At 69.2% G+C, this 107,155-nt stretch carries 92 protein-coding genes, 3 tRNA genes and 3 pseudogenes; 63 read left to right on the top strand and 35 right to left on the bottom strand.

Features of this window, described 5'->3' with window-relative positions:
* Positions 1-217 precede the first annotated feature (217 nt).
* Positions 218-2,128, top strand: coding sequence for a DNA primase (dnaG, locus tag ACFVW8_RS04525; RefSeq protein ID WP_389686089.1), 1,911 nt, complete (start codon positions 218-220; stop codon positions 2,126-2,128).
* A 216-nt stretch (positions 2,129-2,344) separates the two neighbouring features.
* Positions 2,345-3,490, top strand: coding sequence for an RNA polymerase sigma factor (locus tag ACFVW8_RS04520; RefSeq protein WP_389686088.1), 1,146 nt, complete (start codon positions 2,345-2,347; stop codon positions 3,488-3,490).
* A 58-nt stretch (positions 3,491-3,548) separates the two neighbouring features.
* On the opposite strand, the gene ACFVW8_RS04515 is transcribed toward ACFVW8_RS04520, so the two are convergent.
* The 4 genes from ACFVW8_RS04515 to ACFVW8_RS04500 all read right to left on the bottom strand — a co-directional run bounded on the left by ACFVW8_RS04515 (position 3,549) and on the right by ACFVW8_RS04500 (position 9,196).
* Entirely contained in the window at positions 3,549-5,480 is a 1,932-nt protein-coding gene (locus ACFVW8_RS04515; protein ID WP_389686087.1) for an ABC transporter ATP-binding protein, read from the bottom strand.
* Entirely contained in the window at positions 5,480-7,213 is a 1,734-nt protein-coding gene (locus tag ACFVW8_RS04510; protein ID WP_389686086.1) for an ABC transporter ATP-binding protein, read from the bottom strand. The genes ACFVW8_RS04515 and ACFVW8_RS04510 overlap by 1 nt, the downstream gene beginning before the upstream one ends.
* A gap of 168 nt (positions 7,214-7,381) precedes the next feature.
* On the bottom strand, positions 7,382-8,827 hold the full coding sequence (locus ACFVW8_RS04505) for an FGGY family carbohydrate kinase (RefSeq protein ID WP_389686085.1): 1,446 nt from the start codon (positions 8,825-8,827) through the stop codon (positions 7,382-7,384).
* Between the two features lie 69 nt (positions 8,828-8,896).
* Positions 8,897-9,196 (bottom strand): YtxH domain-containing protein, encoded by a 300-nt coding sequence (locus tag ACFVW8_RS04500; protein ID WP_389686093.1) that lies wholly within the window; start codon positions 9,194-9,196, stop codon positions 8,897-8,899.
* 181 nt (positions 9,197-9,377) lie between these two features.
* On the opposite strand from ACFVW8_RS04500, the gene ACFVW8_RS04495 reads away from it, so the two are divergent.
* The 4 genes from ACFVW8_RS04495 to ACFVW8_RS04480 all read left to right on the top strand — a co-directional run bounded on the left by ACFVW8_RS04495 (position 9,378) and on the right by ACFVW8_RS04480 (position 10,282).
* Positions 9,378-9,450: transfer RNA gene (locus tag ACFVW8_RS04495), tRNA-Asn, on the top strand.
* A gap of 5 nt (positions 9,451-9,455) precedes the next feature.
* Positions 9,456-9,528 (top strand) — tRNA-Asn (locus ACFVW8_RS04490).
* 245 nt (positions 9,529-9,773) lie between these two features.
* Positions 9,774-9,850, top strand: a tRNA-Ile gene (locus ACFVW8_RS04485).
* A gap of 117 nt (positions 9,851-9,967) precedes the next feature.
* Positions 9,968-10,282 carry an SDR family NAD(P)-dependent oxidoreductase gene (locus ACFVW8_RS04480; protein WP_389686084.1) on the top strand — a complete coding sequence of 105 codons (315 nt, stop codon included), beginning with the start codon at positions 9,968-9,970 and terminating at the stop codon, positions 10,280-10,282.
* Positions 10,283-10,696: 414 nt separating this feature from the next.
* Here ACFVW8_RS04480 and ACFVW8_RS04475 read toward each other — a convergent pair.
* Positions 10,697-10,771 (bottom strand): annotated as a pseudogene (locus ACFVW8_RS04475) (cytoplasmic protein); the annotation flags it as partial.
* 271 nt (positions 10,772-11,042) lie between these two features.
* Here ACFVW8_RS04475 and ACFVW8_RS04470 point away from each other — a divergent pair.
* The 3 genes from ACFVW8_RS04470 to ACFVW8_RS04460 all read left to right on the top strand — a co-directional run bounded on the left by ACFVW8_RS04470 (position 11,043) and on the right by ACFVW8_RS04460 (position 14,350).
* Positions 11,043-12,227 carry a zinc-dependent alcohol dehydrogenase gene (locus ACFVW8_RS04470; RefSeq protein WP_389686083.1) on the top strand — a complete coding sequence of 395 codons (1,185 nt, stop codon included), beginning with the start codon at positions 11,043-11,045 and terminating at the stop codon, positions 12,225-12,227.
* A gap of 304 nt (positions 12,228-12,531) precedes the next feature.
* On the top strand, positions 12,532-13,131 hold the full coding sequence (locus ACFVW8_RS04465) for a flavodoxin family protein (protein WP_389686082.1): 600 nt from the start codon (positions 12,532-12,534) through the stop codon (positions 13,129-13,131).
* A 127-nt stretch (positions 13,132-13,258) separates the two neighbouring features.
* A complete protein-coding gene (locus ACFVW8_RS04460; RefSeq protein WP_389686081.1) occupies positions 13,259-14,350 on the top strand; it encodes an aromatic acid exporter family protein in 1,092 nt (363 codons plus the stop codon).
* Positions 14,351-14,489: 139 nt separating this feature from the next.
* Here the strand turns inward: ACFVW8_RS04460 and ACFVW8_RS04455 are convergent, their stop codons facing one another.
* Together ACFVW8_RS04455 and ACFVW8_RS04450 are read right to left on the bottom strand one after the other, a co-directional pair.
* Positions 14,490-14,717 (bottom strand): DUF2945 domain-containing protein, encoded by a 228-nt coding sequence (locus tag ACFVW8_RS04455; protein WP_389686080.1) that lies wholly within the window; start codon positions 14,715-14,717, stop codon positions 14,490-14,492.
* A 559-nt stretch (positions 14,718-15,276) separates the two neighbouring features.
* Positions 15,277-16,146, bottom strand: a complete 870-nt coding sequence (locus tag ACFVW8_RS04450; RefSeq protein ID WP_389686092.1) for an SDR family oxidoreductase — start codon at positions 16,144-16,146, stop codon at positions 15,277-15,279.
* Positions 16,147-16,461: 315 nt separating this feature from the next.
* Here ACFVW8_RS04450 and ACFVW8_RS04445 point away from each other — a divergent pair, with 315 nt between their 5' ends.
* Positions 16,462-16,785, top strand: coding sequence for a hypothetical protein (locus tag ACFVW8_RS04445; protein WP_389686079.1), 324 nt, complete (start codon positions 16,462-16,464; stop codon positions 16,783-16,785).
* A gap of 25 nt (positions 16,786-16,810) precedes the next feature.
* Positions 16,811-16,948 (top strand): annotated as a pseudogene (locus ACFVW8_RS04440) (integrase core domain-containing protein); the annotation flags it as partial.
* A gap of 107 nt (positions 16,949-17,055) precedes the next feature.
* Here the strand turns inward: ACFVW8_RS04440 and ACFVW8_RS04435 are convergent.
* The 6 genes from ACFVW8_RS04435 to ACFVW8_RS04410 form a co-directional block, all read right to left on the bottom strand.
* The gene (locus ACFVW8_RS04435) at positions 17,056-18,234 is read right to left on the bottom strand and encodes a flavin reductase (RefSeq protein ID WP_389686078.1); all 1,179 of its coding nucleotides are present in this window, start codon (positions 18,232-18,234) and stop codon (positions 17,056-17,058) included.
* Positions 18,235-18,239: 5 nt separating this feature from the next.
* Entirely contained in the window at positions 18,240-19,061 is an 822-nt protein-coding gene (locus ACFVW8_RS04430; protein WP_389686077.1) for an ABC transporter ATP-binding protein, read from the bottom strand.
* A gap of 8 nt (positions 19,062-19,069) precedes the next feature.
* On the bottom strand, positions 19,070-19,837 hold the full coding sequence (locus ACFVW8_RS04425; RefSeq protein ID WP_389686076.1) for an ABC transporter permease: 768 nt from the start codon (positions 19,835-19,837) through the stop codon (positions 19,070-19,072).
* Position 19,838: 1 nt separating this feature from the next.
* Positions 19,839-20,513, bottom strand: a complete 675-nt coding sequence (locus tag ACFVW8_RS04420; RefSeq protein ID WP_389686075.1) for an ABC transporter permease — start codon at positions 20,511-20,513, stop codon at positions 19,839-19,841.
* A 327-nt stretch (positions 20,514-20,840) separates the two neighbouring features.
* Entirely contained in the window at positions 20,841-21,242 is a 402-nt protein-coding gene (locus tag ACFVW8_RS04415) for an ABC transporter substrate-binding protein (RefSeq protein ID WP_389686091.1), read from the bottom strand.
* Positions 21,243-21,716: 474 nt separating this feature from the next.
* Entirely contained in the window at positions 21,717-22,601 is an 885-nt protein-coding gene (locus ACFVW8_RS04410; RefSeq protein ID WP_389686074.1) for an aldo/keto reductase, read from the bottom strand.
* Between the two features lie 891 nt (positions 22,602-23,492).
* Here ACFVW8_RS04410 and ACFVW8_RS04405 point away from each other — a divergent pair.
* The 7 genes from ACFVW8_RS04405 (at position 23,493) to ACFVW8_RS04375 (ending at position 29,690) form a co-directional block, all read left to right on the top strand.
* Positions 23,493-24,389, top strand: coding sequence for a helix-turn-helix transcriptional regulator (locus ACFVW8_RS04405; RefSeq protein ID WP_389686073.1), 897 nt, complete (start codon positions 23,493-23,495; stop codon positions 24,387-24,389).
* A 96-nt stretch (positions 24,390-24,485) separates the two neighbouring features.
* Positions 24,486-25,523, top strand: coding sequence for an alcohol dehydrogenase catalytic domain-containing protein (locus tag ACFVW8_RS04400; protein ID WP_389686072.1), 1,038 nt, complete (start codon positions 24,486-24,488; stop codon positions 25,521-25,523).
* Positions 25,520-26,320 (top strand): carboxymuconolactone decarboxylase family protein, encoded by an 801-nt coding sequence (locus tag ACFVW8_RS04395; protein WP_389686071.1) that lies wholly within the window; start codon positions 25,520-25,522, stop codon positions 26,318-26,320. The genes ACFVW8_RS04400 and ACFVW8_RS04395 overlap by 4 nt, the downstream gene beginning before the upstream one ends.
* Positions 26,317-27,156, top strand: coding sequence for an SDR family oxidoreductase (locus tag ACFVW8_RS04390; protein ID WP_389686070.1), 840 nt, complete (start codon positions 26,317-26,319; stop codon positions 27,154-27,156). Before ACFVW8_RS04395 ends, ACFVW8_RS04390 begins: the two co-directional genes overlap by 4 nt.
* A gap of 71 nt (positions 27,157-27,227) precedes the next feature.
* Positions 27,228-28,205 carry an aldo/keto reductase gene (locus ACFVW8_RS04385; RefSeq protein WP_389686069.1) on the top strand — a complete coding sequence of 326 codons (978 nt, stop codon included), beginning with the start codon at positions 27,228-27,230 and terminating at the stop codon, positions 28,203-28,205.
* Between the two features lie 51 nt (positions 28,206-28,256).
* A complete protein-coding gene (locus ACFVW8_RS04380; RefSeq protein ID WP_389686068.1) occupies positions 28,257-28,676 on the top strand; it encodes a cupin domain-containing protein in 420 nt (139 codons plus the stop codon).
* A gap of 27 nt (positions 28,677-28,703) precedes the next feature.
* Positions 28,704-29,690 carry a zinc-binding alcohol dehydrogenase family protein gene (locus ACFVW8_RS04375; RefSeq protein WP_389686067.1) on the top strand — a complete coding sequence of 329 codons (987 nt, stop codon included), beginning with the start codon at positions 28,704-28,706 and terminating at the stop codon, positions 29,688-29,690.
* A gap of 47 nt (positions 29,691-29,737) precedes the next feature.
* On the opposite strand, the gene ACFVW8_RS04370 is transcribed toward ACFVW8_RS04375, so the two are convergent.
* From ACFVW8_RS04370 to ACFVW8_RS04360, 3 genes are all read right to left on the bottom strand, one after another.
* Positions 29,738-30,811, bottom strand: a complete 1,074-nt coding sequence (locus ACFVW8_RS04370) for an IS630 family transposase (protein WP_389686066.1) — start codon at positions 30,809-30,811, stop codon at positions 29,738-29,740.
* 235 nt (positions 30,812-31,046) lie between these two features.
* The gene (locus ACFVW8_RS04365; protein ID WP_389686065.1) at positions 31,047-31,865 is read right to left on the bottom strand and encodes an isocitrate lyase/phosphoenolpyruvate mutase family protein; all 819 of its coding nucleotides are present in this window, start codon (positions 31,863-31,865) and stop codon (positions 31,047-31,049) included.
* A 588-nt stretch (positions 31,866-32,453) separates the two neighbouring features.
* Positions 32,454-33,005, bottom strand: coding sequence for a TetR family transcriptional regulator (locus ACFVW8_RS04360; RefSeq protein WP_389686064.1), 552 nt, complete (start codon positions 33,003-33,005; stop codon positions 32,454-32,456).
* A gap of 125 nt (positions 33,006-33,130) precedes the next feature.
* Here ACFVW8_RS04360 and ACFVW8_RS04355 point away from each other — a divergent pair, with 125 nt between their 5' ends.
* Positions 33,131-33,967, top strand: coding sequence for an SDR family NAD(P)-dependent oxidoreductase (locus ACFVW8_RS04355; protein ID WP_389686063.1), 837 nt, complete (start codon positions 33,131-33,133; stop codon positions 33,965-33,967).
* A gap of 204 nt (positions 33,968-34,171) precedes the next feature.
* On the opposite strand, the gene ACFVW8_RS04350 is transcribed toward ACFVW8_RS04355, so the two are convergent.
* A complete protein-coding gene (locus ACFVW8_RS04350) occupies positions 34,172-34,720 on the bottom strand; it encodes a nuclear transport factor 2 family protein (protein WP_389686062.1) in 549 nt (182 codons plus the stop codon).
* Positions 34,721-34,844: 124 nt separating this feature from the next.
* Between ACFVW8_RS04350 and ACFVW8_RS04345 the strand changes: the two genes are divergently transcribed.
* Positions 34,845-36,065, top strand: coding sequence for a CoA transferase (locus ACFVW8_RS04345; protein ID WP_389686061.1), 1,221 nt, complete (start codon positions 34,845-34,847; stop codon positions 36,063-36,065).
* A 42-nt stretch (positions 36,066-36,107) separates the two neighbouring features.
* Here the strand turns inward: ACFVW8_RS04345 and ACFVW8_RS04340 are convergent, their stop codons facing one another.
* The 6 genes from ACFVW8_RS04340 to ACFVW8_RS04315 are packed head-to-tail and all read right to left on the bottom strand — an operon-like array spanning position 36,108 to position 41,931.
* On the bottom strand, positions 36,108-36,905 hold the full coding sequence (locus ACFVW8_RS04340) for an HpcH/HpaI aldolase/citrate lyase family protein (RefSeq protein WP_389686060.1): 798 nt from the start codon (positions 36,903-36,905) through the stop codon (positions 36,108-36,110).
* Positions 36,902-37,765, bottom strand: coding sequence for a hypothetical protein (locus tag ACFVW8_RS04335; protein WP_389686059.1), 864 nt, complete (start codon positions 37,763-37,765; stop codon positions 36,902-36,904). Before ACFVW8_RS04335 ends, ACFVW8_RS04340 begins: the two co-directional genes overlap by 4 nt.
* A 41-nt stretch (positions 37,766-37,806) precedes the next feature.
* The gene (locus ACFVW8_RS04330) at positions 37,807-39,243 is read right to left on the bottom strand and encodes an MmgE/PrpD family protein (RefSeq protein ID WP_389686058.1); all 1,437 of its coding nucleotides are present in this window, start codon (positions 39,241-39,243) and stop codon (positions 37,807-37,809) included.
* A gap of 41 nt (positions 39,244-39,284) precedes the next feature.
* Entirely contained in the window at positions 39,285-40,247 is a 963-nt protein-coding gene (locus tag ACFVW8_RS04325; RefSeq protein WP_389686057.1) for an electron transfer flavoprotein subunit alpha/FixB family protein, read from the bottom strand.
* 48 nt (positions 40,248-40,295) lie between these two features.
* Positions 40,296-41,090: an electron transfer flavoprotein subunit beta/FixA family protein gene (locus tag ACFVW8_RS04320; RefSeq protein ID WP_389686056.1), complete on the bottom strand. Its 795-nt coding sequence runs from the start codon at positions 41,088-41,090 to the stop codon at positions 40,296-40,298.
* Between the two features lie 46 nt (positions 41,091-41,136).
* A complete protein-coding gene (locus tag ACFVW8_RS04315) occupies positions 41,137-41,931 on the bottom strand; it encodes an SDR family oxidoreductase (RefSeq protein WP_389686055.1) in 795 nt (264 codons plus the stop codon).
* Between the two features lie 122 nt (positions 41,932-42,053).
* Here ACFVW8_RS04315 and ACFVW8_RS04310 point away from each other — a divergent pair, with 122 nt between their 5' ends.
* The 3 genes from ACFVW8_RS04310 to ACFVW8_RS04300 all read left to right on the top strand — a co-directional run bounded on the left by ACFVW8_RS04310 (position 42,054) and on the right by ACFVW8_RS04300 (position 45,210).
* On the top strand, positions 42,054-42,986 hold the full coding sequence (locus ACFVW8_RS04310) for an acyl-CoA thioesterase (protein ID WP_389686054.1): 933 nt from the start codon (positions 42,054-42,056) through the stop codon (positions 42,984-42,986).
* A 119-nt stretch (positions 42,987-43,105) separates the two neighbouring features.
* A complete protein-coding gene (locus ACFVW8_RS04305) occupies positions 43,106-44,428 on the top strand; it encodes an MFS transporter (protein WP_389686053.1) in 1,323 nt (440 codons plus the stop codon).
* Positions 44,425-45,210, top strand: a complete 786-nt coding sequence (locus tag ACFVW8_RS04300) for an SDR family NAD(P)-dependent oxidoreductase (RefSeq protein ID WP_389686052.1) — start codon at positions 44,425-44,427, stop codon at positions 45,208-45,210. The genes ACFVW8_RS04305 and ACFVW8_RS04300 overlap by 4 nt, the downstream gene beginning before the upstream one ends.
* A 34-nt stretch (positions 45,211-45,244) precedes the next feature.
* Here ACFVW8_RS04300 and ACFVW8_RS04295 read toward each other — a convergent pair whose 3' ends face one another.
* The gene (locus ACFVW8_RS04295; protein ID WP_389686051.1) at positions 45,245-45,952 is read right to left on the bottom strand and encodes a GntR family transcriptional regulator; all 708 of its coding nucleotides are present in this window, start codon (positions 45,950-45,952) and stop codon (positions 45,245-45,247) included.
* Positions 45,953-46,176: 224 nt separating this feature from the next.
* Positions 46,177-47,376, bottom strand: coding sequence for an acyl-CoA dehydrogenase family protein (locus ACFVW8_RS04290; RefSeq protein ID WP_389686050.1), 1,200 nt, complete (start codon positions 47,374-47,376; stop codon positions 46,177-46,179).
* Between the two features lie 197 nt (positions 47,377-47,573).
* On the opposite strand from ACFVW8_RS04290, the gene ACFVW8_RS04285 reads away from it, so the two are divergent.
* The 23 genes from ACFVW8_RS04285 to ACFVW8_RS04175 all read left to right on the top strand — a co-directional run bounded on the left by ACFVW8_RS04285 (position 47,574) and on the right by ACFVW8_RS04175 (position 77,386).
* Positions 47,574-48,383 (top strand): SDR family NAD(P)-dependent oxidoreductase, encoded by an 810-nt coding sequence (locus ACFVW8_RS04285; protein WP_389686049.1) that lies wholly within the window; start codon positions 47,574-47,576, stop codon positions 48,381-48,383.
* 113 nt (positions 48,384-48,496) lie between these two features.
* Complete coding sequence (locus tag ACFVW8_RS04280) at positions 48,497-49,672, top strand: CaiB/BaiF CoA transferase family protein (protein WP_389686048.1); 1,176 nt, start codon at positions 48,497-48,499, stop codon at positions 49,670-49,672.
* A 224-nt stretch (positions 49,673-49,896) separates the two neighbouring features.
* Positions 49,897-50,925: an ABC transporter substrate-binding protein gene (locus ACFVW8_RS04275; protein WP_389686047.1), complete on the top strand. Its 1,029-nt coding sequence runs from the start codon at positions 49,897-49,899 to the stop codon at positions 50,923-50,925.
* A gap of 459 nt (positions 50,926-51,384) precedes the next feature.
* Positions 51,385-52,569: an ABC transporter ATP-binding protein gene (locus ACFVW8_RS04270; RefSeq protein ID WP_389686046.1), complete on the top strand. Its 1,185-nt coding sequence runs from the start codon at positions 51,385-51,387 to the stop codon at positions 52,567-52,569.
* Positions 52,559-54,304, top strand: coding sequence for an ABC transporter permease (locus ACFVW8_RS04265; protein ID WP_389686045.1), 1,746 nt, complete (start codon positions 52,559-52,561; stop codon positions 54,302-54,304). Before ACFVW8_RS04270 ends, ACFVW8_RS04265 begins: the two co-directional genes overlap by 11 nt.
* Before the next feature lie 32 nt (positions 54,305-54,336).
* Positions 54,337-55,494, top strand: coding sequence for an MFS transporter (locus ACFVW8_RS04260; RefSeq protein ID WP_389686044.1), 1,158 nt, complete (start codon positions 54,337-54,339; stop codon positions 55,492-55,494).
* A gap of 58 nt (positions 55,495-55,552) precedes the next feature.
* Positions 55,553-56,479 carry an HpcH/HpaI aldolase/citrate lyase family protein gene (locus ACFVW8_RS04255; protein ID WP_389686043.1) on the top strand — a complete coding sequence of 309 codons (927 nt, stop codon included), beginning with the start codon at positions 55,553-55,555 and terminating at the stop codon, positions 56,477-56,479.
* Between the two features lie 28 nt (positions 56,480-56,507).
* Entirely contained in the window at positions 56,508-56,975 is a 468-nt protein-coding gene (locus ACFVW8_RS04250; RefSeq protein ID WP_389686042.1) for a MaoC family dehydratase, read from the top strand.
* A gap of 28 nt (positions 56,976-57,003) precedes the next feature.
* Positions 57,004-58,953 (top strand): AMP-binding protein, encoded by a 1,950-nt coding sequence (locus tag ACFVW8_RS04245; RefSeq protein ID WP_389686041.1) that lies wholly within the window; start codon positions 57,004-57,006, stop codon positions 58,951-58,953.
* Complete coding sequence (locus ACFVW8_RS04240; protein WP_389686040.1) at positions 58,950-60,113, top strand: acyl-CoA dehydrogenase family protein; 1,164 nt, start codon at positions 58,950-58,952, stop codon at positions 60,111-60,113. The genes ACFVW8_RS04245 and ACFVW8_RS04240 overlap by 4 nt, the downstream gene beginning before the upstream one ends.
* Positions 60,114-60,124: 11 nt before the next feature.
* Complete coding sequence (gene fabG / locus ACFVW8_RS04235) at positions 60,125-60,880, top strand: 3-oxoacyl-ACP reductase FabG (protein WP_389686039.1); 756 nt, start codon at positions 60,125-60,127, stop codon at positions 60,878-60,880.
* A gap of 46 nt (positions 60,881-60,926) precedes the next feature.
* Positions 60,927-62,135: an acetyl-CoA C-acetyltransferase gene (locus ACFVW8_RS04230; protein WP_389686038.1), complete on the top strand. Its 1,209-nt coding sequence runs from the start codon at positions 60,927-60,929 to the stop codon at positions 62,133-62,135.
* Between the two features lie 5 nt (positions 62,136-62,140).
* Positions 62,141-63,298: a CaiB/BaiF CoA transferase family protein gene (locus ACFVW8_RS04225; RefSeq protein ID WP_389686037.1), complete on the top strand. Its 1,158-nt coding sequence runs from the start codon at positions 62,141-62,143 to the stop codon at positions 63,296-63,298.
* The gene (locus tag ACFVW8_RS04220) at positions 63,295-64,101 is read left to right on the top strand and encodes an enoyl-CoA hydratase/isomerase family protein (protein WP_389686036.1); all 807 of its coding nucleotides are present in this window, start codon (positions 63,295-63,297) and stop codon (positions 64,099-64,101) included. Before ACFVW8_RS04225 ends, ACFVW8_RS04220 begins: the two co-directional genes overlap by 4 nt.
* Positions 64,098-65,480: an acetate--CoA ligase family protein gene (locus ACFVW8_RS04215; protein ID WP_389686035.1), complete on the top strand. Its 1,383-nt coding sequence runs from the start codon at positions 64,098-64,100 to the stop codon at positions 65,478-65,480. The genes ACFVW8_RS04220 and ACFVW8_RS04215 overlap by 4 nt, the downstream gene beginning before the upstream one ends.
* 137 nt (positions 65,481-65,617) lie before the next feature.
* Entirely contained in the window at positions 65,618-66,319 is a 702-nt protein-coding gene (locus tag ACFVW8_RS04210) for a GntR family transcriptional regulator (protein ID WP_389686034.1), read from the top strand.
* Positions 66,320-67,066: 747 nt separating this feature from the next.
* Positions 67,067-68,605: a family 20 glycosylhydrolase gene (locus ACFVW8_RS04205; protein ID WP_389686033.1), complete on the top strand. Its 1,539-nt coding sequence runs from the start codon at positions 67,067-67,069 to the stop codon at positions 68,603-68,605.
* A gap of 90 nt (positions 68,606-68,695) precedes the next feature.
* Complete coding sequence (locus tag ACFVW8_RS04200; protein ID WP_389686032.1) at positions 68,696-69,664, top strand: alpha/beta hydrolase; 969 nt, start codon at positions 68,696-68,698, stop codon at positions 69,662-69,664.
* Positions 69,661-70,497 (top strand): alpha/beta fold hydrolase, encoded by an 837-nt coding sequence (locus tag ACFVW8_RS04195; protein WP_389686031.1) that lies wholly within the window; start codon positions 69,661-69,663, stop codon positions 70,495-70,497. Before ACFVW8_RS04200 ends, ACFVW8_RS04195 begins: the two co-directional genes overlap by 4 nt.
* Before the next feature lie 55 nt (positions 70,498-70,552).
* Entirely contained in the window at positions 70,553-71,836 is a 1,284-nt protein-coding gene (locus tag ACFVW8_RS04190) for an ABC transporter substrate-binding protein (protein WP_389686030.1), read from the top strand.
* A gap of 20 nt (positions 71,837-71,856) precedes the next feature.
* Positions 71,857-74,670 (top strand): ATP-binding cassette domain-containing protein, encoded by a 2,814-nt coding sequence (locus ACFVW8_RS04185; protein WP_389686029.1) that lies wholly within the window; start codon positions 71,857-71,859, stop codon positions 74,668-74,670.
* Complete coding sequence (locus ACFVW8_RS04180) at positions 74,667-75,380, top strand: ABC transporter ATP-binding protein (protein WP_389686028.1); 714 nt, start codon at positions 74,667-74,669, stop codon at positions 75,378-75,380. The genes ACFVW8_RS04185 and ACFVW8_RS04180 overlap by 4 nt, the downstream gene beginning before the upstream one ends.
* Entirely contained in the window at positions 75,377-77,386 is a 2,010-nt protein-coding gene (locus ACFVW8_RS04175; RefSeq protein ID WP_389686027.1) for a CocE/NonD family hydrolase, read from the top strand. The genes ACFVW8_RS04180 and ACFVW8_RS04175 overlap by 4 nt, the downstream gene beginning before the upstream one ends.
* Before the next feature lie 68 nt (positions 77,387-77,454).
* Here ACFVW8_RS04175 and ACFVW8_RS04170 read toward each other — a convergent pair whose 3' ends face one another.
* Positions 77,455-77,850: a lipocalin-like domain-containing protein gene (locus ACFVW8_RS04170; RefSeq protein ID WP_389686026.1), complete on the bottom strand. Its 396-nt coding sequence runs from the start codon at positions 77,848-77,850 to the stop codon at positions 77,455-77,457.
* Positions 77,851-77,905: 55 nt separating this feature from the next.
* Here ACFVW8_RS04170 and ACFVW8_RS04165 point away from each other — a divergent pair, with 55 nt between their 5' ends.
* The 11 genes from ACFVW8_RS04165 (at position 77,906) to ACFVW8_RS04115 (ending at position 89,029) form a co-directional block, all read left to right on the top strand.
* Positions 77,906-78,718, top strand: coding sequence for an SDR family NAD(P)-dependent oxidoreductase (locus ACFVW8_RS04165; protein ID WP_389686025.1), 813 nt, complete (start codon positions 77,906-77,908; stop codon positions 78,716-78,718).
* A complete protein-coding gene (locus tag ACFVW8_RS04160) occupies positions 78,715-79,767 on the top strand; it encodes an NADP-dependent oxidoreductase (RefSeq protein ID WP_389686024.1) in 1,053 nt (350 codons plus the stop codon). The genes ACFVW8_RS04165 and ACFVW8_RS04160 overlap by 4 nt, the downstream gene beginning before the upstream one ends.
* Positions 79,764-80,549 carry an SDR family NAD(P)-dependent oxidoreductase gene (locus ACFVW8_RS04155; RefSeq protein WP_389686023.1) on the top strand — a complete coding sequence of 262 codons (786 nt, stop codon included), beginning with the start codon at positions 79,764-79,766 and terminating at the stop codon, positions 80,547-80,549. Before ACFVW8_RS04160 ends, ACFVW8_RS04155 begins: the two co-directional genes overlap by 4 nt.
* A 55-nt stretch (positions 80,550-80,604) precedes the next feature.
* Positions 80,605-81,519, top strand: coding sequence for a fumarylacetoacetate hydrolase family protein (locus ACFVW8_RS04150; RefSeq protein ID WP_389686022.1), 915 nt, complete (start codon positions 80,605-80,607; stop codon positions 81,517-81,519).
* The gene (locus ACFVW8_RS04145) at positions 81,516-82,532 is read left to right on the top strand and encodes a zinc-binding dehydrogenase (RefSeq protein WP_389686021.1); all 1,017 of its coding nucleotides are present in this window, start codon (positions 81,516-81,518) and stop codon (positions 82,530-82,532) included. The genes ACFVW8_RS04150 and ACFVW8_RS04145 overlap by 4 nt, the downstream gene beginning before the upstream one ends.
* Before the next feature lie 29 nt (positions 82,533-82,561).
* The gene (locus ACFVW8_RS04140) at positions 82,562-83,044 is read left to right on the top strand and encodes a VOC family protein (protein WP_389686020.1); all 483 of its coding nucleotides are present in this window, start codon (positions 82,562-82,564) and stop codon (positions 83,042-83,044) included.
* A gap of 14 nt (positions 83,045-83,058) precedes the next feature.
* A complete protein-coding gene (locus ACFVW8_RS04135; RefSeq protein WP_389686019.1) occupies positions 83,059-83,442 on the top strand; it encodes a nuclear transport factor 2 family protein in 384 nt (127 codons plus the stop codon).
* Between the two features lie 82 nt (positions 83,443-83,524).
* Positions 83,525-84,214: a GntR family transcriptional regulator gene (locus ACFVW8_RS04130; protein WP_389686018.1), complete on the top strand. Its 690-nt coding sequence runs from the start codon at positions 83,525-83,527 to the stop codon at positions 84,212-84,214.
* A 19-nt stretch (positions 84,215-84,233) separates the two neighbouring features.
* Positions 84,234-85,832 carry an acyl-CoA synthetase gene (locus ACFVW8_RS04125; protein ID WP_389686017.1) on the top strand — a complete coding sequence of 533 codons (1,599 nt, stop codon included), beginning with the start codon at positions 84,234-84,236 and terminating at the stop codon, positions 85,830-85,832.
* 84 nt (positions 85,833-85,916) lie between these two features.
* Positions 85,917-86,426, top strand: coding sequence for a MarR family winged helix-turn-helix transcriptional regulator (locus ACFVW8_RS04120; RefSeq protein WP_389686016.1), 510 nt, complete (start codon positions 85,917-85,919; stop codon positions 86,424-86,426).
* A 200-nt stretch (positions 86,427-86,626) separates the two neighbouring features.
* Positions 86,627-89,029, top strand: coding sequence for an MFS transporter (locus ACFVW8_RS04115; RefSeq protein ID WP_389686015.1), 2,403 nt, complete (start codon positions 86,627-86,629; stop codon positions 89,027-89,029).
* Positions 89,030-89,143: 114 nt separating this feature from the next.
* Here the strand turns inward: ACFVW8_RS04115 and ACFVW8_RS04110 are convergent, their stop codons facing one another.
* Positions 89,144-89,986, bottom strand: a complete 843-nt coding sequence (locus ACFVW8_RS04110) for a helix-turn-helix transcriptional regulator (protein ID WP_389686014.1) — start codon at positions 89,984-89,986, stop codon at positions 89,144-89,146.
* 128 nt (positions 89,987-90,114) lie between these two features.
* Here ACFVW8_RS04110 and ACFVW8_RS04105 point away from each other — a divergent pair, with 128 nt between their 5' ends.
* Complete coding sequence (locus ACFVW8_RS04105; RefSeq protein WP_389686013.1) at positions 90,115-90,387, top strand: Atu4866 domain-containing protein; 273 nt, start codon at positions 90,115-90,117, stop codon at positions 90,385-90,387.
* A complete protein-coding gene (locus ACFVW8_RS04100; protein WP_389686012.1) occupies positions 90,384-91,241 on the top strand; it encodes an oxidoreductase in 858 nt (285 codons plus the stop codon). The genes ACFVW8_RS04105 and ACFVW8_RS04100 overlap by 4 nt, the downstream gene beginning before the upstream one ends.
* 239 nt (positions 91,242-91,480) lie before the next feature.
* Here the strand turns inward: ACFVW8_RS04100 and ACFVW8_RS04095 are convergent, their stop codons facing one another.
* From ACFVW8_RS04095 to ACFVW8_RS04085, 3 genes are all read right to left on the bottom strand, one after another.
* The gene (locus ACFVW8_RS04095) at positions 91,481-92,134 is read right to left on the bottom strand and encodes an HAD-IA family hydrolase (RefSeq protein ID WP_389686011.1); all 654 of its coding nucleotides are present in this window, start codon (positions 92,132-92,134) and stop codon (positions 91,481-91,483) included.
* Positions 92,135-92,591: 457 nt separating this feature from the next.
* Complete coding sequence (locus ACFVW8_RS04090; protein WP_389686010.1) at positions 92,592-93,611, bottom strand: glycoside hydrolase family 16 protein; 1,020 nt, start codon at positions 93,609-93,611, stop codon at positions 92,592-92,594.
* 220 nt (positions 93,612-93,831) lie between these two features.
* Positions 93,832-95,388: a hypothetical protein gene (locus tag ACFVW8_RS04085; RefSeq protein ID WP_389686009.1), complete on the bottom strand. Its 1,557-nt coding sequence runs from the start codon at positions 95,386-95,388 to the stop codon at positions 93,832-93,834.
* A gap of 173 nt (positions 95,389-95,561) precedes the next feature.
* Between ACFVW8_RS04085 and ACFVW8_RS04080 the strand changes: the two genes are divergently transcribed.
* Complete coding sequence (locus ACFVW8_RS04080) at positions 95,562-96,833, top strand: MFS transporter (protein ID WP_389686008.1); 1,272 nt, start codon at positions 95,562-95,564, stop codon at positions 96,831-96,833.
* 19 nt (positions 96,834-96,852) lie between these two features.
* On the opposite strand, the gene ACFVW8_RS04075 is transcribed toward ACFVW8_RS04080, so the two are convergent.
* The 3 genes from ACFVW8_RS04075 to ACFVW8_RS04065 are packed head-to-tail and all read right to left on the bottom strand — an operon-like array spanning position 96,853 to position 100,532.
* A complete protein-coding gene (locus ACFVW8_RS04075; RefSeq protein WP_389686007.1) occupies positions 96,853-97,650 on the bottom strand; it encodes a VOC family protein in 798 nt (265 codons plus the stop codon).
* Positions 97,651-97,690: 40 nt separating this feature from the next.
* Positions 97,691-99,082: a carboxyl transferase domain-containing protein gene (locus ACFVW8_RS04070; RefSeq protein WP_389686006.1), complete on the bottom strand. Its 1,392-nt coding sequence runs from the start codon at positions 99,080-99,082 to the stop codon at positions 97,691-97,693.
* A complete protein-coding gene (locus tag ACFVW8_RS04065; protein ID WP_389686090.1) occupies positions 99,075-100,532 on the bottom strand; it encodes an acyl-CoA synthetase in 1,458 nt (485 codons plus the stop codon). The genes ACFVW8_RS04070 and ACFVW8_RS04065 overlap by 8 nt, the downstream gene beginning before the upstream one ends.
* A 312-nt stretch (positions 100,533-100,844) precedes the next feature.
* On the opposite strand from ACFVW8_RS04065, the gene ACFVW8_RS04060 reads away from it, so the two are divergent.
* Both ACFVW8_RS04060 and ACFVW8_RS04055 read left to right on the top strand, forming a co-directional pair.
* Entirely contained in the window at positions 100,845-103,307 is a 2,463-nt protein-coding gene (locus tag ACFVW8_RS04060) for a PQQ-dependent sugar dehydrogenase (RefSeq protein WP_389686005.1), read from the top strand.
* A gap of 7 nt (positions 103,308-103,314) precedes the next feature.
* Positions 103,315-105,114, top strand: a complete 1,800-nt coding sequence (locus ACFVW8_RS04055) for a ThuA domain-containing protein (RefSeq protein WP_389686004.1) — start codon at positions 103,315-103,317, stop codon at positions 105,112-105,114.
* Positions 105,115-105,179: 65 nt separating this feature from the next.
* Here ACFVW8_RS04055 and ACFVW8_RS04050 read toward each other — a convergent pair whose 3' ends face one another.
* Entirely contained in the window at positions 105,180-106,385 is a 1,206-nt protein-coding gene (locus tag ACFVW8_RS04050; protein WP_389686003.1) for an MFS transporter, read from the bottom strand.
* A gap of 112 nt (positions 106,386-106,497) precedes the next feature.
* Here ACFVW8_RS04050 and ACFVW8_RS04045 point away from each other — a divergent pair, with 112 nt between their 5' ends.
* On the top strand, positions 106,498-106,929 hold the full coding sequence (locus ACFVW8_RS04045; protein ID WP_389686002.1) for an Lrp/AsnC family transcriptional regulator: 432 nt from the start codon (positions 106,498-106,500) through the stop codon (positions 106,927-106,929).
* On the opposite strand, the pseudogene ACFVW8_RS04040 reads toward ACFVW8_RS04045, so the two are convergent.
* Positions 106,907-107,155: pseudogene (locus ACFVW8_RS04040) on the bottom strand (histidine kinase); the annotation flags it as partial. The gene ACFVW8_RS04045 and the pseudogene ACFVW8_RS04040 sit on opposite strands and share 23 nt — an antisense overlap.

The raw sequence follows: 107,155 nt of genomic DNA, 5'->3' as shown, positions 1-107,155 counted from the left end.
GGCGTACGACCCGGCCCCCCTCTCGGACCCGGGTGAACACGCCATTTTTGAGGAGACGCCCCGGAGGGGCACCGCCCCCCACCCACCGGGCAAGGGGCGCACCCCGCGGGGAACCAAATCAAGCCCGTCCGGCGATTGAGGACAAAAGGACCCGCACCCCGGAACCCGGCGACGCCCGCGGACCCGGGCTGTCGTAGTCCACCCGTAGACTTCACCCGTGGCAGGCAGGATCAATGACGACGACGTGAAGGCGGTCCGGGACGCGGTCCCGATCGACGCCGTCGTTTCCGAGTACCTCCAGCTGCGCAACGCGGGCGGTGGGAACCTCAAGGGCCTGTGCCCCTTCCACGACGAGAAGTCCCCCTCCTTCCAGGTCAGTCCGAGCAAGGGTCTCTTCCACTGCTTCGGCTGCCAGGAGGGCGGCGACACGATCGCCTTCGTGATGAAGATCGATCACCTCCAGTTCTCCGAGGTGGTCGAGCGGCTCGCCGCCAAGGCCGGCATCACCCTGCGGTACGAGGAGGGCGGGTACAACCCCTCCCACCAGCGCGGTGAGCGGATCCGGCTGGTCGAGGCGCACAAGGTGGCCGCCCAGTTCTACGTCGAGCAGCTCGACGGCCCCGAGGCCGAGATCGGCCGCAAGTTCCTCGCCGAGCGCGGCTTCGACCAGGCCGCGGCCGCCCACTTCGGCGTCGGCTACAGCCCGGCCGGCTGGGACCACCTCACCCGCTATCTGCGCGGCAAGGGCTTCAGCGACAAGGAGCTGATCGCCTCCGGCATCTCCCAGGACGGCAGGCGCGGCCCCATCGACCGTTTCCGCGGCCGGCTGATGTGGCCCATCAGCGACACCGCGGGCGACATCGTCGGCTTCGGCGCCCGCAAGCTGCGCGACGACGACAACGGCCCGAAGTACCTCAACACCCCCGAGACCGCGATCTACAAGAAGTCCCAGGTGCTGTACGGCATCGACCTGGCCAAGAAGGACATCGCGAAGGCCAGCCGGGCCGTTGTCGTCGAGGGCTACACCGACGTGATGGCCTGCCACCTCGCCGGGGTCACCACCGCCATCGCCACCTGCGGCACGGCGTTCGGCGGCGACCACATCAAGATCCTTCGCCGGCTCCTGATGGACAACGGCAGCGCCCGGGTGATCTTCACCTTCGACGGTGACGCGGCCGGCCAGAAGGCCGCCCTGCGCGCCTTCGAGGACGACCAGAAGTTCGCCGCCGAGACCTACATCGCCATCGCCCCCGAGAACATGGACCCGTGCGATCTGCGGCTGGCCAAGGGCGACGAGGCCGTCCGCGACCTGGTCGAACCCCGCACGCCGCTCTTCGAGTTCGCGCTCCGCCAGATCGTCGCCCGCTACGACCTGGAGACCCCGGCGGGCCGCGCCGCCGCGCTCGACGAGGCCGCCCCCGTCGTCGCCAAGATCAAGACCGGCAGCGTCCAGCGTGAGGTCGCCGTCCAGCTCGCCGGCTTCGTCGGCATCCTGGACCAGGAGTACGTCGTGCACCGGGTCAACCAGCTCGCCCAGTGGGCCCGGGGCCGGGGCGGCGACCAGCGAGGTCCCGCACGGTCCTCCTCCCGCGCCGGCGCACAGCACCAGCAGGTCCAGGCCCCCGTCGTCCCCTCCGGCCCCGCGCTCAACCTCCGCAGCCCCGCCCACCGCACCGAGCGTGAGCTGCTCAAGCTCGCCCTGCAGAAGCCCGCCCTGGTCTCCCCGGCCTTCGACGCCTACGGGGCGGACGAGTTCACCGCCCCGCCGTACGCCGCGGTCCGCCAGTGCATCGCGGAGGCGGGCGGCGCGGAGCTGGGCGTCCCCGAGACCCGCGAATACCTCGTCCAGGTGCTCGACGCGACCCCCAACGAGACGGTGCGCAAGCTGGTCACCGAGCTGGCGGTCGAGGTCTTCCACGGCAAGTCCATCGACGAGGCGTACGCGGGCGAGCATCTGGTCAAGGTCCGGCTGCGCGCCGTCGACCGCCGGATCAACGACGTCCAGGGCAGCCTCACCCGGCTCGGCAGCAATGTCGCCCCCGAGCACCTGGCCGCCGCGCAGAACGAGGTCTGGGTCCTCCAGCAGTACGCGCAGTCCCTGCGCAACAGCGGAGCTGACGCGCTCTGACCGGCCTCGGGCCCCCGCGTAACCGCCCGGTCACGCGGCGAACTCAGAAAGTCCCCGCACGCCCCTCGTGGCAGCTGTGTGTCGTACCCCACACTGGGTGGCGGTGTTAGACCGACCGGATTGCCATTCGGTCTGAGTCATCGGAGCGCGGCCGGCCCACCGAACGGTGGTCCTCCATCCCCGCGGTCCGGCAGCGATCACCTGGAGGTCGCCCCCGTGCAGACCCGGACCGTCACCAAGACCGAGCCCGTCCCGGCAATCCCCGCGCAGACCCGGGCCGTACATCATCCGGAGGCCGCGGCGGACCGGCCGCCGCCCGTGCCCGAACGGCAGCACCCGCCCGGGGCGGCGGCGGACCCGCAGGACATCCCCGACCCACCCGAGGCAGTCATGGAGGAGTCAGCGGAGCTGCCGGAACCTCCCGCGCAGCGCGGCCGCCCCGACACCGCCGGACCGTCGTCCGACCTGTTCCGGCAGTACCTGCGGGAGATCGGCCGCATCCCGCTGCTGACCGCCGCCGACGAGGTGGAGCTCGCCCGCTGCGTGGAGGCCGGGCTCTTCGCCGAGGAACGCCTCGCCCGCACCCCCGACCCCGACACCCGGCTCGCCGTCGACCTGGACCGGCTGGTGGTGATGGGCCGGATGGCCAAACGCCGCCTCATCGAGGCAAATCTGCGCCTGGTCGTCTCGGTGGCCAAACGCTACGTCGGCCGCGGACTGACGATGCTCGACCTCGTCCAGGAGGGAAACCTCGGACTGATCCGGGCGGTCGAGAAGTTCGACTACGCCCGCGGCTACAAGTTCTCGACGTACGCGACCTGGTGGATCCGGCAGGCCATGTCCCGCGCCCTCGCCGACCAGGCGCGGACCATAAGGGTCCCGGTCCATGTCGTCGAACTGATCAACCGCGTCGTCCGGGTCCAGCGCCGGATGCTCCAGGAGCGCGGCTACGAGCCGACGCCCGAGGAGGTCGCCGACCAGCTCGACCTCACCCCGGAGCGGGTCGGCGAGGTGCTGCGGCTGGCCCAGGAGCCCGTGTCGCTGCACGCCCCGGTCGGCGAGGAGGACGACGTCTCGCTCGGCGATCTGATCGAGGACGGGGATGCCGCCTCCCCGGTCGAGTCCGCCGCCTTCCTGCTGCTGCGCGAACACCTGGAGGCGGTGCTCTCCACGCTCAACGAGCGCGAGCGGAAGGTGGTGCAGCTGCGGTACGGGCTGGCCGACGGCCGGCCCCGCACGCTGGAGGAGATAGGACGGATATTCGGCGTGACCCGTGAACGCATCCGCCAGATCGAGTCCAAGACCCTCAACAAGCTGCGGGACCACGCCTTCGCCGACCAGCTCCGCGGCTACCTCGACTGAGCACGCGTACACGCGCTCGTGTGCCGGGGCAGCCGCGGAACACCGCCGTGGCCGATGACTAGTCGACCTCGGCGACCGCCTGCGCGAACTGGGCCGCGTACAGCCTGGCGTACGCGCCGTGCGCCTCCAGCAGCTCGTCGTGCGTGCCCTGTTCGACGATCGAGCCGTCCTCCATCACCAGGATGACGTCGGCGTCCCGGATGGTGGAGAGCCGGTGCGCGATCACGAAGCTCGTACGACCGTGCGCGAGGTGCGCCATCGCCTTCTGGATCAGCACCTCGGTACGGGTGTCCACCGAGCTGGTCGCCTCGTCGAGGACCAGTATCACCGGGTCGGACAGGAACGCCCGCGCGATGGTGATCAGCTGCTTCTCGCCCGCGCTGACGCCGGTGCCCTCGTCGTCGATCACCGTGTCGTAGCCGTCCGGCAGGGTGCGGATGAAGCGGTCGGCGTGGGCCGCCCGCGCCGCCTCCTCGATCTGCTCCCGGCTGACCTCGCCCGAGGCGCCGTACGCGATGTTCTCCGCGATGGTCCCGCCGAACAGCCAGGTGTCCTGGAGGACCATGCCGATCCCCGACCGCAGGTCGTCGCGCGACATCGTCGCGACATCGACCCCGTCGAGGGTGATCCGGCCGCCCGTCACCTCGTAGAACCGCATCAGCAGATTGACCAGCGTCGTCTTGCCGGCGCCGGTCGGGCCGACGATCGCGACCGTGTGGCCCGGTTCGACACTCAGCGACAGTTCCTCGATGAGCGGCTTCTCCGGGTCGTAGCGGAACGACACGTTCTCCAGCGAGACGTTGCCGCGCAGAATCCCGGGGTGCCCGCCCTCGCCCTTCGCGGGGTCGGGGTCCTGCTCCTCGGCGTCGAGCAGTTCGAAGATCCGCTCGGCCGAGGCCACCCCGGACTGCACCAGGTTCGCCATCGAGGCGACCTGGGTCAGCGGCAGGGAGAACTGCCGCGAGTACTGGATGAAGGCCTGCACATCACCGATCGAGAGCGCGCCCGAGGCGACCCGCAGGCCACCGATCACGGCGATCAGCACATAGTTCAGGTTCGACACGAACATCATCAGCGGCTGCATGATCCCGCTGTTGAACTGCGCCTTGAACCCAGCCTCGTACAGTGCGTCGTTCTGCTCGGCGAAGTCCCGCGCGGACTCGTCCTGCCGGCCGAAGACCTTCACCAGGGTGTGCCCGGTGTACATCTCCTCGATGTGGGCGTTGAGCTTGCCCGTCACCTTCCACTGCTGCACGAACTGCGGCTGCGAGCGCTTGCCCACCTTCGTCGCCACGACCACCGACAGCGGCACCGTCACCAGTGCGACGAGAGCGAGCAGCGGAGAGATCCAGAACATCATGATCAGCACGCCGACGATGGTCAGCACCGAGTTGACGAGCTGGCCCATGGTCTGCTGCATCGTCTGGGAGATGTTGTCGATGTCGTTCGTCGCCCGGCTGAGCACCTCGCCGCGCTTCTGCTGGTCGAAGTACGACAGCGGGAGCCTGGACAGCTTCGTCTGGATGTCCTCGCGCATCTGGAACACGACCCGGTTGATCACCCGGATCGACAGCCGCGTCGACACCAGCATCAGCAGTCCGGCACCGACGTACACGGCCAGTGCCGCGAGCAGCACCTGGCCGATCGCGTCGAAGTCCATGCCCTGCCCGGGGGTGAAGTCCACCTTGGAGAGCATGTCGGCCAGGCCGCTGTTGGTCCTGTGCAGGCCCTCGATGGCCTGCTCCTTGGTCGTCCCCTCCGGCATCTGCCGCCCGATGACCCCGGCGAACACCAGGTCGGTGGCCTTGCCGAGGATCTTCGGGCCGACCACCGAGAACGCCACGCTCAGCGCACCGGCCACCAGCATCACGTACAGCGTGGTCTTCTCCGCGGTGAAGCGCTTCAGCAGCCGCTTCGAGGAGCCCTTGAAGTCCATGGACCGCTCGGTCGGCGCCCCGCCCGCCATCATGCGTCCGCCAGGCCCGGCCATTACGCGGCCTCCGCTTCCGTCAGCTGGGAGAGAACGATCTCCCGGTATGTTTCATTGCCGTCCATCAGCTCGTGATGACTGCCGGAGCCGACGACCCGGCCCTCGTCCAGGACCAGGATCCGGTCGGCGTCGCGGATGGTGGACACCCGCTGCGCGACGATCACCACGGTCGCGGCCGCGGTCTCGCGCAGCAGGGCCGCACGCAGTGCGGCGTCCGTGGCGTAGTCCAGCGCGGAGAACGAGTCGTCGAAGAGGTAGATCTCCGGCTTCTGGACCAGCGTCCGGGCGATCGACAGCCGCTGTCTCTGTCCGCCGGAGACATTGGTGCCGCCCTGCGCGATCGGTGCGTCGAGCCCGTGTTCCAGTCCCTCGACGAACTCCTTGGCCTGGGCGACCTCCAGCGCGTGCCACAGCTCCTCGTCGCTCGCGTCCGGGTTGCCGTACCGCAGATTGGTCGCGACCGTTCCGGAGAACAGGTACGGCTTCTGCGGGACGAGGCTCACGGTCTTCGCCAGCAGCACTGGGTCCAGCGTCCGTACGTCCGTTCCGTCGACCAGCACCTGGCCGTCCGTCACGTCGAACAGCCGAGGTACGAGACCGAGCAGCGTCGACTTTCCGCTGCCCGTCGACCCGATGATCGCGGTCGTCTCGCCGGGCCTGGCCACCAGATCAACCGACCTGAGCACCGATGCCTCGGCGCCCGGGTAGCGGAAGTCCGCACCCCGGACCTCCAGGTGGCCGTGGGCGCGCAGCTCGCGCACCGGATCGACCGGTGGCACCACGCTGGAATCGGTCTCCAGGACCTCCTGGATGCGCTCGGCACAGACCTCGGCGCGCGGCACCATGATGAACATGAAGGTGGCCATCATCACCGACATGACGATCTGCATCAGATAGGAGAGGAACGCGGTGAGCGCCCCGATCTGCATCCCGCCGCTGTCGATCCGGTGCGCGCCGAACCAGACGACGGCGACCGACGAGACGTTCACGACCGTCATCACGGTCGGGAACATCAGTGCCATCAGCCGGCCGGTGGACAGTGCCACGTCCGTCAGCTCGGTGTTGGCGCCGCGGAACCGCTCCTCCTCGTAGTCGTCGCGGACGAAGGCACGGATGACCCGGTTGCCGGTGATCTGCTCGCGCAGCACCCGGTTCACCGTGTCGAGCCGCTCCTGCATCGTGCGGAACAGCGGACGCATCTGCCTCACGATCAGGCTGACCGCGATCCCGAGGACCGGCACCACCGCGAGGAGCACCGCGGACAGCGGGACGTCCTGGCCGAGCGCCATGATGATGCCGCCGACACACATGATCGGGGCCGAGACCATCAGCGTGAACGTCATCAGGACCAGCATCTGGACCTGCTGGACGTCGTTGGTCGTACGGGTGATCAGGGTGGGTGCGCCGAACCGGCCGAGCTCACGCGCGGAGAACGACTGGACCCGGTCGAAGATCGACGCCCGGACATCGCGGCCGAGCGCGGACGCGGTACGGGAGCCGATGTAGACGGCCCCGATGTTGCAGACCACCTGGGCGATGCTGACGACGATCATGGCGCCGCCGTACTGAAGGATGTAGCCCGTGTCTCCCTTGACGACACCGTTGTCAATGATGTCGGCGTTCAGGGTGGGCAGATAGAGGGCGGCGCAGGTCTGCAGCAGCTGGAAGACCACCAGCAGCGCGATCGGCTTCTTGTACGGACCGAGATAGGCCCGCAGGAGTTTTATGAGCACGCGTGTCTCTCGGAGTCGGCGTAGATCGGGAGTCGACTCATTTTCCGGCACCGCCTGCCGGGACCGCGAACGTTTTTATTCAAGTCCAGGTCAAAAAACGGACCCGGTCCATAATTTTGCATCGGAACACTGTCCCGGAGCCCGGCCATGTGACGGAAGGTATGCGGGTCAGCGCGCGGAGTCGAAGGCCCCCGGGTGGATCTGGTCCCGCGTCGCCGTGTACTGCTGGCGCACCGCCTGGCCCACCGCCAGCTCCTCACCGGGATCCAGCACCTGCGCCTCGGCGTCCTGCCACGACGGGGGAGTGCGTGGATCGAGCGTCCCCTGTGAGACCCCCAGCGCCCAGGCCGCCTGCCGGGCCGCACCCAGCGCCGCGTACTGCGCCGGCTCCGGCACGACCACCTGCGTCCCCAGCAGCGTGGGCGCGATCGTCTGCACCGCGGACAGCTCGGCGGCGGCGCCCAGCAGGAACACCCGCCGCACCTCGACCCCGCGACCGCGCAGCACGTCCAGCGCGTCGGCCAGCGAGCAGAGCATCCCCTCGAACGCGGCCCGCGCGAGGTGCTCCGGCTTCATCGACTCGCGCCGCAACCCGCTCAGCGTCCCGGCGGTGTGCGGCAGATGCGGGGTCCGCTCGCCCTCCAGATACGGCAGGAGTACCAGTCCGGAGGCACCGGGCGTCGACTTCAGCGCCAGCGCCGACAGCTCCTCCAGTCCCTCCACGTCCAGCATCTCGGCGGTGCCGCGCAGCGCGCGCACCGCGTTCGACGTGTAGACCACCGGCAGATGCATCCCGGTGGCGTCCGCGAACGAGTTGATCATCCCGGTGGGATCGGCCAGCGCCTCGTGGTGCACCGCCATCACCGAGCCCGAGGCCCCCAGCGACACCACCGCGTCGCCGACCCCGACCCCGAGCCCGAACGCCGCCGCCATCGTCTCGCCGGTCCCCGCGGAGATCAGCAGCCCCTCGGGCGTCGTCCCGGCCGCCTCGCAGGGGCCGAGCACCTCGGGCAGTGCCGCTTGCCGGCCGAGCGCGAGCTCCACCAGATCCGGCCGGTAGGACTCGCCGGCCGCCGACCAGTAACCGCTGCCGGACGCGGCGCCCCGGTCCGTGGTCCGCCGCGACGGGCGGCCCAGCAGCTGCCACACCAGCCAGTCGTGCGGCTGGAGCACAGCGGCGACCCGCTGCGCCGTCTCCGGCTCGGTCCGCGACAGCCAGCGCAGCTTCGACACCGGCTGGGCTGCCTGCGGTACCGCTCCGACCGCCTCGGCCCAGGCCTGCCGCCCGCCGAGCCCGTCGATCAGATCGGCCGCGGCCACCTGCGCCCGCTTGTCGTTTCCGAGCAGCGCGGGACGTACGAGATTGCCCTGGCGGTCCAGCGGTACGAGCCCGTGCTGCTGCGCGGACACACCGATGGCCTGCACGCCTTCGAGCAGCCCGCCGGTGGCCGCCTCACCGAGTGAGAGCAGCCATACCTGCGGATCGACCTCGGTGGCCTTCGCCTCCACGGGATGTGCGGCGTACCCCTGGCGCAGTACGGCACCCGTGTCCGTATCGCAGACCACGATGTGCGTGAAGGCGGAAGAACTGTCCAAGCCGGCGACTATGCCCATACACAGATTCTGCCGCACCGCCGGAGCATTCCTGCACCGGCGGTGCGGCAGATGTGGAGAGGACGGGTCTCAGGTGTTGGTCGTACCCCAGTCGTCCTCGCCGTTCGGACCGCGCCCGCGCAGCGAACGCACCCGGTCGGCGACCGAGGCCGGCATCTTGTCGCCGACCTTCTCGCCCACCACGTGGGCCGCCTTGCCGGCGAACTCGCGACCGCTCTGGGCCGCGGACTCGCAGGTGTTGCGCACGGCCGGGTTCTGGGAGAACTGGCGTGCGGACTTCTTCAGCTGCTCGTAACGCTCGCGCCCGGCACGCGTGCCGAGCACGTAACCGAGGGCCACTCCGGCGATGAACGTGAGCCGGTACCGCATGGCTGCCACCCTTCCTTCTCTCCGTGCGACGTGTGCTGCTCGCCTACCCGCAGGCACCGGAGATCACCCCGGCCGATACCGATTGGCAAAGCACCCCCCTGCTTGCGCTAATGTATGTGTCGCAGCGAACGTGCGCCGCCCGGCAGCCGCCAGGCAGGTGTTGTTCGAGGCGACGCAGCAATCCCCTGTAGCTCAATTGGCAGAGCAGCCGGCTGTTAACCGGCAGGTTACTGGTTCGAGTCCAGTCGGGGGAGCGCGATCCCCTGTAGCTCAATTGGCAGAGCATTCGGCTGTTAACCGGAGGGTTACTGGTTCGAGTCCAGTCGGGGGAGCGGAACGGAAGAGGGCCCTGCGGGGTCCTTTTTCGCGTGTCCGGAACCGGTCCTGCGGAGGTCCGCCACCGTGGTGCTTGTGGGGCTGGCGTGACTCTTTCGCGTCAACTTCACGTCGACCGGAACCGGGCAGCGACCAGCGCAGTCTTCATGGTCACGAGTACCCGGGCATCCGAAGCGAGAGATCGTATGACCGGCTATGCTGCGGCAGACGGCGCGTACACATGTACGCGCCACGCCGAAAAGGGGCGGTAGCTCAGCCGGTTAGAGCAGCGGACTCATAATCCGTCGGCCGTGGGTTCGAGTCCCACCCGCCCCACCAGTTTTGCCCTGCGGAAACGTTCGACCTGCGGAAACGTGGATCTCGCGGCGCTTTTCCGTGCGGTATTGGTCGCGCGCCGTGCGGTACTGAACCCGTCTCGCAGTGTGCCGGCGCACCTTGGATACGTCTGCCCTGACTGAGCAGTACCCCGACACCTTCCGTCCGGAAGTCCTCGACGTCACCGGCACCATTGCCCTGCGCAAGGCGGTGGACGCCGCGTTCGCCGCCGGTCGCGTCGACGTGATCGTCTCCACCGCCGGCTACGGTCTGTTCGGCGCCGCCGAGGAGATTACCGACGCCCGGGTCGACCACATCCTCGCCACCAGCCTCACCGGCTCGATCACCCTGATCCGCGCCGCCCTGCCGCACCTGCGTGCTCAAGGCGGGGGACGCATCGCGGTGACTCGCCAGCGATCGGGGACCGGCCGATGAGCACAACCCCGGGCAGCTTCGACCAGTACGTTCTCGCCGAGCACCGCCACGTCCTGGCTGTCCCCGGCCAACTCGGCTACGACATCGCGTGCCCACTGCCGACGGGCCTGCTCACAGAGCATGGCGCCTGTTCTCCCACATCACAACGAATTGGTGTGTAAGGCCCCTGACCAGCCATGACTACCGCCGCTGGCGACCCCTTCCGCCCGAGCGTGTTCCGCCCGGTCGTGGCTGAGGCTGCCGTGCACAGTGCACCCCATCCGGCCGTGGAACCTGCCACCTTCACACGGCGTTGCCCGGTAACTGCCGTTCTTACCCACGCCGACGGCAGTCCCCGGCCGTGTCCCGCGTGATCAACATGCGGTCACCCCGGGTGAGCGTGACGATCGAAGTAAAGGCAATAGCCAGGGCCGGCATCGGCCCGAGGCTCTCCAGCAGGAAGAGGGCACTGACCGACTCCTCGGTGAGCCGGGTGCGTACGCCCTCACGCGCCTCGCCGCCTCGGCTGTAGGAGGTCGGTACCGAAGGCAAGGGGAAGGACGACGATATGAGGCAGCCGCTCCCGCGCGTACGGAGCGGGGCGCTGCCGCCTCGTCGTCCTGTCGGGCGACGACTCAGCGTAGCGCGCAGGGTGGTTCCGTGGACGCGCCGATGATCCGACCTGATGTCGCCCACCTCTGGCACTCCAGGCTCTGATGCTTCGCGGAAGCCCGCGTCGCCGTAGGGGCGCAATCGGCATGATGATGTGAGGGAGTGGACCATGAGAGCTTTGACCTGGCACGGAAAGCGCGACGTGCGCATCGACAACGTCCCGGACCCGAAGATTCAGGACCCGACCGACGTCATCGTGAAGATCACGTCAAGCGGAATCTGCGGATCCGATCTGCATTTGTACGAGGTGCTCGGCCCCTTCCTCGACCCCGGAGACATCTTGGGGCACGAGCCGATGGGCATCGTCGAGGAGACAGGTCCGGAAGTCAGCGCTCTGGCGGTGGGGGACCGGGTGGTGGTCCCCTTCAACATTTCGTGCGGAACGTGCTGGATGTGTGACCAGGGCCTGCACTCGCAGTGTGAGACGACCCAGGTGAGGGAGCGCGGCATGGGCGCTTCCCTCTTCGGCTTCTCCAAGCTCTACGGCCAGGTGCCCGGGGGACAGGCGGAGTTTCTACGAGTGCCTTTCGGCAACACCCTGCCGGTGAAGGTGCCGCACGGCCCGCCGGACGACCGGTTCGTCTACCTGAGCGATGTTCTGCCCACCGCATGGCAGTCCGTGCAGTATGCCGATATCCCCGAGGGCGGCAGCGTCACGGTGCTGGGCCTGGGCCCGATCGGTGACATGGCCACGCGCATCGCCCTGCACCAGGGCGCCGAACTCGTCATCGGAGTGGACCTGGTGCCCGAGCGCCTCGCCCGCGCCCGCGCGAACGGGGTACACACCCTGGACAGCAACGAGCACGGCAAGGACGTCGCCGAGGAGATCCGCCGCCTCACCCACGGGCGCGGGACGGACGCCGTCATCGAGGCCGTCGGCATGGAAGCGCACGGCGCACCGGTCACCAACGCCGTCCAGCAGTTCGCCGGACTGCTTCCGAACACGGTCGGGGAGAAGCTGATGGTCCGCGCCGGGTTGGACAGCATGGCGGCGTTCAATCTGGCCGTCGAGGCCGTCCGCCGCGGCGGCACCATCTCCGTCATCGGCGTCTACGGCGGCGCCATCGACCCCGTGCCGATGTTGACTCTCTTCGACAAGCAGATTCAGCTGCGCATGGGCCAGGCCAACGTCAGGCGATGGGTGGACACCATCCTCCCCCTCCTGAACGACGCCGATCCGCTGGGCGTGGACCGCTTCGCCACCCACCGGCTGCCACTGGAAGAGGGACCCCAGGCATACAGGACCTTCCAGGCGAAGCAGGACGGCATGATCAAGACACTGCTCACCCCCTGACGCCGCGCTCGGACACAAGGCCGGAAGGCGCCGTATCGGACAGGCGACCGGGAGGTGCAGAGGCACCTCCATGCCGCCGGCGCGGCGTTGGCGTCGACGGTAGCCACGTTGCTGGGTCCGAGGGCGTCGGATGAGGTGCGGGCCCCGTCCGGCGCAATTTCGCGCCAGGCCCGGCATGGCTGCCTGAACACGGGGCACGCGTGGGCGGCATGACCCTTACTTCGTCGGAGGCCGGGAGACAGCCGCTCGGCGCGTCCTTGGCTCCGCGCGGAGCCCCGTCCCCTGCGCCAAGGAGCCAACGCCCGTGCGTGCACTGTCACTTGTCTGCAGCCTCAATCCTTCACCCACTCCTTCCAGCAGCCAGCATCTCGCCGAACAGGTGATGGGAGAGCTTCGCGACCTCGGAGTGGAGGGCGAGATCGTGCGCGTGGCGGACCACGACATCAAGCCAGGAGTGGAAATCGACATGGGCGAGGGCGATGCCTGGCCCCGGCTGCGGGAGAAGATGCTGGCTGCCGACATCCTGCTCGTCGCCACACCCATCTGGCTCGGACACCCCTCCAGCATCTGCCAGCGCGTACTGGAACGACTCGACGCGGAACTGTCGGAAACCGATGGACAAGGCCGCCTGCTCACCTACGGAAAAGTGGCGGCCGCAGCCGTGGTGGGCAACGAGGACGGCGCCCACAAAGTGAGCGCGGACCTCTTCCAGGGCCTCAACGACCTCGGCTTCTCCCTCGCCCCCGGCGCCGTCACCTACTGGGTCGGCGAGGCGCAGCAAGGCACGGACTACCAGGATCTCGACCGGACGCCGGAGGCCGTCGCCTCCACCACGCGCACCCTGGCCGTCAACGCCGTACACCTGGCGAAGCAGCTCTCCTCCCATCCGTACCCCGCCGGCTGAACGCACAGTTCGCCGGCACGGGAGCATCCATCCCCGATGTGCGCATCACGGAGCAAGGAGGGGGCAAGTGGCTTGTCGAGAGCGGATATCCGCCGGGAGGTACCGGCTTTCCGTCGAGGCCGCGAACGTGAGCCGATCGGTTCAGCACACCTTCACCGAGCCGGGGTACGAACGGCAGAAACTGGTGCAGTCGCTCAAGGCAGCCGGCGCGGCCGTCATCGCCTGGGCCGTAACCGGGTGGTGGCTGCAGGCACCGATGGCCCTCCTGGCCCCATGGACGGCGATAGCCCTGGTGACCAGCACCGTCTACCAGTCGCTGCGCACGGGAACACAGCAGTTGATGGTCATCGTGGTGGGAACCTTGTGGGCATCCGCCGCCATGGCCCTCACCGACGACAACACCGTCATCGCGATGATCCTGACATTGCCCGCCATGATGCTGATCGGCAATTACCGCCACTTGGGCATCCAAGGCATCTACGGGGCCACCACGGCACTCTTCGTCATCACCGACGACTCCGGCGCCGCACCCGAGGTGGGACACCGCCTGCTGGAGACCTTGATCGGCGCAGCCGTGGGGATCACAGCCAACGCACTTGTGCTCGCCCCCACCCACCTGCAGAACGTCCGGGCACGGCTGCGCCGCCTCGCTGAGGACAGCAGCGCGCTCCTGAACACGATGGCCGACGGGCTGCGTAACGACAGCGGACTGTCGCACGCCAGGACATGGCACGAACGCGCCTCTTGCCTCAACCTCAGCCTCGATGACCTCAGCAACGCCCGCCGCTGGGCCTCGGAGGGCTCGCGCTTCAACCCTGGACGGCGACTGCGTCGCTCCGGGGCTCAGCCGCCGCATCCGGATGCCGACATCATGTGGGACCGGGTGTGCACCCGCATCCTCGCTCTCACCCGGACCCTGAGCGACGAACAGGAACTACCACCGGCCTCCGCACCCTTCCTGGCCCAGCTCTCCCTGGTGCTGGAGCGGGCATCCCACGTCTGCGGCGCGGAGGGTGAGCTCCTCCGACCGAGTGCAGAGGCAGAAGCGGTCCGGGCCGACCGGGCCTCAGAACTCGACGAGGCGTTCGCCCTCCTCGATGCACTCGCCGATCCCTTCCGCCACGAGCGCCAGCCGGCAACGGCCCTGGCCGGTGTGCTGCTGCTGGAGACCAGACAACTCATGCTGGTCTTGGCTGCCGACGCAGCAGAGCCGAGGTGAAGTGGTCCACCAAGCACCGTTAACGGCTGAGCACGGCGCCGGGCGTACGGCCGCCTGTACGTTCTTTGCGGCAGCCGGCAGCCGGCAGCCGGCACCCGACGGCCCGGGCAGAGGCGGAGGAGCGGATCACGATTCCGAGTTATGAGCCGCTGCCCTTCCTGCGCAAGGCTGTTGGCTTGTGGACGGCTCTGCGGCCGGATTTGTCGCTCTCGACCTCGTACTGTGGTTCGTCCTCCGAGGCGTCGACCGTACGCCCGGCCACCTCGGCGCGTTTCGTGATCTTCTTCTCTACTTTCCCGGAAGCGCTGTGCCCGTGGCTGCTCCACGAGACCTGCTCACCCTTTTCGAGCTCGTTGTCGTCAGCCACGACTCACGCTCCTTCACCTTCGGCCCCTGCGACGGACTGGGTTCTTCACTGTCCCGCCCTTCCTGGCCCGGCGCATTACGGCGGGGCCGCTTCGGCGGCGAACGCCGACTCGACGGGCAGGTCGCCACCTACCAGCCGAGCAGTTGGTAGGACCGACGGCTCGGCTGGCGTGCTGGTGCCCCCCCCCGCATGGTGGACACGCGCCCAGGCGGCGGACCCGGATACGCGTACGGCCGATACTCGTCTCCGGAAGGAGGAGCGAACTTGAGGACAGCCCAGGCGAGCACTGCTCATCGGAGGAGGACTGCACCCGATCATCGCTTGCTGAAGCACCGCGACGTTGTCGACACCGATGGTGAGCAGGATCCGCGACTCCGCTCCAGTCCCCGCGTTCTCCTTGGCCACCAGCCCGAGGGCGGTGTCGCCGATGCGCCGGCCGAGGTAGAACGCTGGGGCCTCCCTCCGGTACGCAAAAGATCTCTTCAGCGCCGAACCACTTCGTGGAGAAGCCGAGCAGAACCGCTCGGCCGGCAGATACCGGCGCAAGCCGCTCGAGCCGTCAGACGCGTCGGCCGGATACAGCTGCTCGCCCGCCGTCGCCGAGCAGGCCAGTCGACGAAAAATCCGATCGCATCAGTTCCTGACGGGACAGCCGGGTAACCAGTCCCGGCAGGAGCGCACGGACTGCCTGCACGTTCCGCAGCCACCCTGGAATGTAGACCGTCGGCGCTCGCCGTTCGACAGCTCTCACCAACGCCTCGGCCACCTCCTCGACCGGGTAGACCTTGCGGGCCGGGCGGGGCATGTGCGCGCGTAGCTCCCGCAGCACGGCATGCTGATCGGCATCGCGAATCATGTCCGTGTCCGTCCAGTTCAGGTACGCCGTTCCCACACCGACACCTCGGGGAGAGACCTCGGCGCGAAGGGACTGGGCGAAGGACTCGACCCCGGCTTTGGAGGCGCAGTATGCGCTCATCATCGGTGCCGCGCCGATCGATGCCAGTGAGGCGATCTGCAGGTAGTAGCCGCGTGTACCGAGCAGATCGGGCAGGAACGCCCGCGCGGTGATGGAACTGCCCACGAGGTTCACCTCGATCACGCGGCGCCAGGTATCGGGGTCGGAGTCGGCGAACGGTCCGCCCTCGGCGACCCCCGCATTGGCCACCACAATAGCCACGCGGCCCAGCCGGCTACGGATTCCCTCGGCGGCTGCTGACATCGCCGCGTCGTCCGTCACATCCACGTGCCAGTGCTGCGACGGGGTCGGGAGACCAGCGGCCACCTCGGCCAGAGCCTCCTCCTCAAGCCCGAGCAGGGCCACATGGGCACCACGCTCGGCCAGCTGCCGGGCGACGGCCTTTCCTACTCCTCGGGCGGCACCCGTCACCACAGCGGTGCGGCCGCGCAGAACGTGCTTGTCGGCACTCACCGAAACTCCTCGATGTCGGTCGTTCGAAACCAGGCAGTTGGATTTCGCGCTCTTCCACATATGCTCCCTTCCTTTGCGGACCGGCGCCTGCGAGGGGCGGCGGCCCGGATGTGCGGGTGGTGCGTGAACGCCATCCAGCACGCCACCGCGATCAGCGTGGGCGGCATCGCTCTGCAGGGTCATGTCAATCGCGCTTTCCTCTACCGCCACCGCGAAGAACACCCGTACCAGCGGGGGTGTCCCTATGCAGTTGGTCAAAGTCGGAGGCCAGTAGGTTCGGGTGGTCGAGGGTGGGGCCGGGCCGTAGGGATGGGTATGGGCGATAGCCAGGTCACGATCGAGCTCACGGCTGATGAGGCGCTGGTGCTGTCTCATTGGCTGGAGAAGCTCCAGATGACGGACAAGTCTGAAGCCGCCCTCGCCAAACTCGCGGGCATCGCGCCCGTGCCCACCGGCTCCGGCATGACCAGCGGCCGGCATCGCATCAACCACGGCAGCTCAACGCCGCGATGTACCGCACCGTCATCGTCCGCAGGCAAGACGAAACGCGAGATCATCCGCTGCCTCAAGCGGTACGTCATCCGCGAGGCCCACCACCTGATCCGACCCGCACCACGGACGCTTCCCGGAACGAGTTGACGACTATAGGAGCATCAACGCCCTCATGGAGTCCGCGATCGGACTGTTCAGGACCGAGCTGATCAAACCGGGGCAGCCCTGGAGGACTCTCTCCCAGGCCGAGCTGGCCACCGCGGAGTGGGTGGACCGGTACGGCCACCACCGGCTCCACGGTGGAACAGGGCACATCCCGCCCGTCGAATACGAGACCAACTACTACCTCGCGACCACGAAACACCAGGTCACCACCACAATCCGAGCTCTCTACCGAACCCGGAACGGTTCAGTTGGTCAGTTCATGACCGTGGCCGCCTTGTCCGCTGTCGTCCGGAGGGTGCGGATCCAGTGCCGCACCGTGTCCGTGCCGGCTTCCGGTGGCAGGTTGAGGAGCCGGAGGGCGATCCGCGGATGTGTGTCGGGCCCGTCCACGAGCACCGACACCGAGTAGAGATCGTAGGTCCGGCCCGGCAGAAGGTCGGGCTCGTAGAGGCTTACCGATGTCGCGGTCAGCTCGTGGATCTGGCGTACATGGGACGGCATGCTGTTGAGCGAGGAGTAGGCCGCCATCAGGGCACGGCGTTCGCCGGCCAGTTCCGAGGTGAGGCACAGGGAGTAGCCGCGTTCCCGCACCGCCGCGAGGTTGCGGCGCACCTGGTCGAGCGTGGCGTCCGGGTCGGAGTCGTCGCGGGCTCGGGACAGGTGGCGGGTCCATGCCTCTTCCCCCTCGGCTCCGGCGTCGCTGAGGAAGACGGAACCGAGCGGCGCCATGTGGGGTACGCGTTGGCCGACCACGGATCGGCCGGCTGTCCGGGTGCTCTGGGCGCTGAGCACGGTGACGATCTCGTCGGCCACCTTGGCCTGGACCGTGCAGTCCACGCCGAGCTCCTCCTGGCAGGCTTCCACCTCGGCGCGGATGCGCTCCGCGAGCCGCACCGCCTCGATGAGGTCGGGGTCCGAGGCAGTCAGCGAGGGGAGGGAGAACCGTCCGTACCCGCCCTGGAAGAAGAGCAGCGGGAGGGACGGCCGGGTGACGGCGAGATCCTGCACGCGGCCCAGGACGATGTAGTGGTCGCCGCCCTCGGTGATGTTCTCCCAGGAGCATTCGATCCACGAAACCACGCCGTCCAGGATCGGGGCCCCGCCCGGGGCCGGCGACCAGTCGACGCCGTCGAACTTGTCCTGGCCGGGGGAGGCGAACCGGCGGCAGATCGCCTCCTGGTCGGCGGCGAGAACGTTGACGCAGAACGTGCCGCTTTCCTGGAGTGCGCCGAAGGTATGGGAGCCCTTGCGCGGCGAGAAGGCCACCAGCGGCGGGTCGAGCGAGATGGATGTGAAGGAACCGACGACCATGCCGGCCGGCTTCCCGGCGCTGTCGACGCCGGTGACGACGGCGACACCGGTCGGGTAGTGGCCGAGGGTGTCCCGGAACACCCGGGGGTCGATCTGGCCGCTGTGGGCGGGAGCAGTCATGGCCGTCACACCTTCGCCGTCGTCGTGGCGGGGGTCTTGTTCCCCTGTCTGATGAGCGTGTAGGCCTCGGCGCGCAGGGCGGAGAACTTGGGCAGCAGCTTCGTGGCGATCTGGTCGCGGGGCGAGGGGAGCTCGACATCGATGAGGGCTGCGACCTTGCCCGGCTTGCCGGACAGGACCAGGATCCGGTCGGCTAGGTAGACGGCCTCGTCGATGTCGTGGGTGACCAGCAGGACGGTGATGTTCAGCCGTTCCTTGAGACCGATCACGAGGTCTTCGAGGTCGGCGCGGGTCTGGGCGTCCACGGAGGCGAACGGTTCGTCCATGACGATGGCGCGGGGCTTGAACGCGAGGGCGCGGGCGATGGCGACGCGCTGCTGCATGCCGCCGGAGAGCTGCCAGGGGTAGCGGTCTCCCATGCCGGACAGGCCGACCTCGGCGAGCGCGCTCTCGCCGGCCTTGCGGCGTTCGGCCTTGGAGACTTTCGCGGAGCGGAGCGGCAGGGTGACGTTGTCGATGACGCTCAGCCAGGGCATGAGGGAGTTGCGGTAGTCCTGGAATACGACGGCGAGGCCGCGGGGGGCGGACTCGACCTTCTTGCCTTCGAAGGAGACTTCGCCGGAGGTGGGCCGGCACAGGCCGGTGAGGCACTGCAGCAGGGTGGTCTTGCCGACGCCGGAGGGGCCGACGATGGAGAGGAACTCGCCTGCCCGCACGGTGAAGTCGAGTCCCTCGAGGACGACGTGGTCCCCGTAGGAGTGGCCGAGCCCGCTGACCGCGAGGACGTCCTGCTCGTCCTGCTCGTCGTGCTTGGTGTTCGTGTGCATGGCTTTATTCACCTCTGGTGGTCCGTCATGCCGCGGTGCCAGGCGAGCGCCCGGTTCTCGACGAGCAGGAAGAGCTTGTTGAGCACATAGCCGGTGATGCCGAGCGCGATGATTCCCGACCACATGGAGGGGATACGGAAGCTGCGCTGGGCGTCGAGAACGAAGAATCCGACGCCGCCGGGGGTGCCGACCATTTCGCAGACCGCCATCGCCATGATGCACAGGGAGAGTGCGATCCGGGCGCCCGCGAAGACCTGCGGAGCGGCGGCGGGCAGGTACAGGAACCGCATGCGGTCGAGGAAGCTGATCCGGTAGCTGACCGCCACGTCCTTCAGTTGTTCGTTGAGGGCGCGGACGCCGTCGACCGTGTTGAGCATGATGGGGAAGAAGCCGACGAAGGCGATCGTCGCGATCTTCATCTCCTGGCCGGGGCCGAACAGAAGGATCATGATCGGGATCATGGCAACGCTGGGCATCGCCCGGAAGAACTCCATGACCGGGGCGAACGCCACCTCCAGTAGGCGGAACACCCCGAACAGCAGGCCTACGAGAACGCCGGTCACGACGGCCAGGGCGTACCCGGCAGCGAGCCGCTGCAGACTGGAGACCAGTGTGGTCGGGACGTTCTCGAAGAGCCAGTCGGCGCCGAAGGTCTCCAGGATCTTCGCCAGCGGCGGGAAGTAGAAGGACGTGCTCCCGGCGCTGACGATCCCCCACACGGCGAGCAGGAGGAGGGGGAGCCAGATCTCCCATCCGATCTTGCGCAGAATCTTCATGTCAGTGAGACCCCCTGACGGAGGGGTGCCACCACAGCACCCGCTTCTGTATCAAGCCGATGGCGATGTTCAGGACCATGCCGAGCAGGGCGGCTGTGGACGCGTAGACGAACATGGTGACGGAGTCACTGTTCGAGAGGGCCCCGTACAGGTCCCGGCCCACGCCGTCGACGTTGCCGAAGAACTCGCCGGCCACGGACATCAGCAGACTGATCACCGAGGCGATGCGGATGCCGGTCATGAGGAACGGCAGCGCGCTGGGGACGTAGATGCTGCGGATGCGTTCCCACAGCGTCAGATGGAAGGCAGCGCCGACCATCTTGAGCTGAGAACTCACCTGCTGCATCGCATAGGTGGACTGAATGACCAGCGGCCACACGGCGCCGAGCATGATCAGTACCAGTGACATCGAGGAGGTGCCGCCGAGCACCAGCAGGAGCAGGGGAAGGATGGCGATCGGCGGCACGGTGCGCATGAAGTCGACCACGAACTGGGAGCTCATGGTGACCCTGCGGTCGGAGCCGTTGAGGAGTCCGAGCGGGACGGCGATCGCGATGGAGAGTGCAAGGCCGACCACCGTGGTGGTCATGGTATTGCCGATGGACTGCCAGTACTGGGCGGTTTCCCCGAGGACGACGAGCTGGTCCCAGACCGCCACCGGAGTGGGGAGGCCCACGTTCTGCCCGGGGCCGATGGCGAAAGGTGCCAGAACACCAGTGTGATGATGATGCCGACGATGCGGGTCAGCAGGTTCTTGGTGCGGTCGGAGGAGTCCGCGCCTTTGCGCCCCGCGCTGGGGACGGCCTTTCCGGCGGGGCCGGTTGCAGGGGTTTCCTGGACAGATGTCATGGCGGGTGACCTCCTCAGCCCTGGCTCAGGAGGTCGTCGGCTTCGGGTGCCTTGTCCTTGGTTATGAGCCCGTACTTCACCATCTGGGACACGGCCCGGCCCACGTCGTCCGTCTCCAGGGGCTTCTCGTCGAAGGTCGGGTACGCGGCGGCCTTCAGCAGTGCCGGGGCACCTGGGCGAAGGGGCGGAGCTTCTTGGCGACCCCTGCCCGGTAGGCGGCGTCGGAGTTCGTCTTGTCGTTCGCCTTGAGAATGGCCCGCTGGAAGGCCGCTACGGTGGCCGGGTTCTCGTCAGCCATCTGCTGGGTGGCGGTGAGCATATAGGCCAGACCTCCTTCAGCGGTGGTGTAGTTGTCCAGATGCTTGAGTGCGGGGTCCTTCACCGCGGCCGTGCCCTTGGGCTCGGACGAGGTGGACGCGTCGACATTGCCGGACTTCAGGGCGCCGAGCTGGTCCGGCGCCTCGACGAACTTGATCTTTGAGGAGTCGCCACCGGCGGCGTCGACGGCGGAACGGACGTCGAGCCACACCTGGCTGTTGATCTGCGGTACCGCGATCGAGGCTGACGAGGGCCTGGGTGAGGGCGGTGCCTGACAGTCCGCGGACCGCTGCCTGCGCCTCCAGCCCGACCGAAAACTGCCTGCGGTGCTTCAGGAAACCTTCTGCTCAGGTGGTGGTGACCGCCGTCTGAACACCGATAGTGAAGGCTTCGCAGTTTCCGGACTCGTCCCGTTCCCCTCGCTCGCCACTCCCCGGAACAGCACGGTCTGCCGCCGCGCACGGAAAGACTGTGCGATGAGCCGGCCGGTGGCGTCCGCCTCTGCCGGGGTGCGTGATGCCTTCAGATCCGCGAAGGTCGAGCCGTCGAGCACGAACCGGTACTGGACGTCGGAGGCGTGGATCCGCCCGTAGGCGGAGTTGCTGTCATTTCTCGACGGTGACGGGGTGAGTGGCCAGCCTCGTGGGCGCCGAACGCGCTGACGGTGCTTGGCATATGAGGTTTTTTCGAGGAGGTCCTACGGGAGTGGGTGTCAGGCTTCGGGGATGGCGCGGCCGAAGTCCGCGAGGGTGACGGCCTCCGGCTCGGGCCCGCCGCGGCGGCCGGTCTCCAGGGCGTCGAGGGCGGCCACCTCGTCCGCGCCGAGCTCGAAGTCGAAGACGTCGATGTTCTCGGCGATGCGGTGCCGTTTGGTGGACTTGGGGATGACCGAGCGGCCGTGCTGGAGCCCCCAGCGCAGCAAGACCTGGGCCGGGCTCTTGCCGTGCGCTTCGGCGATACCGGTGACGGCCGGGTCCTGAAGGACGCTCTTGCGGTGCTCGCCGTACCCCGGGTAGAAGGTGATGCCGCCGATGGGGGACCACGCCTGGTTGAGGATGCCGTGGGCGTCATCGAAGTCGAGGACTGCGCGCTGCTGGAAGTAGGGGTGGATCTCCAGCTGATTGACGGCCGGCACGACGGTGGTGGCGTCGAGCAGGGCGGTCAGGTGGCCGACCATGAAGTTGCTGACGCCGATCGCGCGGACCTTGCCGTCGGCCAGGAGCTTCTCCAGCGCGCGGTAGGCGCCGAGGGTCTTGTCGAAGTCGGACGGCAGCGCCTGGTGCAGGATGAGCATGTCGATGCGGTCGAGGCCGAGCTTGGCGGCACTCTTGCCGAAGCTGTGCAGGGTCTCGTCGTAGCCGTAGTCGCTGATCCAGATCTTCGTCTCGACGAAGATGTCGTCGCGGGGCACGCCGGAGTCGCGGAGGGCATGGCCGACCTCGCGTTCGTTGCCATAGGCGGCCGCGGTGTCGATGTGGCGGTAGCCGAGGTCGAGGGCGGCCGTGACGGCGGCCCTGGTCTCGTCCGGCGGGGTCTGGAAGACGCCGAGTCCGAGAGCGGGCATCTCGACGCCGTTGTTGAGGGTGAGGGTCTGCATCAGAGGGACCTTTCCTTCCGGGGTGCCCGTGAGGGCAGATGAAAATCACGACGGTCGGGACGGCGAGCAGGACGGCGGAGCCCGCCAGGGCCGCGCCCGAGCGGGCCGCGATGTCGGATGCCGCGTGGCCGGTGGAGACGGTGGCGGCCACGGCGGTCAGGATGCTCAGGCTCAGCGCGCTGCCGATCCGGTGCACGGTGTCGACCGGGCCCGAGTCGGCCCCCGCGTCCTCGGGAGCGACGCCGCAGACGCCGCTGGAGGTCAGCGGGGCCGGCGCCGATGAGCACCATCGGCAGCGCCCCACCCGTCAGGTACGGCGTGCGCGGGCCGAACCGGCTCAGCCGCACCATGCCGGTCGCGGTCGGAACGACACCGACAACGATTCCGCACAGGAGCACCAGCGGCCGAGCGAGCTGAAGGGGCCTGGACGGGTCCGGGCCGGTGACGTGCCCGGTGTCGCCGCTCCCACGGGTGGGTACTGCGTGCACGGTCTTCCTTCGAGTCGGCTGCGGGTCCGGGCCCGGTCCCGGGCCGCCAGTCTCGGGCCGCCAGTCTCGGGCCCTTCTCAGGTAACTGCACGTCGGGGCAGGTGTGGGAGTCACTGCTCTTCCGGGTATTGGCAGTACCTCGCAGGTCCGCTCGGACGGACCTACGGTGGAGAGGCCGGCATGACACGCGGGCTGATCGGAGGGAGGCCGTCGTGCCTCAGTACCCGATGGCGAAGCCGGCTCGGGGGTCGAGGCACTCGGCTCACCCGGAATCGACGCGCGGCCCGTGGCACGCCGTGCTCACCGGCGCGCGCGTACGGCCCACGACGAGCCCGCTCCGCACCGGTCCCCGCCCAGCGCTGTCCGCCGCGGGTGCAGCCGACGACGAAACCAGGATCTGAGCATGGCCGACAACACCAGGAAGAACGCGGCCGCCGAGGTGCGCGAGTTCCTCAGCACCCGCCGCGCACGGCTCACCCCACAGCAGGCCGGACTGCCGGTCTACGGCGGGCAGCGTCGCGTCGCGGGCCTGCGCCGGGAGGAAGTCGCCATGCTCGCGGGCATGAGTGTGGACTACTACGTCCGGCTGGAGCGCGGAAACCTCAGCGGAGCCTCGGACTCGGTACTCGAAGCCCTCGCCCACGCTCTGCAACTCGACGAGGCCGAGCGCACCCACCTCTACGACCTCGCCCGCGCGGCCACACCACCCGGACGGCGGCACACGGCGACCTCGTCGCGGGTCCGCCCGACGATCATGCGCCTGCTCGACTCCATGACCGGTGTGCCGGCCTACGTCCGCAACGCCCGCTTCGACATCCTGGCCGCCAACACACTGGGCCGGGCACTGTACGCGCCGGTCTACGACTCGCCGCTGTTCGCGCAGCGCGGGCCGGTCAACAGCGCCCGCTTCATGTTCCTCGACCCCGCGAGCAGGGACTTCTGGGCCGACTGGGACAAGGGGGCCAACGACGCCGTCGCCTTCCTGCGCACCGAGACCGGCCGCTCGCCGCACGACAAGGCGCTGACCGACCTGATCGGCGAGCTGACCACGCGGAGTGATGACTTCGCGCATCGCTGGGCCCGGCACGACGTGAAGTTCCACCGCTCCGGGGTGAAGCTCCTCCACCACCCCCTCGTCGGCGACCTCGCGCTCCCCTACGAGGCGATGGAACTGCCGTCCGACCCCGGCCTGCGCCTGAACTGCTACACCCCGGAACCGGACTCCCGGGAGCGGGAAGCCCTCGGCCTCCTGGCCAGCTGGGCCGGCACGGGCACCGCCGTCCCCGCGGCGAACGGCTGAACCATCACACGAGCGGACCGCCGACGTCTCCGTGGAGATCATCGGCAAGGCCTGGCCCACACAGCCACCTCAGCAGTAACGAAAGGCAAGACCCTTATGCGTGCCACCTTCATGTACGGCCCCGGCGACGTCCGAGTCGAGAATGTCCCCGACCCGCGGATCGTCGATCCCACGGACGCGATCGTCCGCATCACCCTCGCCTGTGTCTGCGGATCCGACCTGCACCCCTACCACTCGATGGAGAAGACCGACGAGGGTGTGCCGATGGGGCACGAGTTCCTCGGCGTCGTCGAGGAGACCGGCTCCGAGATCCGCGGCCTCAAGCGCGGTGACTTCGTCGTCTCGCCGTTCGCGTTCGCCGACAACACCTGCCCGATCTGCCGCGAAGGCTTCCACACGGCCTGCCCGCACGGAGGCTGGTACGGGGTCGGCGGCGTCGGCGGCGCGCAGGCCGAGGCCGTCCGGGTGCCACAGGCCGACGGCACCCTGGTCAAGATCCCCTCGGACGCCGACACCGCGCTGCTGCCCTCACTGCTGGCGCTGAGCGACGTGTACCTCACCGGCTACCACGCCGCCCACATGGGACAGGTCGAGCCCGGCAAGACCGTCACGGTGATCGGCGACGGCGCGGTGGGCCTGTCCGCTGTGTTGGCATCGCGCCGCATGGGCGCCGAGAAGATCATCCTCATGGGACGGCATACCTCCCGCACCGACCTCGGCAAGGAGTGGGGCGCCACCGACGTCGTGGCCGAGCGCGGCGAGGAGGGCATCGTCAAGGTGATGGACCTGACCGGCGGGCAGGGCTCACACGTCGTGCTGGAGGCCGTCGGCCTGATGCCCGCCTACGAGCAGGCGTACAGCGTCGTGCGCCCCGGCGGGATCATCTCCCGCGTCGGCGTCCCGCAGTACGAGGAAGCGCCGGTCGGCTTCGGTTCGCTGTTCGGAAAGAACGCCCGGCTGGCCGGCGGGCCCGCCCCCGTGCGCGCCTACCTGGAGCCCGCGATCGCCGACGTGCTCGCCGGACGCATCGACCCCGGTCGGGTGTTCGACGCCGAGGTCTCCCTGGACCAGGTCGCCGATGCCTACAAGGCCATGGACGACCGCAGCAACCTCAAGGTCGTGGTGCGCCCGTGACCGCCCGCAAGCCCAACGCTGCCGCCACCGCCGCGCACGAGCGGCTCTTCCCCGGCCACGTCTCCACGCTCGCGGTCACCGATCCAGAGCTGATCGAGTACTTCGACAACTTCGCCTTCGAAGAGGTCCTGCAGCACGCGCAGGAGCTGCAGGAGCGAACCCGGCTGATGACGCAGCTCGCCGCCATGATCGCCGTCGGCGCGCTCGCCGAGTACCGGGTGATGCTCGGTGCCGCGCTCACCATCGGGGTGACACCGGTCGCGGCCAAGGAGATCGTCTACCAGGCGGTTCCGTACGCCGGGATGGCCCGGGTCTTCGACTTCCTGCACGCCACCAACGAGGTACTCACCGGCCGCGGTGTCGTATTGCCCTTGGAGGGCCAGTCCACCACCGGCCCAGACACCCGGATGGAGCAGGGCCTGGCGGTGCAGAAGCGGATCGTCGGCGAGAGGGCCGTGGACGCCATGTACGCCGACGCCCCGGCCGACGAGCAGCACATCCAGCGGTTCCTCAGCGGCAACTGCTTCGGCGACCACTACACCCGCAGCGGCATCGACATCCCCACCCGCGAACTGCTCACCTTCGCGATGCTCGCCGCGCTCGGCGGCGCGGACGCCCAGGTGAAGGGACACGTCGCCGCGAACCTGAACGTCGGCAACACCCGCGCCACCCTGCTCGCCGTCCTGACCGGCCTGCTGCCGTTCATCGGCTACCCCCGCACCCTCAACGCCTTGGCCGCCGTCGACGCCGCCGCCCCGGCCGACACGGCCCCGACCACGAAGAAGGACAACGCATGACCTCCCGTACCTGGCTCATCACCGGTGTCAGCAGCGGTTTCGGCCACGCCCTGACCACCCAGCTCCTGGAGGGCGGCGACACGGTCATCGGCACCGTCCGCGACCTGGGCAAGGTCGCCGACCTGGCCGAGAAGCACCCCGACACCTTCCACCCGGAGGTCCTCGACGTCACCGACACCCCGACCGTCCGTAAGACGGTCGACGAGGCGTTCGCCGCCGGGCGCGTCGACGTGGTCGTCTCCAACGCCGGCTACGGACTGTTCGGCGCCGCCGAGGAGATCACCGACGACCAGGTCGACGACATCATCGCCACCAACCTCACCGGCTCCATCACCCTGATCCGCGCGGCCCTGCCGCACCTGCGCGCCCAGGGCGGCGGACGCATCGTGCAGATGTCCACCTACGGCGGACAGGTCGCCTTCCCCGGCAACTCGATGTACCACGCGGCGAAGTGGGGTATCGAGGGGTTCGCCGAGTCGGTCGCCCAGGAGGTCGCCCCGTTCGGCATCGGCGTGACGATCGTCGAGCCCGGCGGAGCGCGCACCGAGTTCCGCTACGGAAGCGCCCGGGTCGCCGACCCGATCGATGCGTACGAGGGCAACCCCGCCCACGCCTTCAAGGCCATGCTCGACCCGGCCAACGGTCTCGCTCCCGGCGACCCGCAGCGTATGGCGGCCCGCATCATCGAGTCCGTCGACACCGAGCCCGCCCCACTGCGGATGGTCCTCGGCTCCCAGGCACTGGACTCCACCCTGGGTGTGCTGCGCAAGCGGATCGAGGACTTCGAGGCCCAGCGCGACCTGGCCGCGTCCACGGACTTCCCTGCCGGGGAATAGCCCTCCCCGCCCCACTCAGGCGCTCGGTCGCGCCGATCACCCGCGCTCAACCTGTCAGGAAAGGAACGGCTATGAAGCACGTCAAACTGGGTGACCTGGAGGTTTCCCGAATCGGTCTGGGTGCGATGGGCATGTCCCACGGCCTGACCGGCGCCGGAAGCGACGACGCCGAATCCATCCGCACCATGCACCGAGCCATCGACCTCGGCGTCACCCTCATCGACACCGCCGAGATCTACGGCCCCTACATCAACGAGGACCTCGTCGGACAAGCCCTCAAGGGCCGCCGCGACCAGGTCGTGCTGGCCACCAAGTTCGGCATGATCGACCACGGCGGCGCCGGCGCCTGGAACCTGAACTCCAGCCCCGCCAACATCCGTACCTCCGTGGAGGGGTCGTTGAAGCGGCTGGGCACCGACCACATAGACCTGTACTACCAGCACCGCGTCGACCCGAAGACCCCCGTCGAGGAGACCGCGGGCGCCGTCGCCGAGCTGATAGCCGAGGGCAAGGTGCGCCACTTCGGGCTGTCCGAGGCCGGCCCGGACACCATCCGCCGCGCCCACGCCGTGCACCCCGTCACCGCCGTGCAGTCCGAGTACTCGCTGTGGACCCGCGGCATCGAGGACCGTGTCCTGCCGACCCTGCGCGAGCTGGGCATCGGCCTGGTCCCCTTCTCCCCGCTCGGCCATGGCTTCCTCACCGGCACCGTCCGCAACGAGAGCGACTTCGACGAGGGCGACTTCCGGCGTGGCAACCCACGGTTCACCGGCGAGAACTTCCAGCGCAACCTGGTCCTCGCCGACGAAGTCCAGGACATCGCCGCCCAGGTCGGCGCCACACCCGCGCAGGTCGCGATCGCCTGGCTCCTCGCCCAGGGTGACGACATCGCCCCCATTCCCGGCACCAAGCGCGTCGCCCGCGTCGAGGAGAACACCGCCGCCGACAGCCTCCAGCTCACCGACGAGGTGCTGGCCAAGCTCTCCAGCCTCCCCCCGGCCGCCGGCGACACCCACACCGAATCCGGCCGCGCCATGCTGGAACGCTGACCCACCGAACTTCCCCCTCACCCCCATCCGCACGAAAGCAAGGAGCATCCCGTGGAGTTCGTCAAGCCGCAGCCCACCGGCAAGGGCCCGGAGAGCTGGTTCAACGGAGATGTCTGGTTCGACGTCATCCACGCCGGCCAGGAACCGTCACGTCTGCGCGCCAACATGGTGCGCTTCGCTCCCGGCGCCCGCACCGCCTGGCACCACCACGCGGTGGGGCAGACCCTCCACGTCGTCGCGGGCATCGCCCTGATCGGCACCCGCGACGGCACCGTCTTCGAGGCCCACCCCGGTCAGACGGTGACCTGCCCGCCCGGCGAGGAACACTGGCACGGGGCCACCGAGGGGAACTTCATGCAACACCTCGCCCTGTGGGACGGCACCGCCCCCGATGACGACCGGCCCGAGACGACCTGGCTGGAGCACATCACCGACGAGCAGTACAACGCCCCCCGCACCCGCGCCCACTGACCCTCGCGAACGAAGGAAGACCAGCCCATGACCGGCATGATGACCGCCCTGTTCGGCGGTGTCGGACCCGACTGGACCGCCCGCCAGGTCCCTGTACCCGAACCTGGTACCGGGCAGATCGTGGTGCGCGCCCACGCGGTCGCCCTCAACAACGCCGACGCCTCCATGCTCGCCGCCGCCGACCCCACCTCCGGCGGCACCGGCACGCAGTATCAGGCCGGCTACGAGTTCGCCGGCGAGGTCACCGCCGTCGGCGACGGCGTGACCATCCCCGCGATCGGGGACCGGGTGATGGGCACAACCCCCGGCAGCTTCGCCCAGTACGTCCTCGCCGACCACCGCCACGTCCTGCCCGTCCCCGACGAACTCGGCTACGACATCGCGTGCGCACTGCCGACCGGTCTGCTCACCGAACACGGAGCCCTGATGACCGGCGGCTTCCGGTCCGGGCAGTCGGTACTGATCACCGGCGCCACCTCCAGCATCGGCCTGATCGGCGTGCAGATCGTCAAGGCCCTCGGCGCCGGACAGGTCATCGCCACCACCCGCTCGGCCGCCAAGCACGACCTGCTGGAGCGGGCCGGGGCCGACACCGTCGTGGTCACCGGCGAGCAGGACCTCGTCCAGGCGGTCCTCGACACCACCGGCGGCGACGGCGTGGACCTGGCCCTCGACCACGTCGGCGGCTCCACCTTCGCCGCCTGTCTCCCCGCCACCCGCGTCGACGGCGCCGTGGTCAACATCGGCCGCCTCGACACGGCCGAATCCACTGTCGACCTCGACGCCCTGTCCTACCGCCACCTGCGCGTCGCAGGGGTCTCCTTCGGCTTCACCCGGCCCGCTGAACTCGGCGCCGTCATCGCCGCGGCCGGTGAACAGCTACTGCCCGCCGTCACCGACGGCCGCGTACGGCCCCTGATCGACACCACCCTCACTTTCGACACCGCCGACAAGGCCGCCGAACGGCTCCGCTCCGACCAGGCCCACGGAAAGATCGTCCTCACCGTTCCATGAGGCGCCGCCACCTAAGTGGTCCTCTCCGGAAGTCCCTCGGGGGTTGATCATGCCGTCAGTGCGACGGAGGATTGTTGTGGGTGATCGGCGGTGTGCCGGTCGAGCCTGGCCAGCAGATCGTCCAGGTCGGTGGTGGTGAACTTCCACTGGAACGGCTGTGCCGTGGCGTTGTAGCGGTTCTCGAAGTCCCGGAGCCGGTCTCTGACTTGGGTCAGGTCGGTGAAGTCGTTGGGTTGGACGACTTTGCGCTGAACGACGGAGAAGTAGATCTCCACCTGGTTCAGCCAGGAGGCGTGGACCGGGGTGTGGACCATGACCGCGTTCGGGAACGCCGTGGTCAGCCGGTCGGCGGCCTTCTTCCCGCGGTGGGAGGAACCGTTGTCCACGATCCAGAACACGCGTTTCGCGGTGGCGTAGGGCTCCTGACTCATAACCTGGGCGACCAGAGCCATGAACGGCACGATGCCGGTGGTTTCCTCACAGCGGCCGAACGCCTTCGCCTGGTGGACGTCGTAGGCGGCGAGGTAGGCGAGGGCTCCGCCGCGCCGGTAGGTGTGGTTGACCCGCATCGCTCTGGCACGGCCGGGGGCGAGGGTGGGGTGGCAGCGGCAGCGGCAGCGGGCCTGGACGGAGGTCTTCTCGTCTGCGCTGATGACGTACTCGTCGTCGCCCATCGCGGTGCCCTCGAAGGTGCGGGCATACAGGTCAAGGACGCGCTGGGCCCGGGGGCGGAAGTCCGGGGCGGTGATGAAGATCCAGGAGTGGTGCTGCCACGGCTTGAGCGCGTCGGTCTTGAGCCAGCGGCGCACGGTGGAGGCCGACAGGAAGGTGACGATGCCCCGTGTGACGGCCTCGCGGGCCAGCTCCGGACTAGACCAGCGCGAAAGCGGCACTCCGCTCTCGGCAGGCAGCCGGCAGGCCAGCGCCTTCACCTCGACCGCCTGCCAGGGCGTGAACGAAGACGGGCGGCCGGATCGCTGACGGTCCTGGAGCCCGGCAAGTCCCTGCTCGGCGAAGCGGTGCCGCCATCGGCGCACCGTGTCGAGGTGCAGACCCGTCTCACGCGCGATGCGGGCATTGGAACGGCCGCGCGCGGCGTGCAGCACGATTTGCGCTCGCACCCGCTGCCGATACTCGCTCTTGTGGCCCCAGGCCACCTTCTTCAACCGCTTGCGATCGGTGGCGGTCAGAAATATCGCACAGGCGACGGCAACAGGCACGGCAGACGGGCCAATCGGGAGAAAAGGATCACGGTCCGCGGCGGCCTACCGCACCCGCGCGCCGGCACGCCACACGCCCTGCCACGCGGCTCGGGCAGGATGGCCGCCATGGCCGCGCCTCCCGACTCGACCAAGGTCAGTGGGGCTCGGAGAACAGTGCGTTGAGTTCCGGGAAGGCCATGCCTTCGGCGAGGGAGTCGTAGTCGCCGGTGCCGAAGAGCTCCTGCGCGGTGCGGCAGGCGGCAGCGTAGGCGACCTGTGCCACGCCCGAGCCGACACTGACGCGAGCCACGCCGAGCGCGCCGAGCTCGGTAACGGTCGGGGCGCCGGGGCCGGCCATGACGTTCAGCGGTACGGAGATGTCCCTGGCCAGCGCCGCGATGGTGGCGGTGTCGGTGATGCCGGGGACGAAGATGCCGTCCGCGCCCGCATCGACGTACATGTGTGCCCGGGCCAGGGTTTCCTCGAGTCGGGTGTCTGGGTCGCCGAGCCCGAACAGGAAGGTGTCGATACGGGCGTTGAGGAACAGGTCCGCGCCTGCCCGGTCGGCGGTCTGCCGGGCCGCGGCCAGCCGCATCGCGAGTTCTGTCGGGGGCCGGGTGCTGTCCTCGATGTTGACGCCGACGGCGCCAGCCGCGAGCACCCCGGTTACGGTCTCGGCAACGCCGGCGGCATCCGTCCCGTACCCGCCCTCGATGTCCGCAGTGACCGGAACCGCGACGGCAGCGACGATTCGGCCGACCAGTTCCAACACCCGGTCGCGGGTGAGGAAGTCGCCATCCGGGGAACCCAGCGACCAGGCGACACCGGCACTGGTCGTGGCGATCGCCGGGGCGCCCGCGGCCTCGATGACGCGGGCGCTCGCAACATCCCAGGCGTTGGCGAGCGCGAGAGGTTCGGTTGGGGTGTGCAGGGAGCGGAAGACGTGGGCGTTGTCCGCCTGTGTGATGGTCATGGACGCAGTCAACATCGACTGCCGCCCACCTTCTGGCAAGAATCCGACACAGACGTCGACCTCGAAACCAACCCACATGCCCCCACCTCCGGAGTCAACCCCCGAAGGACTTCCGGAGCCGACCACTAAGCCATTGAGAGAGGCACACTGCTACAGAACCCGCACACCACACCGCACTTGGCTACGGTGACGCGTGCGGGTTCGGCGTTCTTCGAGGTCAAGATTTTGGGGAATCACACCGCGGCTTCCTTGCCGACTCCGGCGCCTCCGACACGACCCTCCTCGACGTCGCCTTCAGCCGTGCCGTTCCGCATCCCAGGCTCACCACCTCCTGCCCGTGGGGGTCGGCTACACCGCTCAGCGCCAACCCCTTCGGCCTCCCCCTCCGACGGCGCCGAGGCCGGGCCAGGGTCTCCTCGCGATCCACCAGCAGTGCTGCGCTCGCCGTGGCCCTTCCGGTTCCCGCAGCCGCTCGCTACGGGCCCCACGACGCTCGGAACTGTTGGCCAAGGCATGTACGACCCCTGCGCGGTCCACAGCTGTGCCGGCCGAGGCGCACGTCGGCACACGGAGATTCTGCACCTGTGATCAGTACAGGCCGAACGCGTCGAGTTGTTCGTCGAACGCGCTTTCGTGGTCCTCTCCGAGCTGCACCATCCGGTCGAAGGCGATCCGGTTCGAGCTCGCGAACGCCGCTGCGGCGGCTCGCGCCCGCGGATGCCCCGCCGCCACTCCCAGGTGTGGCGCCAGATGCGGCACCAACGCCACCTCACCGTCGTGGAACGCGCGCAGGAACACCGCCCACATGTCCTTGTCCGTGACCACGAGTGGGAACAGTCGCTGCGTGAACTGCGACCGCTCGTAGCCGTACATCACCCGGTAGCCCTCCATCATCAGCTCGCGCAGCGCCGGGCCCACGGGAACGTCGAAGTGCTGGTTCAGCTCCTCGCTCAGCGCGCCGAACATCGGCAGGATCGTCTCCGCCTTCGTCGGGAAGTACCGGTGGAACGTGCGCTGCGAGATCCCGATCCCTTGCGCCACCTCGCCGACGGTCAGCGCGGTGCTTGCCCGCTCGATGTACATGTCGCAGCAGGCCAGCGAGGCACGCAGACGGTCGGCGGCCAGGGTCGAGGTGTGCACAGGGAAAGGGTATCCTCACCATGGTGGCAGAAACTGCCACCATGGTGACCGCCGGAGACGGATCCTGCCGAGGCGGCCCCTGCGAAGCAGCAACGACGCGCACCCGAGCAAAGGAGCTCACCTCTATGACCGCTCTACTGGACGGCAAGGTCGCCATCGTCACCGGCGGTGTCGGCGGCATCGGCCTGGCCGCAGCCGAGAAGTTCCTCGCGGAGGGCGCAAGGGTCGTCATCGCGGATATCCAGGACGAGGTGGGAACGCGCACCGCGGAACGCCTGGGCGACAACGCTGCCTACCGGCACACCGACGTCAGCGACGAGGAGTCCGTCCAGGCTCTGGTCTCCCACGCCGTGGAACGCTTCGGTCGCCTGGACGTCATGTACAACAACGCGGGCATCGTGGGCGACCCCTCGTCGATGACCGAGATCGGGCCGAAGGGCTTCGACACGGTGATGAACCTGGACGTGAACTCCGTCCTGTACGGGCACAAGCACGCCGCCCGCCAGTTCGTGGCACAGGGCGGCGGCGGTTCGATCATCACCACCGCGAGCGTCGCCGGTATCCAGGGTGGTTGGTCCACCGTCGCCTACACTGCGGCCAAGCACGCCGTGGCCGGCATCGTGCACCAGGCCGCCTACGAACTCGGCTCCCTCGGTATCCGCTCCAACGCCGTCGCCCCGGGCGTCGTCATGACCGGCATCCAGGCGCGGGCCTTCGGCGTCCCCCAGGAGCGGGCCGAGGAGTTCAACGATTTCATCGTCGACCGGATCGGCTCCCGGCAGCCGATGGGCCGCTTCGGCGTCCCGGACGATATCGCAGGCGTCGCCGCCTTCCTGGCGAGCGACCTGTCCGGCTACGTCAACGGTCTGCTGATCCCTGTCGACGGCGGGGCCAGCGCGATGACGCAGAGCAGCTTCGCACAGGACATCCTCGACGTCCGCGACGCGTTCCTGGCCCGCTGAGGCAGGCGCACGCAAGCCTCTCACGGGTGGGCCGGCCCTTCCTCCCGGCGGGCGGGGGCCGGGCCACCCATTACTGCTGTCGCCCGGGCCGGACCCTGCGGCGGAGTTCCGCGGACCAGGCGAGGAAGGCATAGGGCGGTCAACCGGAGCGGGGCCCAGTTACCACGCGCTGACGGGGGCGTTGCCGCCAGGGCCGGTGTCCGTTCAGCTGGTAAGCCTCGCGGCGGAGCGCGCTACATGGAGCGGATCGGTTCGGTTCCGGGCGCCCCACGAGTCCTCGGCTGTGCGAGCGCCGCCGAGCGCGGGTGACTGGAACCTGCCGTCTACGACGACTGTGCGACGTGCGATGCGCCATATGGTGTCGCGTCGCGTGAAGTGATCCACGTAACGCCCCCATGCCTGTCGGCTGAGCGCGTCACCGTCTCCGATCGTGCGATGTGGGTCCTTCGTGGTGAGGCGCGCGCTGACGAAGTATGTCTCCACGATGGCGCTGTCGGGTCCGGTTGGCTCGATGAGGCAGTTGCCCAGGAAGTGTACGGAGTTGTCGACCCCCTCGAAGCGGTCGGTGAGCCAGGAGATCAGGCCGTCCACGCCGCCGTTGAAGGATCCGTGCTGGTCGTGAGCGTCCGGGTGATAGACAGACCTGACCAGTTCCCAGTCGCCGCGGTCCACCCCGCGGGCGTAGCGGGCCAGGGCATCCTGGATCTCCTGCCGGTCGACCAAGCGCTGCAGTGCATTTGGTGATGTTGTCATCGCGAACGTTCGCCTCCGATTCCGCCGTCTGTATGGCGTACTCTCTCTGTGAAAGATATATCATGCGTAATAGATTTTAGATGTTCTGCTCCGTACGCGTGCCAGTTGGAGGTCTGCTGTGACAATGCCCGGTTCAACAGGAAAACCCCTTGAGGGGCTGCGCGTTGTGGAGTGCGCGAGCTTCGTCGCGGGCCCGTCGGGGTGCATGACGCTTGGTCAGCTCGGTGCCGACATCATTCGGGTCGACCCCGTCGGCGGTGGCCCCGACTATCAGCGGTGGCCGGTGTCGGAGCGTTCGGGGCGGAGCCTGTACTGGACGGCGCTGAACAAGGGCAAGCGCTCCGTCGCTGTCGACCTGCGCAGCCCGGAGGGACGCGAGCTGGTCATCGCGCTCGCCACAGCTTCCGGCAGGGACAGCGGCATCGTTGTCGACAACAACGCAGGGCGGCCCTGGCTGTCGTACGAAGTCCTGGCCGAGCGGCGTCCGGACATGATCCAGGTGCACATCCAGGGCTACGCGGACGGCCGTCCGGCAGTGGACTACACGGTGAATCCCGAGGTCGGCGTGCCGCATCTCACCGGACCTGCGGGGTCCGGGGACCCGGTCAACCACGTCCTGCCCGCCTGGGACCTTCTCGCGGGGATGACGGCCGTCACCGGCCTGCTGGCTGCGCTGCACAGAAGGGACCGCAGCGAACAGGGCAGCTTCCTTCAGCTGGCCCTGCACGATGTCGCCCTGGCCGGGGTAGCCGGCATGGGCTGGCTCGCCGAGGCCGAGGAGCAGGGGGACCGGTCGCGCCACGGCAACCATCTGTACGGCAGCTTCGGTGTCGACTTCGCCACCGGGGACGGGCGGCGCGTGATGGTGGTGGCGCTCACTCCCCGGCAGTGGGCAGCGCTGCGCACCGTCTCCGGAACGGAGAAGGTGTTCGCAGCCCTGGAGGACGCTCTGGGCGTCGACCTGGACGAGGAAACCGAACGCTTCAGGCTGCGCGAAACTATCGCCGCGGTGCTGCGTCCATGGTTCGAGGCCCGCGTGTTGGATGAGGTAGCACGGGAGCTGGACGCGGCCCATGTCCTGTGGAGCGGTTACCGGACCATGGGGGAGGTGGCCGCAGAGATACGCGCGGGCGACGGGTCCGGGGTGATCGGGCAGGTGGATCAGCCCGGCATCGGGGAGGTGCTCACCGCGCGTTCGCCCCTGCGCCGCGGCGAGGAGTACGGGCCGGTGGCTGCTGCGCCGAGGCTCGGCGAGCACACTGAGGAGGTGCTTGGCGAGGTGCTCGGCCTGGGCGGGGCAGAGCTGGGCGGGTTGGTCGACCGGGGTGTCGTGGCCCCGTTCTGAAGACGCGGATGGGCTCCGGCACGGTGGAGCCCATCCGCGTTCTCAGGGAGAGGCGAGCATGCGGCGGGCCTTTTCGAGCACAGGCTTGTCGACCATCTTTCCGTTCACCACGGACACTCCCTCCCGCGCGGCGGTGACCTCCCGGGCCCAGCGAAGCTCCTCCTCGGTGGGGGCGAACGCCTTCTCGGACTGCGCCACTTGGAACGGATGGATGCATAGCTTCCCGGCGAAACCGAGGCGGCGGGCATGGGCCAGATCGGCGGTCAGGGCGGTTTGGTCCCGGACGGCGGTGGTGACGCCATCCATTGGCGGTGCCAAGCGAGCCGCAGCTGCGGCGCACACCAGACGGCTGCGGGCATAGGACAGCGCTGTGTGGTCGTCGGGGGAAACACCCAGCTCACCTGCAAGGTCGACGTTCCCCAGCGCAGCCCGCACGACGCCGGGTGAGGAGCACACCTCGAATGCCTGCTCGACCCCGAGCGCCGTCTCGATGAGGGCGACGACGATTCCGGAGGGGCCGAGGCGGTCGGCAAGTTCTGAGAGGGCTGCGGGGTCCTCCGCCTTGGGTACGACGACCGGCGTCCCGGACCGGGCAGCCAGCGCCACATCCGCCTCGTACCAAGGTGTTCCCGGACCGTTGACCCGGAGCAGGGCCTGCCCGCCCGATGACAGCCAGGCGCCGGCATGACTGCGGGCCTCCTCCTTGTGCTCCGGAGCCACCGCGTCCTCCAAGTCGAGGATGACGGCGCCGGCCCCGCTTTCGGCTGCCTTGGCGAAGCGGTCGGGACGGTCGGCCGGCACGAAGAGGAAGGTGCGGGCCCGGGCGAGGGAACTGTTCACTCGAAGGTCACCTCGCCGGTGCTGTGCCGGTCTGCTCGGCCGGTTGAGACGCGCAGGGCGGCACGGGCGCCGTCCGGTGTCCCATGAGCGAGCAGTGGCTCGCACGCGTAGATCGGACTACGGAGGCGGAAGGAGAAGTACCGCACGGCGCGGGGCTCGTTCCGGCGGGCGAGTTCCAACATCAGCAGTGCCAGCAGCGGACCGTGCACGACCAGCCCGGGGTGGCCCTCGGTCTCCCGGGCGTACGGAGCGTCGTAGTGAATGCGGTGGGCGTTGGCGGTGAGCGCGCTGAAGCGGAACAGCAGCACAGGGTCCGGGGCCAGGGGGAGCTGCCAGCTCTCCGTGGACCTGGGCTCCTCCGGCGCAGTGAGTGGAGACGGTACTGCTGGAGCGGAGTCGGAGCGGTACACGATGTCCTGCTCCTCGACGGCGCAGATGTTGCCTTCCTGCGCGTACTCGTATCGCACGGTGGTGAACAGCAGCGGGCCGGAGGCACCCTGCTTGACCGTCACCGAACCGAGGCTGCTGGTACGCCGGGTGAGGACGCCGGTGAGCAGCGGGCGGCGGACCTCGTGTCGGCCGCCCGCGAACATGCGCCGGCGGTCGGGGATCGGCGGCAGGAACCGGCCGTGCAGCGGATGCCCGTCCGGGCCGAGGTCCTGTTGCGGCACCCACTCCAGGAAGTGCAGCCAGTGCCACAGGGGTGGCAGCGGATCTCCGGCGGCGGGCCCGTCCTCCGGCCGGCCGAGCAGCGCGGCGAAGGCGGCTGCCGGACCGGGGAGCAGGCAGTCCTCGCGCACCAGCGGGGTCGGGGCCCAGGATTCGACGTGGGCTGCGAGTTCGTCCGCGGTCAGCGGCATCCTTGTCTCCATCTGTTCCGTGGGGGCTCTGGGGGGCGGGGCTACGGGCGCGAGCCGGAAGGGGTCAGCGCTCGCAGCACGGTGCTCACGTCCGTGGCCGTCTCCAGATTGAGCAGTGTTTCGACTGCGTGGTCCGTGGCCGCCTTGCTGAGCACCCCTGAGGCGTTGTGCCGGAACTTGTCGACCAGGTCTTCCGTCGTCGCGTACGTCGCGGGGTCCGGGGAGGGGCTTCCCTTGGCGAAGCTGCGTTCGGCGGTGTATGTCGTGCCACGTGCGGTGACCTCGACGCGGGTGGGGCGGGCCGAGGGGTTCGCCTCGATCGCGGTCACGTAGTCGGGGTGGGGCTCGTAGGTGACCTTGTCCATGAGGCTACGTACTGAGGAGCCGAAGACCAGGCCCGGGTCCTGCCAACCATTGCCGGGGCTGACGCGGTGGGCGCCGACGGCGATGCCGTGCGCGATGCTGAACTGTGCGTCGTGCACATGCTTCACCTCGCGGCTGAGCCATACCGGCTCCATGACCCAGCCCTCGCCCCAGACGCGGATCGACTCGATCTCCTGCGGCCTTATGTCGTGGGTCTCGACGATCTCGATCAGTGCGTCCAGAGGGGCGTGGAGAATGCGGCAGTGCGGGTACGGCTTGTAGCTGTGCTGGGCGGGGAAGTCCCAGCGGGTGCCGAGACCGTCGGTGAGGTTCTCGGGGGCCCAGCGGCCGGTGCCGATGAAGCGCCGGTAGCCGACCTCGGCGTCGTCCAGCACCTGCAGATCGCCGCGGTGGCCCAGCTCCGCCATCCAGCTCGCGGTCAGTGCGGTTTGCGCCAGGGTCCCGGCCTGGAGGTGGTATTTGGCGGTGGAGCTGGGAGCGTGCGCAATCCACGCGCGGTGGGCGTTGACGGGGGAGGAGGTGGCGGCGATGCCGAGGCCGTGCGCGAGGGTCGAGGCGGACAGCCCGCGGAGCTTGCCGATCGCGGCAGTGGCGCCGAAGACGGTACTGCTGAAGCCCACCACGGGCGACAGGGCGGTCTTGCCGTCCTTGGTATCGCGTAGGTAGTCCATGGACCTGCCGAAGCGGTGCGTGATCTCATGCGCGAGCGCGACGGCCGCGATCAGCTCCTTGCCGCTCGCGCCCCGCTCCTCGGCAACGGCCAGAGCTCCGGGGATCACGTACGGCGCCACATGGCCTGGCGGAAGAACGGCGTCGAAGTCGAGGGTGTTGATCAATTCGCCGTTGGCGAACCCCGCACCGAACACCGAACTGCGCTTCTCCGAGCCGAGGATGGTGGCGGACTCATCCGCTCCGCCCTGCAGGCCGGCGTACTCGATGGCTATGCGGCCGCGGGGTTCGTCGACGGCGGCCAGGGCGCAGCCGATCGAGTCGAGGAGCACTCGCTTGGTGTCGTCCGCCACCTCGTCCGGCAGATCCCTGTACGAGGTGGTGGCGGTGAAGTCGGCGAGGCTTTGGGTGAGCATGGCGGCCATGGAGGGAGTCCTTTCGGGAACTGGTGTTCCGGCAGTGGGTATCAGCCCTTGCGGGTCTCGACTTCCCCTGTGAGGGCGGGGACGACATCGAAGAGGTCGCCGATGACGCCGTAGTCGACGAGTTCGAATATGGGTGCTTCTTCGTCCTTGTTGATGGCGACGATGGTCTTGGAGGTCTGCATGCCGGCACGGTGCTGGATGGCGCCTGAGATGCCGGCGGCGATGTAGAGCTGTGGCGAGACGGACTTGCCGGTCTGGCCCACCTGGTTCGTATGCGGGTACCAGCCCGCGTCCACCGCGGCGCGCGACGCACCGACGGCCGCGCCGAGGGAGTCGGCGAGGGCCTCGATGACGGCGAAGTTCGCGGCACCGTTGACGCCCCGGCCACCGGAGACCACGATCGCCGCCTCTGTGAGTTCCGGACGACCGGAGGACTCACGCGGGGTGCGGAGAGTCACCTTGGTGCCGGTCGCAGCCTCGGAGAAGCTCACGGCCAGTTCCTCCACAGTGCCGGCGGCCGGGGCAATCTGCGGGGCCCCCGAGTTCGGCTTCACGGTGATGACCGGAGTGCCCCTGGAAACACGGGATCTGGTGGTGAACGCGGCCGCGAACACGGACTGCGTCGCGACGGGTCCGTCGTCGCTGTTATCGAGGTCGACGGCGTCGGTGATGATGCCCGAACCGATCCTCACGGCAAGGCGGCCGGCGATCTCCTTGCCCTCCGCGGAAGACGGCACCAGCACCGCGGCCGGCGAGACCGCGTCGTAGGCGGCCTGGAGAGCTTCGACCTTCGGCACGACCGAGTAGTCGGAGAACTCCGCCGCCTCGTTCGTCAGGACCTTGACCGCACCGTACTCGGCCAGGGTCTTCGCGGCGTCGGCACTGCCCGGGCCCAGGTGCACGGCGACGGGGTCCCCGATACGACGGGCGAGGGTCAGCAACTCGAGGGTGGGCTTGCGGACGGCACCGTCCATGTGGTCGACATGGACAAGGACTTCAGCCATGGGAATGCACTCCTTGATCGAAGAAGACCGGGGTCGGGCAGCTCAGGCTCAGATGAACTTCTGGCCGGCCAGGAACTCGGCGAGCTGCCCGGCGCCCTCGCCCTCATCGGTCACGATCGTGCCCCGTGCACGGGCCGGGCGCGGCGCCGCGTCCTCGACCTCGGTCCAGGCGCCATCGAGGCCGACCTCGTCCGCCTGGATGCCGAGGTCATCCAGGTCCAGGGACGTGACCGGCTTCTTCTTCGCGGCCATGATGCCCTTGAAGGACGGGTAGCGGGCCTCACCGGACCGGTCGGTGACCGACACCAGCGCCGGCAGGGTGGCCTCGAGTTCCTCGGAGGCGGCGTCGCCGTCACGGCGGCCGGTGACCTTGCCGTCGGCCACATCGATCGCGGACAGGTAGGTGACCTGCGGTAGTCCCAGGCGCTCGGCCAGCATCGCAGGCAGCACGCCCATGGTGCCGTCGGTGGAGGCCATGCCGGTGACGATCAGGTCGTAGCCGGTCCTCTCAATGGCCTTGGCCAGGATCAGCGAGGTGCCCATGGCGTCCGAGCCGTGGATGCCGTCGTCCTCGACGTGCACGCCCTTGTCCGCACCCATCGACAGGGCCTTGCGGATCGCGTCCCTGGCGTCCTCCGGGCCGACGGTCACGACGGTGACCTCGGCGTCGCCCGCGTCCTCCGCGATCTGCAGGGCCTGCTCCACCGCGTACTCGTCGAGCTCGGACAGCAGGCCGTCCGCTCCATCCCGATCCGTGGTCAGGTCGTGGGCGAAGCGGCGGTCGCCGGTGGCATCGGGCACGTACTTCACAGCGACAACGATCCTCAAGGCAGGCTCTTTCATGCTCGGGGCGTTGGCCCAGGACGTACGGAGAAACAAGGGAGGACGGTCACAGAGTGGTGGCGGTGCCACCGTCGACCGGCAGCACCGCGCCGGTGATGTAGGAACCGGCGGGCGAGGCCAGGAAGATGGCGGTGCCGGCCATGTCCGTGTCGTTCGCGAAGCGCTTCAGCGGCACCGGGGCCAGCGTGGCCTCCTTGCCTCGCTCTTCCAGCGTCCCCTTCAGCATCTTGCTGTTGAACATCCCCGGAGCGATCACGTTCACAGTGATGGACGACGGGGCGAGCTGGTCCGCGAGGTGCTTGCTGAGCTGATGCACCGCAGCCTTGGAGGAGGAGTACGCGTACGTCTCATGGGAGGGGACGTGCAGCCCGTCGATCGAACCGACGGTGATCACCCGGGCGGGGTTCTCGTGGGAGGCGGCAGCCTCCAGCAGCGGCAGCAGCGACTTCACCAGGAAGAACGGGCCCTTCACGTTCAGGTTGAAGACCTTGTCCCAGCCCGACTCCGGGTAGTCCCCGAGCTTCTCCGCCCAGATCGCGCCGGCGTTGTTCACCAGTACGTCCAGGCGGGACTCGCGCTCAGTGAGCCGTTCGGCCAGGGAGTGGCACTCCTGGGCGCTGCCCAGGTTCGCCGTCAGCGCGTGGCACTCGCCGTATTGCGAAAGCTCCTTGGCTGCCGTCTCGCAGGCCTCGGCGCTGCGGGAGCAGATGTAGACACGTGCGCCGGCCCGGACGAAGCCCTTGGCGATAGCGAAACCGATGCCGCGGCTGCCGCCGGTGACAAGGACGGTCTTCCCCTCGACGCTGAACAGGCTGACCAGGGAAGGAGCGATGGCAGTCATGCGTGGCCTCTCTCGGGACGTCGGCGGTCCGTGAACGGATAGCCCATCATGCACCATACAAAATATATCCTTGCCCTACAATGGTCATACTGCCAACGGATCCGCACCATGGAGGCGCACCCATGCCCGCATCGGGAAAAGACCTGGTGGACCTGCTCGACCTCGACGAGGCCGGCAGCGACAGCTTCCTGGGCCGGGCGGCCCGCAGCAGCCGGATGGCCCGCACCTACGGCGGGCATCTGCTGGCCCAGGCGCTGATGGCCGCCTACCGCACGGTCCCGTCCGGCCGCCCGGTCCACAGCCTGTACGCCTCATTCCTGCGGGGCGGCGACGCCGAGGAGTCCGTGCGTTACGACGTGACAAACGTGCGCGACGGGCAGTCATTCACCTCGCGCCGGGTGGCCGGCCATCAGTGCGGGCGTCAGATCTTCGAGCTCACCGCTTCCTTCCACCGTGACGAGGCCGGTTACGAGCACCAGGCGTCGATGCCGCGTGTGCCGGTGCCGCGGGACGCGGTCCCACTGGTGGACGCGCTCGAGCATGTCGACCTCGATACGAAGTCGTTCTGGCGTGAGGAGTGGAAGGCGCTCGATCTGCGCGTTATTCAGGAGCGCGAAGTGGCGGCGCAGGCCGCGAAGAAGGGGGGTGTGGCAGGCGGCCCGCCACAGCCGTCCCGCGAGCGGCTGTGGTTCCGCGTGCGCGATCCCCTCGACAGCCAGGAAGCGGCGCTCAACTCCTGCCTGCTGGCTTACATGAGTGACCTGACGCTGTTGTCGACCGCGCTGCGGCCGCACGGCTATCCGTTCCTTGCCCCCGGGGTGCAGCGGGCGACCATCAACCACTCGATGTGGTTCCACCAGATCGTTCCGGCCGACCAGTGGATGCTGTACGACAAGTCCTCCGACTGGGCGGGAGGGAGCCGTGGACTGGCCACCGCCCATGTGTACAGCCCGACCCGGGGCATGGTCGCCACGGTTGCTCAGGAGGGATTGATCCGCCCGCACGGTGTGCATTCCGCGCAGCCCGCTCCCGTCCGGTCCCTGCATGCCTCTTGACAGTGCACACATTGTGCATTTTATATCGTGTGGAACATCCAGGTGCTCGCCGGTCGAGGCCCAAGCCCGCCGGCCGCCCCTGAAGAGCCGCACCACTGTCACCACCGAATCGAGGCAGAGTGACCATCCAACAGGGCGTGCCGCACAACGCCGTGCCGGCCGTCTCGGATCGTAAGCCGCGAGCCAAGGCCCTGGCTGCCGCCATCTCCGCGTCGGCCATCGAGTACTACGACTTCATGATCTACGGTACGGCCGCCGCGCTGATCTTCAACGGTCAGTTCTTTCCCGGAGCGAGCCCGACTGTCGGCGTCCTGGCCTCGTTCGCCACCTTTGCCGTGGGCTTCGCCGCCCGGCCGCTCGGGGCCGCAGTGTTCGGGCGCATCGGCGACAAGCGTGGGCGTAAACCCGCCCTCGTCAGCGCCATGGTCGTGATGGCCCTGGCTTCCACGCTCATCGGGCTGCTGCCCAACTTCGCCACGGTCGGGATAGCGGCACCGGTGCTACTGGTCCTCCTGCGCATCGCGCAGGGCATGGCCATCGGCGGACAGTGGGGTGGCGCGTCCCTGCTGGCCCTGGAGCACGCACCGCCCAACCGGCGCGGGTTGTACGGCGCCATTCCCCAGCTGGGCGTGCCCTTCGGCATGGTCACCGGCAACCTGGTCTTCATCCTGGTGGGGAACATGATGGGCCCGGAAGCCTTCGACAGCTGGGGCTGGCGGATCCCGTTCCTGCTCAGCGTCATCATGCTGCCGATCGCCTACGCGATCCACCGCAATATCGAAGACAGCCCCGAGTTCCGCCGGGTCGAGCAGGAAAGCCGCAACCGGGCGCAGTCCATGCCGAAGTCCTCGCTGCGCGAGATCCTGCGCCACCCCAAGCCCGTGTTGCTGGCCGCCGGCACCTTCGCTCCGGCCACCATCAGCTTCTACATCATGACCACCGGCATGGTCGACTACGGCGTACATGAGCTCGGGATGGGCAAGAACAGCGTGCTCACCGCCATGCTGGTCGCGATGGCCGGGTGGACGGCGGGCACAATCGGCTTCGCCGCCCTGTCGGACAGGATCGGCCGGCGCCCGGTATTCGCCGCGGGGGCCGTCGTCGCGGGCGTCTGGCCGTTCGTGATGTTCCCGCTGGCCGACACGCGGGAGTTGCCGCTGCTGATCCTCGGCCTGTCCGTCGGTCTTGCCGCGGTGGGAGCCATGCAGGGACCGGTGGTCGCGATGTTCGCCGAGATGTTCCCGCCCGAGGTGCGGTATACCGGCGCGTCGCTCGGACATCAGACGGCCAACATCGTAGGCGGCGGATGGGCGCCGATGATCATGATCGCTCTTCTGGACGTGGGTGACGGAACCCTGCTGGTCTCCGTCTACGTGGCTGCAGCCGCGGTGCTGGGCCTGATCCCGCTGGTGCTGCTTGGCCGCCTGAAGGCCGCATCATGAACGCTCACGCACGGGCCCGCTACACCGGCAGGGTCGCTGTGGTCACCGGCGCGGCCTCCGGCATCGGCCGGGCGATCGTCGACGGCCTGGTAGCCGAGGGCGCCCTGGTTGTCGCCAACGACGTGAGCGGCGGGTCGCTCGGAGAACTGGTCTCGGACCGGGTCGTCACGGTGGCCGCGGATGTTCGCGAGCCCCATGCCGCACAGCAACTGGTCGCCGCCGCCCGGGATCTCGCAGGCGGACGCATCGACGCCCTGTTCAACAACGCGGGCATCAGCCGTCCCGGTCGTGCCGAGGAGGTCGATGAGGAGACGTGGTCGCACGTCATGGGCGTGAACAACGACGCCGCCTTCCACGTCGTCACCGCGGTCGGACGCGTCATGATCGAGCAGGGGCACGGGGCGGTCCTCAACACGGCGTCCATCGCCGGTACCCACGGCCTTCCGGGGAACGTGCCGTACGTCGTCTCCAAGCATGCCGTGGTGGGCCTGACCCGCGCGCTCGCCGTCGAGTGGGGCGTGCACGGCATCAGGGTCAATGCTCTGTGCCCCGGCCTGACCGCGACCGGAATGAACACCCGGCTGCGGGCGGCCGACAGCGGCTACTGGCAGGCACGCGAGGCCGTGGTCCCGCTGCGCCGGGCCGGTACCTCGGAGGAACAGGCGTCCGTCGCCCTGTTCCTCAACTCGTCGGAGGCCTCCTACGTCTCGGGTCTGATCGCCGAGGTCGACGGCGGCACCCATGCGCTGTACGCCGGGGCCGTCGTGAACCGGCCCGGATGAGGTGCTCTCACACCTACCACCCTGTTCCCATGTGTCAGCTCGTCCGCTGCTCCTCGGCCCACATGCCGCGCTTCTCCAGGGTCTCGATGAGTCGTGCGGCGCCCCCCTGGATATGCCTCTCGAAGATCGAGCGCGCTTTGCGCGTGTCGCCGTTCTTCAGCGCCTCGAGAAGGAGCGGATGCTCCGCGCGGGCGTTGTCGACCTGCCCCTCGATGGTGGCGTAGAACTGATTGGGCAGCTGCTTGACGACCGTGCCCAGCAGCAGGGCGAGGCGACGCGAGTCGGCGGCCAGGTTGAGCTCGCGGTGGAAGAGATGGCCCAGCTCGGCCAGCGAGTGGGTGTCACCCGCTTCGGCGGCGCGCTCGTAGTCCTCGATGTTGGCCTGGAGCCGCGCGATGGCTTCCGGAGTGATCCGCTTCGCGGCGCGCGCCGCGAGCTCACCCCCCAGCCGGGCCTGGGCCCAGAAGAGGTCCTCGACATCGCCGGGAGTGAACGGCGCGACGACGAAACCGCGACGCGGCACGAGCTGCACGAATCCCTCGCTCTGCAGGAGCAACAGCCCTTCACGCACAGGAGTGTTGCTGACTCCGACGGCCTCGGCGATGGGCTCCAGCCGGAGGAATTCTCCCGCCTTGGCTACCCCGGTGATGACCAACTCGCGTACGTATGCGGCTACTTCCTCAGGAAGTTGTTGCCGCCTGTCGCTGGGGGTCCGCCGGGGGGCCGTGGGGCTGCTGTTCACTGGCTTCCGCTCCGTGTTCGCCGGCGCCGCTTCCGTCGATCTGGCGGTTACCCGAGATGCTGAGGTAGCGTACGCGAACTTTATATAGGAAATTAAGTATCCTAGCTCGCTCTGTACGGCTACTGCAACGGCGGCGGGGCCCGCCACCGCGCGGGGCTTCGGAATCGGGGCGTGTACACGCCTCCCGTTCCGGGCCCTGCGCTCTGCGGGGCTGCTGTCAGGTGTCAGCCCTGGCTCTTGTGGTTCTCCAGCAGGCGACGGCCGATGATCATGCGCTGGATGTCCGCGGTGCCCTCGCCGATCAGCAGCATCGGCGCCTCGCGGTAGAGCCGCTCGATCTCGTACTCCTTGGAGTATCCGTAGCCGCCGTGGATGCGGAAGGAGCCCTCGACGACCTGGGCGCAGTATTCGGAGGCGAGGTACTTGGCCATGCCGGCTTCGAGGTCGTTGCGCTCCCCTGAGTCCTTCTTGCGGGCGGCGCGGACCATCATCTGGTGTCCGGCCTCGGTCTTGGTGGCCATCTCCGCGAGGCGGAACAGCACGGCCTGATGCTGGGAGATCTTCTTGCCGAACGTCTCCCGCAGCTGGCTGTAGTCGACGGCCAGTTCGTAGGCGCGGCGGGCGACACCGACGGCGCGGGCGGCGACGTTGACGCGGCCGACCTCCACGCCATCCATCATGTGGTAAAAGCCCTTGCCGCTGGTGCCGCCCAGAATGCGGTCGGCGCCGACGCGGTGGCCGTCGAAGAGGAGCTCGGTCGTGTCGACGCCCTTGTAGCCCATCTTCTCGATCTTGCCGGGGACGGTGACGCCCTGTGCCGTCTCGCCGAAGCCCTCCTTCTTCTCCACGAGGAAGGTGGTCATGTTCCGGTGGGGGGCATCCTGTCCCTCGTCGGTCTTGACCAACACGGCCACCAGGTTGGCCGAGGCACCGTTGGTCAGCCACATCTTCTGGCCGTCGATGGTGTACGTGCCGTCGGCGCCCTTGACCGCCTTGGTCTTGATGGCCGAGACGTCCGAGCCGCAGTCGGGTTCGGACATGGAGAACGCCCCGCGGATCTCGCCGGTAGCCATGCGCGGCAGGTAGGAGCGCTTCTGCTCCTCGGTGCCGTGACGGGAGATCATGTAAGCGAGTATGAAGTGGGTGTTGATGATGCCGGAGATGCTCATCCAACCGCGGGAGAGCTCCTCGACCACCAGGGCGTAGGTGAGGAGGGACTCGCCCAGGCCGCCGTACTCCTCGTCGATGGTGAGCCCGAAGATGCCCAGGTCCTTCAGGCCCTCGACGATCTCGGTCGGGTACTCGTCCTTGTGGTCGTACTGAGAGGCGACGGGGAGGATCTTTGCGTCCACGAAACTGCGGACAGTCCGGAGGATTTCCTCCTGTACGTCAGTGAGGCCTTCGGTCTCGCAGAGGCGGCTCATGTGCGGTTCCTTCCTGTTCACGAGGGGCGCAGGCCGGGTTTCCGAGCTGTGCGAGCGGGGCGCGGGGGAGCCCACGCGTTCGTGCATCATATATAAAATGTGCTTCAGATTGACCCCGCGGGAGTCCTTGTGCAAGCAAAATATATTACGTATCTTCCATGATTATTGGTCTGGATGAGCCGGAAGGAGCCGCGATGATGGGGCAACGAGCAGCCGGCAAGGTGGCTCTGGTAGTAGGCGCTGGGCAGACGGAGGGAGGCACGGTCGGCAACGGCCGGGCCGCCGCACTGCTGCTGGCCCGCGAGGGCGCCGCAGTGGTCGCGGTCGACCGGGACGAGGCCTCGGCGGAGCAGACCGCGAAGGCAATCGCAGAGGAGGGCGGCCGGGCACTGGCCGTGCGGGCCGACGTCACCAGCGAGGCCGACATCGAAGCGGCGGTCGCTGTCTGCGTCGAGGCATACGGGCGCTTGGACATCCTGCACAACAACGTCGGCGTGGCAGCCGCTGCAGCCGGCGACGCGCCGGTCACCGAGATCGAGCCCGAGGCATTCTCCCGCATCGTGGCCGTCAATTTGCGGGGCATGGTCCTCACCTGCAAGCACGCCCTGCCCGTCATGCGGGAGCAGGGTAGCGGCGTGATCATCAACATCGCCTCCAACGCGGTGCTCATCAACTACCCGAACGTCGGCTACCGCACCTCGAAGGCCGGCGTGCTGTCCCTGACCGAGCACGTGGCCGCCACCAACGCCGCGTACGGCATCCGTGCCAACGCGGTGCTGCCGGGACTGATGGAAACCCCGATGGCGGTCGAACCCCGCATGCGGAAGTCAGGGGCCGGCCGGGAGGAGGTGATTGCCGAACGAAACGCCCGCGTGCCGCTGCGGCATCCAGGCGGGACGGCCTGGGACGTCGCCCGCGCCGTACTGTTCCTTGCTTCCGACGAGGCCGCGTTCATCACGGGGGCCTCCCTCGTGGTCGATGGAGGTCAGAGCCTCATGGCGGGCTGAGACCCGCGGCGGACCACTCCCCGATACGGGGGTTCCGTCACACGCGAGTTTGCGAAATGTTTCCTCGTGCGACCGGTGAAGTGGCCGGCGCCTGAGCCAGAGCGAGGTCAGAGATGCAGCACCTTCCTCTCACGGGCATCCGGGTCCTGGAGTTCGGGGGATATATATCCGCCCCCTATGCGAGTTCCATGCTGTGCGCCCTGGGCGCCGACGTGATCAAGATCGAGAAGACGGAGGCCGGTGAGGACTTCCGTCGCGGCGTCGACAACCGCAGCCCCTATTTCATCCAGTACAACGCCGGCAAGCGCAGTTTCGCCGTCGATCTCAAGAGCCCGGAGGGGCTTGAGATCGTGAAGGCACTCCTCCCGCGTACCGATGTGGTGCTGGAGAACATGCGGCCGGGCAAGCTGGCCGCCCTGGGGCTGGGGGAGGAGGAGTGCCGCGGGAAGCGGCCCGACATCGTCTTCGCCTCGGCATCCGGGTTCGGCGACGGCGGCGCGCTGCGTTCCCGGCCCGCCTACGACACCATCGGCCAGGCCTTCGGCGGCCTGTACACGGTGCTGGGGGAGGCCGGGCGCCCGGCGCTGACAGGGTCCTGCCTCGCCGACCTCATTACCGGCGTCACCGCAGTGACCGGAGTACTGGCCGCCCTGGTCGGGCGAGCCGCCACCGGTAGTGGGCAGCGCGTGGAGACCTCGCTGATGGAAGCGGTCAGCACACTCACCATCGACGCCATGACGCAGTACTTCGACAACGGGCATGACGACCCCTACAACGGCAGCCGCCATCCGCAGGCGCAGAACTTCTGCCTCAAGACCGCGGCCGGCAGCGACATCGCCCTGCACCTGTCGTCGTCGCAGAAGTTCTGGCTCGCTCTCCTGGAGGCCATGGACCGCGCGGACCTGACGGACGACCCGCGCTTCACGACCTACAACCTTCGGATGAAGCACTACGCCGAGCTCGTGGAGATCGTCGAGGCGGAGTTCGGCACGAAGACATCGGTGGAGTGGGAGAAGCGGCTCACAGAGGCTGATGTGCCTTTCGCCCCGGTCCTCACCATGTCCGAGTTCATCGAGCATCCGCAGACCCAGTGGCTCGACCTGGTGGAACCCGAGCGTGAGGGCCTGTCCCTGCTGCGCCCGCCGTGGCGGTTCGACGGCACCCGGCCCGCGCGCACCGGCCGGGCGCCGCGGGTGGGGGAGCACACCCGGGAGCTTGCCTCGGAGGTGTACGACCAGGAGCAGGTGGACGCACTGCTCGACTCCGGAGTGCTCTTCGCACACACGTGACGGGCGCGCATCCGGTCAAGGTGCGGTCCCTGAAGTCCGAGGATCCGGCCTTGTCGATAGCGCCTGCGATCTGCGATCGGCTCTCGCGACGCTGTATTCGGCGGTCCTCCTGACTACGTGGCGCGTGGTCCGCGGGCTTCTGTGCGAGCTCTCGAAACGCATCATATATGAAGCATGTTGCGCGAAAATGACGATCGCGCGGCCGCAGGAATTATGGAGGAAACATGAAGCAACCTTCAGTGCGGCTCACGACCGCGGCGCTGGTCGTTCTGCTGAGTGCCAGTGGGCTCACGGCGTGCGGAGGCGCCCAGGGGACCGCGGTCAAGGGGCCGTGGAAGGACGTGGTCGCGGCTGCCGAGGCAGAAGGCGCCGTCAGTTTCTACTCGGTCATGCCCGGTGCGCAGAACAAGCGCCTCGTCGACGCCTTCGGGAAGGAATACCCGGACATCGTCGTCAACCTCACCCGTGGCGCGGGTGAACTGCCGGCACGCGTCGAGTCGGAGATCAAGTCGGAGTTGGATGGCGCCGACGTCTTCCTGTACAGCGACCCGTCCTGGTTCAACGACCAGAAGGCCGCATTCCTGGACGTCGACGGTCCCTCGCGCAAGGGCTGGCACGACGATGCCTGGGCCGTGAAGAGCAAGGTCGTCGTTCCCTCCTCCTACCCGTATTCCATGCTCGTGTGGAACAAGGAGATGTTCCCCAAGGGATTCGGGAAGTGGAGAGACGCCGTCGACCCCTCGGTCAAGGGAAAGATCGGCCTGCGCACCGATGTCACCACTTCGCTCGCCGGCTACCTCGACTTCCAGGAGAAGGAACTGGGTGAGGACTACCTGGTCAAAAGCGGTGAACTCAAGCCCAAGTTCTATCCGTCGGTCGTCACGATGACGCAGGCCGTTGCCTCGGGCGAGATCGGCGTGACAAACACCTCCACCCCCTCCACCGTGAAGGAACTGCAGGCGCAGGGCGCACCGATCGGGTCGGCCGTGCCCGACCCCAGCTACTGGATCGGGTGGGGGGCCGCGGCTCTCAAGAAGGCCTATCGTCCCAACTCCGCCCGGGTCTTCCTCGACTTCATGATGTCGGAGAAGGGCCAGGCCGCGATCAACGGTGACGGCTTCGGAGGGGCCGGCCGCGATGGCGTCCAGGGTGCGCTCGAACGGCCCGAGCACTCGACGATGCTCGACTCCTCCTCCTACACCCCCGAGCGCCTTGAGGAGGCCAACAAGAAGTTCAACAAATGGTTCGACTGACCCGTAGCCCCTTGGTACTCCGGCGAGGACGGGACAGGGCCGAGCACGTGTGGGACGTGTAATCCGGCATCGTGCTGGGGCTCGCCGCCGGAGCGCAGTCCTGCCGCCCGGCCGGGCCCGGCCGACCTCGGATTCGTCTTCGGTGACTCGTCGGCCCTTGCGTTGCCGGGCAACACCTTTCGTGGTCTGCCCGAGTGCACCGCACACCTCTCAGCTCGGCCCACCCATATCGAGGCCGACGCCCACGGCACCTACGGCGCCGCACTCAGCTTCCCCGAGGGCAGCCCCTCGCTTGAGAAGGCAGAGGACGCCCGGCCGCTGCCGCGTCCGGCCGGCGGCCGGACCGGCTGAAGCCCCCACCGCTTGTTTCGGCGGCGTCACCCAAGCACCGCACATACATGATGCACAAACTCCGGATCTCCGGAGCCGCCCTGACCGTATGCCCTGGAGGACACCGCCGTGAGGACACAGACCACCGCAGTCCCGCCTGCCGTGGACGCCGACCGCGACCACCCCGTACCGACCGTCAAAGTGCAGGTCTCCAAGCTCACCAAGAGCTTCCGCCGTCGCAAGGAAACAGTCCAGGTCCTGCACGGTATCGACCTGGAGATCGCCGACGGCGAGTTGCTCGTCCTTCTCGGGCCGAGCGGCTGCGGCAAGACCACCCTGCTGCGTTGTCTGGTGGGCCTGGAGCGCCCCGACGGCGGACGCGTCGAGCTGGCCGGACGGGCCGTCGTCGACGCCGCCGACCGCACCTTCGTCCAGCCCAACCGTCGCGACGTCGCCATGGTCTTCCAGAACTACGCCCTGTGGCCGCACATGAACGTCGCCAAGAACGTCGCCTACCCGCTGAAGTCGCGTGGCCTCAAAGACCTGCTGAACAACGGCCGCGTCGAGGAAGTCCTCAAGCTCGTCCAGTGCGACCACCTTGCCGACCGCTATCCGCCCGAACTCAGCGGCGGCCAGCAGCAACGCGTCTCGCTCGCCCGCGCACTGGCCTCCAACCCTGGCCTGCTCCTGCTGGACGAGCCGCTGAGCAACCTGGACGCCCTGCTGCGCATCGAACTGCGCGCCCAACTGCGCTCGCTGCACCGCCGGCTCGGCTTCACCGGGGTGTATGTCACCCACGACCAGGAAGAAGCCCTGGCACTGGGTACCCGCGTCGCAGTGATGCGCGAGGGCCGCTTCGAGCAGATCGGCGACCCCGAAGAGGTCTACCGGAGCCCTGCCACCGTCTACGTCGCCGACTTTCTGGGCGCACGCAACCGCCTCACCACCACGGTCGACGACCTGGGCAACGCCGAGATGGCCGGACAGAAGCTGTCCAGCTTCTTCCGCACCGGCATGGCCGGCGAGTACACCCTGCTCTTCCGCGACCAGGATCTGGAACTGCGAAGCACCGGCGACGAGGACATGGCCGACCGCACCTGGCTGACCGGCGGCGCCGTCCGCGAGGTCCTGCCCGGCGGCAGCCACAACGAGCACGTCGTACGCGTCAACGGCATCCAGTTCTGGGTCGGCATACCCGCAAGCGCCAGGCGGTTCACGCCCGACACGGACGTCGAGCTGGGCATCGATCCACGCCACACCTTGTGCTACGACGTCGGCGGCAACCTCGTGGAGGGCTGGACCCATGGCGTCTGATCTGCAGACACGGCCGGCACCGGAGGCGGCCGACCGATCGCGGGCCGGCGCCAAGTTGACCCGGGCGTCCCGAGCGGCCCGCCCGCACTGGCCCTGGGCCCTGCTCACCGTCGTCACCCTCGCCCTGGTCCTTGTGCCGCTGATCCCCCTGATGTGGCAGGCATGGCGCGACGACGCCGACGGCATGACCCGGCTGGCCGGCATGTCCGACCTCAAGGACATCGCTGTCAACACCCTGAGCCTCGGGATCGGCGCACTGGTCGTCGGAATGGTCATCGGGACCGTGCTGGCCCTGGCGTCCTACTCGATGAGGCCCGCGCTTCGCAAGAAGATCGAGTTCCTGCCCGTGCTGCCCATGGTCGTCCCGTCCGTCGCGCACGTCGTCGGCTTCGTGTTCCTCTTCTCCCCGGAGAACGGCTACGCCAACACGCTGCTGCGCGCCACACCGTTCTTCGGCGGGGACTCGGGACCGATCAACGTGTACACCTTCGAGTGGATCATCGTGTACACCGGCACCCACCTGGCCGCGTTCGTCTATCTGTTCGTCTACACCGGTCTGCGCAACCTCGGCTCCGACTACGCACTCGCCGCTCGCGTCAACGGAGCAGGTCCGGTCCGGTCCCTGTTCACCGTCACCCTGCCGCTGCTGCGTCCCACCCTGGTCTACTCCTCCGTGGTGGTCTTCCTGCTGTCGCTGGGCCAGTTCACCGGCCCGCTGCTGCTCGGCCGCCGTGAAGGCCTGGACGTCGTGACAACCAAGATGTACACGCTCAGCGCGGAGTACCCGGTCGACTACCAGCTCGCCTCTGCCCTGGGTGTACCGCTGCTCCTGCTGGCCGTCTTCCTGGTGATCTTCCAGACGCGTTCGCTGGGCAACCAGAACCGCTTCGTGGGCCAAGGCGCGTCCTCGGTGGACAACCGGCAGTTGACCCGTGCAGGCAGCGCCGTCTCGGCTTGTGTCGTGCTGGCGTACACGACGATCGCGGCCTTCCTGCCGCTGCTGGCGATCGCTTTCGTCGCCCTCTCGCCGTACTGGAGCGGCACGCTGTCGCTCGGCGACATGACGACGCAGCACGTTTCGACGGTGCTGAACGACCCACAGATCCTGCAGGCCGTCACCACCACCCTCACCGTGTCCCTCACCGGGGTGGCGATCGTCATCCCGCTGGGCATGCTGATCTCCCTGGCGATCTACAACCGGGACCGGATGTGGCGTCCCGTTCCGGCGGTGCTCGACCTGGTGGCGAACCTGCCGCTGACCGTGCCGGCCGCACTGCTCGGCTTCGGTTTCCTGTTCGCGTTCTCGCACCCGAGTATCCGCCTGTACGGCAGCCAGACGAGCCTGATCATCGCGTACGTGACGATCATGCTGCCGTACTCCGTGCGCTACCAGCTGGCCACGATCATGTCGCTGGGCCGCCCGATGCTCGAGGCCTCGCAGGTCAGTGGAGCACACCCGCTCCGCACCTTCTTCCGGGTGCTGCTGCCGATGTCGCGAGCCGGCATAGCCTCCTCCGCGGCAATCATCTTCGTGCTGCTCACCCATGAGTTCGGTGTCTCGCTGCTGCTGCGCGGGCCGACTACCAGGGTGCTTTCGGTGGTCCTGTTCGACGAGTACGGCGGCGGCACCTACGCGCAGGTCGCGGTGATCGCGCTGCTGATGACCACGGTGACTGGGGTCGGTGTCATGCTCGCGATGGTGTTCGGCGGCCGCCGGGCACTCGAGCGACTGTGAATAGGTCAGCCGCTCCGCGAACGGCGGCGCTCGTGGTCCTTCCCGGACTGGCGAGCGCCGTCATCGGCATGGTCGGCCCGCTGCCCGGCGCCCTGGTGTTCGCGATCCGCGAGGACTTCGCCTTCAGCGCCAGTGACGTGGGCTTCAGCTTCGGCGGCTTCTATCTCGCCTCCGTGGTGGTCACCCAGATCGCCGGCCGGCTGATGGCCCGGTGGAGCCAGCCTGCGCTGATCCGAATGGGCCTTGCCCTGTGCGCCGTGGTCGCGGTCACGGTGGCGCTGTGGAGCGGGCGCCGGCAGCTGTTCGGAGCGGCCGGAATCTGTGGTGCTGCCAACGGCCTGTCCGCGCCGGCGGTCAACCTGCTCATCGCCCGGGTGGTTCCCTCGCACCGGCGTGGCCTCGCCTTCGGTGTGCGGATGTCGGCGGTGCCGGGTGGTGCGTCCCTGGCGGCGCTCGCGGCCTATCTCGTGGTGGGCCACGGGCACGACTGGCGGGCTGTATACGCCGGTTACGCCGTTTTGTGCCTGGTCACGATTGCGGCCATGGGCTGGATCGTGCCCAGTGTCCGGTCCTCGCCCGAAGCGCCGCGGTCCTCTGCTGCCACGGGCGGACCCGGGGAGACCGGAGGCCTGGGGCTGCTGGCGACTGCAGGTCTGTTGGCCGCCTCGGGCGGGGCGGTGCTCCCGCCGTTCCTGGTCGAAGGCATGGTGCACGGTGGAACGACGCCGGGCGCCGCGGCAATCTTTCTGGCGGTGGGGTCCTGGCTGGGCATGGGCGCGCGCATTGTCGCCGGAGTGGTCTCCGACCGGTTGCCGCGTCCGCGGCTGCATCTGACCGGCGTGTTCATCAGTCTGACGGCCGGCAGTCTCGGGATGCTCGGCCTGGCACTGGGGGAGGGCGTGTTCGTGGTCGGCGGGTCCGCAGTGGTGACGTTCGGTCTGGGCTGGGCGTGGCCGGGGCTGCTGAACCATGCCGCGATCCAGATGTATCCGCACCACCTCGTGCGGACGACGACCCGTCTGCAGTCCGGCACTTTCCTGGGCGGTCTGCTGGGTCCGGCGGTCTTCGGCCTGGCGGTCACATATGTCTCCTTCACCTGGGCCTGGTTGGGCGCCTCAGTCGTCATGGCGTTCGCGGCCGTGGCGGTGTGGAGCGTCGTCCGCCGGCAGGGTGAGCCGTACCACGATTGAGGATATTTAATATGCGGAAGGCCTGGGCGTACAAAATATATGATGTATGCTCACTGTCATGACAAGGAGGTTGAAGATGAAGCCGATGCGCTCCGTTCTCTTCGTGCCCGGCCATCGCGGCGCATGGGTGGAAAAGGCCCTGGCCGCCGGCGCCGACGGTGTGATCCTGGATCTGGAGGACTCGGTCCCGGCCGACCTCAAGGACGAGGCCAGGGCCGAAGTCGTCCGCTCGATCGCCCGCCTGCACGAGGCCGGCTCCCCGGCCGGCGTGTACGTACGGGTCAACGCCCTGGACACCGGCATCGCCGGCGACGACATCGCTGCTGTGGTCGTGCCCGGCCTGCACGGGCTGAGCCTGCCCAAGACCTTCGGGGCCGAGGACATCGTGCGGTTCGACGCCCTCGTGACCCACTTCGAGCTGAAGAACGGCGTCGAGCCCGGCTCGGTGGAGTTCATCTGCAACCTCGAGACCGCCGAGGCCTACGCCAACTGTGAGGCGATGGCCACGGCCTCCTCGCGGGTGGCGACTCTGTTCGCCGGCACCGCCCGGGATGCGGATGTGTCCCGCTCCATCGGCTTCCAGTTCACCCCCGAGGGACTGGAAACGCTGTACCTGCGCAGCCGCGCGGTCCTGGCGGCTCGCGCAGCTGGCCTGGAATTCCCGCTCGTCGGTGTGTGGCAGGACCTCTCGGACCCGGACGGAGCCCGCCGCTTCTCGGAGCAGAACCGTGAACTGGGCTTCCGTGGCCAGGTCCTCATCCACCCCTCGCACATCGCGGTGGCCAACGAGGTCTTCAGCCCCTCCACGTTCGAGGTCGAGTTCTACGAGGGCATGATCACCGCCTTCGAGGAGGCCGAAGCCTCCGGTGCCGCAGCCGTGCTCTACGAGGGCATGCACGTCGACTACGCCCACATCAAGACTGCCCGCGAGGTGCTCGCCTACAGCCGCCTCATCGCTGAGCGCACCGGCGCCGCAGCCAGCTGAAGCCCCCACAGAACACAGAGGAGCGAAGATGTCCGGCCTGTACTTCGAAGAGTTCGAACCCGGCATGGTGATCGAGCACCAGACCCGTCGCACGGTATCCGAGAGCGACAACATCACTTTCTGCGCCCTGACGCTCAACCTGGCGCCGCTCCACCTGGACGCGGAGTACGCCAAGGACAGCATCTACGGCGAGCGCATCGTCAACAGCCTTTACACCCTCGGTCTGGTCACCGGCATCTCCATGCAGGACACCACCCAGGGCACCACGCTGGGCAACCTCGGCTTCAGCGAGATCACCTTCCCCAAGCCGCTGTTCCACGGCGACACCGTCCGGGTGCGCACCGAGATCGTGAGCAAACGTGAGTCCCGCAGTCGCAAGGACTCCGGGATCGTCCAGTTCCGCCACTACGGCATCAACCAGCGCGACGAGATCGTGTGCGACTGCGCCCGTGCCGGCCTGATGTTCAAGCGGGACACCGCTGACACCGCCGCCTGAGCAATCCGCAGACAGGAGAGAAGAACTGATGACACAGCCGCGACGGTTCGCCGCGCCGGCGGAGCCCGACTGGGTTCCCGGCGACGCGGAGCGCGGCCGCAGCCGGCTGCTGCGGGCGATGGAGCGCTGGGGCATCTCCGACCTGGAGGAGTTGCACGACCGGTCGCTCCGGGATCCGGAGTGGTTCTGGCGGGCCGTGGTCGACGACCTCGACATCGCCTTCACCACCCCGTTCAAGGCGGTCCGCGATGACTCCGAGGGACACGAGTTCCCGCGCTGGTTCACCGGAGGCCGACTGAACGCGGCCGACCTGTGCTCCCACCGCCACGCATCGAGCGACCGAGCGGCGGCCACGGCCGTCGTCTACGAGGGTGACGGGGGCCAGCGCCGCGCGCTGACGTACGGCGAACTCGACCGTGAGGTACGGAGGTTCGCGGCCAACCTCGCCGGCCTGGGCGTCATGCGCGGCGACCGGGTCGTGCTGTTCCTGCCGGTGGTGCCGGAGGCCGTCGTGGCCTTCCTGGCTTGCGCGGCGATCGGCGCGATCTCGGTGCCGGCCTTCACCGGCTATGGCGCGGAGGCGCTGGCCATGCGGCTGCGCGACTCCGAGGCGGTGGCGCTGGTGACCAGCGACGGCACCACCCGCCGCGGAAAGAGAGTCGGCCTCAAGGCCACCGCCGACGAGGCGCTGAAGGACGCGCCGTCGGTGCGCAGAGTCGTCGTGGTGCAGCACCTCGGGGACGGCACCGACATGCAGGCGGGCCGCGACGTCTACTGGGACGACCTTCCGGCAAGCCCGGCGCCGGTCGAAACCGTCGATGCCGAGGCCCAGGATCCGCTGACGCTCATCTACACCTCCGGGACGACGGGCGCGCCCAAGGGCATCGTGCACTCGCATGCCGGCTTCGCCGTCAAGGCGGCGGTCGACTTCGCCTACGGCTTCGACATCCATGAGGACGACGTGATCGCGTGGATCGCGGACATGGGATGGATGCTGGGTCCGCTGTTGATCATGGGCGGGCTGCAGCTGGGCGCCACAGTGGTGTTCACCGAAGGGGTGCCGACCCACCCCGGCCCCGACCGGCTGTGGGACATCGCCCGGCGCAACAACGTCACCTTCCAGGGCATCGCGCCCACGGCCGCCCGCGCGGTGAAGAACGCCGGCGGCGGGAACGTCGCGGACCTGCCCACCGTGCGTTCCTTCGCCTCCACGGGTGAAACCTGGGACGAGTCGACCTGGCAGTGGTTGTTCGAGACCGTCGGCGGAGGCACCCGCCCCATCGTCAACTACAGCGGGGGCACCGAGACCGGCGGCGGCATTCTGGTCACCTACCCCTTCCTCGCCAGCGAGGCGGCAGCCTTCAACGGTCCGCTGCCCGGCATGGACGTCGCTGTCCTCGACGACATCGGTGAGCAGGTCACCGGCAAAATGGGCGAACTGGTCGTCCACAACACCTGGCCCGGTATGACCCACGCCTTCTGGCGGGACCGCCCCCGGTACCTGGAGACGTACTGGAACCGATGGCCGAAGGTGTGGCACCACGGCGATCTGGCCAGCGTGGACGCCGACGGGACCTGGCGGCTCCACGGACGCTCCGACGACACGATCAAGGTGTCGGGGCGCCGGGTCGGCCCCGCCGAGCTGGAAGCGGCCCTGCTCAAGGACGTCCGAATTGCCGAAGCGGCTGTGGTCGGCGTGCCCGACCCCGACCGCGGGCAGCGTGTCGTCGCCTTCGTGGTCGTCACCGACCGCACCGATCACGACGACCTCGTCGCCGCAGCCGTCCACCACGTCGGCCGGTCGTTCGCACCCACCGTCGTCGTCGTGCCGACCCTTCCCAAGACCAAGAACGGCAAGATCATGCGCCGCGCGATCCGTGCACGCCACCTCGGCCTGCCGCTCGGAGACATGTCGTCACTCGATCCGGCCACTCCGCTGGAAGACATACCCCACCACGAAGCAGGAGAACAGCGATGACGGAGAAGGACCCCGCGGATCTCGAACTGATCCGTAAGACGACGCGAGAACTGGCCCGCAAGTTCGACCTGGAGTACTGGCGCCAGAAGGACGACAAGCACGAGTACCCCTGGGAGTTCGTGAAGGCGTTCGCCGAAGGCGGCTGGCTCGGCGCGATGATCCCCGAGGAATACGGAGGCATCGGTCTGGGCCTCGTCGAGTCCGCCGTCATGCTCCACGAGATCGGCTACTCCGGCGCCGGTGCCTCCGGTGCCTCGGCGATCCACTTCTACATCTTCCCGCCGGGCCCCATCATCCGGCACGGCTCGGAGGAGATGAAGCGCGAGTTCCTCCCGAAGATCGCCAAGGGGGAGCTGCTCATGGCCTTCGGGGTGACCGAGCCGACCGCCGGCGTCGACACCTCCCGCATCACCACCCGTGCGGTGAAGCAGGACGGCGGCTGGGTCATCAACGGGCAGAAGGTGTGGATCACCAACGCCCAGAACGCCCAGAAGATCCTTCTGCTGGCCCGCACCTCCCCGCGGACCGACGAGAAGCCGATGGACGGCATGACGCTGTTCTTCACCGACCTCGACCGCGAGCGCATCACCGTCCGCGAGATCGAAAAGCTCGGCCGCTCGGCCATCGACTCCAACGAGCTGTTCATCGACAACCTCGAGGTCCGTGACGACGAGGTCGTCGGCGAGGTCGGCAAGGGCTTCTCCTACCTTCTTGACGGTCTGAACCCCGAGCGCATCGTGGTGTCCATGGAGCAGATCGGCCTGGGCCGCGCGGCCCTGGACGAGGCCGTGAAGTACGCCAACTCCCGAGTCGTCTTTGACCGCCCCATCGGTAAGAACCAGGCCGTGGCCCACCCGCTGGCCGACTCCTGGATCCGTCTGCAGGCAGCCGAGCAGATCGCCATGAAAGCCGCCGAGATGTACGACGCGGAGCAGCCCTGCGGCCCCGAGGCCAATGCGGCGAAGTTCCTCGGCAGCGAGGCCGGTTTCCAGGCCTGCGACCGCGCGATGCAGACGCTGGGCGGCTACTCGTACGCCAAGGAGTACTACGTCGAGCGGTTCTGGAGGGAGTCGCGCCTGCTGAAGGTGGCGCCGATCTCCCAGGAGATGGTGCTCAACTACGTCTCCACCAAGGTCCTCGGTCTTCCCAAGTCGTACTGATGGAGAGGCGCATGAGCAAGGAAGACCGCATGCTCGACGGCAAGGCCGCCATCGTCACCGGTGGCGGCCAGGGCATCGGGCTGGCGATTGCCGAGGCCCTGCTGGAGCACGGTGCCAAGGTCATGATCGCGGATGTGGACGTTGACAAGGCGGCCGCATCGATCGAGTCGTGGCGGGCGAACGGCGCGCCGGTACTGGCCACCGCGTGCGACGTCACCAGCGAGAGAGACCAGGAGCAGCTGGTGGCACGCTGCCTGGAGGAGTTCGGCGGCGTCGACATCCTGGTCAACAACGCGGGCGTCACCCGCGACAGGTACATGACGAAGATGACGACCGACGACTTCGACCTGGTGCTCGACGTCAGCCTGAAGGGCGCATGGTTGGGCACCCGCGCGGTGGCGGGGTTGTTCCGTGAGCAGGGCAGCGGTGCCGTGGTCAACGTGTCTTCGCTGTCGGGAAAGATCGGTAATCCCGGCCAGACCAACTACAGCGCCGCGAAAGCCGGTCTGATCGGGCTGACGAAGGCGGCCGCGAAGGAGCTCGGCCCCTCCGGAGCCCGGGTGAACGCGGTCCAGCCCGGTCTGATCCGCACCGATATGACGCTCGCCATGAAGCCGGAGATCTTCGCCTCCAAGGAGGCCGAGGTGCCCATGGGGCGTGCGGGCACGCCCGAAGAGGTGGCGGACGCGGTGGTGTTCCTGGCAAGCCCGATGGCGTCGTACATCAACGGCGCCGTACTCGAAGTCACCGGCGGGCGCGGGATCTGAGGGCCCGTCTCGCATACCTCACGGACCTGAACGAAGAGAGGACGACATGCGCGAAGCAGTCATCTGCGAGCCGCTGCGCACGCCGGTGGGCCGTTATGGCGGGGTCTTCAAGAGCCTGTCGGCTGCGGAGCTGGCTGCCACGGTTCTGAAGGAGCTGGTGAACCGCACGGGCATCGACCCGGCCCAGGTCGACGATGTGCTGTTCGGGCAGTGCTACCCCAACGGCGAGGCTCCGGCCATCGGCCGCGTCGCCGCGCTGGATGCCGGCTTCCCGATCACCGTGCCGGGCACACAGCTCGACCGGCGCTGCGGTTCGGCGCTGCAGGCGGTACTGGACGCGGCGATGCGGGTGCAGACCGGCGCCTGCGACGTGGTGATCGCCGGTGGTGCGGAGAGTATGAGCCAGGCCGAGCACTACGTGGTCGGCGGACGCTTCGGCTTCCGCGGCGACTCCAGCCCGATGTGGGACCGGATTGCCCGTGGCCGCATCACCTCCGGCGGCAAGTTCCACCCGGTCGAGGGCGGCATGCTCGAGACTGCGGAGAACCTGCGCCGCGAGTACGGCGTCACCCGCGAGGAGCAGGACCGGCTCGCCTGCACCTCGCACCAGCGGGCTGTCGCCGCCCAGCAGGACGGCCGGTTCAAGGAGGAGATCGTCCCGGTGACGGTCACCTCCCGCAAGGGTGACGTGGTGGTCGACAAGGATGAGCACCCACGCTCCGACGTGTCGCTGGAGAGCCTGGCTGCGCTGCGGCCCGTGCGCGGCAAGGTCGACGCGGAGGCCACCGTCACCGCCGGCAACGCCAGCGGCCAGAACGACGGCGCCGCCGCCTGTCTGGTCACCACGCCGGAGAAGGCCGAACAGCTGGGTCTGCGCCCGCTCGGCCGGGTGGTCAGCTGGGCCGCGGCGGGCGTGGAGCCGAGCCGCATGGGCATCGGCCCGGTGCCCTCGACCGAACAGGCCCTGGCCCGGGCGGGTGTGTCTCTGGCCGATATGGACCTCATCGAGCTCAACGAGGCCTTCGCTGCCCAGGCCCTGGCCGTCACCAAGGCATGGGGGCTCGGCGAGGCGGACTTCGAGCGCCTCAACGTCAACGGCTCGGGCATCTCGCTGGGCCATCCCGTCGGCGCGACGGGTGTGCGGATCCTTACCACCATGCTTCGCGAACTCGACCGCAGGCAGGGCCGCTACGCGCTGGAAACCATGTGCATCGGTGGCGGGCAGGGGCTGACGGCCGTCTTCGAGCGGAGGTGACGAAGATGGGCACGGGAACCGGGCCACTGGCCGGTATCAGGGTCGTGGTGCTCGCGGGCATGGGGCCGACACCGTACGCCTCCATGCTGCTGGCGGACATGGGTGCTCAGGTCGTAAGGGTCGCGCGCCCGGCCGCACGGCCCGCGCGGGCCCTGGCGCAGACGCAGAACATGGATCCTGGACACGACATCGCCAACCGCGGGGTCGACACCGTCGAAGTGGATCTGAAGAGCGATCAGGGCCGCGCCGCGGTACTCGACCTCGTGGCGCAGGCGGACGTGTTCGTCGAGGGTTTCCGCCCCGGCGTCACCGAGCGTCTGGGCCTGGGCCCCGACGAGCTGCTGCGGCACCGACCCTCACTGGTATATGCACGGTTGACGGGGTACGGCCAGTCCGGGCCGCTGTCCCAAACGGCCGGGCACGACATCAACTACGTGGCGCAGTCTGGCGTTCTGCAGGCGCTGGGCCGTGAGGGCGGCTCGCCGATGCCGCCGATCAACCTGCTCGGGGACTACGCGGGCGGTGGCACCTTCGCCGCCTTCGGCATCGTCTGTGCAGTCCTGGAGGCGAAGTCCTCCGGGAACGGCCAGGTCATCGACGCTGCCATGGTTGACGGCGTGGCGGCGCTGACGGCCCGTATCCAGGGCTTGCGTGCATCTGGCATGTACTCGGACGAGGCCGGCACGAACTACCTCGACGGCGGCGCCCCGTTCTACGACACCTACCTGTGTGCTGACGGCAGGTATCTGGCGGTCGGAGCGCTGGAGGGCGACTTCTACGCGGAATTCCTCAAGCACCTCGGCGTGGACTCCGACGACTGGCCCGGCCAGCAGGACCGTGCCCAGTGGCCGCGGCTGCGCGGCTTGATCGCCGGTGTGATCCGCACCCGCAGCCGTGACGCGTGGGCGGAGACCTACTACGGGACGGATGCCTGCGTCACGCCTGTCCTCGACTTCGACGAGGCAGCTGTGCACCCGCACAACGCCTACCGCGGGCTGTACACGGAACTCGGGGATGTGCTTCACCCCGCTCCCGTCCCGCGGTTCAGCCGCACGCCCGCCCGGGAGCCCGACGTCCCCACGGGGGCACGGACCGGCGTGGCCGAGCTCATCAACGCCTGGCGCGGCGACGCGCCGGCCATCGACCGAAAGGACATTCCGTGACCGACCTCTACAGTCAGTTCAATCGGCTCCGCATCGAGCGGAACCGGCCCGGCGTGCTCGAGATCGTCTTCGACGGTCCGAACCTGAACGCGGTCGACGAGGAGACCCACAGCGAGATCCCCGCGATCTGGCCGATCATCGACCGCGACCCCGAGGTACGGGCCGTGCTGGTCCGTGGCGAGGGCAAGGCCTTCTCCGCCGGTGGCGACTTCGCCCTGATCGACGCCCAGATCGAGGACTACGACGTGCGGATGCGCGTCATGCGCGAGTCCCGCGACCTCTTCTACAACATCATCAACTGCTCCAAGCCGATCATCTCCGCGATCCACGGGCCGGCGGTCGGCGCGGGTCTGGTGGTCGCGCTGATGGCCGACATTTCCGTGGCGGCGGCCAACGCCCGCATCATCGACGGCCACACTCGCCTGGGCGTTGCCGCGGGTGACCACGCGGCGATGGTGTGGCCGCTGCTGTGCGGCATGGCGAAGGCCAAATACCTCTTGCTGACCTGCCGGGAGATCTCCGGCGCCGACGCGGAGAGCGCCGGGCTGGTGTCGCTGTCGGTGGCGCCGGAGGAGTTGCTGGAGCAGGCCCGCAAGATCGCCGACGAGCTCAGCGGCGGTGCGCAGGAGGCCATCCGCTGGACCAAGCACTCGATGAATCAGTGGTACCGCCAGCAGGGCCCGATCTTCGATGCCTCGCTGGGCCTGGAGTTCCTCGGCTTCGGGGGGCCCGATGTCCGTGAGGGCGTCGCCTCCCACCGTGAGCGCCGCAAGCCGGTCTTCCGCCCGGAGGCCCACTCATGACCCGCTCGGTTGCCGACCTGTATTTCCGGCCGCGCAGCGTCGTGGTGCTGGGCGCCTCCTCCGATCCGGACAAGCTGTCGGGCCGCCCGCTGGCCTACCTGAAGAAGTTCGGCTACAAGGGCGACCTGTACGCGGTGAACCCACGTCGCAGCGAGGTCCAGGGCGTGAAGACATTCGCCTCGGTGGGGGAGGTGCCCGGCCCGGTGGACCTGGCGATCGTCGTGGTCCCGGCGCCCGCGGTCGTGGACGCGGTACGGGAGTGCGCGGACGCCGGTGTCGGAGCCGTCACCGTCTTCGCCTCCGGCTTCTCGGAGATCGGTGAGAAGGGCCACCCCGAGCAGCAGGAGATATCGGATATCGCGGCCCGCGCCGGGATGCGCGTGGTCGGCCCGAACTGCCTGGGCACCTTCGCGCTGGCCCACCGGGCCTTCGCCACCTTCTCCACGGCCTTCGACGACGAGAGCGAGCGGCCGGTTTCGCCGATCGCCCTGGTCTCACAGAGCGGCGCGGTCGGCACCTTTACCTACAGCACGATGAACAGCCTCGGCCTCGGTGTCACGTACTTCGGCAACACCGGCAACGAAGCCGACGTCACGGTCCCCGAGGTGCTGTCGGCACTGGTCGATGCGGACGATGTGCACGTTCTCCTCGGACACATCGAGGGTGTCAAGGATCTGGAGGCACTGCGGGGCCTCGCCAGGTCCGCGAAGGCCCACGACAAGCCCCTCGTACTGCTGAAGTCGGGGCGCAGCGAGGCCGGGGCCCGGGCTGTCGCCGCGCACACAGGCAGCGTCGCGGGGGACGATGCGGAGTTCGAAGCGGCCAGTGTCGCCGAGGGCGCGATCCGGGTCCGCAGCATGGAAGCGCTGTCGGACGCCGCCCTCGCCTTCGCTGACGGGCGCCGCGCCGAGGGGAGCCGGCTGACCATCGTCACGCTCAGCGGTGGCGCGGGTGCCCTGGCCGCTGACCGGGCGGTCGAGCTCGGCCTGCAGGTGGACACGTGGGCGAGCGATGCGGACCGGGATGCCCTCGCCGGTGAACTCCCGTACTTCGGCGCGGTCAAGAACCCGATCGACATGACCGGGGCGATGATCAACGACCGGTCGCTGCTGGTGCACTCGCTGCGGGTCGTCAACGAGAACGACGACACCGATGCTGTCCTGGTGGTGCTCGGCAACGCGGACAAGGGCTCCGGCGAGATCGTCGAGATCCTGACCAAGGCGTACCGCAGTACGGAGAAGCCCTTCCTGGTCGCCTGGACCGGGGGCAGCGGACGGCCGCGGCTGGAACTCCTGAGGGCCGGGGTCCCGACGTACAGCGAGCCTGACCGCGCCGTGCAGTGCATGAGTCATGTGGTGACGCACAGCCGCCGGGGATGACCTCCGTATCGGTGGTCGGCGGGATGTCTGACCTACCGGCCACCCGGGCGGTGCCATGAAGGCTGCCCTCGATCGAGGCGAATAGATTGTGACGTACAATATATTTAGTATTGTACTGGGGATGTGAGGGGTGGCGCATGTCGGACCCGTATGCGATCAGAGCGAACGCGCGTGGCGCCCGGCAGCAGCTTCCGGAGGAAGTTGCCTCCTACGTGCGCGAAATGATCATCTCCGGGGAGGTGCGCCCGGGCGATTTTCTCCGCATGGAGCCCATCGCGGAGGCGGTAGGTGTGAGCAACACTCCTGTCCGCGAAGGGCTCCTGGCGCTGCGCAGCGAGGGCTTCGTCAGGCTCGTGCCCCGCAAGGGCTTCGTCGTGGAGCCCTTCACCCGCCAGGACGTTCGGGATCTCTTCTGGGCACAGGCGACTCTTGCGGGTGAGCTGGTGGCTCGGGCGGCGAAGGCGATCACGCCCGCCGAGATCGCGCAGCTGGACGCGATCTGTGAAAGGTACAAGGTGGCTGTCGGCACGGACGACGGCCGAGCCCTCGCCGTCCTGGGTCACCAATTCCACCGGACGGTCAACATGGTGGCCGGCTCGCACCGGCTCGCGCTGCTGCTCGGTTCGGTCGTCAAGCACCTGTCGAATACCTTCTACGTGGCCATTGAAGGCCAGGTGGAGCACACCAGCGACGACCATCCGCAGATCGTCGTGGCCCTGCGCAACAGAGACGCCCGTCGCGCCCGAACCCTCATGGTTGACCACATACTCAGCGGCGGCGACGCGCTGATCGAGACCCTCGCCCAGCGAGGCCTGTGGCGGGGTCAGGAGGAGTCGTGAGTCTGTTCCGGTCGTCCTGCCCGATCAGGTTGCCGAGAACGCCGGCGCAACTGTCTGAAGGCTCTGGCGACCAGGGTTTTGAGAAGCGGGTCGCCGCCCATGACATCCCTTCGGTATCGATGTCGTGACCGTCGAGAGTAACCCGCAGGACAACATGTTCGTCCGACATTGGTCAGCCGAACCTCCTCCCCACTGCTTCATCCCCACTTCATCCCCACGTTGATGAGCTCGACCTTTTCCCGGTCTTCTCCATGGCGCAGATGAAGGCTCCGGCAGCCGGTCACGACGCACCCCGAGGCCGGCCTTCTGCTGTGTGGCCCGGGCGGCCGCTCCCTGCAGGGGCACTTACTCCACCAAGATCACCGACTGTTTCAGGGCTCGCTTCCCGGCGCTTGGGCCGGCAGGTCTACCGCCATCGAGCCGGGCAGGCCGGCTCTAACAATCGAGTATCTCATCAAGAATCAATAATGAGCTAGGCTCGTGAGGGTCTCATCAACCTCCAGGCGACAGGGCCCTGATGCTGCGCGAGCGCTACCAAGCAGGCCTCGACCATGGCTTGTTCACCATCTCAGTACACGCCTTCTTGGACCGGTCGGGTGTCGGGACCAAGGACTGTCTGACCGCACGCCTGTCCGCGGCTGCACGGTCGCCGCGTTTTGCGGACGGGCCCGACGAGGTTCGCAAACGGTCCCTGGGTCGCGCAGGGATCGTCCACCGGGTCGGGACCCGGCCATGACGAGAAGCGGGATGAGTGCAACGCTCGGCGTGGTTCCGCGACCGCAGTGGGTCCGGGTGTCCGGCCCCGGGCCGACACTGACCCCGTGGTCACTGGACCGCATGCTGGCGCCCGACGGGTGGCGCCACCTCGGTCAGCAGTTCCGCCGTGACGTCGGGAGTGACGGCACCCTCCCCGTCGCGGGCCGGCCCAGTGGCGGACCGGCCATCGAAGTCCGGCACGTCGCCGAGCTCCCGGTGCGGATACCGGCAGCGCGCGGCCTTGTGCCGGCCCATGATGTCGATGAGCGGTTCACGCTGACCGTGGACCGCGACGGCATCGTGATCGAAGCGACTCACGGCGCCGGGGCGAGGCATGCGCTGACGACCGTGCGGCACCTGCTCGCGGACGCGGCGGTCCGGGGTACGCCGGGGCGGCTTCCCGGCATTCTCATCGAGGACGGGCCGCGCTTCTCGTGGCGGGGCCTCACTCTTGACGTGGCGCGCACCTTCATCGCGCCCGCCGATGTGAAGCGGATCGTCGATCTCGCCGCCCTGTACCGGCTCTCGGTCCTGCACCTCCACCTGACCGACGACCAGGGCTGGCGTATCGAGATCCCCGGACTCCCGGAGCTCACCGAGAACGCGGAGCACTACAGCGTCGAGGACTGGAACGGCCTCGTCCAGTACGCCGAGGGCCGCGGTATCACGCTCGTCCCCGAGATCGATCTCCCCGGCCACTGCGCCGCCCTGCTGCGCGCCTTTCCGGCCTGCGGGCCGGACCGGGGTGGCTGGCTCGACCCCACGCGACCCGGGGCGCTCGCGATCCTCGATCAGGTGTTGAGGCAGGTGGCCGCCATGACGCGCGGACGCCACGTCCACATCGGCGGTGACGAGACGTTCGGCATGCCCGACGAACTCTTCGCCGCGGTGGTGCGTCACGCCCGCGCCGTCATCCGTGACGCCGGCCGGCGCCCCGTCGGCTGGCAGGAAGCGGCGCGCGCCGGACTGGGCGCCGACGACGTCATCCAGCACTGGATGGTCGTCGACACCGACCGCGCCGTGGTCGAGCGTGCACTCGCTCCCGAGGTGCTGGCGGCGATGGAGGCATCGCTTGCCGGAAGCGATGGCGACCTCGCCTCGGCGCTGGCCGCCGGAGCCCCGGTGATCTCGTCCCCGGCGGCGCACGCCTACCTCGACCGCCCGTACGCCGAACCCGGCCTCGACCCCGGGCAGGAAGAGCGGCGCGCCCGGCTCGGCCTGCGTGCCTACACTCCCGCCCCGGTGAGTACGGCCTACCGATGGGACCCGGCTGCCATGGCGCCACGGTCCGGAGCGATGAACATCGGCGGAGTCGGTGCGGCGCTGTGGTCGGAAACCGTCCGCGACATCGACGACCTCGGCTTCCTGCTGCTGCCGCGACTGGCGAGCATCGCGGAGGTCGCCTGGAGCGGCACGGGCGACTGGGACTCCCACGCCGACGCACTCGCGATCCAGCCCCATCTGTGGGAGGCGCACGGCTGGCGTACGTGGTTCCGGTCCAGCCTCATCGCCTGGAGGATGAGCCGATAGAAAGCAAATAATCGACTATCTATTGCATTGCAGATTCTTGTGGTGCAGGGTTTGCCACGTCACCAGACCCTGCACACAAAGGTCCCTCTCTTGCCGCTTCTCGAGCCCTTGCTGCCGCTCCACCAGGCCCAACAGGCCGGCGGGGCGGAGCTGTCCCCCGACCTCATCAACGACTTCCGGGCGGCGGCACACGCCGCCCACCGGTCGGCCGTGATTCCGCTCTACGGACCGCCGGCCGATGGGATCGCCGTTACCGAGCACACCGCCACGCGCACCGACGGGCCCGAAGTTGCCGTTCGCGTCTACCGCCCGCGCGCCGATGAAGTGCTCCCGGGCTACCTCTACCTGCACGGCGGCGGCTTCTGGGCCGGTGAGGCCGAGCTCTTCGACGTACCGTGCGGCCGGATCGCCAGGGACGCGCACTGCGTCGTCATCTCGGTCGACTACGGTCTCGCCCCCGAGAATCCGTTTCCGGGACCGGTGGACGACTGCTATGCGGCGTTGCTCTGGGTGCACGCCAACGCCGCACAACTCGGTGTGGACGCAGACCGGATCGCCCTTGGCGGCGCCAGTGCCGGTGGCGGACTCGCGGCCGCGGTCGCCCGTCTGGCCAGGGACAACCATGGTCCGGAGATCCTGCTGCAGGTCCTGGAGGTTCCCGCAGTCGATCTCCGGCCGGAGTCCCTCGTCCGGATCGATCCGGAGGGGGCTCCCCTCCAGGTCGACGGGATGGCGCAGGCGGCGGACCTCTATATCAGGCCGCCCCACCGGGCCGACGACCCGCTGGCGTCGCCCGGCCTCGCAGCGGATCTCCAGGGCCTGCCACCGGCCCTCGTCATGACGGCCGAGTACGACCCGCTCAGGGCAGGCGGGGAGCACTACGCCCGCCGCCTCGAGGCGGCCGGTGTACCGGTCACCCATCATCTCTGGCTCGGGCAGCTCCACGGATCCCAGCGCTTCGAGACGCTCATCCCCGAGCCCGCGGCCCGCTATCACGCCATCGTGGTCGAGGCCCTGGCCGGCGCACTGCACCCATGCGCCGCGGAGGCGGGCCGATGACCGGCGCACCCGAGGCGGCAACCGTCAGGACCGACGACGGCATCGAACTCCGGATCCAGTACCGCCGCCATGGCGGCGGACGTCCGCTGGTGCTGGTTCACGGATACACCGGCGCACTCACCGACTGGGATCCGGTCGCCGCAGACCTCGCCGCCGATCGCACGGTCATCACCTACGACCACCGCGGCCACGGTGGGAGCGACCATGGCCCCGCGGGTTCCTACACCATCGACCGGCTCGTCTCCGATCTCGGCCGGGTGCTCGCGTGGGCCCATGCCGAGTTCAGCACCGAGCGGGTGGATCTCGTCGGGCACTCCATGGGCGGGGTGGTCGCGATGATCCATGCCGTCGCCCACCCGGACGAACTCACCTCCCTGGTCCTGATGGACACCGCCGGGGCTCCCGAGTTCCAGGTCCCCGGACAGGTCGCCGAGATCGCCGCTGTGGGGCGCGCGTCCGGCATGGGCGTCGTGGCTCAGCTCGTCGTCGACTTCCTGCGCGCCCAGGAGGGAATGAGCGGTCCGGCTGACGACGTCGCCGCCCGAATGATCACCAGACTCGCTGCCACCGATGTCGAGGCCTTCGACGCACTGGCCCGCGAACTTAACTCGTTCCCGCCGGTGAATGGTCTCGGCACTCTGGATCTCCCGACCACGATCGTGGTCGGGGAAACGGATGCCGGACTTCGCGAGCCCGCACAGCGGCTCGCCTCGATGATCCCCGGCGCAGAACTCGTCGTCATCGCCGGCGCAGGTCACTCCCCCCAGGAGGACGCGCCTGAAGTCGTCATCGAGGCACTGCTGCGCCACCTCGGCCGTACCCGGCCGGCCTGACCCCACCAAGTCCTTGCCTCGTCGTGGGTGAGGTGCGGGCGAAAAATAATCGATTATGTTCAACATCGTCGACAAGGACATGGATATGACGCTCGCGAAGTCCCCGTCCGGGGCACCGTCCGGACCGTCGATCGGTCGTCGCGCACGCGTCGCGGTCGCCGCCCTCGCCCTCGCCGCCGCCCTCGCCGCCTGTGGCTCCGGCGGTGGGTCCGACGACGCCGCCGACCGGTCCGCCGGTCTCAAGGGCGACCCCGTGGTCGTCGGCTTGATCAACGCCGAACAGGGGCCCCTGACCTACCCGGACGTGAGCGTCGGCGCCTCCGCGGCCATCAGATACGTCAACGAGAACGGCGGCGTCAACGGCCGCCCCCTCGAACTCGTCGTCTGCAAGGCGAACGGCACCGCCGAAAGCACCATCGCCTGCGCCCAGGAACTCATCTCCAAGAAGGCAGTCGTCAGTCTCGAAGGTTTCGACCCCACAGCCGACGCCAAGCTGGCACCGCTCAAGAAGGCCGGCATCCCGGTGTCCGGAGCAACCACCCTTGTCCAAGGTGTCGACGTCAGCCCGGACGCGAACCTGACCTCCGTCCCGTGGAGTCTGAGCTTCCCCGCTGCCCTCAAGGCACTCGACAAGCTCGGTACGAAGAACCTCGTCATCGTCGGTGCCGACCCCGGCCCGCAGATGCTCAAGATCCTGAGCAGGAACGTCGGCGCAGCGGCCGGCGCGATGGGGATGAAGGCGAGCCTGACGGCGTACAACCCCGGATCGCCGAACTTCGCCGCAGCGGTCACCGCGGCCAAGGCCAAGGGTGCTGACGCCATCTACATCAGCGGCAACGAGGCCGCGTGCACCAACGGCGTGAAGACCGCCCGCCAACTCGGCTACAAGGGCCACCTCTTCGTCGTGAACTGCACCGACTTCGCCTCCGAACTCGGCGCCGTCGCCAAGGGCGTCATCTCGCTCGCCGTCCTGGTGCCGCCGACGGCCGAGGCGACCGCGCCGGCGAAGACCAAGCAGGACATCGACACCTACAAGAAGGCCATGAAGGCCGACGGCTCCGCCGCCGCCATCGACTCCTTCGCCATCTACGGATTCTCCGACGTCACCACGTTCGCGGAGGCGGTCAAAGGTCTGAGCGGTGAGGTCACGGCCGCCACCGCAGGCACCGCTGTGAAGGGCTTCAAGGGCGATGTCTTCCTCGGCCAGTCAGGAGTCGACTGCACCAGGCGACCGGTTCCCGACGGCGGGTCGTGCGGCACCCGGATGGCCCAGCTCGAGGCCGACGGCAAGGGCGGCTTCGAGATGGTCGGCGGATCGTTCTTCGACGTCACCAAGTGAAGTAGGACGGGACCGAGTTCATGACGCAGATTCTTCTCTTCGCGATTCTCGGACTTGCGTCGGGAGCGGTGTACGCCGGTCTTGGCATGGGTCTGGTCACCGTCTTCAAGGGCTCGGGCGTGATCAGCTTCGCCCAGGCCGGCATCGCCCTGTGGGGAGCCTTCACCTTCCAGGAACTGACCACCACCGGCAGGCTGGTGTTCCCGGTCCTGATCATCCCCGACAGCGTCTCGCTCGGCGGCCCCCAGCCGGTGCCGGTCGCGTTGGCGCTCGGTGTCGCATCGTCAGTGATCATCGGGATGCTCACGCACCTCCTGATCTTCCGGCCGCTGCGTGACGCGTCCATCGTTGCTCGCATCACGGCATCGGTCGGCCTGCTCACGCTGTTGAACGCGCTCATTGTCCGGCGCTTCGGCGACGGCGGCCGTGAGACGGACCCGATCCTGCCCACCGACCCGCTCACCCTGGGAGGGCTCGAATTCTCCGAGGACCGGCTGTGGATGCTGGCGGTCACCGTCGTCATCGCGCTCGCTGTCGCGGCGTTCTTCCGCTGGACCCTGGTCGGCCTGGCCACCCGTGCGAGCGTGGACGGAACCACTGCTCTGACCCTCTCCGGCTGGTCGGCCGACCGGCTGTCGCTGATGACCTGGGCTGTCGGCGCCGGCATCCCGGCCCTGCTGATCTCGCTCGCCAGCCCCATCACCGGCCTAGATCCGGGCAACGCCGCATTGCTGGTCGCTCCGGGCCTGGCCGCGATGCTTGTCGGCCGGATGACCAGCGTCCTGGTCGCGGCCGCGACCGGCGTGGGCCTCGGCGTTCTCGAGTCCCTGTTCACCTACTGGCAGCTGCAGCCCTGGTGGCCCGATGCCATTCCGGCCGGCACCACCGAATCACTGCCGTTCATCGTCATCGTGGCGATGCTCGTCTTCGCCGGGCGCAGCCTGCCCGGCCGCGGCTACATCGCAGGGGCCAGGCTGCCCGCCGTACTGCGGCGCTCGGCCACGTGGAAGGGCATCGGCATCGGCGTCCTGATCGTGGTACCACTCACCTTCGCCCTCGGCGCCGATGACCGCAGCGGCTTGGTGCTCTCGATGATCTTCGCCATCATCGCGCTCGGTTTCGTCGTCCTGATCGGCCTTGTCGGCCAGGTGTCGCTCGGCCAGGCGGGGGTGGCGGGTGTCGCCGCGTTCGCCCTCGTGCGGGTGACCCACGAGCTGCCGTTCCCGCTGAGCGTGCTGGTCGCGGCCGCGGCCGGCTCGCTGGCCGGCGTACTGGCGGGACTGCCGGCGCTCCGCATCCGCGGCGCGCAGCTCGCGGTCGTGACCCTCGCCGGCGCCATCGCGGTGGAGAAGCTGGTCCTCCAGCACATCCAGGCCGAGCCCGGCAGCGCGGCACTCGACGGACCGGCCATCGGCCCGCTCGATCTGTCGATGCAGTCCGGCAGCGACTATGCGCGGCCGGCCTTCGTCATCACTGTGCTGGTGTTCCTGGTCGCGTGCATCTGGCTCGTCGCCCGGGTCATCGCCGGCCGATCGGGGCGCCGTCTGCTTGCGGTGCGATCGAACGAACGTGCCGCAGCATCGGTCGGCATCGACGTCGCGCGCACCAAGATGTGGGCGTTCGCGCTCTCGGCCTTCCTGGCGGGTATCGCCGGCGCCCTCCTCGCCTACAGCCGCGGGACCGTCTCGGCCGGAGGCTTCAACTTCTTCACGGGTCTGACCTACCTCCTCTACGCGTTCCTCGGCGGCATCACCAGCGTGGGCGGTGCTCTGTTCGCGGGCTTCTTCGCGCCCCAGGGGCTCGGCTACGTCATCCTCCAGCGCTTCCTCGACGTCGGGTCGTTCTACGACGTCGTCGGCGGGCTGGGCCTGATCCTGGCCTCGATCTCCCAGCCCAGGGGGGCCGTCGGCGCCCTCGCCGACCAGATCGGATGGGTCCGCAACCGGATCGGCCGCCCTCGCCGCGCCACCGAACGGCCGGTCCCGGCCGCCGCGCAACTCCCGCGACGCGACCGATCGACCCGGCCCGCCCTGGAGATCCACGACCTCTCGGTGTCCTACGGCGGCGTGACCGCGGTCCAGAACCTCGGCCTGGTCCTGAAGCCGGGCACGATTCATGGGCTGATCGGCCCCAACGGCGCGGGCAAGACCAGTACCGTCGACGCGATCACGGGCTTCGCCGCCCACACCGGCCAGGTACGGCTCGACGGCCGAAGCCTCGACGGCCGGGCGACCCACCGTCGCCAGCAGGCCGGGCTGGCGCGCACCTGGCAGGCGGGCGAGATCTTCACCGACCTCACCGTGCTGGAGAACCTGCTCGTCGCCTCCGATCCCGGCAGGCACGGCGACCTGCTGCGCGATCTCTTCGGCCGGGCCCGGAGCGACGGGCAGCAAGCGGCCGCGGCACTGCACCTCCTGGACATCGCGGAGCTCGCCCACCGCAGCGCCGGCGAGGTGTCGACGGGGCAGCTCAAACTGGTCGGCGTAGCACGGGCGTTGGCCTCGGCACCGCTGGTACTGCTCGCGGACGAGCCGGCCGCGGGCCTCGACTCCGAGGAGAGCGCCCAGCTCGGTCGCCGGCTCCGCGCGATCGCCGGGACGGGCGTGGGAATCCTTCTCATCGAGCACGACCTCCCCCTCGTGATGAGCATCTGCGACGAGGTGACGGTGCTCGACTTCGGCCGGGTGATCGCGCATGGCCCGCCCGGAGACATTGCCGCCGACCCGGCGGTGCTGGCCGCCTACGTCGGGACCGACAGCACCGAACCGGCCGTCCACGGGGGCGGACCATCCGGCTTCGAGAGCACCGACCGCACCCCCCAGGAGTCCCGATGACCGCCGCCCTGAGTCTCACGTCGCTCAGCGCCGGGCACAACGGCGTCCCGGTCACCCGTTCCCTCGACCTCACGGTCGAGCCGGGCGAGATCGTTGCGCTGATCGGGCCCAACGGGGCGGGGAAGACGACCACCCTCGACACCGTCGCCGGTGTACTGCACCCCCTCGGAGGCGAGGTCGAGGTCCATGGACATCAGGTGCGGAGCACGGCCGAAGCCGGCAAGCGGGGACTCGGATACCTGCCTGAGCGCCGCGGGCTCTTCTCCGGGCTGACCGTCCGCGAGAACCTCTGGCTGCGTGCCCGGTCACGGCGACGTGGCGACCCGTTGCTCGACGACTACCCGGCGCTGCAACGGCTGGCGGACCGTCGGGCGGGGCTGCTCTCCGGAGGAGAGCAGCAGATCCTGGCGCTCGCCGCAGCGCTCGCTTCGCAGCCCAGCGTGCTCCTGATCGACGAGATGACCATGGGCCTGGCGCCGGTGGTCGTCACCCAGCTCGTCGAGCTCGTTCGTACGGCGGCTGCCGAACGCGGCATCGCGGTGCTCGTCGTCGAGCAGCACGTCAAGGCCGCGCTCGACCTCGCCCAGCGCGGATACGTCCTCCAGCAGGGCGAAGTCGTGATGGAGGGGCCTGCCGAAGAACTGCGCGGCCGGATGGACGAACTGCACGCCGCCTACGTACCGGGCAAGGAAGCGGGGATCACCGGATGACCGGCCTTCACGCACGTCGGGTGGTTCTGCGCCCCGTTGCCGCGGTCCCGATGGTCCTCGCGTCGGTGTTGATGTTCCTCGCCATCGCGCAGCCGACCCGCGCGCAGGACACCGTGGTGCACGACGCCGCCGCGACACGCACGGCGACCACCGCCGCCGGCGCGACCACGACCGGGCTCCACACAGGAGAGCAGCCGGGCCCCGAACGCTACGGCCACAACCTGCAACGCAACGTCGCAGTCCGGATGGCCGACGGTACGAAGCTGCGCGTCGACATCGTCCGGCCGGCCGTCCTCGGAACCAGCAGGACCGCGGCCGGGAAGTTCCCGGTCCTGCTCACGACGACGCCGTACGGCAAGAACAACTACGCCATCGACACCCATCTCGTGCATCGTGGCTACATCGAGGTCATCGCGGACATCCGTGGAACCGGCCTCTCCGAGGGCGACTTCCAGATCTTCGCTCCCGCGGAAGTGTCCGACGGGGTTCGTCTTGTCGGCTGGGTATCGAGACTCCAGGGGGCCAGCGGAGCCGTCGGGCTCATCGGCGGCTCGTACCTGGGCACCAATCAACTGCTCATCGCGGGCGCCGTAGGGCCTCACTCACCGTTGAAGGCGATCTTCCCGGTCGCAGCCGCTCATGACCTCTACCGAGACGTCGTCACCATGGGCAGCATTCCTGACTTCTCCTTTCTCTCCGTCTGGCTCCTGGGGCTCCTTCCCTCGCAGAACCTCACCGGCCCAGTCATCGAAGCGCTCAATGACCCGGCCATAGCCCCGGCAGCCCTTCGGTCATTGCTCCGCAATCTGCTCGGGGACGTCAACTACAACGCCGCGCTGATCGCGGACATGGCCTTGACCGGCAACCGCACGACCGACTCCGCGTACTGGCGGGGCCGCTCGCCGCGCGGGGTCCTGGACAAGATCGTCGCCAACGGGATCCCCGCCTACCTGGTCGGTGGCGCGTTCGACATCTTCCAGCGCGGCGAGCCTCTCAACTTCGCGGGCCTGCAGAACGCCTGGGCAGGCCGGCCCGTGCACAAGCCGATGGCGGCCCAGCAACAAGTGACGGGACGCTACCAGCTGCTGCTCGGCCCATGGACCCACGTCGACTTCGCGGCGCTGGACGTCCAAGACCTCCAGATCGCCTGGTACGACAGGTGGCTCAAGGGCCGGTCCACGGGAATCGACCGGACCCGCACGCCCCTGCACGTCATCGACGCCACCACCGGAACGCACAGCGATTGGCCGACCTATCCGGTTCCGGCCACCGGCGTGAGTACCTACTATTTCGGCGCGGGCAGGACCGGAACCGCACCGTCGCGCAACGACGGCCGTCTGACTCCGGGCCGCCCACCCATGGCAACCGGTCGTGACAAGCTCATCTGGAGCCCCGCCGACGGCTCTGCCTGCTCCCGCTCGACCGATCAGTGGCTCGGCGGCCTGCCGAGCACGGTGCTGGACCAGCTCGGTGCCGGGTGGCAGTGCAACACCGACGACCGTGCGGCGCAGACCGGGCCGGCCGTCCTCACCTATACGACCGCCGCGTTCGGCAAGGCGCGACGCATCGCCGGCCCGATCGCCGCCCGGCTGTACCTGACCAGCAGCACCGACGAGAGCCAACTCGTCGCCACCGTCGACGACGTCGGCCCCGACGGCCGTTCCCGCCCGCTCACCTCCGGTGCGCTGCTGGGGTCTCAACGTGCCGTGGACAAGAAGCGGAGCTGGTTCCTCGACGGACGACTGGTGCTGCCCTTCCACCCAGCCACGGCGTCCTCGGCGAAGCCCGTGCAACCCGGCCTCGTCACCCGGTACGACGTCGAGCTGTTTCCCACCTTCGCGACCCTCGAAGCGGGGCACCGGCTGCGCATCCAGGTGTCCAGCACTGACGCGCCGCACCTCCAGCCGACGTTGCCGCAGACCTTGACGCTTGTCGGCGGTCGCTACGAGGTGCTGCGTAATTCCCGCCATCCGTCGGCGGTCTCGGTGCCGTTCGCTCCGCTTTGAGGATCGCTCAGGTCAGGATGCGCCGCCGGGCGGCACGACCAGGTCCACCTCCATGGGGGCCGGGCGGATCACGACGTCTCCGCCCGGCCCCAGGTCAGGGCCGGCTGGAACGTGACTCCGTCCCGTTCGGTCGCCGGCGGTTCGAGGACCAGTCGTCCGGATTGCAGGGTGAACGTCCGAACCAGTGTGGTTCCGACCCAGTCGTCGTGCAGAGCGAGGTCGACGTGATGTGAGACCGAGGTCCCGTCGCAGGTCCAGCGGCCGGCGTACGCGACGTAGTCCCGGCGGTCGTCGGTCCGCGGTCCGGGACGCATGAGCTGGGCCGAGACGAGGCCCTCCGCGGTGTAGATGCCGAGCCCGGCCGGGTTCGCGCCCAGCGGACGGCGCACGGAGCCATCGGACCCGCGCACCTCGTAGGAGAGCAGGGACCAGGTACCGATCAGAGGATGTGTGGCGATGTCCATGAGGCCCTCGAATGCATTGACGACAGGAAGACGAGCATCTACGCTAGAATCAATTATGAATGAAGAATCGATAATCCGCTACCACGGAACAGGCCACGATCGGTGGGACCTGACCGGCCGGACCGCTGTCGTCACGGGCGCCGGCGGAGTCATCGGCAGCACCGTCGTCGAGACCCTGGTCTCGGCAGGGGCGCACGTCGTTGCCACCGATCTGTCGCTCGATGCGGCCGCCCATGTAACCGACCCGCTCGCCGGGGCCCACCCGGTCGCGCTCGACGTCACCGATGCCGCTGCGGTTCAGGCGGTCGCGGACGGTGTCCTCGCCGACCGCGACCGCCTCGACATCTGGTGCAACATCGCCGGCATCGCCGGCACGCCACAGACCGTCGCGGAGATGACCGACGACGCGTTCGACCGGATCTTCGACACCCACCTGATGGGCACCCTCAACGGGTGCCGTGCGGCGATGTCGGTGATGCGGCCGGCGGGCGCCGGGGCCATTGTCAACATGTCGTCCGAAGCGGTCGACATCCACCCGCCCACCGTCGGTGCCTACGCGGTCGCGAAGGCCGCGATCAGCATGCTGACCCGGGTGCTCTCCGTGGAGGTCGCCGCCGTCGGGGTCCGGGTCAACGCGGTGGCCCCGAGCTTCGTGCCGAGCGATCTGTCACTGGGACGGATCGCCGGTGACGACGCCGAACAGGAGCGCGTGGCCTACCTCGAATGGTGGCGTCGCAAGTCGCCGTTGCGGGAGCTGTGCGGTCCGCAGGACATCGCCTCGCAGATCCACTACCTGGTCAGCGACGCTTCCGCGTTCGTCACCGGGCAGACTCTGCGCACCAACGGCGGAATCACCATGCCATGGTGAGCGCGCCCGCCCGGGAGACCGGGACCAGCAGCCAGGTCCGGCTCGCCCGACGCCCCGCCGGTCTGCCGGTCGCGGCGGACTGGACCATCGACCGGGCTGCGGTCGCCGCCCCCGGCCCGGATGAAGTGACCGTCGAGGTGCTCTACATCTCGGTCGATCCGGCCATGCGGGCCTGGGTCGGCGGAGCCCGCACCTACCGGGAACCGGTCGAGGTCGGCGACCTGGTGCCCGCGGCCGGCATCGGCCGGGTCCTGGTCTCCCGAGCCGATCGGTGCCCGGTCGGCTCGGTCGTCACCGGCGACTTCGGAGTCCGCAGCCATGCCACCGTCGCCGCGCGAGGCCTGCTCGTGCTCGGAGAGGTCGCGGATCAGGACCTCCCGTCCTGCCTGGGCGTGCTCGGCGTCCCCGGACTCACCGCATGGATCGGCCTGCATGCCGTCGCAGCCATGCGATCCGGCGACACCGTTCTCGTCAGTGGTGCCGCCGGCGCGGTCGGCTCGGTCGCGGGGCAGCTCGCCAAGGCCCGCGGAGCGCGGGTCGTCGGCGTGGCAGGCGGACCCGAGAAGTGCCGGTACGTCGTCGAAGTCCTGGGGTTCGACGCGTGCGTCGATCACCGGTCCGGCACACTCGGCGCCGACGTCGCGGCGGCGACGCCCGGCGGGATCGACGTGTACTTCGACAACGTCGGCGGCCCGGTGCTCGAAGCGGCGCTCGCGAACCTCGCCCGGGGCGCCCGGATCGCGCTGTGCGGCGCCATCTCGCAGTACAACGAGGCCGCCATGGCCGGCCCCTCCAACTACATGGAACTCCTCGTCGCGCGGGCGACCATGACCGGCTTCCTCGTCTTCGACCACGCGGACGTGTTCGGCCGGGCGCGGGCCGAGATCAGCGCGCTGCTGAGGGCGGGCACCCTGCACGTCGACACCCACATCCGCCAGGGCATCGAGTCCTTCCCGGACGCGCTCGCGGACCTGTTCGCCGGCAACAACTACGGAAAGGTCCTGGTACGCGTCACCGATACGCACGGGACCGCGGAGGAGAAGTCTTGAGCACCAACCTTCGCCTGGACGGCATGACCGTCTTCCTGACCGGGGCCGGCAACGGGCTCGGCAGGGCGAGCGCGATCAAGCTCGCGTCGTACGGCGCCCACATCGCCTGCACCGACCGGGACCCGGACGCCGCTGAGTCGGCTGCCGAGCAGATCCGCGGGTCCGGTGGCACGGCCACCGGATACCGGCTCGACGTCACCGACAGGCGGGCCGTCGCCGACACCGTCGATCAGGCCGTCCAGGACGGGCCGGGTGGCCTCCACGGACTGGTCACCTGTGCGGGAGTGCCCGGGGACAACGCGACCGTCGAGAACCTCGACCTCGCCTCGTTCCAGCGCATCTTCGCGGTTCACTTCCGGGGCACCCTGCACGCCGTTCAGGCGGCGCTGCCACACCTGAAGGCTTCCGGCGGCGGCTCCGTGGTCACTCTCGCCTCCGGCGCCATCGACCGGCCGTTCCCCGGTTCCGGTGCCTACTCGATGTCGAAGGCGGCGATCGCGATGCTCACCAAGACGCTTGCCGCCGAAGCCGGCCGGGACGGCGTCCGCGCCAATGTCGTCGCCCCCGGCTTCATCCCCACCGGACTCTCGATGGCCGATCACGACACCGACGAAGACACCCGGGGCCGGTTCCTGACCGGGTGGGCGAGGCAGTCACCGATGAAGACCGTCGGAGTGCCGGACGACGTCGCGGACCAGGTCCTCTACCTGCTGAGCCCCGCTGCGGCGTTCGTCACCGGGCAGACACTGCGCGCCAACGGCGGCGCCGCGATGCCGTGGTGAGACAACAGCCCCGTCCGATCGCCGCAGCACCCCCACCCCGGAGGAGTTCCCAGCCATGCGTGTAGCCAACGTCAACGGTCGTGCCGTCGTCGTCCTCTCCGCCAGCACAGCCCTTGACCTGGCCGGCGCCTCCCGCGGCCGGTTCGACTCCGCCCCCCAAGGGGTCTACGACCACTGGGGCGACATCGAGGCGTGGTGGAGCGCTCAGCCCGATCCGGCTGACCTTCCGGGATTCCTCGCATACGACCCGGCCGATGCCGGCATCCCGGTCCCCAGGCCCCGTCAGATCTTCTGCCTGGGCGCGAACTACGGGAACCACGCCGCCGAGGCCGGGTTCGATCCACCGGAGTCGCCGGTCATCTTCACCAAGTTCCCCAGCTGCCTCACCGGACCCTCGGCGCCGGTTCCGCTGCCGAGCCGGTACGTCGACTGGGAGGTCGAACTCGTCGTCGTGATGGGCCGCACCGCCCGCAACGTCGCCGCCCACGACGGATGGGAGCACGTCGCCGGTGTGACGGTCGGCCAGGACCTCTCCGAACGAGTACTCCAAAGGCAGGGCCCGTTGCCGCAGTTGTCGATGGCGAAGTCGCTCCCGGGCTTCGGCCCGATCGGACCCGAGGTCGTCTCCGTCAGCGAACTGGCGGATCCGGACGACCTGGGCCTGGGCTGTGCCGTCAACGGTGAGCAGATGCAGGCATCGCGGACCTCGGACCTCATCTTCGACGTACCGACCCTGGTCGGGTACATCTCCTCCCTGTGCACGATGTACCCGGGAGACCTGATCTTCACCGGCACGCCCGAGGGGGTCGGAGCGACCCGGCGGCCTCCGAGGTTCCTTCAGCCCGGAGACGTCCTGGACACCTGGGTGGACGGCGTTGGCCGGTTGCACAACGTCATGGTCGAGACAGCCGACCGGGTGCCGCGGCCGTCCGGCCGAACCGACAACAACGCAGTGGGGGTCCGTAAGTGAAGGCGATCGCAGTCACCGAGGCCCGCGGTATCGCGGTCATCGACGTCGACGAGCCGGAACCGCGCGCCGACGAGGTCGTCGTCCGGGTCGCACGTGCCGGAATCTGCGGCTCCGACCTGCACGCGCTCAAGAACTCGCGCTATCGGGCCGGTGCGATCCTGGGCCACGAGATCTCCGGCGACATCGTGGCCCATGGCGACGCCGTCACCGGATGGGAGCCGGGGCAGCGCGTCGCGCTGTACCACGGCACTCCCTGCGGCCTGTGCAGCACCTGCCGTGCCGGTCACCCGCACATCTGCCGCAACCATTTCGACACCGCGCTCGGCCTGGGGACCATCCGAGGTGGCATGGCAGAACGCCTCGTCGTGCATCACAGCCTGCTGCATCCACTCGCCGACACCCTCAGCTACGAGGCCGGCGCCCTGGCCGAGCCGCTGTCCATCGCCATTCACGGTGTCGCGAAGGCCAACGTCAACGATTCGAGCAAGGTCGCGGTGCTGGGTGCCGGCCCGATCGGTGCGATGGCAGCTTGTGCGCTCCGCGCTCGGGGCACGGAACGGGTCGTGGTGATCGATCCCAATCCGCTCCGCCGCGAAGCGGCCGCCCGGATGGGGTTCGACGTCCTCGGCCCCGAGGATGCCGGCGCCGGGGTTCGCGACATTCTCGGTGGGCCTGCCGACGCCGTCCTCGAGTGCTCGGGTCACCCCTCCGCAGCCGGACAGGCGGTCTCGCTGGCGAAGGCGACCGGCCGGGTCGTTCTCCAGGGCGTCCCGCTGGAGCTGGTCCCGGTCTCCCAGTTCGCCATCGTGCAGAAGGAGGTCGAGATCGTCGGTGCTGCCAGCTGTGCTCCGGCCGAACTCGACGAAGCGCTGGAGCATCTCGCCGCCGGCCGGATCCCGCTCGGCCAACTGGTCACCGAAGTCGCCCCGCTCGGCGAGGCCGCTCGCTGCTTCGGCTCCCTCATCAACGGCGACGGCCGCCATCTCAAGATCCAGCTCGACCCGACCCGCTGAACCGCAGCGGACCCACGAAAGGCATCGGTATGGGAATCCTCGAACTCGGCCACACAGGCCTGCACTGCGACGACGTCACTACGATGCGCGACTTCTACGAGCGCGTCCTGGGTCTCACCGTCACCGATGAGGACCCCGGTCTCGGACTGGTGTTCCTCTCCTCCCGCCCCGAGTTCGAGCACCACGAGATGGTGCTGGCTCCCGGACGCAACGTGCCGCCCGGCGCACGTCTGGTCAACCAGATCTCCTGGCGCGTCGACGGCGTCGAGGCACTGCAGATCTACCACCGGGCGCTGCTCGATTACGGCTCCAGGATCGAAGCGGTCGTGACCCACGGCAACGCCATCGGTATCTACTTCCAGGACCCCGAGGCCAACAAGCTGGAGGTGTACTGGCAGACCGGCCTGGACGTGAGTCAGCCCTTCCGCAAGACCATCAGCCTCGATGGCTCCGTGAAGGATGTCCTGGCCGAGAACAAGCGTCTCGTCGAAGAAGGAGGGCCGTCGTTCTGACCACGACCGAGCGCGTGACTCAAGAAGTCCACGCCGCCGACGCGAGCCGGATCGCCGCTCTGGTCGCGGGGGACCACGACCGGGTCGCGCACCTGCTCCACGACGAACTCGTCTACGTGCACTCCCACGGCATGGCCGACGGCAAGGCCACGTACGTGGCGGCGCTTGCCGAAGGGACCTGGTCCTACGATGCGATCGACCACGACATCACTGTCGATGCGGTCGACCGCACGACCGCGCTCGCCATGGGCCGGATGACCGCTCGGGGTACGGCGCACGGCCGAGACGTCGAGATCGCCTCGCTCACCATGTCGGTGTGGACCGCGGACGCCGACGGGCACTGGCGACTGCGTGCGTTCCAGTCCACCAAGGCTCCCGCGCCACGTGGCAACCGATGATCCTCGCACTCCGACGATCAGCCCAGAAACGACTTTCAGCAGAATTATCGATCCACGGCCGCCTCGGACTACTATTTCCTCCATGGCTAAGCGCGGCAAGTCCGTCACCTTGACGATGGATGTCTACAACCAACTGAGGCGTGAAATCCTCACCGGAAAGTTCGCCCCCGGCACCCAGCTCAGGCCCAGCGAGATCGGCCGGCAGCTCAGTGTCAGCGTCGGAGTCGTGCGGGAGGCCCTCACACGGCTCGTCGAACAGCGGCTCGTGGTCTCCCTGCACAACCGCGGCTTCCACGTCATGAATCTGACACCCGAAGGTCTCAGGCAATTGGTCGCGGCCCGTGCACTCAACGAATGCCGTGCGGTCGAACTCTCCGTCGAGTTCGGCGACGTCGACTGGGAAAGCCAGATCGTTGCGGCCCACCACCGCATGGTGAACACCCCGATCTACGCGCACGAGGACGAAGAGCACACCAACGACGACTTCTCCGTGCAGCACAAACGGTTCCACTTCGCACTGATGGAAGCGTGCGACAACTCCTACCTGTTGGACATCTGTCACCAGCTCTACGACGCCAGCGAGCTCTACAGGCGCTGGTCCGCCCCGATGATCGGGCGCCGGACCAACGCCGCCAAGGAGCACCTCGCCATCATGGAAGCCGCCTTGGCACGCAACGCCAAGGAAGCCTCCCGTCTCTACGCCGAGCACATCGCGGTAACAGCGGACCTGGTGCTGCTCCGGTTCGAGAACCAGGACCCGCCTGCCGCCTGAACACACGGAGATTCCTGACATGTATCCCGGAACTCACGCCCGCTCCACACCGGGCCGGGCGGCAGTGGTCATGGCCGGGAGCGGCCGAACGCTCACCTTCGCCGAGCTCGAAGACCGGTCCGCGAGAGTGGCCAACACCCTTCGTGGCGCGGGGCTCGTGCCCGGAGATGCGGTCGCGCTCGTCTCCGACAACACCCCGGAAGCGTTCGAGGTCTACTGGGGTGCACTGCGTGCGGGCCTGTACATCACCGCGGTCAACAGCCACCTGACCGCAGCCGAAGTGGCCTTCGTCGTCAACGACTGCGGAGCCGCGGCGCTGATTGTTTCGGGGCGACTCGGCGACCTGCCGCGAGAGCTCCGCCCGCAGGTGCCCGACGTCAAGGTCGCGCTGGCCTACGGGACACGGGTCGAAGGCTACGACGACTATGAGCAGGCGGTTGTCGCCGCCTCGGCGGTCGTGCCGCCCGACCAGCCGTGCGGCGCCGACATTCTCTACACCTCGGGAACGACCGGACAGCCGAAGGGCATCCGGCAGGTGCTCCCGCGTCGCCGGATCGACGAACCCGGCGATCCGGTCGTGGCGATGTCCCAGGCGTACTTCGGCTTCGGTCCCGAGACCGTGTACCTGTCCCCGGCTCCCGTCTACCACGCCGCGCCGCTGCGGTTCTGTGCCGCAGTCCAGGCGCTTGGCGGCACCGTGGTGATGATGGAGCGCTTCGGCGCCGCCGATGCCCTCGCGGCTGTCGAGAAGTACCGGGTGACGCACAGCCAGTGGGTACCGACCATGTTCGTTCGCCTGCTCAAGCTCGCCGACGACGTCCGTGACCGGTTCGACCTCTCGAGCCACCGTGTCGCGATCCACGCTGCGGCACCGTGCCCGGTCGAGGTCAAGGACGCGATGATCCGGTGGTGGGGACCGATCCTCTGGGAGTTCTACGCCTCCACCGAAGGCAGCGGATCGACCGTGATCAACTCCGCGGAGTGGCTCACACATCCTGGTTCGGTCGGGCGTCCGGCGCAGGGCGTCATCCGGATCTGTGACGGTGCCGGCGACGAACTCCCGGTCGGCGAGGTGGGGACCGTCTACTTCGAACGTGACGAACTGCCGTTCGTGTACTTGGGTGAGGAAGAGCTCACCCGGTCCGCCCAGCACCCGGCCCACCCCAACTGGACCACGACCGGTGACATCGGGCGTCTCGACGAGGACGGATACCTGTATCTGACCGACCGGGCGTCGTTCCTGATCATCTCCGGCGGTGTGAACATCTCGCCGCAGGAGATCGAGGATGCACTCATCGTCCATCCGTCGGTCAGCGACGCGGCCGTCATCGGGGTGCCGAACCCCGACCTGGGTGAGGAAGTCCGCGGCGTCGTCATCCTCGCAGCCGGGTGCGATCCGACTCCCGAGACCGAACAGGACCTGCTGGACTACCTCGCCGGGCGACTGGCTCGGTACAAACTTCCCAAGCGGATCGACTTCGTGACCGACCTTCCGCGGACTCCGACCGGGAAGCTGGTCAAGCGGCTCCTCCACGAGAGCTACGCAACTCCCGTCACCGGCGCACGGACCGCCGAACGCCGGGCTCAGCGCAGGCCGGCTCACCCGACCGACCGGTGACCACCGCTCGGAGCCCGTACCGCAGACCGGCTGGCCCGCCCCCTGCCGTTACGATGGGAGCCGTTTGTCCGCAGGGAGCCGAAGATGCCGAGCCGTCGCCCGGAGGGTTCTGCCTCCGGCACGTCGTGGAACCAGACGTTCAGCCACTCGATGTGGCGGGCGAACAACTCCGTGGGCCGTGCCCTGAACGAACAACTGCGCCCCCTTGGCGTCACGATGACGCAGCTCGGGATCGTGATGACTCTCGACCAGCACGGGCCGCTGTCCGGGGCGGATCTGGCTCGCGGGCAGAACATCACTCCGCAGAGTGTGACGACGGCACTCGCGCATCTGGAGCGGATCGGGTGGATCGAGCGGCATCCGCACCCCGTGCACAGGAAGGTCGTGCTGGTCGAGCCGACCGAGGCCGGGCTGCGGGGCATGGCCGAGGGGCGGCGGCTCGTCGAAGCGGTCGTGGAACGGCTCTCCGACGTGGTCGGCGGGATCGAGGAGCTGGACCGGCTGACGCTCGGCATGCGTCGTATTGCCATCGCTCTCGACGGCCCCGACTCCCCGGTGGCCCGCATGTGGCCCGACCCGCCCGGCGCCGGCTGACACCGTTCCGCCACCAGGCCACCCGGCCGGATCCTTGACGGACGGCCGCCGTCCGCGGCAGGCGAACCCGTGAAGCGAACGACCGCTGCCGTTCTCCCGTGACCGGAGAGCCCGCACAGGTGTCTGTCTCAGCCGTTTGGGACTATGACAGGCAACTGATAACTTGGTCGCCGCGTTCGATCAGGAGGTCCGTCTCACCCATGACCGCGATATCCGCACCCCACCGCGCCGTCCAGCGCCCGGTACTGACCACCGTGCTGGCGTGTCTCGGGATGTTCGCCGCCTACGTGCCCATCGGCAGCGTCTCCGTGTCCCTGTCGCGTATCCAGCAGGGGCTCGACGCCTCCACGTCCGACCTGCAGTGGGTCTCCGACGCGTTCATCCTGCCGATGGCCGCGCTGATCCTCACCTTCGGTCTGATCGGTGACCTGTACGGCCGCAAGAAGGCCTACCTCGCGGGCATGGTCCTGTTCGCCGCCGGTTCGGTGATCTCCCTGACCGCGCACAGCGTCCCGCAGGTCTGGGCAGGCCAGGCCGTCGCCGGCGCGGGTGCTGCGGCTCTCGCCTCCTCCACGCTCGCCCTGATCAGCCACGCCTACCCGGACTTCCGTGCCCGTGCCAAGGCCATTGGCGCCTGGGCCGCGTCCCTGAGCATCGGCATGGCCCTCGGCCCGCTGATCAGCGGCGTCATCCTGGAGCACGCCGGCTGGCGCTGGATCTTCCTGCCGGCCGCCGTCATCACCGCCGTCACCGGCCTGGTGGCCGTGCGGATGCTGGAGGACTCGCGTTCCGCGCACGGCCGCGCCATCGATGTCCCCGGCCAGATCGCCGCGATCGTCTTCATCATCGGCCTGATCTACGGAGTGATCGAGGGCGGCGGGGCCGGCGGCTGGGGGCAGACCAAGGTCGTCGTCGCGTTCGCCGCCGCCGCGCTCGGGCTGATCGCCTTCATCGTCGCCGAACTGCGCTCCGCCTCGCCGATGCTCTCCCTGAAGCTGTTCGCGGTACGTCCCTTCACCGGCGCGGGCGTCGTCAACGCGGTCGTCATGTTCGGGATGATCGGGTCCGTCTTCACCCTCAGCCTCTTCTTCGGCAGCGTCCAGCAGCTCTCCGTCCTCGACATCGCCTGGCGGATGCTGGTCTTCAACGGCGTCTCCGTCCTCACCGGCCCGTTGGTCGGCCGTCTGATGGGCAAGGTCGCGCCCGGCGTACTGCTGAGCGTCGGCCTGCTCGGGGTCGGCGGCGCCATGCTGTGGCTGACCGGCCTGGAGACCGACTCCGGGTTCGGCGCGATGGCCGGCCCGCTCGCCCTGTTCGGCCTCGGTATGGGCTTCGTGATGACGCCGATCAGCGCGGTCGCCGTCGGCAGCGTCCCGCACCATCTGGCGGGCATGGCGGGTGCGGGCAACAACACCCTGCGCCAGCTCGGCGGCGCGCTCGGCCCCGCCGTCCTCGGTGCCGTACTCACCAGCCGGCTGACCTCCGCACTGCCCGGGCACCTGGCGGAGTCCGGACTGTCCGTCGCCGACCAGCAGCGGGTGGGCGACGCACTCGCGAAGGGCGGCGTGGGCGCCGCGGGCCACCTCGGGCTCGCCCCCGAGGCGACCGGTCCCGCGCTCGGCGCGATCGGCGCGAGCTTCACCGACGCCGTCCACGTCTGCATGACCGTCGGCGCGGTCGGGATGCTGGTGGCCCTGATCGCAACGGCCACCCTGATCGGCTTCCGCCGCACGCGGACGGCGACACCGGCCGCACCGGCGGCCACCTCGGAGCCGTCCCCGGCGCCCGCCTCGGAAGCGGTCCGCGAGCCGCATACGGACCGGGCCGGTCAGGCAACCGTCCGGCCCGGCCCCGCCCTCCACGGGTACATCCGCAGCTCCATCAGCGCCCCCCGCCCCACGGTCACGCTGATTTCCCTGGCGGGGCGCCAACTGGACCGGATCGTGGCCCGTTCCGACGGCGGCTACGAACTCGCCGTGCCCGGTGCCGGCACCTATGTGCTGATCGCCGCAGCCGACGGGCACCAGCCGCAGGCGGCCACCGTCGACGTCGGTGACGAGCCGCTCGCGTACGACATCCTGCTCTCCGCCGGGCCGGGCCTGAGCGGGGTCGTCAGCGGCGCCGACGGGCTGCCGGTCGCCGCCGCCACGGTGATCGTGGCCGATGTGCGCGGCGAGGTGCTCGGCACCGGACAGACCGGAGCCGACGGGGAGTTCACCTTTGGCGGGCTGTCCCTCGGCGAGTACACGGTCGCGGTGAACGCGGCGGGGCACCGGCCGGCCGCGGTTGCTTTCACGGTCGGCGAGAGCGGCTCCGGCCGGGTGGAGATCGCCCTCGCCGCGGGCGCCCGGCTCCAGGGAGCGGTGCGGGCCGGCACCGGCCGACGCCCGCTGCCGGACGCCCGCGTCACGCTCCTCGACGCGGCGGGCAACGTCGCCGCGACGGCCACCACCAGCGCGGACGGCGTGTACGCCTTCGCCGACCTGGACGCCGGTGAGTACTCTGTCGTCGCCAGCGGCTACCCGGCCGTCGCCACCGCGTTGCGCGTGACGGGCTCCGGTGTCGAAGACGTCGACATCGAGCTGTCCCACCCGGCGTTCTGAGCTCCTCCTGCGTGGCGGCCTCCGCGTGCCTGCCGCGACGCGGCATCGCGTCGGCCGTCACCACCGGGCACTCATGGGGCCCACGGTCGCCGTGTGCGGTCGTGCGGTCCGGGACTACCGATCCCCGGCGGACCGCCCGCGGCGGGTGGCGTGCAGGCTTCCGAGCAGGGCGAGTGCCTGGGCGTCGGCGCTTTCCGGTTCGGCGTGGTAGATCACCAGCAGCTGTCCCGGCGCTCCGCGGACATCGAAGGACTGGTAGGTGAGCGAGAGCGGCCCGACGTCGGGATGGTCGAGTTCCTTGGCGTCCTGCGTCTTTCCGTAGACGGTGTGTGACGCCCAGAGTGCGGCGAAGTCCTCGCTCGCCCCGGTCAGGGAGTCGATCAGCTCGTACAGACGCGGGTAGTGGGGGCCGAGGCCCGTGGCGTGGCGCAGCCCGGCGACAACCGCCTCGGCCGCTCTGTCCCAGCGTGTGAAGAACCCCCGTGCCGCCGGGTCGAGGAACGTCATGCGGGCCAGGTTGTCCACTGCTTCGAACGGGGAGAACAGCGCTTCGGCCAGGGCGTTGGCCGCCAGGAAGTCCTTCGCCGGGTTCAGCACGAACGCGGGGGCGTTCGTGTAGCCGTCGAGGAGCTGCTTCAGCGGTGTGCCGACCGCTTCCCTCGGCAGGTCCCGGTTGTCGTCCCGTACCGCGCCCGCCAGCCGGTACAGGTGCTCGCGCGCCGCGTCGTCCATGCGCAGGGCGCCGCTGATCGCGTCGAGGATCTGCGGGGAGGGGCTGCGCTCGCGGCCCTGTTCCAGCCGGGCGTAGTAGTCGCTGTTCATTCCGGCCAGGACGGCGACCTCCTCCCGCCGCAGCCCCGCCACCCGGCGTGCCCCGTAGGAGGCGAGGCCGACGTCACCGGGCTGCAGGCGGCCGCGGTGGGCGCGGAGGAAATCTCCGAGATCGTTGCTGGTCACTTGTCCAGGCTATGACGCCCCCCGGCGCTGTGCCTGGGTGCGCCGTACCCCGGCACAGCCTGTCCTGGTTCCCGCTTCCGCCGCGGCGCAGTCTTGCCCGAAGACACCTGCCGGTGAAGGGGAGCGTGATGAACCAGCAGTCGGAATCATCGGCCGGTGAGCGGGCCGACGCGGTCGGTATGTGGGTCACCGCCGACGGACACATCCGCCAGGAACTGCGGGCCGACGGCCGCTACGACGAGGCCCGCGGCACCCGTCCCAGCGCCTACACCGGCCGCTACACGGTGACCGGCAGCCATCTCGACTACGTCGACGACACCGGCTTCACCGCCACCGGCGACATCCACGACGGGGTGCTCCTCCATGAGCACCTCGTCCTGTACAAGCAGGAGCAGCCGTGACTCACACCCCCAGGACCTTTCTGATCACCGGAGTCAGCGGCGGCCTCGGGCGCGCCTTCGCCGCCGCCGCGCTGGAGGCCGGCCACACGGTCGCCGGCACCGTCCGCAACGCCGCCGACGCGGCGGCCTTCACCGCACTCCACCCGGAACGCGCTCACGCCCGCATCCTCGACGTGACCGACGACGAAGCCGTGCTCGTCGTGACGGGCGAGGTGGAGGAGGCCATCGGCCCCGTCGACGTGCTGATAGCGAACGCCGGCTACGGCCTGGAGGGGACCTTCGAGGAAACCTCCATGGCCGCTCTGCGCGCCCAGTTCGACGTCAATGTCTTCGGCGCCGCAGCCACCATCCAGGCCGTCCTGCCCTCCATGCGTCAACGGCGCCGCGGGCACATCCTGGCCGTCACCTCCATGGGCGGCCTGGCCGGCTTCCCCGGCGTCTCCGCCTACTGCGGCAGCAAATTCGCACTCGAAGGCATCCTCGAAGCCATCGGCAAGGAAGTCGCCGCCTTCAACATTCACGTCACCGCCGTCGAGCCGGGCTCCTTCCGTACCGACTGGGCCGGACGCTCGATGATCCGCGCACCGCGCACCGTCTCCGACTACGACGACCTCTTCGAACCCATCCGCGCCGCCCGGCAGAAGGCCGACGGACGACAGCTCGGCGACCCGGCCCGCGCCGCCGCCGCGCTCCTGCGTGTCCTGGACACACCCGATCCGCCCGCTCACCTGGTCCTGGGCTCCGACGCCCTGCGCGTGGTCCGCGCCGGACGTGCGGCCGTCGGCCACGACCTCGACGCGTGGGAGGACGTCAGTCTCTCCACCGACTTTCCGCAGATCGACGGGAAGGGATGACAGGACTCCGTACCGTCTGCGGAAAGTGACTGCCTGCCGTGGGCGGCGAACGTGAGGCCTCGTGTGGTCAAGGCGAACCTTGTGCGGCCTTGACCTGGTGTTCTGTGCGACGTCTCCGTGGGAGCGCTGGGTAATGGCCCAACGGGAATGGTCCGACGCCCGCCGAGGGAGGCGCCGCACTCCACGCACACCGCCGATCTGCTCACCGCGGCGGATGCCGTGGTGGGCAGACTGGCCGGCTATCCCCGGTTCCGCTCCGTCGCGGGGGCGTCGAGCAGCCCGTGCGAAGCGAGCAGCCGTCGCACACCCGCCAGGGTTTCCACACACACGTCCGCCTCGTGCAGAGCACGTCGCGCGTGTGTGGTCGTCAGTCCCACGACGGTGCAACCAGCCGCCTTGCCGGCCCGGACCCCGGCGGGGGCGTCCTCCACGACCAGGCATCGGGACGGCGCGGTTCCCAGGCGGGCGGCGGCCAGGACGAAGCCGTCCGGGGCGGGTTTGCCCGCCTTGACGTCGGCGGCGAAGACCTGCACGCGAGGCAGGGGGAGGCCGGCCGCGGCGAACCGCAGGTGCACGGACTCCCGGTCGCCGGAGGTGACGATGGCCCAGCGGTCGTCGGGCAGCGCCGACAGCAGGGCGCCGGCCCCCTCGACGGGAGGGAAGTCGCCCGCCTGGTGCAGCAGCCGGTCCAGGACCTGCCGTTCGCCGGCCGGATCGAGGTGCGGGGCGGCATCCCGCACGGTGTCCTCCGGACGGCGCCCGAAAGTCAGCTGCCAGACCGCTTCGCGATCGAGGCCCCGTCCAACGGACCAGGCGTCCCACACCCGGCGATGGGCGGCTGCGGAGTCCAGCAGTACCCCGTCCACGTCGAAGAGCACGGCAGCAGTCGTCACCCGCGCATGCTCTCAGAAGCGGCTCGGCGGGCTCAAGCAGTGTCGGCCGGCGCCACCGGATCGCACACGGCCCGACGGCAGGCGGCCAGCGCCGCGCGTCCCGTCTCGCGAACCACGTCGGAAAAGGCCGAATTCCGCGACCGGACCAGCGTGACGCAGCGGCCGAGAGCGATTCCTACAGGCCGCGCAGTTCGGGAAACCCGCGCTTGGACGCGATGAGTTCGAGCGGCACGGCGTCTTGGCCGTGACGTCGGCACGCACGCTGTGCACCGCCGTCATCAGCACCGCCGTCCCGCTGACCCCGAGTCGGGCCGCCGCGGTGCGGTGGCCGGGGCGGGCGAGCGCGGGCGAGACCAAGGAGACCTGCCCGATCCGAGGGGCAGGGGCGTGGCGCAGCAGCCGGGAGGCGCGGAGCGCGAGGCATCCCGCGCTCCGGCCCCCGGCAGTGCTCCATGGGTCAGGACTCGCTCACCTCAGCCGAGAACCAGTCCACGCTCATCCCCGCGCCGGAGCTGATGTCGGCCCCGGGGGAGGTGCAGCCGCAGACCTTGTCCGGATACGAACCGCCGATCGCCACGTCGAAGATGGCGAAGTACCCGTGGTCGACCGCGGCCTTCCAGGTCGCGTCGGACACCTCGTTCTGGTTCACCGCGAAGGTCTGGACGTCGTCCAGGTAGAAGCGCAGCTGCTCGGCCGCCGGGTCCCGGCGGTCGACGATCACCGAGTACGTGTGGTAGCCGGTCTGGCAGCCGTCGCAGGCCTGCAGCCCACTGCTGATCCCGTCAGGATCGTGGCACTCGCCGGCCCACTCGCCGCAGTGGAAGGTGGTGGAGTGCTGGCTGAGTGCGTTGACGTCCTCCATGATGTCCAGCTCGCCGATGCTGGGCCAGTTGGTGGCCCCGGCCGGGCGGGCGTCGGCGCCCATCGCCCAGAAGGCCGGCCAGTAGCCGAGCCCGCTCTCCGGGTTGGGCTGTTGCAGGGAGGCGCTGAGGCGCATCTGTCCGCCTGCGGGTGCGGCGAAGTCGGTGCGTTGGGTCTCCACCCGGCCTGACGTCCAGTGCCCCGAGGCGTCCCGTATGGGCTTGATCACCATGTGGCCCGAGCCGTCCTGGTAGACGTTGTCCGTCGAGTCCGTGGATGTCTCGATCTCGCCGGTGCCCCAGTTGGCGGCGCCGCCGGGATAGCTGGTGCCGATGTCGTAGAGCCAGTCGGCGGTGTTGAGGCCCGTTCCGTTCGCGCCGTCGAAGTCGTCCCTGAACATCGTGGTCCACTCGTCGGCGGCTGAGGGGGCCTGGGCGGCCGGTTCCGCGGCCGCGGCGGTGCCGGAGAGTCCGGCGGGAGCCGCCGGACCGACGAGGCCGGCCAGTGGCAGACAGAGTGCGAGTGCGGCGAGCGCGACCGGCAGACGCCGTCGGGTGCGGTGTCCTGGGCCGGGAGAGATGCCTGGAGATGTGCCGAAGAAAGCGATCCTGTTCATGGGGGGCTGCTTTCGTGGGGTGGGGGGACAGGCGGTTGAGAGCGCTCTCAACCGGCTTGTGCACGACTGTCAGGCACGGTGACTGACCCCGTCAAGGTGCTTGCTGCGTTCACTTCGTGAAGGTAACTCGGCTTCAGGGCGGGTCAGTTGGTGCGCAGGCTTCAGCTCCGGGTGCCGTGGGAGCCGTAAGCGGGCGAAGTGTGTTCAAGTCGCGGTGAACTCAGGCGAGTTCGATGTGCACCCGGTGCCGTCCCTCCAGCTCCGCCGGCACGGTGGCGAGGCGACGGCCGTCAAGCGTGGACGACACGACGCGGTGGCCGGCGCCGGTGAGGGTGATGTCGAGCTCCGCCTTGCGGTAGGGCAGGCCGTGCAACGTCACAGGGCCCCAGCCCGGCGGCAGACTCGGGGTGAACCGCAGACCGTCCCGCTGGTAGCCGATGCCGAACACGCCCTGGTGGATCAGCCGCAGGTAGCCGGTGGCCGACCAGGTCTGGTCCGGCTCCGAACCCCACTGCCGGCCGTTCTGCCAGCCTCCGTCCACCGCACCGGTGCGGGCGTTGTGGATCTCCCAGAAGTGGCCGTCGCGGTGCTCCAGGCCGGCGATGTCGGTGACCGCCTGCGCCAGCAGGTCGATGCGGCCGCCGACCGCGGCCGCGTGCCCCCACATGCCGACCGTCATCGGCCATACGCTCACGTTGTGCCGGCCGGGATGCGCGTCGTCGAAGCGGGAGAAGTGCGGCCATACGTTCACGACACCGTGCGGTTCGTGACGGGTGCCGCCGAGCAGCGCGCGCACCTGTTGCCGTGACGCCACCCCGCACAGCACGGCGAACGCGAGCCCGTTGGTCTCCTGGTACGTCTCCAGCCGGCCGGCGTGCTCGCCCGTGCCGTGGATGAAGTAGCCGTAGCCCCCGGCGCCGGGCCGTCTCAGGTGCGTGTTGATCGCGCTACGCAGTCGTGCGGCAGCCCCCCGGAAGCCGGCCGCCGCACGCCGGTCACCGGTCTCGTCCGCCATCTCGGCGCAGGCCAGATATCCCGCGTGGAAGAGGCAGTTGGTGGACAGGCACATCATCCTGTCCGTGCCGGGGTGGTCCAGCACGAACGACGAGGTGTTGCCGGGGTCGTACGGCGGACTGGGATAGCCGGCGATGCCGTCCTGCAGGAATGCCGGGCCCTCGAACAGTCCGTACTTCTCGTTGAAGTGCTGGGACCGGTCGGCGCGCAGCGTGTTGGCGGCGGCCTGGTAGGCGTCGGTGAGGAACTCCCGGTCACCGGTGGTCAGACAGTGCTGCCGGGCGGCGACCGCCCACACGATCTGGTCCCACCACTGGTTGTCCTGCTGGACGATCAGCGTGCCGTCGTCCTGCCGCCGGCACACCGCCCACAGCGTGTTGCGGGCGACCTCGGGCGACAACAGGCTTGCGGCGTTCCACGAGTTGACCGACGCGTCCCGGGTCCACGGCTGCTCGTAGCCCCCGCCGGCCCGGATGAACGTGCCGGGGGAGTCCGTCATCAGACCGGTCTGGTTGTACAGATCCGGGTCGTAGGGCACGGTGTTGATGTCCAGCAGATTTGTCAGTGCCGACCGGTAGGCGCCGCCCAGCAGCGCGTCCAGGCCGCCACCGAACTCGATGGCGGGCCGCCCGCCCGCTGCGCGCCGGGGCGCCGCGTAACCGGGCGAACCGACGGCCGCTCCTGCCGCGGCCAGCCCTGCCACGGTGCCTGCCCGGATCAGCTGTCGTCGCGACAGCCCACTCTGCTGCTCATGCGAACCCATGAAGCCTCCGACATTGGACAACGTTGTCACTCGCCTTCAGGAGGTGGATGGTTCCCTGGCCCAGGGGTGCTGTCAATGAGTCGCGTGAACGCTGTTACCGAAGAGGCGGGGGCATCCGCACGTGTTTCCAGGGCCCCGGAAAAGGCCGGTCCGCTCTCTGGCTACCATCCGCTGTGACCGAAACGACCGAACCAGATGTACCCCGCACCCGAATATTCGCCGACCTGACCCCGCTGCGGACCTCCCCCGACTACCGGCGGCTCTGGTTCGGGAACACGGTCTCGTGGGTCGGGCAGGGAATGACGGCACTCGCCGTCTCGCTCCAGGTGTACGACCTCACCGGCTCGGCCTTCTCCGTCGGGCTGATCGGATTCTGCTCGCTCGTGCCCCTGGTCGTCTTCGGGCTGTACGGCGGTGCCGTCGCCGACACCCTCGACCGGCGCAAGCTGGGACTGGCCAGCGCCTTCGGGTCGTTCGTGCTCTCCGTCGCACTGGTGGCGGTCACCGTCGCCGGGGTCGAGCGGGTGGGGCTGCTGTACGGGGTGGTCGCGCTCCAGGCCGTCTGCTTCGCACTCAACTCGCCGGCCCGCAGCTCGATGATCGCCCGGCTGCTGCCGGCCGAACAGCTGCCCGCCGCCAATGCGCTCAATTCCATGACCAGCACCACGGGCGCGCTCGTCGGCCCGATGGTCGGTGGGCTCATCGTCGGCTGGTGGGGCTACCGGGCCGCCTACGGGGTCGACGCCGTCACCTTCACCGCCTCCCTGTACGCGATGTGGCGGCTGCCCTCCATGCTGCCGGACCGGAGCGAGAGCTCGGCCGTGAGCGGCAAGCGCGCCTCCGTCATGGACGGGCTGCGCTTCCTGGGCACCCGGCCCAATCTGCGGATGACCTTCTTCACCGACATGTGCGCCATGGTGCTGGCCCACCCCCGGGCGCTCTTCCCCGTCGTCGCGGTGGTCTGGTACGGGGGCGACGCCAAGACCACCGGGCTGCTGGTCGCCGCCCCGGCGCTGGGCGCCCTGTTGGGCGGGGTGTTCTCCGGCTGGCTGGGGCGGATCCGGCGGCACGGGCTCGCCGTGCTTTTCGCGGTCGCGAGCTGGGGCACCGCCATCGCCGTCTTCGGACTCACCCGGCAGCTCTGGCTCGGGCTGATCTTCCTGGCGCTCGCGGGGGCGGCCGACACCACCTCGATGGTCTTCCGCAACACCATGCTCCAGGCCGCCGTGCCGGACGAGATGCGCGGGCGGCTCCAGGGTGTGTTCATCGTCGTCGTGGCGGGCGGCCCACGGCTCGGCGACTTCATGGCCGGATCGGTCTCCGACCTGGTCTCGCCCGGTGTGGCCGTGACCGGAGGCGGCATCGCCTGCGTGGTCGCGGTGGCGCTGCTCGCGCTGCGCTGGCCCCGGTTCGCGCGCTACGACGCCCGCGACCCCGCGGCGTGAGGGACGAGTCGTGGCCGGGTCAGGAGACGACCGACACGTTCGGCATCTCGCCCCCGGTGGTCGCGTTGTCGATCAGTGAGAACGGCGCGCCCTGCGGGTCGGTCAGGGCCGCGAACCGGCCGAACGGGATGGTCAGCGGGCCGAACCGGAGCTGCGCCCCGAGGGCCTTCGCCTTCTCCACGGCAGCGTCGCAGTCACCGACGGTGAAGTACACGTTCAGATGCGCCGGCACCTCCGGCGGGAAGTCCTCCGTCATCTTCATCCGGCCGAGCACCGGGTCCGCGCCCAGGTCGTAGAGCGTGAAGTCGATCGCGTCGTCCTCCAGGCGCTTCACCCCGTACCCGAAGACGGCCGGGAAGAAGGCGTCCGCCTTCTCCGGCTCCCGGGTGAAGATCTCCGCCCAGCTGTAGGCGCCCGGCACGTTGCGCGCGCCGAACCCCTCGTGGCTGCCCGCCTGCCACACCCCGAAGGCGGCCCCGCCCGGGGCGCGGGCCAGCACCATCGTCCCGAACTCCCCGACCTGCATGGGCTCCACCAGCACCTCGCCGCCGTGCTCGCGGATCTTCGCGACGGTGGCCGCCGCGTCCGGCGAGGCGAGATAGAGGGTCCAGGCGGCCGGTACCTCCTGGCCGGGAACGGGCGGCATCAGCGCGGCCACCGCCTTGCCGTCCACATAGGCCTGGGTGTAGTTGCCGAACTCGGGCAGCGAGTCGCCGTAGCTCCAGCCCAGCAGCTCACCGTAGAAGCGCTTGGCGCCCTCGATGTCGCCGAACGTCGCATCGGCCCAGCACGGAGTGCCTACTGATTCTGCGGCCATGCCCCGGCCTCTCTCTTCACTCGGTGATGTGCCCCTCCATTTACGCTATCGACCCATTGCTTCCTGTGCGCGCCGAATCCGTGCCGGCGTCCGCGGGATCGCTCCGCACGACGGAACGGGCGACTCCCAGGTCCACCAGGTCCTGCGGGCGCAGCCGCAGCTGGTCCGCCGTGGCCCGCACCTGGCCGGGGGAGCGTTTCAGGATCGCCGCGGCGAGCTCGGGGGCGATGACCGAGAAGTAGCTGTCGGCGGTGACATGGGTGTTGCCCGGCGCGGCCAGGGCCAGCGCGCCGCCCGAACCGCCCTCGCCGATCACCAGGGTCGTGACGGGCACCCGGGCGGCCGCGATCGCTGCGAAGGCCTCGGCGATGGCCGCGCCCGCCCCGGACCGCTCGGCCTCGGCGTCGTTGGCCGCGCCCGGGGTGTCGACCAGGGTGAGGACCGGGACGCCGAGCCGGTCCGCCAGCCTGATCACCCGGGCCGCCGTGCGGTAGCCGGCCGGGCGGGTCGGGGTGCCGCACTGGGCGACGTACGCGATGGGCCGCCCCTCGCGCAGTCCGAACCCGCAGAGCAGCCCGGGGTCCGTGCCCCCGCAGCGGTCCCCGTGCACCGGGAGCCGGGTGCCGAAGTAGGCCTCCAGATACGCCTCGGCGCGCGGCCGGTCCGCGGACCGGGCCCGGAGCACGGCGTCCCAGCCGGTTCTGGGCAGCCCGGTCGCGGAGAGAGCGGCGGGGACCGGGGCGGGTGCGGGCACGGTGTCCCGGTGGGCGAGCGCCCCCAGCCAGTGGCCCAGGGTGGCGGCCAGCTCCTCCGGCGGGACGATCGCGTCGATCTGGCCGGCCGCCAGCTGGCCCTCGGCCACGTACGCGGTGGGGTCGGCGCCGGGCGGCCGCACCCGGGAGCCGGCGAACCCGACCTGCGCCCCGGGCAGCGCCAGGATCACATCGGCGCCCGCGCCCAGGGTCGCCCAGCCGCCGCCGGTCGTCGGATCGCGGAGCACCGCGAGCTGCGCCGGACCGGCCGCCCGCAGCCGCGCCGACGCGCCGGCCACCCGGTGCAGCTGGGTGAGCGCGATCATGCCCTCCTGCATCCGGCTGCCGCCCGTCGCGATCAGCGAGACGAGGGGGAGCCGGCGGTTCACAGCCTCCTCGTACGCCGCCTCCAGCCGGTCCCCGGTGCGCTGCCCGAGCGAGCCGCCGAGGAAGCCGAACTCGAACGAGACCAGGACACAGGGGCGGCCTTCGACGGTGGCGAGCCCGTGCACGACGGATTCCCGTTCGCCGGTGCGTGCGGAGGCCCGCGCCCGGGCGTCCGCGTATCCCGTCCAGCCGAGCGGTCCGTCGGCTGCGGTGTCCTCGCACGGCGCGATGGATTCGGTGAAGTCGGCGGTGACGGCGTCGATCGCCTCGCGGGCGGTCATCCGGTCAGCCATGGAGCGACCGCTTCATGATCTTGCCCAGGTCGTTGCGTGGCAGCGCGTCCAGATAGCGGACCGTGCGCGGCCGCTTGTGCGGGGAGAGCTGGGCCGCGACATGACCGGCGAGTTCGTCGGCCGGGGGCGGGGACGCGGGGTCGGCCGGTACCACCCAGGCGACGATCCGCTCGCCCAGATCCGGGTCGGGTTCGCCGGTGACGGCGGCCTCGCGGACGCCCGGGTGGTCCAGGAGTGCGTTCTCGATCTCCCCGGCGCCGATCTTGTAGCCGCCGCTCTTGATCAGGTCGGTGGCCTTGCGGCCGACGATCCGTACATATCCGTCGGGGTCGAGGGTGGCCATGTCCCCGGTGCGGAACCAGCCGTCGGCGGTGAGCGCGGCGGCCGTCGCGTCGGGGCGGTTGAGATAGCCGGTGAACAGATTCGGGCCGCGCACCTGGATCTCGCCGATGGAGGCGGGGTCGGCGAGCGCGCTGCCGTCCTCCTCGACGAGACGGAGTTCGACGCCGCGCAGCGGGCCGCCGACGGTGCCGGGGCGCGGTTCGCCGTCGGCGCGCACCCCCGTGTTCATGAGCGTCTCCGTCATGCCGTACCGCTCGATGACCCGGCGGCCGGTCGCCGCCGCGATCCGCTCGTGGTCGTGGACCGGCAGCGCGGCCGATCCCGAGACCAGCAGCCGGGCGCCCGCGAGCGCGTCCGCGAGCCCGCCGGACGCGGCCGGGTCGGCAAGCGCTTCCGCGATCCGGTGGTACATCGTCGGGACGCCGAACAGCATCGTGCCGCCCGACTCCAGCTCCCGGGTCACGCCCTCGGTGGAGAACCGGCCGAGATGGCGTACCGAACCGCCCCGCCGCAGCGGGCCGAGGATCCCGAGGATCAGGCCGTGCACATGGAACAGCGGCAGTGCGTGAACGAGGACGTCATCGCCGCTCCACTGCCAGGCGTCCTCCAGCGCGTCGAGCGTGGCGGCGATGGCCCGGCGCGGCAGGACCGCGCCCTTGGGCGGGCCGGTGGTGCCGGAGGTGTACACGATCAGGGCGGGCGACTCGGCGGAGGGCTCGGCGAAGACGGATCCGGCCGGCCGTGAGGCGGCCGTGTCCACGTCCACCCGCTCCAATGCGGCCAGCGCGGACGGCAGTTCGTCACCGGCCGCGGCCAGCACCGCCGAGGGCGCGCTGTCGGCGACGATATGGGCCAGCTCCCGTTCGCCGGTCTTCGGGTTGAGGGGTACGGCGGGCACCCCCGCCCGTAGCGCGGCGACCACCGCGACGACGGTCTCCGGGGCGGGGGAGGCCCAGACCGCGACCCGGCCGGCGCCGGCCACGCGGGCCGCGAGCGCATCGGCCGCAGCAGCCAACTGTGCGTAGGACAGGGAGTGTTCGCCGAACCGAATGGCTTCGCGGGTGGCCGTCGGACCGGCTGTGTCCTGAAGTGCGGGGAAGAGTGGCATCACTCTCGGAACTCTAAGGGCTGTCCCGTGACCCCTGGCGGGCGCGCGACGGTGAAGCGCTTCCGCCCCAGGGCATCACATGACCCTGCGCGCAGATGGCTGTACGGGGCATCCGGAGGGGATTTGGATACGACCTTGACATATTAATTTTGCGTTGCCAGCATGCAAAAAGTTCACTCCGGCGGAGCATCTCGACGCGGCAGAGAAGAAAGAACCTGTCCGCATCGCCACTCACCCGGCAGCACACGCACGTCGCAAAGCGCGACAGCGCCTTGCCTGACAACCCCACGCACCGTCAGGAAGGAAGCGTTCATGCCCCTGTCCCCACCCCGGTGGTCCAGACTCGTCACCGCCCTCACCCTGGTCGCCGCCGGCGGCCTCGCCGCAGGCACCGCGGCAGCCGCGCCCGCTGCCCCCGCCGCGGTCCACGCGGCCGCCGACATCCCGGCCGCCGACTACCAGCAGGTCCAACTCGCCCTCGGCGCGGACGAACTGGGCGAGGCCATGTCCCTCGCCGTCCTGCCCGACCGGTCCGTCGTGCACACCGCCCGTGACGGCACGGTCCGCCTCACCGACGCCTCCGGGACGACGAAGACCGCAGCCGAGCTCGATGTCTACACGCACGACGAGGAAGGGCTCCAAGGGGTCGCGGCCGACCCGGACTTCGCGGACAACCGCTACATCTACCTCTATTACTCACCCGTTCTGGACACTCCGGCCGGCGACGCCCCGGTGACCGGCTCGGCCGCCGACTTCGAGGCGTGGAAGGGCCACCTCAACCTCTCCAGGTTCACGATGAAGGCCGACGGCACGCTGGACACCGCGAGCGAGAAGGTGCTCCTCGAAGTCGCCAACGACCGCGGCCAGTGCTGCCACGTCGGCGGTGACATCGACTTCGACGCCGCCGGGAACCTCTATCTGACCACCGGCGACGACACCAACCCGTTCGAGTCGGCCGGCTACGCGCCGCTCGACGAACGCACCGAACGCAACCCGCAGTTCGACGCCCAGCGCTCCTCCGGGAACACCAACGACCTGCGCGGCAAGCTGCTGCGGATCACCCCGACCGCGGACGGCGGCTACACCGTTCCGGACGGCAACCTCTTCGCCCCCGGCACGGAGAAGACCCGGCCGGAGATCTACGCGATGGGCTTCCGCAACCCCTTCCGGATGTCCGTCGACAAGCCGACCGGCACCGTCTACATCGGCGACTACGGACCCGACGCCGGCACCACCGACGCCGACCGCGGCCCCAGCGGACAGGTGGAGTTCGACCGTGTCACCGGCCCCGGCAACTTCGGCTGGCCCTACTGCACGGGCACCAACACCGCCTCGGAGACGTACAACGAGTACACCTTCCCCGACGGTCCCTCCGGTGCGAAGTACGACTGCGCCTCGGGCCCGGCGAACAACTCCTTCCGCAACACCGGTCAGGCGACGCTGCCCGCCGTGCAGCCCGCCTGGATCAGGTACGCGGGGGACGCGGGCTCCCCGCCCGAGTTCGGCAGCGGCTCCGAATCGCCGATGGCCGGTCCCGTCTACCACTACGACGCGGACCTCGACTCGGCCGTGAAATTTCCCGAATCGCTCGACGACCGCTTCTTCGCCACCGAGTACGGCCGCAAGTGGATCAAGCCGATCGAGGTGAAGGCGGACGGTTCACCGGGCACCATCGACACCTTCCCGTGGACCGGGACCCAGGTGATGGACTCCGCGTTCGGCCCGGACGGTGCGCTGTACGTCCTGGACTACGGCACCGGCTCCGGAAACCAGGCGCTGTACCGCGTCGAGTACCTCGCGGGCAGCAACCGCTCCCCGGTCGCCAAGGCCGCCGCCGACCGCACCTCAGGACCCACCCCGCTCGACGTCGCCTTCTCGGCGGACGGCAGCGAGGACCCCGAGGGCGGGGCGCTGAGCTACTCCTGGGACTTCGGTGACGGGGCCACCTCCACCGAGGCGAATCCGCAGCACACCTACACCACCGCCGGGACCTTCAACCCGACCCTCACGGTCACCGACCCCGACGGGCTCACCGGTACCGCCAGCCTCGTCGTCACGGCCGGCAACACCGCCCCCACCGTCACCCTGACCACGCCCGCCGACGGCGAACTCTTCTCCTTCGGCGACTCCGTGCCCTTCACCGTCACCGTCACCGACCCCGAGGACGGCACGGTCGACTGCTCGAAGGTCAAGGTCACCTATCTGCTCGGCCACGACAGCCACCGCCACCAGATCACCTCGAAGAACGGCTGCTCGGGCACCATCGACGTCCCCGTGGACGGTGAGCACGACAGCGCCGCCAACATCTACGGAGTCTTCGACGCCGAGTACACCGACGCCGGCGGACTGACCACGCACACCGCCGACATCCTCCAGCCCCGGCACCGGCAGGCTGAGCACTTCGCGGCACAGTCCGGCGTCGAGGCCGCCCAGCACGGCACGGCCGAGGGCGGCGCCACCGTCGGCTTCACCGACGACGGCGACTGGATCTCCTTCGAGCCGTACGTCCTGGACAACGCCACCGGTGTCTCGGCCAGGGTCTCGTCCGCGGGACCCGGCGGCACGATCGAGGTGCGGGCGGGTTCCGCCACCGGCACCCTGCTCTCCACCCTGACCGTCGAACCCACCGGCGACTGGGAGACGTTCACCGATGTCACGGCGGACGTGAGCAACGCACCGGCCGGATCCACCGAACTCTTCCTCGTCTTCAAGGGCCCCACGGGCCAGGGGAATCTGTTCGACATCGACTCCTTCACCTTCGAGACGGCGGGGTGACCGGCGCATGAGACACCAACTGGCCGCACGTCTGCGCCATATCGCGTGCGCCGCCGCCCTGGTACTCGGGGCCGCGTTCCTGGCCCCGGCCCCGGCGGGCGCCGCCGCGCCGGCCGCTGCGGAGGACGTGCTGGTCTTCTCGAAGACCGCCGGATTCCGGCACGACTCCATCCCGGCCGGAATCACCGCGATCCAGGAACTGGGCGCGGCGAACGGCTTCGACGTCACGGCCACCGAGGACGCGGCCGCGTTCACCCCGGAGAATCTCGCCGGGTACGGGGCGGTGGTCTTCCTCAGCACCACGGGCGACGTCCTGGACACCGCCCAGCAGGACGCGCTCACGGCGTTCGTCGACGGCGGCGGCGGATTCGTCGGCGTCCACGCGGCCGCCGACACGGAGTACGACTGGCCGGACTACGAGCACCTCGTCGGAGCCTGGTTCAAGAGCCACCCGGCGATCCAGGAGGCGAAGGTCGTCACCGAGGACCACACCCACCCGGCGACCGCGCACCTGGACGACGAGTGGATCCGTACCGACGAGCTGTACAACTACCGCACCAACCCGCGCGCCGACGTCCACGTCCTCCAGACCCTGGACGAAAGCAGCTACACCGGCGGCGAGATGGGCGGCGACCACCCGATCACCTGGTGCCACCCGCAGCAGCAGGGCCGGTCCTTCTACACCGGCCTCGGCCACACCGTCGAGTCGTACAGCGACCCGGACTTCCGCCAACTGCTGCTGGGCGGAATCCAGTACGCGACCGGCGCGGTGCAGGCCGACTGCGGCTCCGGAGCCACGGGCCCGGGTGACGGCGACGCGGCGGAGAGCTCCTCGAACGTGCACCTCTTCTACTACCCCTGGTACGGCACCCCGGAGACGAACGGCAGCTGGCGCCACTGGGAGCAGGGCGGCCACACCCCGCCGGACGACATCGGCGCAGACCTCTACCCGAAGCTCGGCCCGTACGACTCCGGTGACACCGCCGGGGCCGTCGAGCAGCACATGAAGTGGATCGAGCAGTCGGGTGCGGGCGTCATCGTCTACAGCTGGTGGGGGCAGGGCGGCTACGAGGACTCCATCGCCCCGCAGGTCCTGGATGCCGCAGCCCGGCACGGGATCAAGGTCGCCTGGCACATCGAGCCGTACAGCGGCAGGACCGCGGCCTCCGTGGTCGACGACATCGCCTATCTGAACAGCACGTACGGCGACAGCCCCGCCTACTACCGGGACGCGGAGCACGGCAACCGCCCCGCGTTCTACGTCTTCGAGAGCCTGAAGATCCAGGACTGGTCGGCGCTGGACGCCGTGCGGGACAGCGCCATCGTCCTCGCCCAGACCACCGACACCACCAAGGTCGCGCACTTCGGCGGGATCTACACCTACGACGGCATCGCCGGCGCCACCGCCCCCGGCTGGCAGCAGGCGGGGGCGTACGCCAAGGCCAACGGCCTGGTCTGGGCGCCCTCGGTGGCCCCCGGATACATCGACGACCGGGCCGTGCCCGGCAACACCACACCCACCCTCGGCCGGGACGACGGCGCCGCCTACGACCTGGAATGGAGCAACGCCCTGGACCCGGACACCGGCGGATCACCCACCTGGGTCTCCGTCACCTCCTTCAACGAATGGCACGAGGGCAGCCCGATCGAACCCGCGTCGAGCACCCCGCCCGCCGGACACGGCTACCAGACGTACGAAGGGGCGTACGGAAAGACGGGGGCAGCCGCCGAGACGGCCTACCTCGACCGGACGGCGTACTGGGCGGCACAGTTCGAAGAGCAGCGCGAACAGGCCCACGCACACTGAGCGGGCCACGACGAACGGCAGCGTCCCGGCGGGGACGCTGCCGTTCCTCCGTTTCCGGAGCCGCCTCAGGCGTCCCGCTGAATGGTCCGCATCCGCCCGTACGCGTACACACAGCCCGCCAGCGCCAGGTCGGACAGCAGCATGAAGCCGATCGAGTAGGAGCCCTTCGAGCTGTAGATCGCGCCCATCACCAGCGGCGGCACGAAGCCGCCCAGCCCGCCCATCGCGCCGACGATCCCGGTGACGCTGCCCACCTTGGCCTGCGGCGTCACCTGCGAGACCAGGGCGAAGACACTGCCGCTCGCGGTGCCGAGACCGGCCGCCATGATCAGCAGCGCGATCGTGCCGCCGGGCATCAGCTTCGGGTCGAAGGCCTGGACGATGGCCATCAGGGCGGCCACCCCGAGCGCCACCGAGGAGACCAGCGCCGGGTGCATCCGGTCCGAGAGCCAGCCGCCGATCGGCCGGAAGATCACGGTGACCAGCGCGAATCCGGCGGCCTTCGTACCCGCGTCGGTCGGTGAGAGGTCGTACCAGGTCTTCAGATACGTCGGCAGATAGACGCCGAACGCGACGATGCCGCCGAAGCCGATCGCGTACAGCGCCGACAGCTCCCAGGTGACCCGCAGCCGCCCCGCCGCACCCAGCCGGTGGGCCAGCGTGTCCGTCGGCACCTGCCGGCCCGGCCGGTCGTTGACCAGCACTGCCGCCAGCGCCGCGTACACCACGAGCGCCCCGGCGACCACGAGGAAGGGCAGGTTGTCGCCGTGCTTGGCGATCCGCGGGGTGAAGTAACCGGACAGCGCCACGCCGCCCATGCCCATGCCGAACACCCCGAGGGCGAGGCCCCGTTCGGCGGGCGGGAACCACGAGTTGACCAGTGGAATGCCGATCGCGAACGTCGTACCGCCCAGGCCCAGCAGGAAACCCACCGCCAGCATCGCGCCGTAGGAGTCCCTCGCCGGGATCAGCAGCAGCACCGGCACGATGGTGAGCGCCGAGACCAGCGGGAACATCACCCGCGCACCGTACTTGTCGGTGAGCGCGCCGGCCGGGATCCGGCCCAGCGAACCGACCAGCACCGGCACGGCGACCAGCAGCGACTGCTGGAACGAACTCAGCCCGAGCCGGTCCTTGTAGTCGCCGGACATGGGCGCGATCAGATTCCACGCCCAGAAGGTGAGCGCGAAGCCGATCGTGGCCATCACGAGGTTGCGGTAGGCGGCGCCGGTGGCGGCCGGCGCTGGTGACTGCTTGACGGCTGTATCCACACAGCCAGTCAAGGGCGGAAGAGGCCCTCGAGCCCGTCGGCCTGCTCCATCCGGGGGGCCCGGAACCACTCACCCGAAGTCGCAAATGTCCGAAACCTGGGACAATCGCGATATGGACCGTCTGGACAGGGAAATCCTCGGCGTTCTTCAGGAGGACGCGCGGATCTCATACCGCGACCTGGGGGAACGGGTGGGGCTCAGCGCCAACGCGGCGGCCGACCGGGTGCGACGGCTGCGCCGGGACGGCGTCATCCGCGGCTTCACCGTGATCATCGACCCCGCCGCCGACACCCGGACCGGCCTCGTCGTCTTCATCGACGTGACCCTGCGGATGGACACCACCAACGAGGTCTTCGAGCGGGCCGTGCTGACTCTGCCAGGAATCACCGAAGTGGTGCATGTGACGGGCGGGCACGACTATCTCGTACGCGCCGCCGCAGCCGACACCGCGGCCCTTGACGCGCTGCTGCGCAGACTCAAGCGGGAGGCGGGCGTCGCCCACTCCAACACCCGGGTCGCGCTCAGAGCGGCCCCTGCCAGATGACGGCAGGCGGGCGCGATCCGTCCGGCTCCCGCCCGTCGTCGCCCACCGTCAGCCGGACCGCGGACCGCCCGTCGGGCAGCACGGCCGTCACATCGATGTCCACGTCGATCGCCGACACCCCGTCCCGTCGGTGCGCCGCCGCCAGCGCACCGCGCAGCGCGGCGAGCAGCTGCCCGCCCACCGGCTCCCGCACGAGCGCGTCCACCGCCCCGGTGAAGTGCACCGA

This window comes from Streptomyces sp. NPDC058221 (assembly GCF_042882365.1).
Classification (GTDB): Bacteria; Actinomycetota; Actinomycetes; order Streptomycetales; family Streptomycetaceae; genus Streptomyces.
This window is presented reverse-complemented; position numbering and strand designations above follow the sequence as displayed.

What these genes read in the sequence shown, in the direction of transcription:
- ACFVW8_RS04215 (WP_389686035.1), top strand. Translation starts at nt 64,098, where the DNA reads ATGACCCGCTCGGTTGCCGACCTGTATTTCCGGCCGCGCAGCGTCGTG.
- ACFVW8_RS04290 (WP_389686050.1), bottom strand. Translation starts at nt 47,376, where the DNA reads ATGAGCCGCCTCTGCGAGACCGAAGGCCTCACTGACGTACAGGAGGAA.
- ACFVW8_RS04345 (WP_389686061.1), top strand. Translation starts at nt 34,845, where the DNA reads ATGCCCGGTTCAACAGGAAAACCCCTTGAGGGGCTGCGCGTTGTGGAG.
- ACFVW8_RS04055 (WP_389686004.1), top strand. Translation starts at nt 103,315, where the DNA reads ATGAGACACCAACTGGCCGCACGTCTGCGCCATATCGCGTGCGCCGCC.
- ACFVW8_RS04240 (WP_389686040.1), top strand. Translation starts at nt 58,950, where the DNA reads ATGACGGAGAAGGACCCCGCGGATCTCGAACTGATCCGTAAGACGACG.
- ACFVW8_RS04435 (WP_389686078.1), bottom strand. Translation starts at nt 18,234, where the DNA reads ATGACTGCTCCCGCCCACAGCGGCCAGATCGACCCCCGGGTGTTCCGG.
- ACFVW8_RS04150 (WP_389686022.1), top strand. Translation starts at nt 80,605, where the DNA reads ATGCGTGTAGCCAACGTCAACGGTCGTGCCGTCGTCGTCCTCTCCGCC.
- ACFVW8_RS04470 (WP_389686083.1), top strand. Translation starts at nt 11,043, where the DNA reads ATGAGAGCTTTGACCTGGCACGGAAAGCGCGACGTGCGCATCGACAAC.
- ACFVW8_RS04165 (WP_389686025.1), top strand. Translation starts at nt 77,906, where the DNA reads ATGAATGAAGAATCGATAATCCGCTACCACGGAACAGGCCACGATCGG.
- ACFVW8_RS04385 (WP_389686069.1), top strand. Translation starts at nt 27,228, where the DNA reads ATGAAGCACGTCAAACTGGGTGACCTGGAGGTTTCCCGAATCGGTCTG.
- ACFVW8_RS04505 (WP_389686085.1), bottom strand. Translation starts at nt 8,827, where the DNA reads ATGGGCATAGTCGCCGGCTTGGACAGTTCTTCCGCCTTCACGCACATC.
- fabG (WP_389686039.1), top strand. Translation starts at nt 60,125, where the DNA reads ATGAGCAAGGAAGACCGCATGCTCGACGGCAAGGCCGCCATCGTCACC.
- ACFVW8_RS04085 (WP_389686009.1), bottom strand. Translation starts at nt 95,388, where the DNA reads ATGGGTTCGCATGAGCAGCAGAGTGGGCTGTCGCGACGACAGCTGATC.
- ACFVW8_RS04065 (WP_389686090.1), bottom strand. Translation starts at nt 100,532, where the DNA reads ATGCCACTCTTCCCCGCACTTCAGGACACAGCCGGTCCGACGGCCACC.
- ACFVW8_RS04195 (WP_389686031.1), top strand. Translation starts at nt 69,661, where the DNA reads ATGACCGGCGCACCCGAGGCGGCAACCGTCAGGACCGACGACGGCATC.
- ACFVW8_RS04185 (WP_389686029.1), top strand. Translation starts at nt 71,857, where the DNA reads ATGACGCAGATTCTTCTCTTCGCGATTCTCGGACTTGCGTCGGGAGCG.
- ACFVW8_RS04300 (WP_389686052.1), top strand. Translation starts at nt 44,425, where the DNA reads ATGAACGCTCACGCACGGGCCCGCTACACCGGCAGGGTCGCTGTGGTC.
- ACFVW8_RS04310 (WP_389686054.1), top strand. Translation starts at nt 42,054, where the DNA reads ATGCCCGCATCGGGAAAAGACCTGGTGGACCTGCTCGACCTCGACGAG.
- ACFVW8_RS04245 (WP_389686041.1), top strand. Translation starts at nt 57,004, where the DNA reads ATGACACAGCCGCGACGGTTCGCCGCGCCGGCGGAGCCCGACTGGGTT.
- ACFVW8_RS04355 (WP_389686063.1), top strand. Translation starts at nt 33,131, where the DNA reads ATGACCGCTCTACTGGACGGCAAGGTCGCCATCGTCACCGGCGGTGTC.
- ACFVW8_RS04280 (WP_389686048.1), top strand. Translation starts at nt 48,497, where the DNA reads ATGCAGCACCTTCCTCTCACGGGCATCCGGGTCCTGGAGTTCGGGGGA.
- ACFVW8_RS04365 (WP_389686065.1), bottom strand. Translation starts at nt 31,865, where the DNA reads ATGACCATCACACAGGCGGACAACGCCCACGTCTTCCGCTCCCTGCAC.
- ACFVW8_RS04170 (WP_389686026.1), bottom strand. Translation starts at nt 77,850, where the DNA reads ATGGACATCGCCACACATCCTCTGATCGGTACCTGGTCCCTGCTCTCC.
- ACFVW8_RS04210 (WP_389686034.1), top strand. Translation starts at nt 65,618, where the DNA reads ATGTCGGACCCGTATGCGATCAGAGCGAACGCGCGTGGCGCCCGGCAG.
- ACFVW8_RS04325 (WP_389686057.1), bottom strand. Translation starts at nt 40,247, where the DNA reads ATGGCTGAAGTCCTTGTCCATGTCGACCACATGGACGGTGCCGTCCGC.
- ACFVW8_RS04175 (WP_389686027.1), top strand. Translation starts at nt 75,377, where the DNA reads ATGACCGGCCTTCACGCACGTCGGGTGGTTCTGCGCCCCGTTGCCGCG.
- ACFVW8_RS04500 (WP_389686093.1), bottom strand. Translation starts at nt 9,196, where the DNA reads ATGCGGTACCGGCTCACGTTCATCGCCGGAGTGGCCCTCGGTTACGTG.
- ACFVW8_RS04045 (WP_389686002.1), top strand. Translation starts at nt 106,498, where the DNA reads ATGGACCGTCTGGACAGGGAAATCCTCGGCGTTCTTCAGGAGGACGCG.
- ACFVW8_RS04375 (WP_389686067.1), top strand. Translation starts at nt 28,704, where the DNA reads ATGACCGGCATGATGACCGCCCTGTTCGGCGGTGTCGGACCCGACTGG.
- ACFVW8_RS04285 (WP_389686049.1), top strand. Translation starts at nt 47,574, where the DNA reads ATGGGGCAACGAGCAGCCGGCAAGGTGGCTCTGGTAGTAGGCGCTGGG.
- ACFVW8_RS04225 (WP_389686037.1), top strand. Translation starts at nt 62,141, where the DNA reads ATGGGCACGGGAACCGGGCCACTGGCCGGTATCAGGGTCGTGGTGCTC.
- ACFVW8_RS04255 (WP_389686043.1), top strand. Translation starts at nt 55,553, where the DNA reads ATGACAAGGAGGTTGAAGATGAAGCCGATGCGCTCCGTTCTCTTCGTG.
- ACFVW8_RS04180 (WP_389686028.1), top strand. Translation starts at nt 74,667, where the DNA reads ATGACCGCCGCCCTGAGTCTCACGTCGCTCAGCGCCGGGCACAACGGC.
- ACFVW8_RS04060 (WP_389686005.1), top strand. Translation starts at nt 100,845, where the DNA reads ATGCCCCTGTCCCCACCCCGGTGGTCCAGACTCGTCACCGCCCTCACC.
- ACFVW8_RS04335 (WP_389686059.1), bottom strand. Translation starts at nt 37,765, where the DNA reads ATGCCGCTGACCGCGGACGAACTCGCAGCCCACGTCGAATCCTGGGCC.
- ACFVW8_RS04315 (WP_389686055.1), bottom strand. Translation starts at nt 41,931, where the DNA reads ATGACTGCCATCGCTCCTTCCCTGGTCAGCCTGTTCAGCGTCGAGGGG.
- ACFVW8_RS04120 (WP_389686016.1), top strand. Translation starts at nt 85,917, where the DNA reads ATGCCGAGCCGTCGCCCGGAGGGTTCTGCCTCCGGCACGTCGTGGAAC.
- ACFVW8_RS04445 (WP_389686079.1), top strand. Translation starts at nt 16,462, where the DNA reads ATGGGCGATAGCCAGGTCACGATCGAGCTCACGGCTGATGAGGCGCTG.
- ACFVW8_RS04400 (WP_389686072.1), top strand. Translation starts at nt 24,486, where the DNA reads ATGCGTGCCACCTTCATGTACGGCCCCGGCGACGTCCGAGTCGAGAAT.
- ACFVW8_RS04250 (WP_389686042.1), top strand. Translation starts at nt 56,508, where the DNA reads ATGTCCGGCCTGTACTTCGAAGAGTTCGAACCCGGCATGGTGATCGAG.
- ACFVW8_RS04090 (WP_389686010.1), bottom strand. Translation starts at nt 93,611, where the DNA reads ATGAACAGGATCGCTTTCTTCGGCACATCTCCAGGCATCTCTCCCGGC.
- ACFVW8_RS04390 (WP_389686070.1), top strand. Translation starts at nt 26,317, where the DNA reads ATGACCTCCCGTACCTGGCTCATCACCGGTGTCAGCAGCGGTTTCGGC.
- ACFVW8_RS04265 (WP_389686045.1), top strand. Translation starts at nt 52,559, where the DNA reads ATGGCGTCTGATCTGCAGACACGGCCGGCACCGGAGGCGGCCGACCGA.
- ACFVW8_RS04190 (WP_389686030.1), top strand. Translation starts at nt 70,553, where the DNA reads ATGTTCAACATCGTCGACAAGGACATGGATATGACGCTCGCGAAGTCC.
- ACFVW8_RS04075 (WP_389686007.1), bottom strand. Translation starts at nt 97,650, where the DNA reads ATGGCCGCAGAATCAGTAGGCACTCCGTGCTGGGCCGATGCGACGTTC.
- ACFVW8_RS04330 (WP_389686058.1), bottom strand. Translation starts at nt 39,243, where the DNA reads ATGGCCGCCATGCTCACCCAAAGCCTCGCCGACTTCACCGCCACCACC.
- ACFVW8_RS04125 (WP_389686017.1), top strand. Translation starts at nt 84,234, where the DNA reads ATGTATCCCGGAACTCACGCCCGCTCCACACCGGGCCGGGCGGCAGTG.
- ACFVW8_RS04115 (WP_389686015.1), top strand. Translation starts at nt 86,627, where the DNA reads ATGACCGCGATATCCGCACCCCACCGCGCCGTCCAGCGCCCGGTACTG.
- ACFVW8_RS04070 (WP_389686006.1), bottom strand. Translation starts at nt 99,082, where the DNA reads ATGGCTGACCGGATGACCGCCCGCGAGGCGATCGACGCCGTCACCGCC.
- ACFVW8_RS04320 (WP_389686056.1), bottom strand. Translation starts at nt 41,090, where the DNA reads ATGAAAGAGCCTGCCTTGAGGATCGTTGTCGCTGTGAAGTACGTGCCC.
- ACFVW8_RS04130 (WP_389686018.1), top strand. Translation starts at nt 83,525, where the DNA reads ATGGCTAAGCGCGGCAAGTCCGTCACCTTGACGATGGATGTCTACAAC.
- ACFVW8_RS04230 (WP_389686038.1), top strand. Translation starts at nt 60,927, where the DNA reads ATGCGCGAAGCAGTCATCTGCGAGCCGCTGCGCACGCCGGTGGGCCGT.
- ACFVW8_RS04515 (WP_389686087.1), bottom strand. Translation starts at nt 5,480, where the DNA reads ATGGCCGGGCCTGGCGGACGCATGATGGCGGGCGGGGCGCCGACCGAG.
- ACFVW8_RS04425 (WP_389686076.1), bottom strand. Translation starts at nt 19,837, where the DNA reads ATGAAGATTCTGCGCAAGATCGGATGGGAGATCTGGCTCCCCCTCCTC.
- ACFVW8_RS04430 (WP_389686077.1), bottom strand. Translation starts at nt 19,061, where the DNA reads ATGCACACGAACACCAAGCACGACGAGCAGGACGAGCAGGACGTCCTC.
- ACFVW8_RS04275 (WP_389686047.1), top strand. Translation starts at nt 49,897, where the DNA reads ATGAAGCAACCTTCAGTGCGGCTCACGACCGCGGCGCTGGTCGTTCTG.
- ACFVW8_RS04105 (WP_389686013.1), top strand. Translation starts at nt 90,115, where the DNA reads ATGAACCAGCAGTCGGAATCATCGGCCGGTGAGCGGGCCGACGCGGTC.
- ACFVW8_RS04140 (WP_389686020.1), top strand. Translation starts at nt 82,562, where the DNA reads ATGGGAATCCTCGAACTCGGCCACACAGGCCTGCACTGCGACGACGTC.
- ACFVW8_RS04350 (WP_389686062.1), bottom strand. Translation starts at nt 34,720, where the DNA reads ATGACAACATCACCAAATGCACTGCAGCGCTTGGTCGACCGGCAGGAG.
- ACFVW8_RS04410 (WP_389686074.1), bottom strand. Translation starts at nt 22,601, where the DNA reads ATGCAGACCCTCACCCTCAACAACGGCGTCGAGATGCCCGCTCTCGGA.
- ACFVW8_RS04205 (WP_389686033.1), top strand. Translation starts at nt 67,067, where the DNA reads ATGAGTGCAACGCTCGGCGTGGTTCCGCGACCGCAGTGGGTCCGGGTG.
- ACFVW8_RS04405 (WP_389686073.1), top strand. Translation starts at nt 23,493, where the DNA reads ATGGCCGACAACACCAGGAAGAACGCGGCCGCCGAGGTGCGCGAGTTC.